General features: G+C 34.6%; 83 protein-coding genes and 4 pseudogenes. 52 read left to right on the top strand and 35 right to left on the bottom strand.

What is annotated here, in order from left to right:
- The first annotated feature begins 338 nt into the window (after window positions 1-338).
- Entirely contained in the window at window positions 339-551 is a 213-nt protein-coding gene (locus CJF42_RS27180; RefSeq protein WP_170940455.1) for a hypothetical protein, read from the top strand.
- Window positions 552-643: 92 nt separating this feature from the next.
- Here the strand turns inward: CJF42_RS27180 and CJF42_RS03250 are convergent, their stop codons facing one another.
- Entirely contained in the window at window positions 644-1,612 is a 969-nt protein-coding gene (locus CJF42_RS03250; protein ID WP_095365300.1) for a class 1 fructose-bisphosphatase, read from the bottom strand.
- Window positions 1,613-1,801: 189 nt separating this feature from the next.
- Here CJF42_RS03250 and CJF42_RS03245 point away from each other — a divergent pair, with 189 nt between their 5' ends.
- The 8 genes from CJF42_RS03245 (at window position 1,802) to CJF42_RS03210 (ending at window position 11,252) form a co-directional block, all read left to right on the top strand.
- On the top strand, window positions 1,802-4,243 hold the full coding sequence (locus CJF42_RS03245) for a zinc-dependent metalloprotease (RefSeq protein ID WP_095365299.1): 2,442 nt from the start codon (window positions 1,802-1,804) through the stop codon (window positions 4,241-4,243).
- 70 nt (window positions 4,244-4,313) lie between these two features.
- Window positions 4,314-5,681: a UDP-N-acetylmuramate:L-alanyl-gamma-D-glutamyl-meso-diaminopimelate ligase gene (gene mpl, locus CJF42_RS03240; protein ID WP_095365298.1), complete on the top strand. Its 1,368-nt coding sequence runs from the start codon at window positions 4,314-4,316 to the stop codon at window positions 5,679-5,681.
- On the top strand, window positions 5,668-6,297 hold the full coding sequence (locus CJF42_RS03235; RefSeq protein ID WP_095365297.1) for a flavin prenyltransferase UbiX: 630 nt from the start codon (window positions 5,668-5,670) through the stop codon (window positions 6,295-6,297). Before mpl ends, CJF42_RS03235 begins: the two co-directional genes overlap by 14 nt.
- Before the next feature lie 55 nt (window positions 6,298-6,352).
- Window positions 6,353-7,288, top strand: a complete 936-nt coding sequence (locus tag CJF42_RS03230; protein ID WP_095365296.1) for an ABC transporter ATP-binding protein — start codon at window positions 6,353-6,355, stop codon at window positions 7,286-7,288.
- Complete coding sequence (locus tag CJF42_RS03225; protein ID WP_095365295.1) at window positions 7,288-8,061, top strand: ABC transporter permease; 774 nt, start codon at window positions 7,288-7,290, stop codon at window positions 8,059-8,061. Before CJF42_RS03230 ends, CJF42_RS03225 begins: the two co-directional genes overlap by 1 nt.
- Window positions 8,061-8,756, top strand: coding sequence for a tRNA (guanine(46)-N(7))-methyltransferase TrmB (gene trmB, locus CJF42_RS03220; RefSeq protein WP_095365294.1), 696 nt, complete (start codon window positions 8,061-8,063; stop codon window positions 8,754-8,756). Before CJF42_RS03225 ends, trmB begins: the two co-directional genes overlap by 1 nt.
- Before the next feature lie 261 nt (window positions 8,757-9,017).
- Window positions 9,018-10,661: a pyridoxal-dependent aspartate 1-decarboxylase PanP gene (gene panP / locus CJF42_RS03215; RefSeq protein ID WP_095365293.1), complete on the top strand. Its 1,644-nt coding sequence runs from the start codon at window positions 9,018-9,020 to the stop codon at window positions 10,659-10,661.
- Between the two features lie 129 nt (window positions 10,662-10,790).
- Window positions 10,791-11,252: a helix-turn-helix transcriptional regulator gene (locus CJF42_RS03210; RefSeq protein ID WP_095365292.1), complete on the top strand. Its 462-nt coding sequence runs from the start codon at window positions 10,791-10,793 to the stop codon at window positions 11,250-11,252.
- Between the two features lie 448 nt (window positions 11,253-11,700).
- Here CJF42_RS03210 and rsmD read toward each other — a convergent pair whose 3' ends face one another.
- Window positions 11,701-12,282, bottom strand: coding sequence for a 16S rRNA (guanine(966)-N(2))-methyltransferase RsmD (gene rsmD, locus CJF42_RS03200; RefSeq protein ID WP_095365290.1), 582 nt, complete (start codon window positions 12,280-12,282; stop codon window positions 11,701-11,703).
- A gap of 147 nt (window positions 12,283-12,429) precedes the next feature.
- Here rsmD and ftsY point away from each other — a divergent pair, with 147 nt between their 5' ends.
- The 4 genes from ftsY (at window position 12,430) to rpoH (ending at window position 16,992) form a co-directional block, all read left to right on the top strand.
- On the top strand, window positions 12,430-14,205 hold the full coding sequence (gene ftsY, locus CJF42_RS03195; RefSeq protein WP_095365308.1) for a signal recognition particle-docking protein FtsY: 1,776 nt from the start codon (window positions 12,430-12,432) through the stop codon (window positions 14,203-14,205).
- Window positions 14,206-14,243: 38 nt separating this feature from the next.
- Window positions 14,244-14,921, top strand: coding sequence for a cell division ATP-binding protein FtsE (gene ftsE, locus CJF42_RS03190; protein ID WP_095365289.1), 678 nt, complete (start codon window positions 14,244-14,246; stop codon window positions 14,919-14,921).
- Window positions 14,918-15,904, top strand: a complete 987-nt coding sequence (gene ftsX, locus CJF42_RS03185) for a permease-like cell division protein FtsX (RefSeq protein WP_095365288.1) — start codon at window positions 14,918-14,920, stop codon at window positions 15,902-15,904. The genes ftsE and ftsX overlap by 4 nt, the downstream gene beginning before the upstream one ends.
- A 218-nt stretch (window positions 15,905-16,122) precedes the next feature.
- Window positions 16,123-16,992 carry an RNA polymerase sigma factor RpoH gene (gene rpoH, locus CJF42_RS03180; RefSeq protein ID WP_095365287.1) on the top strand — a complete coding sequence of 290 codons (870 nt, stop codon included), beginning with the start codon at window positions 16,123-16,125 and terminating at the stop codon, window positions 16,990-16,992.
- Between the two features lie 88 nt (window positions 16,993-17,080).
- Here the strand turns inward: rpoH and CJF42_RS03175 are convergent, their stop codons facing one another.
- The 4 genes from CJF42_RS03175 to gpmM all read right to left on the bottom strand — a co-directional run bounded on the left by CJF42_RS03175 (window position 17,081) and on the right by gpmM (window position 21,857).
- Window positions 17,081-17,773 carry a divergent polysaccharide deacetylase family protein gene (locus CJF42_RS03175; protein ID WP_095365307.1) on the bottom strand — a complete coding sequence of 231 codons (693 nt, stop codon included), beginning with the start codon at window positions 17,771-17,773 and terminating at the stop codon, window positions 17,081-17,083.
- 142 nt (window positions 17,774-17,915) lie between these two features.
- Window positions 17,916-19,127, bottom strand: coding sequence for a S41 family peptidase (locus CJF42_RS03170; RefSeq protein WP_095365286.1), 1,212 nt, complete (start codon window positions 19,125-19,127; stop codon window positions 17,916-17,918).
- A 38-nt stretch (window positions 19,128-19,165) separates the two neighbouring features.
- Window positions 19,166-20,302 carry a murein hydrolase activator EnvC family protein gene (locus CJF42_RS03165; RefSeq protein WP_095365285.1) on the bottom strand — a complete coding sequence of 379 codons (1,137 nt, stop codon included), beginning with the start codon at window positions 20,300-20,302 and terminating at the stop codon, window positions 19,166-19,168.
- Window positions 20,303-20,312: 10 nt separating this feature from the next.
- Entirely contained in the window at window positions 20,313-21,857 is a 1,545-nt protein-coding gene (gene gpmM, locus CJF42_RS03160) for a 2,3-bisphosphoglycerate-independent phosphoglycerate mutase (protein WP_095365284.1), read from the bottom strand.
- Window positions 21,858-22,141: 284 nt separating this feature from the next.
- On the opposite strand from gpmM, the gene CJF42_RS03155 reads away from it, so the two are divergent.
- From CJF42_RS03155 to gpsA, 4 genes are read left to right on the top strand one after another with little or no spacing between them, the layout of a single operon-like run.
- Complete coding sequence (locus CJF42_RS03155; protein ID WP_095365283.1) at window positions 22,142-22,573, top strand: rhodanese-like domain-containing protein; 432 nt, start codon at window positions 22,142-22,144, stop codon at window positions 22,571-22,573.
- A 9-nt stretch (window positions 22,574-22,582) separates the two neighbouring features.
- Window positions 22,583-22,837 (top strand): glutaredoxin 3, encoded by a 255-nt coding sequence (gene grxC, locus CJF42_RS03150; RefSeq protein WP_095365282.1) that lies wholly within the window; start codon window positions 22,583-22,585, stop codon window positions 22,835-22,837.
- A 51-nt stretch (window positions 22,838-22,888) separates the two neighbouring features.
- Entirely contained in the window at window positions 22,889-23,377 is a 489-nt protein-coding gene (gene secB / locus CJF42_RS03145) for a protein-export chaperone SecB (protein WP_095365281.1), read from the top strand.
- 6 nt (window positions 23,378-23,383) lie between these two features.
- A complete protein-coding gene (gpsA, locus tag CJF42_RS03140; RefSeq protein ID WP_095365306.1) occupies window positions 23,384-24,394 on the top strand; it encodes an NAD(P)H-dependent glycerol-3-phosphate dehydrogenase in 1,011 nt (336 codons plus the stop codon).
- 491 nt (window positions 24,395-24,885) lie between these two features.
- On the opposite strand, the gene trmL is transcribed toward gpsA, so the two are convergent.
- Complete coding sequence (gene trmL, locus CJF42_RS03135; protein WP_095365280.1) at window positions 24,886-25,350, bottom strand: tRNA (uridine(34)/cytosine(34)/5-carboxymethylaminomethyluridine(34)-2'-O)-methyltransferase TrmL; 465 nt, start codon at window positions 25,348-25,350, stop codon at window positions 24,886-24,888.
- Between the two features lie 92 nt (window positions 25,351-25,442).
- Here trmL and CJF42_RS03130 point away from each other — a divergent pair, with 92 nt between their 5' ends.
- Window positions 25,443-26,339: a cation diffusion facilitator family transporter gene (locus CJF42_RS03130; RefSeq protein WP_095365279.1), complete on the top strand. Its 897-nt coding sequence runs from the start codon at window positions 25,443-25,445 to the stop codon at window positions 26,337-26,339.
- Here the strand turns inward: CJF42_RS03130 and CJF42_RS03125 are convergent.
- From CJF42_RS03125 to CJF42_RS03115, 3 genes are read right to left on the bottom strand one after another with little or no spacing between them, the layout of a single operon-like run.
- Window positions 26,303-27,256, bottom strand: coding sequence for an alpha/beta fold hydrolase (locus CJF42_RS03125; protein WP_095365278.1), 954 nt, complete (start codon window positions 27,254-27,256; stop codon window positions 26,303-26,305). The genes CJF42_RS03130 and CJF42_RS03125 overlap by 37 nt on opposite strands.
- Complete coding sequence (locus CJF42_RS03120) at window positions 27,256-28,647, bottom strand: ATP-binding protein (protein WP_170940454.1); 1,392 nt, start codon at window positions 28,645-28,647, stop codon at window positions 27,256-27,258. Before CJF42_RS03120 ends, CJF42_RS03125 begins: the two co-directional genes overlap by 1 nt.
- Before the next feature lies 1 nt (window position 28,648).
- Window positions 28,649-29,332, bottom strand: a complete 684-nt coding sequence (locus CJF42_RS03115) for a response regulator transcription factor (protein WP_095365277.1) — start codon at window positions 29,330-29,332, stop codon at window positions 28,649-28,651.
- Window positions 29,333-29,489: 157 nt separating this feature from the next.
- On the opposite strand from CJF42_RS03115, the gene CJF42_RS03110 reads away from it, so the two are divergent.
- The 3 genes and pseudogenes from CJF42_RS03110 (at window position 29,490) to CJF42_RS03100 (ending at window position 33,416) form a co-directional block, all read left to right on the top strand.
- Complete coding sequence (locus tag CJF42_RS03110; protein WP_095365276.1) at window positions 29,490-29,924, top strand: Spy/CpxP family protein refolding chaperone; 435 nt, start codon at window positions 29,490-29,492, stop codon at window positions 29,922-29,924.
- A gap of 498 nt (window positions 29,925-30,422) precedes the next feature.
- Complete coding sequence (locus CJF42_RS03105) at window positions 30,423-31,907, top strand: mannose-1-phosphate guanylyltransferase/mannose-6-phosphate isomerase (protein WP_095365275.1); 1,485 nt, start codon at window positions 30,423-30,425, stop codon at window positions 31,905-31,907.
- Between the two features lie 58 nt (window positions 31,908-31,965).
- Window positions 31,966-33,416: pseudogene (locus tag CJF42_RS03100) on the top strand (phosphohexomutase domain-containing protein).
- A 101-nt stretch (window positions 33,417-33,517) separates the two neighbouring features.
- Here CJF42_RS03100 and metK read toward each other — a convergent pair.
- Window positions 33,518-34,705, bottom strand: a complete 1,188-nt coding sequence (gene metK / locus CJF42_RS03095; protein WP_095365304.1) for a methionine adenosyltransferase — start codon at window positions 34,703-34,705, stop codon at window positions 33,518-33,520.
- Window positions 34,706-35,036: 331 nt separating this feature from the next.
- Between metK and tkt the strand changes: the two genes are divergently transcribed.
- The 7 genes from tkt (at window position 35,037) to CJF42_RS03060 (ending at window position 45,316) form a co-directional block, all read left to right on the top strand.
- Window positions 35,037-37,037 (top strand): transketolase, encoded by a 2,001-nt coding sequence (gene tkt, locus CJF42_RS03090; protein WP_095365274.1) that lies wholly within the window; start codon window positions 35,037-35,039, stop codon window positions 37,035-37,037.
- A gap of 201 nt (window positions 37,038-37,238) precedes the next feature.
- The gene (gene epd / locus CJF42_RS03085; RefSeq protein WP_095365273.1) at window positions 37,239-38,252 is read left to right on the top strand and encodes an erythrose-4-phosphate dehydrogenase; all 1,014 of its coding nucleotides are present in this window, start codon (window positions 37,239-37,241) and stop codon (window positions 38,250-38,252) included.
- A 57-nt stretch (window positions 38,253-38,309) separates the two neighbouring features.
- Window positions 38,310-39,485, top strand: coding sequence for a phosphoglycerate kinase (locus CJF42_RS03080; RefSeq protein WP_095365272.1), 1,176 nt, complete (start codon window positions 38,310-38,312; stop codon window positions 39,483-39,485).
- A gap of 153 nt (window positions 39,486-39,638) precedes the next feature.
- Window positions 39,639-40,703: a class II fructose-bisphosphate aldolase gene (gene fba, locus CJF42_RS03075; RefSeq protein ID WP_095365271.1), complete on the top strand. Its 1,065-nt coding sequence runs from the start codon at window positions 39,639-39,641 to the stop codon at window positions 40,701-40,703.
- A 1,119-nt stretch (window positions 40,704-41,822) separates the two neighbouring features.
- A complete protein-coding gene (gene phoB / locus CJF42_RS03070) occupies window positions 41,823-42,512 on the top strand; it encodes a phosphate regulon transcriptional regulator PhoB (protein ID WP_095365270.1) in 690 nt (229 codons plus the stop codon).
- Between the two features lie 27 nt (window positions 42,513-42,539).
- Complete coding sequence (gene phoR, locus CJF42_RS03065) at window positions 42,540-43,838, top strand: phosphate regulon sensor histidine kinase PhoR (RefSeq protein WP_095365269.1); 1,299 nt, start codon at window positions 42,540-42,542, stop codon at window positions 43,836-43,838.
- Between the two features lie 512 nt (window positions 43,839-44,350).
- A complete protein-coding gene (locus CJF42_RS03060) occupies window positions 44,351-45,316 on the top strand; it encodes a PstS family phosphate ABC transporter substrate-binding protein (RefSeq protein ID WP_095365268.1) in 966 nt (321 codons plus the stop codon).
- 1,573 nt (window positions 45,317-46,889) lie between these two features.
- Here CJF42_RS03060 and CJF42_RS03050 read toward each other — a convergent pair.
- Window positions 46,890-47,099: a cold-shock protein gene (locus CJF42_RS03050; RefSeq protein WP_095365267.1), complete on the bottom strand. Its 210-nt coding sequence runs from the start codon at window positions 47,097-47,099 to the stop codon at window positions 46,890-46,892.
- Window positions 47,100-47,409: 310 nt separating this feature from the next.
- Between CJF42_RS03050 and CJF42_RS03045 the strand changes: the two genes are divergently transcribed.
- Entirely contained in the window at window positions 47,410-48,615 is a 1,206-nt protein-coding gene (locus CJF42_RS03045; RefSeq protein ID WP_095365266.1) for an alpha/beta hydrolase, read from the top strand.
- A 27-nt stretch (window positions 48,616-48,642) separates the two neighbouring features.
- On the opposite strand, the gene panC is transcribed toward CJF42_RS03045, so the two are convergent.
- The 7 genes from panC to sfsA form a co-directional block, all read right to left on the bottom strand.
- Entirely contained in the window at window positions 48,643-49,503 is an 861-nt protein-coding gene (gene panC / locus CJF42_RS03040) for a pantoate--beta-alanine ligase (protein WP_095365265.1), read from the bottom strand.
- A gap of 120 nt (window positions 49,504-49,623) precedes the next feature.
- A complete protein-coding gene (panB, locus tag CJF42_RS03035) occupies window positions 49,624-50,418 on the bottom strand; it encodes a 3-methyl-2-oxobutanoate hydroxymethyltransferase (RefSeq protein ID WP_095365264.1) in 795 nt (264 codons plus the stop codon).
- Window positions 50,419-50,452: 34 nt separating this feature from the next.
- Window positions 50,453-50,944 carry a 2-amino-4-hydroxy-6-hydroxymethyldihydropteridine diphosphokinase gene (gene folK, locus CJF42_RS03030; protein ID WP_095365263.1) on the bottom strand — a complete coding sequence of 164 codons (492 nt, stop codon included), beginning with the start codon at window positions 50,942-50,944 and terminating at the stop codon, window positions 50,453-50,455.
- On the bottom strand, window positions 50,944-52,305 hold the full coding sequence (gene pcnB / locus CJF42_RS03025) for a polynucleotide adenylyltransferase PcnB (RefSeq protein ID WP_095365262.1): 1,362 nt from the start codon (window positions 52,303-52,305) through the stop codon (window positions 50,944-50,946). Before pcnB ends, folK begins: the two co-directional genes overlap by 1 nt.
- A gap of 219 nt (window positions 52,306-52,524) precedes the next feature.
- Entirely contained in the window at window positions 52,525-53,451 is a 927-nt protein-coding gene (gluQRS, locus tag CJF42_RS03020; protein ID WP_095365261.1) for a tRNA glutamyl-Q(34) synthetase GluQRS, read from the bottom strand.
- An 18-nt stretch (window positions 53,452-53,469) separates the two neighbouring features.
- Window positions 53,470-53,910 carry an RNA polymerase-binding protein DksA gene (gene dksA, locus CJF42_RS03015; protein WP_095365260.1) on the bottom strand — a complete coding sequence of 147 codons (441 nt, stop codon included), beginning with the start codon at window positions 53,908-53,910 and terminating at the stop codon, window positions 53,470-53,472.
- 221 nt (window positions 53,911-54,131) lie between these two features.
- Window positions 54,132-54,854, bottom strand: a complete 723-nt coding sequence (sfsA, locus tag CJF42_RS03010; RefSeq protein WP_095365259.1) for a DNA/RNA nuclease SfsA — start codon at window positions 54,852-54,854, stop codon at window positions 54,132-54,134.
- Between the two features lie 79 nt (window positions 54,855-54,933).
- Here sfsA and pepB point away from each other — a divergent pair, with 79 nt between their 5' ends.
- Together pepB and CJF42_RS03000 are read left to right on the top strand one after the other, a co-directional pair.
- Window positions 54,934-56,226, top strand: a complete 1,293-nt coding sequence (pepB, locus tag CJF42_RS03005) for an aminopeptidase PepB (protein ID WP_095365258.1) — start codon at window positions 54,934-54,936, stop codon at window positions 56,224-56,226.
- A gap of 232 nt (window positions 56,227-56,458) precedes the next feature.
- Window positions 56,459-57,019, top strand: a complete 561-nt coding sequence (locus CJF42_RS03000) for a phosphoribosyltransferase (protein ID WP_095365257.1) — start codon at window positions 56,459-56,461, stop codon at window positions 57,017-57,019.
- Between the two features lie 160 nt (window positions 57,020-57,179).
- Here the strand turns inward: CJF42_RS03000 and CJF42_RS02995 are convergent, their stop codons facing one another.
- The 3 genes from CJF42_RS02995 to CJF42_RS02985 form a co-directional block, all read right to left on the bottom strand.
- Complete coding sequence (locus CJF42_RS02995; protein WP_095365256.1) at window positions 57,180-57,566, bottom strand: DUF6768 family protein; 387 nt, start codon at window positions 57,564-57,566, stop codon at window positions 57,180-57,182.
- 13 nt (window positions 57,567-57,579) lie between these two features.
- Complete coding sequence (locus CJF42_RS02990; protein WP_095365255.1) at window positions 57,580-58,101, bottom strand: RNA polymerase sigma factor; 522 nt, start codon at window positions 58,099-58,101, stop codon at window positions 57,580-57,582.
- An 87-nt stretch (window positions 58,102-58,188) separates the two neighbouring features.
- On the bottom strand, window positions 58,189-58,845 hold the full coding sequence (locus tag CJF42_RS02985) for a Crp/Fnr family transcriptional regulator (protein ID WP_095365254.1): 657 nt from the start codon (window positions 58,843-58,845) through the stop codon (window positions 58,189-58,191).
- A gap of 117 nt (window positions 58,846-58,962) precedes the next feature.
- Between CJF42_RS02985 and CJF42_RS28400 the strand changes: the two are divergent.
- Window positions 58,963-59,064 (top strand): annotated as a pseudogene (locus tag CJF42_RS28400) (uroporphyrinogen decarboxylase); the annotation flags it as partial.
- 626 nt (window positions 59,065-59,690) lie between these two features.
- On the opposite strand, the gene CJF42_RS02970 reads toward CJF42_RS28400, so the two are convergent.
- From CJF42_RS02970 to CJF42_RS02950, 5 genes and pseudogenes are all read right to left on the bottom strand, one after another.
- On the bottom strand, window positions 59,691-61,349 hold the full coding sequence (locus tag CJF42_RS02970; RefSeq protein WP_095365253.1) for an amidohydrolase: 1,659 nt from the start codon (window positions 61,347-61,349) through the stop codon (window positions 59,691-59,693).
- A 65-nt stretch (window positions 61,350-61,414) separates the two neighbouring features.
- On the bottom strand, window positions 61,415-62,347 hold the full coding sequence (locus tag CJF42_RS02965) for a hypothetical protein (RefSeq protein WP_095365252.1): 933 nt from the start codon (window positions 62,345-62,347) through the stop codon (window positions 61,415-61,417).
- 164 nt (window positions 62,348-62,511) lie between these two features.
- Window positions 62,512-63,330, bottom strand: a complete 819-nt coding sequence (locus tag CJF42_RS02960; protein ID WP_095365251.1) for an MBL fold metallo-hydrolase — start codon at window positions 63,328-63,330, stop codon at window positions 62,512-62,514.
- Window positions 63,331-63,418: 88 nt separating this feature from the next.
- Window positions 63,419-64,782: pseudogene (locus tag CJF42_RS29465) on the bottom strand (DUF885 family protein); the annotation flags it as partial.
- Window positions 64,783-64,838: 56 nt separating this feature from the next.
- Window positions 64,839-65,798 (bottom strand): D-2-hydroxyacid dehydrogenase, encoded by a 960-nt coding sequence (locus CJF42_RS02950; protein WP_095365303.1) that lies wholly within the window; start codon window positions 65,796-65,798, stop codon window positions 64,839-64,841.
- Between the two features lie 195 nt (window positions 65,799-65,993).
- On the opposite strand from CJF42_RS02950, the gene zntR reads away from it, so the two are divergent.
- The 13 genes from zntR (at window position 65,994) to CJF42_RS02885 (ending at window position 81,929) form a co-directional block, all read left to right on the top strand.
- Window positions 65,994-66,419 carry a Zn(2+)-responsive transcriptional regulator gene (gene zntR, locus CJF42_RS02945; protein WP_095365250.1) on the top strand — a complete coding sequence of 142 codons (426 nt, stop codon included), beginning with the start codon at window positions 65,994-65,996 and terminating at the stop codon, window positions 66,417-66,419.
- A complete protein-coding gene (locus CJF42_RS02940; RefSeq protein WP_170940456.1) occupies window positions 66,406-67,539 on the top strand; it encodes an SO_0444 family Cu/Zn efflux transporter in 1,134 nt (377 codons plus the stop codon). Before zntR ends, CJF42_RS02940 begins: the two co-directional genes overlap by 14 nt.
- Window positions 67,540-67,817: 278 nt before the next feature.
- Window positions 67,818-69,233 carry an imelysin family protein gene (locus CJF42_RS02935; protein ID WP_095365248.1) on the top strand — a complete coding sequence of 472 codons (1,416 nt, stop codon included), beginning with the start codon at window positions 67,818-67,820 and terminating at the stop codon, window positions 69,231-69,233.
- An 82-nt stretch (window positions 69,234-69,315) separates the two neighbouring features.
- Complete coding sequence (locus CJF42_RS02930) at window positions 69,316-70,971, top strand: di-heme oxidoreductase family protein (RefSeq protein WP_095365247.1); 1,656 nt, start codon at window positions 69,316-69,318, stop codon at window positions 70,969-70,971.
- Complete coding sequence (locus tag CJF42_RS02925) at window positions 70,971-72,395, top strand: di-heme oxidoreductase family protein (protein ID WP_095365246.1); 1,425 nt, start codon at window positions 70,971-70,973, stop codon at window positions 72,393-72,395. The genes CJF42_RS02930 and CJF42_RS02925 overlap by 1 nt, the downstream gene beginning before the upstream one ends.
- An 11-nt stretch (window positions 72,396-72,406) precedes the next feature.
- Window positions 72,407-73,537, top strand: coding sequence for an imelysin family protein (locus CJF42_RS02920; RefSeq protein WP_095365245.1), 1,131 nt, complete (start codon window positions 72,407-72,409; stop codon window positions 73,535-73,537).
- Between the two features lies 1 nt (window position 73,538).
- Complete coding sequence (locus tag CJF42_RS02915) at window positions 73,539-74,624, top strand: DUF1513 domain-containing protein (protein ID WP_170940453.1); 1,086 nt, start codon at window positions 73,539-73,541, stop codon at window positions 74,622-74,624.
- Between the two features lie 124 nt (window positions 74,625-74,748).
- The gene (locus CJF42_RS02910) at window positions 74,749-75,864 is read left to right on the top strand and encodes a 1-acyl-sn-glycerol-3-phosphate acyltransferase (protein WP_095365243.1); all 1,116 of its coding nucleotides are present in this window, start codon (window positions 74,749-74,751) and stop codon (window positions 75,862-75,864) included.
- 102 nt (window positions 75,865-75,966) lie between these two features.
- The gene (locus CJF42_RS02905; RefSeq protein ID WP_095365242.1) at window positions 75,967-76,218 is read left to right on the top strand and encodes a DUF1289 domain-containing protein; all 252 of its coding nucleotides are present in this window, start codon (window positions 75,967-75,969) and stop codon (window positions 76,216-76,218) included.
- A 437-nt stretch (window positions 76,219-76,655) separates the two neighbouring features.
- The gene (locus CJF42_RS02900) at window positions 76,656-76,853 is read left to right on the top strand and encodes a DUF3283 family protein (protein ID WP_095365302.1); all 198 of its coding nucleotides are present in this window, start codon (window positions 76,656-76,658) and stop codon (window positions 76,851-76,853) included.
- A gap of 6 nt (window positions 76,854-76,859) precedes the next feature.
- Window positions 76,860-77,303, top strand: a complete 444-nt coding sequence (locus CJF42_RS02895; RefSeq protein ID WP_095365241.1) for a GNAT family N-acetyltransferase — start codon at window positions 76,860-76,862, stop codon at window positions 77,301-77,303.
- A gap of 106 nt (window positions 77,304-77,409) precedes the next feature.
- Entirely contained in the window at window positions 77,410-80,595 is a 3,186-nt protein-coding gene (locus CJF42_RS02890) for a two-component regulator propeller domain-containing protein (RefSeq protein WP_141235469.1), read from the top strand.
- Between the two features lie 236 nt (window positions 80,596-80,831).
- Entirely contained in the window at window positions 80,832-81,929 is a 1,098-nt protein-coding gene (locus tag CJF42_RS02885) for a serine hydrolase domain-containing protein (protein ID WP_095365239.1), read from the top strand.
- Window positions 81,930-82,164: 235 nt separating this feature from the next.
- On the opposite strand, the pseudogene CJF42_RS02880 reads toward CJF42_RS02885, so the two are convergent.
- The 3 genes and pseudogenes from CJF42_RS02880 to CJF42_RS02870 form a co-directional block, all read right to left on the bottom strand.
- Window positions 82,165-82,626, bottom strand: a pseudogene (locus tag CJF42_RS02880) (transposase); the annotation flags it as partial.
- A 201-nt stretch (window positions 82,627-82,827) separates the two neighbouring features.
- Window positions 82,828-83,778, bottom strand: a complete 951-nt coding sequence (locus CJF42_RS02875) for an ion transporter (protein ID WP_095365237.1) — start codon at window positions 83,776-83,778, stop codon at window positions 82,828-82,830.
- 60 nt (window positions 83,779-83,838) lie between these two features.
- A complete protein-coding gene (locus tag CJF42_RS02870; protein ID WP_095365301.1) occupies window positions 83,839-87,306 on the bottom strand; it encodes a PAS domain-containing hybrid sensor histidine kinase/response regulator in 3,468 nt (1,155 codons plus the stop codon).
- A gap of 211 nt (window positions 87,307-87,517) precedes the next feature.
- On the opposite strand from CJF42_RS02870, the gene CJF42_RS02865 reads away from it, so the two are divergent.
- The 4 genes from CJF42_RS02865 to CJF42_RS28380 all read left to right on the top strand — a co-directional run bounded on the left by CJF42_RS02865 (window position 87,518) and on the right by CJF42_RS28380 (window position 95,358).
- A complete protein-coding gene (locus CJF42_RS02865) occupies window positions 87,518-88,636 on the top strand; it encodes an efflux RND transporter periplasmic adaptor subunit (RefSeq protein ID WP_095365236.1) in 1,119 nt (372 codons plus the stop codon).
- Window positions 88,633-91,899 (top strand): efflux RND transporter permease subunit, encoded by a 3,267-nt coding sequence (locus tag CJF42_RS02860; RefSeq protein WP_095365235.1) that lies wholly within the window; start codon window positions 88,633-88,635, stop codon window positions 91,897-91,899. Before CJF42_RS02865 ends, CJF42_RS02860 begins: the two co-directional genes overlap by 4 nt.
- Window positions 91,889-94,960, top strand: coding sequence for an efflux RND transporter permease subunit (locus tag CJF42_RS02855; RefSeq protein WP_170940451.1), 3,072 nt, complete (start codon window positions 91,889-91,891; stop codon window positions 94,958-94,960). Before CJF42_RS02860 ends, CJF42_RS02855 begins: the two co-directional genes overlap by 11 nt.
- 182 nt (window positions 94,961-95,142) lie before the next feature.
- Complete coding sequence (locus CJF42_RS28380) at window positions 95,143-95,358, top strand: hypothetical protein (protein ID WP_095365233.1); 216 nt, start codon at window positions 95,143-95,145, stop codon at window positions 95,356-95,358.
- Here CJF42_RS28380 and CJF42_RS02845 read toward each other — a convergent pair.
- Window positions 95,348-96,556, bottom strand: coding sequence for an aromatic amino acid transport family protein (locus CJF42_RS02845; protein ID WP_095365232.1), 1,209 nt, complete (start codon window positions 96,554-96,556; stop codon window positions 95,348-95,350). The genes CJF42_RS28380 and CJF42_RS02845 overlap by 11 nt on opposite strands.
- A 285-nt stretch (window positions 96,557-96,841) precedes the next feature.
- Window positions 96,842-97,432 carry a carboxymuconolactone decarboxylase family protein gene (locus CJF42_RS02840; RefSeq protein ID WP_095365231.1) on the bottom strand — a complete coding sequence of 197 codons (591 nt, stop codon included), beginning with the start codon at window positions 97,430-97,432 and terminating at the stop codon, window positions 96,842-96,844.
- A 268-nt stretch (window positions 97,433-97,700) separates the two neighbouring features.
- Here CJF42_RS02840 and CJF42_RS02835 point away from each other — a divergent pair, with 268 nt between their 5' ends.
- Window positions 97,701-98,174, top strand: a complete 474-nt coding sequence (locus tag CJF42_RS02835; protein ID WP_212668772.1) for a MarR family winged helix-turn-helix transcriptional regulator — start codon at window positions 97,701-97,703, stop codon at window positions 98,172-98,174.
- A 581-nt stretch (window positions 98,175-98,755) separates the two neighbouring features.
- Here CJF42_RS02835 and CJF42_RS02830 read toward each other — a convergent pair.
- From CJF42_RS02830 to CJF42_RS02820, 3 genes are all read right to left on the bottom strand, one after another.
- Entirely contained in the window at window positions 98,756-99,427 is a 672-nt protein-coding gene (locus tag CJF42_RS02830; protein WP_095365229.1) for a Crp/Fnr family transcriptional regulator, read from the bottom strand.
- A gap of 181 nt (window positions 99,428-99,608) precedes the next feature.
- Window positions 99,609-100,535, bottom strand: coding sequence for a hypothetical protein (locus tag CJF42_RS02825; protein ID WP_095365228.1), 927 nt, complete (start codon window positions 100,533-100,535; stop codon window positions 99,609-99,611).
- A gap of 22 nt (window positions 100,536-100,557) precedes the next feature.
- Window positions 100,558-101,451, bottom strand: a complete 894-nt coding sequence (locus CJF42_RS02820; RefSeq protein WP_095365227.1) for a DUF6345 domain-containing protein — start codon at window positions 101,449-101,451, stop codon at window positions 100,558-100,560.
- Window positions 101,452-101,737: 286 nt separating this feature from the next.
- On the opposite strand from CJF42_RS02820, the gene CJF42_RS02815 reads away from it, so the two are divergent.
- Together CJF42_RS02815 and CJF42_RS02810 are read left to right on the top strand one after the other, a co-directional pair.
- Window positions 101,738-103,489, top strand: coding sequence for a ComEC/Rec2 family competence protein (locus CJF42_RS02815; protein ID WP_095365226.1), 1,752 nt, complete (start codon window positions 101,738-101,740; stop codon window positions 103,487-103,489).
- 128 nt (window positions 103,490-103,617) lie between these two features.
- Complete coding sequence (locus CJF42_RS02810) at window positions 103,618-105,594, top strand: winged helix-turn-helix domain-containing protein (RefSeq protein WP_095365225.1); 1,977 nt, start codon at window positions 103,618-103,620, stop codon at window positions 105,592-105,594.
- Window positions 105,595-105,732 lie beyond the last annotated feature (138 nt).

Genomic DNA, 105,732 nt, shown 5'->3' with positions numbered 1-105,732 from the left:
TTATCGTCTTGCCCTGCGGAGTTTGGGTAGAAAACGATTACGGCGTTATGATTCATCATAAGGGAATTACTATGAATTACAAATCATGCCTTGTACTCGTATCCTATCCAAACTCTGAAACCTGAATTTCCAAGTACACGGGTATAAAGGAAGTGTAGGTATTATATGATGTTATATTATGTTATATACCCAAACCACTTCAAGATGCAGGATTCAGTTGGAATTAGAAATGCTTTAGGCAAGGCATTGATTGAAGAACATGGTTATTCCCTTTTCAAAATCAATAACGCTGCATAAAGTATTTATAAACCAACCTTACAGGGACTTCTGAGCAAATCATGCTCGTTGTTGCCTGCATGGATGTAGGTACTAGAGCAATGCAGGAGCATATTGCCGGTCCATCTTTTTTTAAGGGAGTAACCATTAATGCAAAGATGCGCCTAGATCATGAATTGCTCAGCAGTCCTGAACTTCACATCTTGAAGTGGCTTGGGTATAAGCGAGATTATCTTTTAAAAGTAGAGTGTATGTTAAGTACAAAAGTGATTTAATTTCAACAGGTAATTGTTTTTGATTATTAAAAATGAGGAAGTTTAGACATTTAAAAGGAAGCAATAACTTCCTTTTTAGTAAAACGGCTCGCTTATTTATAATAGCTTAAGCATTTTTCAACTTCGTTTTTAGAGCCTAATATCACTTCAACTCTTTGGTGAATTGCATCAGGTTGAATATCTAAAATTGGCTGACCATTTGCAATTGCTAAACCGCCAGCATTTTCAACTAACATTGCCATTGGGTTTGCTTCGTATAATAAACGTAATTTATTTGGCTTTTTAGGATCTTTAGTATCTGTAGGGTAAGTGAAAATACCACCACGACATAAAACACGATGCACGTCGCCTACCATAGCTGCAATCCAACGCATGTTGAAGTTTTTAGCGCGAGGACCTGTATCACCAGCAAGTAAATCATTTATGTAGTTTTGCATTGGTGCATGCCAATGTATTTGGTTTGACATATTTATAGCAAACTCTTGTGTATCAGCTGGGATCTTTACAGATTCCTCTGTTAATAAGAAGCTACCGTGTGTTTTATCTAAAGTATATAAACGTGTTGCCTTACCTGTTGTTAATGCCAACATCGTTGATGGACCATATAATACATAACCTGCGGCAACTTGTTTTCTACCTGATTGCATGAAAATAGTTGGGTCTGCGGCATCAGATCCCTCTGGCGCTTCCATAATAGAAAAGATAGTACCTACTAGTGAGTTAATATCGATATTTGAAGAACCATCTAATGGATCAAAAGATACAATATATTTAGCATTAGGGTTACCTGCAACTGTGTAGTCTTCTTCTTCAGAAGCAATTGCTTTTACGTAGCCAGACTCTAATAAAATGTCTTTCAATAACTGATTTGAAAGTACATCTAATTTTTTTTGGGTTTCACCTTGAATATTTTCATCTAATGTTGAACCAAGTACGCCTGATAATGCACCTTGACCCACTCTGAATGAAATCTCTTTACAGGCAGCAAGGGTTGTTCGGATCAAAGATAGTAATTCTCTTGGACAGCCGTCTTCAAGCAATACTGGTGGTAATCTACGCATTTTTAATTCCTGAAAGCTAATTGTATTTATGATTTTTGCAATAGTGAAAGTGCAAAATCAGTAACGCTGGTTGATAAACTTGTTTGATAATTCTGTATATTGTGTATCATTCTAACAATGTTTTTAAGTTATGAACTTAAAATATCAAACTTGAAATTAATTTAAACTATAAAAATAAAAGATAAAACTATGCTAAAACTTAAGTCTTTTGTACTTTTAACTTCACTCTTGTTGTTATCTATTGTAACTCAAGCACACGCCGCACTTAAATCTATTGACGATTTTACCAAGGATATGAATAGATATCCCGGCTATTTTACATTTTTTTATGATGACAATAGCGGAAACTTATACCTGAAATTAGATAAGTTGACACAACCCTTTTTATTACAACAAAGTTTACCATATGGTTTAGGATCAAATGATATTGGGTTAGATCGTGGGCAAATGGGAGAAACGCGTTTCGTTCAGTTTGAAAGAATGGGTAATAAGGTAATGCTTAGGCAGTTAAATACTTATTATCGCGCTAATACTTCAAATAAAGCAGAGCAACAAAGTATTAAAGAAGCATTTGCTTCAAGTATCTTATATGGCTTTAAAATATCAGCCCAAAACGACAAAAGTATATTAATTGATTACACACCTTATTTATTATCTGATGTGCATGGAGTATCTCGTCAATTATCGAGTCGCAAACAAGGTAGTTATTCTGTAGATGCAAGTCGCAGTGCCGTATATATGCAACGTTCAAAATCTTTTGTTAAAAATACAGAACTTGAAGCTGTTATTACTTTTAAGGGCTCAAAACCTGGCGAGTATATTCGTCAAGTATCCGCAGACCCTTATTCTATTAGCTTAAATCTACATCATTCTTTAATTGAACTGCCAGATGATAACTATCAGCCTCGTACATTCCACCCACAATCAGGCTATTGGAGCGTAGAACATAAAAATTATGCAGCACCTTTGGGTGAGTCGATGTTTGTACGTTACATTCCTCGCCATCGTTTAATTAAAAAAGATCCAAGTAAAAAAATGAGTGAGCCAGTAGAACCGATCACTTATTATTTAGATTCCGCTGTACCGGAACCTGTTCGTACTGCATTGCTAGATGGCGCTCGCTGGTGGGATGATGCTTTTACAGCCGCAGGCTTTAAAAATGCTTTTATTCTCAAAATATTACCTGAACATGTAGATCCTATGGATATTCGATATAACGTCATTCAATGGGTACATCGTGCAACTCGAGGTTGGTCATATGGTTCATCAGTAATCGATCCACGCACAGGTGAAATTATAAAAGGTCATGTTACTTTAGGTTCTTTACGTGTCCGCCAAGATATTCTGTTAGCTGAGTCATTATCAGCTCCATATAAAACAGGCAATGAATTAAGTGATGATCCTGTAAGAGCGCAATTACATAAAATGGCACTTGATCGTATTCGACAGCTAAGTGCACACGAAGTAGGTCATACATTAGGTATCGCGCATAACTTCTCATCTTCTATTAAAAATCGCGCTTCTGTAATGGATTATCCGCATCCATTAATTAGCTTTAATGATAATGGCAGTTTAAATACCGAAGTTGGCTATGCTACAGGAATGGGAGAGTGGGATACGCAAGTAATTAAATATGGTTATAGTGAATTTGCACAAAATGAAGCAGATGCTTTAGCTGGAATTTTGGCTGAAAACAAAGATAATGAATTAGAATTTATATCAGATCCAGATGCAAGATCTACGGGCAGTGCTCATCCTACTGCGCATCTTTGGGATAATGGGAATGCACCTGATATTGAGTTGGCTCGCTTATTATCGATACGTGAAAAAGCGCTCAATCAGTTTGGCTTAAATAATATTAAATCGGGTACGGCACTGTCTCAATTAGAAGAAGTCTTAGTACCTTTGTATTTGCTTCATCGCTTTCAAGTTCAAGCGGTCGCTAAGCTAATTGCTGGGGTTGATTATGATTATGAAGTACGAACAGGTGATAATGCCAAAGGTGCGCAAGTTGTAGATAAAACCAAACAACAGGCAGCTTTAAGTGCTTTATTAACAACCCTTGATGCAAAAACACTTGTTTTACCTGAGTCTATTTTATCTCTAATTCCGCCTAAAGCTTATGGTGAATACAAAACACGAGAAAGTATAAAAGGTCGAACAGGCCTTACTTTAGATGCTATGGCACTGGCTGAAGCATCAATTAATCATAGTTTAAAATTATTATTAAATAGCCAAAGATTAAATAGATTAAATCAGCAAGGCGCACGCTCAGCTAATAACTTAAATCTGAGTGATTTAATCTCTGAATTAAATACAACTGTGTTTGAACATAATCAAGGTTCTGGTTTGCATGGGCTTGTTACAAAACGTATTTCTTATTTAACGGTAAAAGCTGTTGCTGAAAAAGCGGTAGATGCAGATGTAGAACCAGAAGTACAAGCACAACTAAAATATTACTTAACAAATTTAGCTGATGAGTTAGGTGAAGTTTCATTTTGGCAAAATAAATCTGCAGCAGATAACCAGTTTAAGGTATATTTGTCACAGCAAATTAAAACGTATTTAAATACTGGAACATGGCCAAAAGATTTTAAAGCTTTAGCTATGCCACCAGGTTCGCCAATTTAATCATGTTTTTATAATATATTTTTATTTGCCCGGTTTTTACCGGGCATTTTTTTAGGAAAAATTACCCTTTATGCATATTCATATCTTAGGTATTTGCGGCACCTTTATGGGTGGTATCGCGGCGTTGGCTAAATCTTTAGGGCATACAGTAACAGGCTCAGATCAAAATGTTTATCCACCTATGAGTACTCAATTAGAAGAGATTGGCATTGAATTAACCCAAGGGTATGACCCAAAACAGCTCGAACCAAAACCAGATATGGTGATAATTGGTAATGCTATGAGTCGTGGCAATCCATGTGTGGAATATGTATTAGAAAAAGGGCTACCTTATACATCAGGCCCTGAATGGTTAAAGCATAATTTATTGCAAAATTGTTGGGTACTAGCTGTATCTGGAACACATGGTAAAACAACAACGTCAAGCATGCTAGCGTGGATTTTGGAATACGCGGGGTTAAAACCAGGGTTTTTAATTGGTGGAGTTGTACAAAATTTTGGTATTTCAGCAAGGTTGGGCGAAACACCATTTTTTGTGATTGAAGCTGATGAATATGATACCGCTTTCTTTGATAAGCGTAGTAAGTTTGTACATTATTTACCAAGAACATTAATTCTCAATAATCTTGAATTTGATCATGCGGATATTTTTAAAGATTTAGCAGCGATTCAAACACAATTTCATCATTTAATGCGTGTTTTACCCCAAAATGGTAAGGCAATTTGGCCAAGTGATGATAAAGCGTTAGAGCAAGTAATCAATAAAGGCTGTTGGAGCAATACCGAGCAATTAGGTAAAGATTGGTCGTATAATTTATTAGCTGAAGATGGTAGCGAGTTTGAAGTTTTATTAGATGCAAAGCTATTAGGCAAAGTAACTTGGCAGGCGATTGGAGAGCATAATGTGAAAAATGCCATGATGGCAATTGCAGCCGCGAGACATGTTGGTATTTCTGTTGAACATGCAATAGATGCATTAGCCGAATTTATTTCTCCAAAGCGTCGTATGGAATTATTAGATGTGGTCAATAATATTACTGTTTACGATGATTTTGCTCATCATCCAACTGCAATAAAAACAACTTTATCTGGCTTAAGGGCTAAAGTGGGTAATGCTAAAATACATGCTATTTTGGAACCTAGATCAAACACTATGAAAATGGGTTTTCATCAAAATACGCTCATTAACTCGTTAAATGATGCTGATAATGTATATTTATTTGAACCTGAAAATTTAAATTGGTCATTAGCTCAAGCTGCAAAAGAGATTGATGCAGATTGCTTGCAAAATATCGATGATATAATTGCTAAAGTACTTGAAAATATTGCTCAAGATGAGCATATATTGATTATGAGCAATGGTGGTTTTAATGGTATTCATCAAAAGTTGATCAGCGCATTAAAAAATAAATTTGGGATCACAAATGCACAAAGCTAAAACCGACTTTAATTCACCAATCACCTTAGCTTTTAGTGGTGCATCTGGTGCGCCATATGGTTTAAGGTTGCTGGAAGTTTTAGTCGCTCAAAATTATCAAGTATATGTATTGATTTCATCTGCCGCTCGCGTAGTACTTGATACTGAGTCTGACATAAAACTCTCTGGTAATGAGAGTAAAGCAACTGAGCAATTAACAGCTTTAGTAAGTGCTAAAACAGATCAAATAAAAGTATTTGGTAAAGATAACTGGTTTAGCCCTGTTGCTTCTGGCTCTGCTGCACCTAAAAAAATGATCGTATGCCCTTGTAGCGTAGGTACTGTGTCTGCAATCGCAATGGGTGCTTCTGACAATTTGTTAGAGCGCGGCGCTGATGTTGTGATCAAAGAAAGAGGGCAACTCATATTAGTGCCTAGAGAAACGCCATTTAGTGAAATTCATTTAGAAAACATGTTAAAACTGGCAAGAATGGGTGTAACGATTATGCCAGCAGCACCGGGTTTTTATCATAAACCACAAACAATTGATGACTTAGTAGATTTTATGGTTGGTAAAATTTTAGATCATTTATCTATTGAACATGACCTTCAAAAACGTTGGGGCTATCAGTCCTAGTATTTCAGTGATTCATTTTAGCATCTGTATCTGATGCCCATAAAAAGAGAATAAAATGACAGTTGCGCTTAGTATTTCTGGTTTGACAAAAACCTATAAAAATGGAGTTGAGGCCGTAAAAGGCATTGATTTGAAAGTGAAAAAAGGCGATTTTTTTGCCTTGTTAGGCCCTAATGGTGCTGGTAAGTCTACTACTATCGGTGTTATTGCTTCTTTAGTGAATAAATCACAAGGTAAGGTAGAGATTTTTGGTCATGATATTGACACTCATCTTGAACTTGCAAAATCAAAATTAGGTTTAGTGCCGCAAGAATTTAACTTTAGTATGTTTGAAACGCTAAATAATATTTTGGTGACACAAGCCGGTTATTACGGTGTACCAAGAAATATTGCATTCGAGCGTGCCGAAAAGTATCTAAAACAATTAGATCTCTTTGATAAAAAAAATATGGCTGCGCGGACATTATCGGGTGGTATGAAACGTAGACTCATGATCGCCCGTGCATTAATGCATGAACCTAAAGTATTGATTTTGGATGAACCAACAGCGGGTGTTGATATTGAATTAAGACGCTCAATGTGGGATTTTTTACAAGAACTAAATGATCAAGGCGTTACAATTATATTAACGACGCATTATTTAGAAGAAGCAGAAATGCTATGTAAAAATATTGCAATTATTGATAAAGGCATCATTGTTGAAGATACGAGTATGAAATCTTTATTAGCAACACTTGATAAAGAAACAATCGTTTTAGATTTAAAGCAACCAGTCAAAAAAGTAAACCTGAATGGTTATGATTTTAGCATGTCTGATGATCATACTTTAGAGGTCGATATTGTAAAATCTCAAGGGTTAAATAGTATTTTTGAGCAGTTAAGTGCACAAGGGAATACCGTTTTAAGTATGCGAAATAAATCAAACAGATTAGAAGAGTTATTTATTTCTTTATTAAATAAAAACAAAGCAAGTAATAGTGAGGTTGCATAATGGATTTTACAGGTAACCTAATTGCGTTAAAAAGCATTTGGATTAAAGAGTGTGTTCGTTTTTTACGAATTTGGGTGCAAACTTTAGTACCACCAGCGATTACGATGAGCTTGTATTTTGTTATATTTGGTAACTTGATAGGTTCACGTATAGGTGAAATGGGCGGTTTTAATTACATGGAGTTTATCGTTCCAGGTTTAATTATGATGTCGGTTATAACTAATTCTTATTCTAATGTGGCTTCAGCCTTTTATTCAACCAAATTTCAAAAAAGTATAGAAGAGTTACTTGTCTCACCGGTTCCTAATTACATCATAGTATTAGGTTATATGGGTGGAGGCATGACGCGAGGATTATTAGTTGGCTTAATTGTAACGTGTGTTTCATTATTCTTTGTTGATATTCAAATTCACAATTTAGGCATTATTGTATTAACTCTATTTTTAACTTCTGCTGTATTTTCACTAGCCGGATTAATTAATGCGATATTCGCAAATAGTTTTGATGATATAAGTATAATACCCACATTTATTTTAACGCCACTAACTTATTTAGGTGGTGTATTTTACTCTATTACTTTACTACCTGATTTCTGGCAAACTGTATCGCAAATCAATCCTATTATTTACATGGTAAATGCTTTTAGATTTGGTTTTTTAGGTTATACAGATGTTAATTTAGCAGTCGCGTTTACTGTTTTAACAGTATTTATTACTGTGTTATTTATAACTGCATTAACATTAATTAAAAAAGGCATAGGGCTACGTCATTAATGAATGAATCCAATTCAAATCCAGCTAATTCGAGAAGTATTACAACTAATCAAACAGGCTTAAATGAAAAGCTTGATGAAGTAGTATTACGTCATTTAAATGCTGAATTTAAAAAACCAATTAGTGAACATACACAAATTGCATTTGATGAAATAAATACCAAAGTTAAAAAATTTTCAGGAGATATAATTTTAGACTCTTGCTGTGGTGTAGGTGAAAGTACAGCTAATATTGCAAAGCTGTACCCTAAAGCACTTATTATCGGTATTGATAAATCAGCGCATAGAATAGAAAAGCACGATGTTAGGCATTTTCCTCAAAATAAAAAGCAAGCCGAAGAAGGACAATATATTTTAGCCCGTGCAGATTTAAATGATTTTTGGCGGCTCGCAGTTGAGCAAAAGTGGAACATAAGCCATCATTATTTGTTATATCCAAATCCTTGGCCAAAGGCGAAACATCTTCAGCGTCGTTGGCACGGTGCTGCTGTTTTTCCTTATATTATTCAGCTAGGCGGTAAATTAGAGTTGAGAAGTAATTGGAAAACATATGTTGATGAGTTTGCGCGTGCATTAGAAATCGCTAAGCACAAAACTCAAGTAGAATTATATTACTCAGATGAATCAATTACACCATTTGAGCGAAAATATTGGGCCAGTGGTCAAAAAAGTCATCGGCTTGTTATAAATCTATAATTTAAAATAAAAAAGCGAACTTTTAAGTTCGCTTTTTTATGACTAATTTTCATTATTTAGCCAAGCTGATTAATATCGTTTTGTTTATTTTTTATTTGAAAATCAGTAATATTTTAGATTTTAGCGACAAATTGGTAGACAAATTTAGCTTATAACGAGACATTTTAAAGATTATTGAGTAAAGTTAACGAAATTTGCTAAGATCTTAACCGCGATTAGAGCAAATAGTTTACTTAAAGACAGTCAATGAACGAGCAATAAATGAATATAAAGCGCAGTGCAATAGCTTCTGAAGAAAGTTTAATACGAATTTTTACCGCTCCCGAAGCGCCGGGATCTACTTTAAATAGAATTGAAAAAGAAATTTCAAGTAATTTGGTTGGTTTTTTAAATGAAAATATAGCAGCTATTGAAAAACCTTTGCATGAAATTGAAAAAGATTTCCAAGATTCACAAATCCCGGAACAGCCAACATTTGTTTCTGATCATGCGAATACTATAATGGAAAAGTTAGTTGCGCATTCTGTTCATACGGCAGCTCCGAGTTTTGTTGGTCATATGACTTCTGCTTTACCACATTTTGTTTTACCTTTATCTAAGCTAATGGTAGGGCTAAATCAAAATCTGGTAAAAATAGAAACGTCAAAAGCCTTCACTCCATTAGAAAGACAAGTATTAGGCATGATGCATCACTTAGTGTATGGGCAAGATGATGACTTTTATCAGAAGTGGATGCATAGCGCTAAGAATTCATTGGGAGCTTTTTGCTCTGGCGGTACGATTGCAAACATCTCTGCATTATGGATAGCACGTAATCGTTTATTAAAATCAGATGGTGATTTTAAAGGTATTACAAGTGACGGCTTAATGGCTGCTATGTTGCATTATGGCTATAAAGGTTTAGCAGTTTTAGTATCAGAAAGAGCGCATTATTCTTTAGGTAAAGCCGCTGATATTCTAGGTGTTGGACGTCATAATTTTGTTGCGATTGAAACTTCTGAAGATAATAAAGTTAATGTGATCGCTATGCGTGAAAAAGCGCATGAATTAGAAAGCCAAGGTATTAAAATTATGGCTATTGTTGGCGTTGCAGGCACAACTGAAACAGGGAATATAGATCCGCTAATTGAATTGGCTGACTTGAGTGAAGAGCTTGATTGTCATTTTCATGTTGATGCTGCTTGGGGGGGGGCAACTCTATTGTCTAATAATAATAGACATTTACTTAAAGGTGTAGAAAGAGCTGATTCAATTACCATTGATGCGCATAAACAAATGTATGTGCCTATGGGCTCAGGCCTTGTATTATTTAAAAACCCTGAAGCTTCAAATGTGATTGAACATCATGCTGAATATATCTTAAGAAAAGGCTCAAAAGATTTAGGTAGTCATACTTTAGAAGGCAGTCGTCCAGGAATGGCGATGTTAGTACATGCATGCCTGAAAATAATAGGACGTGAAGGTTATGAAATGCTTATTGATAAAGGCATTGAAAAAGCACGTTTTTTTGCTGATTTAATTCATTCCTCGAATGATTTTGAAGTTGTTACTGAGCCAGAACTGTGCATTTTAACGTACAGATATGTACCAGAAAAAATAAAAAAACTTTTATTGGCTCAAGGTGAAAATGCGCTAGATGAGCAAACAAAGCTTGATATTTATATTGCATTAAACCGCTTAACGGCGAGTATTCAAAAAAGACAAAGGGAACAAGGATTCTCGTTTGTTTCACGTACTCGATTAACTCCGGTTCAATATAATAAATTACCGACAGTTGTTTTTAGAGTTGTATTGGCAAATCCTTTAACTTCTCAGCAGATCTTGAAAGACATACTTGAAGAACAACAAGGATTAGCAGTAAGTGATCCTATTTTTAAAAAGTATTTAAGTAAATATTGCGAGTAACAGATTTTCAAGTGAAGGTATGTAAAAGATATTGAATTTATTTTGACCTAAGTTATTTAATAATAGCAAGAAAAGGTGAGACGAGGCTGGAGAGATAAAATACTATAACTCTACAGGAGGCTAGAGTATATGACTTGCTCACAACGAATGAATTTAGCAATTGAATACATCGAGAGTAACTTAAATAGTGCCCTCAGTATTGAGGATGTAGTAAAGGAAGCTTGTTGTTCTAAATATCATTTCCATCGTATGTTTTTTGCTAACTTTAATATAACCTGTGCTGAGTATATCAGAAGACGAAAACTGACCTTAGCTGCTGTTGAACTGTTGAATACAAAAGAAAGTATTGTTGATATCGCATTCAAATTTGGGTATGAATCTCCGAATACTTTCACTCGTGCATTTCGTAATATACACGGAATAAATCCAAGTAAAGCTCGCTTAGGTGGCACTTCACTTTCTTCATATATACCCAAGCCACTTCAAAGTGCGAGTTTCAGGATTGCTCAGTACTCCCCGCAGGGTTGGTTTATAAACGCTTTATGCTGCGTTATTAATTTTGAAAAGGGAGTAACCATTCTCTGCAATTAATGCCTTGTCTAAAGCGTTTATAACTCCAACTGAACCCTGCATCTTGAAGTGGTTTGGGTATAAACGAGTCTTCTTCCCTAAGGACAATAAAGCAGGAGAAAATATGAATTATAAAATAATTGAAGTTCCAGAATTCAATATAATAGGTAAAAGCAAAACTTTTGAGTTTGAAAATTTCGTTAAAATGGACCTGAATTCTGGAAAGAATATGTTGCTTCAGAAGACTATAAAAAACTATATCAGCTAAATAATGGTAGGCCAGGCTTTATCACAAATTCATCATTGCTTTCAGCATACTTTCCAATTCCATTTAGGCCAATGAATGCAATGCACATTCGTTAGTGGATACCTGTTATTCGCAAGTAATAAATCGCTTATTTGATGAGACCGTCAGATTAAATCTCATCCTTTTTATTAAAACTGTAAGATTAGAGTGAGCTCCTAGATTTTATCTTTGATAAAGACGATAGCTCACTTGTCCTGCGTTTTTTTCTTTTATTAATTGCCAATTATTTGGTGCTGTAAACCCTTTCAAATCATTTTCTATTTCTAAATAAATTAATGCGTTATCACTTAATAGAGAAAATTCTTCTAACTTTTGACAGCTTATTTGTGCTAAATCTTGTCTAAATGGCGGGTCTACAAATACTAAGTCAAATTTTTCATCTAATTTTTCTAATAACTTTAATGTATCACCTATTCTAAGTTGTGCATTTTCTACTTTAAGAATTTGTAAATTATCTTTTAATTGCTTAGCTGCTGTTTGATTTAACTCTAGAAATGTAGCACTTTTTGCAAATCGAGATAAAGCTTCAAAACCTAAGCCACCAGAACCAGAAAAACAATCGAGTACTTTCGCATCTCTTACATCCGTCATTAGCCAGTTAAAAACAGTTTCTTTTACACGGTCAGTTGTAGGACGTAATCCAGAAACATCTTGAATGGGCAGTTTTCTACCGCGATATTGACCGCTGATAATACGAATATGTCCTGCATTGCTTTTATTTGATTTTGTCGTCTTTTTTTTCATCTTATGTGAAAGTCTTCTATGAAAGTGTTAACATTGCAAGATTGCGTTTATATATACCCAAACAACTTCTAACTCTAGCTGAATTAAGCATATTGAAGTGGTTTGGCATACATTTTATCAGATTTATTTGAGTGGTTATTAACAAGCATGGCAAAAAAAAATAAATTTATTTCTTGGTTAGGTTTTGGCGGCAAAAAAAATGCCGAAGAGCAAAAAAAAACTGAGCGTTTAGCGCAAGAAAAGACTGAGCAAGCAGCAGAACAATTTGCGCAAGAACAAGCACGTATTGAAGCTGAGCGTTTAGCGCAAAAAAAGGCTGAGCAAGCAGCAGAACAATTAGCGCAAGAACAAGCACGCATTGAAGCAGAGCGTTTAGCGCGAGAAAAGGCTGAGCAAGCAGCAGAACAGTTTGCGCAAGAACAAGCACGTATTGAAGCTGAGCGTTTAGCGCAAAAAAAGGCTGAGCAAGCAGCAGAACAATTAGCGCAAGAACAAGCACGCATTGAAGCAGAGCGTTTAGCGCGAGAAAAGGCTGAGCAAGCAGCAGAACAGTTTGCGCAAGAACAAGCACGTATTGAAGCTGAGCGTTTAGCGCAAAAAAAGGCTGAGCAAGCAGCAGAACAATTAGCGCAAGAACAAGCACGCATTGAAGCAGAGCGTTTAGCGCGAGAAAAGGCTGAGCAAGCAGCAGAACAGTTTGCGCAAGAACAAGCACGTATTGAAGCTGAGCGTTTAGCGCAAAAAAAGGCTGAGCAAGCAGCAGAACAATTAGCGCAAGAACAAGCACGCATTGAAGCAGAGCGTTTAGCGCGAGAAAAGGCTGAGCAAGCAGCAGAACAGTTTGCGCAAGAACAAGCACGCATTGAAGCTGAGCGTTTAGCGCAAAAAAAGGCTGAGCAAGCAGCAGAACAATTAGCGCAAGAACAAGCACGCATTGAAGCAGAGCGTTGTTTAGCACAAGGAAAAGTGGCAACACCTAAAAAGAAACAAAGCTTCTTCAGTAAACTTAAAAATAGTTTAATTAAAACCAAACAAAACTTAGGTTCAGGTTTAGCAAATATTTTTTCAGGTAAAAAGATAGATGATGATTTATTTGAAGATCTGGAAACTCAATTATTAACTGCTGATTTAGGTATTGATACAACAGTTAAATTGATTGATGGGTTAACAAAAACAGCAGATCGTAAACAACTTAAAGATGCTGAAGCACTATATGAGATATTAAAGCAAGATATGGGTAATATGCTTGAGCAAGCAGAAAAGCCACTTGATATTGAGTTAGAAGGGCATACTCCTTTTGTTATTTTAATGGTAGGTGTCAATGGTGTAGGTAAAACAACTACCATAGGTAAACTTGCTAAACAGTTTCAAGAACAAGGAAAATCAGTCATGTTGGCTGCTGGAGATACTTTTAGAGCTGCTGCAGTTGAACAATTACAAGTGTGGGGTGAAAGAAACGATATCTCCGTAATTGCACAACATACTGGTGCAGATAGCGCCTCTGTTATTTATGATGCACTTGAAGCTTCTAAAGCACGTAAGATTGATGTATTAATTGCGGATACCGCTGGACGTTTACAAAATAAAGATCACTTAATGGTTGAGCTTGAAAAAATCTCACGCGTTATGAAAAAACTAGATCCCAATGCTCCTCATGAAGTGATGCTAACAATAGATGCAGGCACAGGGCAAAATGCGATTAGTCAAGTTGATTTATTTAATAAATCGGTAGGTCTTACTGGTATTACATTAACTAAACTAGATGGTACAGCAAAAGGTGGTATTATATTTGCTGTAGCTGATAAATTTAATATTCCAATTCGCTATATCGGCGTTGGTGAAGGGATTGATGATTTAAGACCTTTCAAAAGTAAAGACTTTATCGAAGCTTTATTTAGTCAAGATACAGAAAATCAAAAATAATGCTTAATTAATGAAATAACTTAAATAAAAAAATAATAATGATAAATTTTCAGCAAGTAAGTAAAACATACCCTGGTGGTCATACGGCTCTAGAAAAAGTAGATTTTCACCTTAAAACAGGAGAGTTAGCTTTTTTAACAGGGCATAGTGGGGCAGGGAAAAGCACATTACTAAAACTTATAAGTGTAATGGAGAGACCTTCTGCGGGAAATGTGATGATCAATGGTGTTGATTTAAATTCAATATCTAAAACACAGGTGCCTTTTGTTCGTCGTGATATTGGTATGATATTTCAAAATCATAGACTGTTGGCGAGACATAATGTTTTTGATAATGTTGCTTTACCGCTTGTTATTGAAGGAATGCATCGTAAAAACATAACTAAAAGAGTGCATGCTGCTTTAGATAAAGTAGGTTTGCTCAATAAAGTCAAATGTTACCCCGAAACACTATCCGGTGGTGAGCAACAAAGAGTTGGTATTGCTCGTGCTATCGTAAACTCTCCGCCAATTTTATTAGCCGATGAACCTACTGGTAATTTAGATCCTGAATTATCTTGGGAAATACTTAAATTGTTTGAAGATTTTAATAGGCATGGCACAACGGTACTGATAGCGACTCATGATTTAGGGTTAATTGCACGCATGAAATATCACAATCTAACATTGAATAAAGGCAAGTTGTTGTTAGATCCGCTTAAGGCTGATATATCATGAGTTTATTGTTTAAAAGTAGAATGAGTCAAGCCTCTAATACCGATACTTCTTTAGTTATGACTTGGTACTTTATTGTACTAAATATTATGCGTCAGGGTGTACATAGTTTAGGTGAAATATGGCGTACCACAACAGCATCTATGATGACAGTTGCTGTACTTGGCGTGAGCTTAACGCTGCCTACCACGCTTTATTTAGTAGTTAAAAATGTACAGCAAGTCAGTAGTGGATTTGAAAATGCCAGTGAAATATCTTTGTTTGTAAAACAAGGGCTGCCAGATAAAGAAACAAAAAGCCTAGTTAAACGTTTGAAGCTTTATCCAGAAATATCAGATGTTACTTATATTTCAAATGAAGTTGCTCTTGAAGAGTTTAAGCAGGTTTCAGGGTTTGGTCAGGCGTTAGATTATTTAGATTCAAACCCTTTACCGAGTGTTATTTCAGTTACACCTACAAAACGACATTCTAAGCCAGAAACAGCACGTAAACTACTCATTAAATTAGAAAGTGAGCGTGAAATTGATTTTGGGAAATTGGATATTGAATGGCTTGAACGTTTAAATGCGTTGTTGAGCTTATTACGAGAAAGTGTTATTACCATCGCTTTTTTATTACTTACCTCTGTCATTTTGATAATTGGGAATACAATACGATTATCTATTATGGATAAAAAAGAAGAAATTCAAGTAATGAAGTTGGTTGGGGCAACAAACCAATTTATTCAAACCCCATTTTTATGGACTGGAATTTGGTATGGCATTATAGGTGGTTTTTTTGCTTATATATGTATTGAGTTGATGATGTGGTGGTTAGGCTCTGCTATTTCTGAAGTCGCTGGTGTTTATCAAGCTGAGTTTTTATTACAAGGCTTATCTTTCTTTGAATTCACTAATCTTATTGTTTTAGCTGTTTTATTAGGGTTATTTGGCTCTTACCTTTCTGTTAAACGTTATATTAAAACAATAGAACCAGATAAAATATAGCAAAATCATGCGGTTAGTTATTTTAATGTGTAAGGTGCTAAAAAATATGTTTTGTCACATTTTACCTATCACTTTTACTTTCCTACTTTAGTTACCCTAAGGTTTAAAATTCATTTGAACTTAAGGCTTGACATTTAGGTCAAAACAATTAAATTTAAGTTAGCACTCTTGTAGAAAGAGTGCTAACATGATTTAAAGATGGATTCTAGAGGTTAAATATGAGCAATAATTTACATACATTAGCATTAACTGTTCCTCAAAGTGCAGGTAGCCATGAAGCTTACCTACAAACAGTAGGTACTATCCCTATGCTGACTGCCGAAGAAGAAAAATCATTGGCTTTTAAATTACAACAAGAAGGTGATTTATCGGCTGCTAAGCAACTGATTGTATCTCACTTGAGATTTGTAGCTCATATTGCTAAAAGCTATTCAGGTTACGGTTTAGCACAAGCTGATTTAATGCAAGAAGGTAATATTGGATTAATGAAAGCGGTTAAACGATTTGATCCAACAGTAGGTGTGCGTTTAGTGTCATTTGCAGTTCATTGGATCAAAGCGGAAATTCATGAGTTTGTATTAAAAAATTGGCGTATTGTTAAAGTTGCGACAACAAAGGCACAGCGTAAATTATTTTTTAATTTAAGAAAAAATAAAAAACGTCTTGGTTGGTTTAACCAAGATGAAGTAAGTACAGTAGCAGATGCACTCGGTGTAAGTGAAAAAGAAGTACGTGAAATGGAATCTCGTATGAGCAGTCAAGATATGGCTTTTGATATGGGTTCTGACGATACAGATGATTCATCAGAAGCGACATCTTACTCTCCAGTTCAGTATTTAACAGATAATAGCTTAGATTTAGCTGATGGTGTGGAACAAGATCAGTATAAGAAACAATCTCAAAACCGTTTGTTTGCAGCAATTAATACACTTGATGAACGTGCAAAAGATATCGTAAGTTCACGATGGTTAATGGATCAAAAATCAACATTGCAAGAACTCGCTCAAAAATATGATGTGTCGGCTGAGCGTATTCGCCAGTTAGAAAAAACAGCAATGAAAAAATTACAAGTAACGATGACTGCTTGATAATTAATTCAAACTTGAATATTACTTTAATTAAAAAAGTTTGCTCTTTGGGCAAACTTTTTTAATGCTATTTCACTTTAATTTGCGTTTACTTTACAGATGCAAGTTTCACGTATTTATTATCAACCAGTTGAGATAAAGGCACGAGCTTGATCCCATGTGATTGAAGCTTAGGTAGCTCCCTTTGAAGAAATACTAGGGTTTCCGGGTAAGGATGGGCAATTGCTATGGCATAATCGCGTTTTTTTGCAATTCCGATCAGCTGCTTCATGCGAAATGTCATTTGCTTTTCTGTGGGGATATTATCCAAAAATACATGTCTGCTAACATTATTTACATTAAATAGATTAGCCATATTTTGTGCTTGGCTTTTTATTGTTGTTCTACTATCTAAAAAATATAAACCTCTTTCTTGTAGTACCTCCATAGTCCAGGCCATAGGCTGTATCTTTTGTGTTAAAAAAGATCCCATATGATTGTTCACTCCTTTTACATAGGGGTGTTCATTCAGAGCTTTATTTAATGTTTCATGAATTTGAGATCTTGTCATTTCTTCGGTAAGCGCGCCTGGTCCTAAAACTTTCCCACTTATAGCTTGCATTGGAATATGTAAAAGAAGTTCTTTATTTTGTTTTCTAGCTTGTTCTGAAAATGCTTTTGCAAACGGAGTATAAGGCAGAATGGAATAGGAGATGCTGCCTGGAAGTTTAACCGCTTCCAAATCATGTTTGTGGTAGCCAATATCATCAATAATAATAGCTACTTGGTTTGCCTTTATCATGCCGCAATGTGATAGCAGTAATAAGGTGAATATTTTTGATTTTAAGTGCACTTTTATTATTATTCTTTTTTGATTACCTAAGTTAAATCAATAATATCGATTGTTTTAACTTAGGTAAATGCTACTTTGTCTAAAATTGGCGTTATTGCTCTAATATTTTTTGAGCCTTAGCTAACTGTACATCTTTAAAAGTTGAAGTAAACACTTGATTTTCTATACCTTTATTTAAATTCATTATAGCTATTTTATCAGATTTCGGAATACTTGATTGTGTAATTGGAATATCTGGTGTGATCCCGATACCATCAATTGAAGTACCTGAGGGTGTGTAATATTTTGCGGTTGTGAGTTTTAATGCCGTTTGTCCATTACCTAAAGGAATAAGTGATTGAACAGAGCCTTTACCATAAGAGCGAGTACCCACTACGGTTGCACGTTTATTATCTTTTAGGGCACCAGCTAAGATTTCAGCCGCTGAAGCCGAACCTTTATTGATTAATACAACCATAGGTGCACCGTTTAATATGTCTGAATTATTTGCAGTGAAAATTTTGTTTGCATCATAAAAGCGTCCTTTAGTTGAGACAATAATACCGTCTTTTAAAAATAAATCAGAAATGGCCACTGCACTATCTAAAATTCCGCCAGGATTATCCCTTAAATCTATTAATAGCCCTTTCAAAGGCTGGCCATTTTCAGTTTTTAGTTTTGCGATATGTCTGGCAACATCATGTAATGTGTGATTATTAAAACTGATAATGCGTAAGTAAGCATAACCGGCGCAATCGACTTTACTTGTTACAGTTTCTAATTCTATTAATTGACGTTCAACCTCGAAACGTAATGGAGTCGAAAACCCAGACCTTGCAATGCTTAAACTTACAGTTGTATTTTTAGTTTTACTTATCAAGTTAGCAACCTGTTTAATAGGTTCGTTTATCACTGTTTGACCATTTATTGAAAGTAAAATATCGCCTTGTTGCAAACCAGCTTGTGCTGCGGGTGAATTGTTTAAAGATGCGATAATGACGATATGTTCATCTCGCATTTCAACTTCTATTCCTAGACCTGTATATTGTCCATTGGTAATATTAAATAGATCTTCTAACTCTTGTTCATTTAAATATTCAGAATAGGGATCTAATTGTTTTAAAACAGAATCAACAGCTGAACTATTGAGTTTGTTTGTATTTACTTCATCAACATAAAAAGTTTGGATATGCTCCAAAATATGTTTCATGTTGACATTGTTAAGTTTTGAACTTACTTCAGCTAAACAGATAGGCGAAAAAGAAAGTGATAGGCAGATTATACAAAAGCTTAAAAACTGATTGAATTTTAATGATATACGCATTGGCTGCTCCCGGTTTTGGGGTGTAGCCAATTAAAAAGTTAAATTCGCTTACACCATTTTGTAGGGTTGATTGCTTGTCCCTTATACCGTATTTCGAAGTATAGACCAGGATTGTCTTGTCCACCGCTTTGACCAACTAAAGCTATCAGTTCTCCTTGTGAAACGTCCTCTCCTACACTTTTTAATAATGCTTGATTATGGCCATATAAACTCATAAATCCTTTACCATGATCTATTACTATTACCCAACCAAAGCCTTTAAGCCAGTCAGCGAAAATAACCTTGCCATTATGGATTGTTGTAACCGAAGTACCTTCTTTGGCGTTAATAAACACTCCTTTCCACTTTAAGCGTCCATACTTTCTTTGGCCAAATTTATGTTTTAATCGACCTCTGCTTGGCCATTTTAACTTTCCTTTGGTGCTTTTTAATCCTTCAAGCGTAAGTTGTTGTTTTATATTCTGTTGTAAGTTTTTTAATGTTTCAATTAAAATTTTCTCATTTTTTTTTAAATAATTAACTGAGCTATTGGTATTGGTGAATTGTTTTTTTAATAACGCTAAGTTACCTTTCCTTTGCTTTTTAGCTATTAATAAAGATGCTCTTTTTTGTTTTTGCTCTGCTAAAAGTGCCAGTAATTTAGTTTGCGTTTGTGCTAGCTCATTTTGTTTTTCAGTTAGCTGTATTAGCGTGTTTTTTAAATCATCAAGCTGGGTTAATCGGGCCTTATTAAGGTAACTGTAATAGGTGAGTGTTCTTTCAAATGTAGCGATATTCTCTTGGTTTAATAATAGCTTGCTGTAGTCATGGCTCCCTGTCATATAAGCGCTTTTTAACTGGCTTGATAGCACTTTTTGTTGCTGTTGTTTATTAAAGGTTAGTTTTCTAATTTGTTTTTGTAATTGATTTTGTCCACTTTTATTGAGTTCAATAGAAAAATCGAGTTGATTGAGTGACTTTGAGTTATGTGCGATTGCTTGTTCTGATTTTTTTAATGTGCTTTCTATTTTATTTATTTTTTGTTGTTGTGTTTTTAGCTTATCTACACTTGATTTAAGTGTTTCTTGTATTTGATTTAAGTCTTGCTTTGTTTGTTTTTCGGTTGCACTAACTGGAGTTAGTGAAACCGAAATAAAACAAACAGTTAAAGCAAGTAATTGTTTAATAATCAACATAAAAAACCGTTTATTTAAGCTGCATAATGACTGAACCAGTCATTTCTTCAGGCTGTTCCATGCCCATCAAGTGTAGCATGGTTGGTGCAACATCACTGAGAGTTTTACCTGAGAATGCTTGAGCATTTCTTCCAACATAAATAAAAGGTACGGGCTCATTAGTGTGAGCTGTATGTGCTTGACCTGTTTCAGGGTTCTGCATTAATTCGGCATTACCATGATCTGCTGTGATTAAAGCTTCAGCTCCTGTTTCTTCAAGTGCTTTTACAACACGACCGATACAGTGATCAACTGCTTCACAGGCTTTTACTGCAGCATCAAATACACCTGAATGACCGACCATATCACCGTTAGGGTAGTTACAAATAATGGCATCATGTTCACCGCTATGGATTGCATCAACTAATTTATCGGTGAGCAACTCAGAATTCATTTCAGGCTGTAGGTCATAAGTGGCGACTTTGGGTGATGGAATTAGCTCGCGCATCTCACCTGTGAATAAATCTTCTCTACCGCCACTAAAGAAGAACGTAACATGGGCATACTTTTCTGTTTCAGAGATACGTAACTGTGTTTTATTATGTTTTTCAAACCATTCGCCTAATACATTATTTAATTTATTTGGTGGAAATGCTTTTGCTGTTTTTATGTCTGCAGCATATTCGGTTAACATGACAAAATCAGCTAATTGAGGTTCTTTTTGTTTGGTGAAACCAGAAAAGTCAGCATCAACAAATGCGCGAGTCATTTCACGAGCGCGATCAGCCCTAAAATTCATGAAAATAACAGTATCACCATCATTTATAGTCGCAGGTACATCATTTTGACCTTGAATGCTTGTTGCGGCTACAAATTCATCATTTTCATCACGGAGATAAGCAGCTTCTAATGCTTCACTTGCAGTGGTGTAAGTGAATTGCGATTCACCAGTCACCATTAAGTTGTAGGCTTGCTCTACTCGATCCCAGCGGTTGTCTCTATCCATTGCATAATAACGTCCTATTATGCTGGCAATGCGACCTTTGCCTAAAGTTGAAAATTTGTTATCAACAGCTTTTAATGAGTTGCTTGCGCTTCTAGGGGGGGTATCTCTACCATCTAAAAATGCGTGTAGATAAATTTCGGTTGCGCCACGTTCGGCTGCTAAGTCAATTGCAGCTAAAATATGCTTTTCATGGCTATGAACACCGCCAGGGCTTAATAAACCCATTAAATGCACTGCTTTATTATTTGCTACAGCTTTATCAATAGCCTTAACCAGTACAGGATTGTGATTAAATTCACCATCCTGTATTGATTTAGTGATTCGAGTGAAATCTTGATATACAATTCTACCAGCGCCTAAATTTACATGACCTACTTCTGAATTACCCATTTGACCATCAGGAAGACCCACATCTAATCCAGAACCTGAAATTAATGTGCTTGGGTAATCTTGCCAAAGTTTATCAATTACAGGTGTATCGGCGGCTAAAATAGCGTTACTTTGTGTTTTTTCGCTATAACCCCAACCATCTAAAATAATAAGTACAAGTGGCTTTTTTTGCAGTGTCATTGGTGATCCTTGTTTGTAAAAGCAAGACGAAGAATTAAATTTTGATTTATCAAGCCTTAGTTTACCGTTTTTTGTTGATAAAATCCGCAAAGAAATTTTGATATTAAAATAATTCACTTAACTTGTATTTTTTTAAATTTCTAAAATGATTTAATTGATATTAATGAGATGAAATGCCTATACCAAAGCACGCCACTGAACCCTGTATCTTGAGGTGTTTTGCGTATATACTGATGCTTTTGTTTTATATGCAAATTTGAACAGCATAATTAATTGGAAGGTCAATGGAACAATATATCGAATTTTTTACAAATCATATCGGATTAGGTTTAATATGGGTTGGTATCGCTGTAATGCTTATTATGAGTTGGTTTAAATCTAAGTTTACTCCAATAAAACAGGTTAACCCTCAGCAATTAACAATGGCAGTCAATCGTGAAAATGCAGTTGTTTTAGATATAAGAGCACAGGCTGACTTTAATAAAGGCCATATTGCAAACTCAGTACATTTAGCCTCAGAAAAAGCGAAACAAAAAGAATTCTCAACTATTGAAAAGTACAAAAACGATCCCATTATAGTGGTATGTGTAACAGGAATGACTGCATCAGGTGTTGCTGATAGCTTGTTTAAAGCAGGCTTCACGCAAGTATCTACTTTAACTGGTGGTGTAGGTGCTTGGCAAAGCGCTGGTTTACCTATGACATCAGGGAAATAGGACTTTAAAATGAATAATGTTGTTATTTATACAAAAGCATATTGTCCATACTGTGTTAGAGCTAAGGCTTTGTTAAATCATAAAAATATTGATTTTGTTGAATTTGATATAGGTCAACAGCCTGAACTCAGAAATGAAATGATAGATAAAGCTAACGGTAGTTATACTGTGCCACAAATATTTGTTGGTGAACAACATATTGGTGGTTGTGATGATATGATGTATTTAGAAGCACAAGGCAAACTAGATACACTACTGAACTAATTTCAACCAAAAAATTTAAAATAATTAAATAGATTTCAATAGGAAATAACAATGTCAGAAGAACAAAGCGTAGCACAAGAACAGCAAACACAACAATTTTCAATCCAACGTATTTTCACTAAAGACGTATCTTTTGAAACGCCAAATTCTCCCGCTATTTTCCAAAAAGAATGGACTCCTGAAGTTAAACTTGATTTAGATACACGATCTAACAAATTAGATGAAGGTGTATTTGAAGTGGTACTTTCTCTTACAGTTACGGCATCTTTAGGTGAAGAAACTGCATTCTTATGTGAAGTTCAACAAGCGGGGATTTTTGCTATAGCTGAACTTGAAGAAAGTCAAATGGCTCATATGTTAGGTGCTTTCTGCCCTAATGTTTTATTCCCATATGCGCGAGAAACAGTTGCTAACTTAGTGAACCGTGGTACTTTCCCACAGCTTAATCTTGCACCTGTTAATTTTGACGCATTATTTGGTCAATATGTACAGCAACGTGCAGCACAAGCTGAACAGCAAGCAATTGAAGCAAACGCTTAAGTTATGATTATTACAGCAAAAAATGCTGTGACAGTATTGGGGGCGGGCTCATATGGGACCGCCCTTGCTATTTGTTTAGCTCGAAATGGACACCATATCCGCTTATGGGGTAGAGACTCAAATTCGATTTGTGAACTCGAATCTAGTAGAACAAATCAGCGTTATCTGCCTGATGTTATTTTTCCTGAATCGCTTTCTTTAGAGTCTGATATTGAAAAAGCTGTTATAGATAGTCCAATCGTATTGGTTGTGGTACCTAGCCATGCATTTTCAGATACGTTAAATGCAATTAAACCATTTTTGCAGTCAAGCACTAAAATTGTTTGGGCAACGAAAGGTTTAGAACCTAATACTGGACGTTTATTACAAGATGTAGCGAAAAATGCATTAGGACCTGAAGTTTCTTTAGGTGTGTTATCTGGGCCTACATTTGCTAAAGAAATGGCATTGGGTTTACCTACAGCCATATCTTTATCATCATCTGACACTGATTTAATCGATTCTTTGTCCGATTTATTACATTGCTGTCGCTCATTTCGTGTTTATACCAATAATGACTTTATAGGCGTGCAATTGGGTGGTGCAGTTAAAAATGTAATTGCGATTGGTGCAGGTATATCTGATGGAACAGGTTTTGGTGCTAATGCAAGAACTGCATTAATCACACGAGGTTTAGCTGAAATGACGCGTTTAGGTATTGCTTTAGGCGCAAAACCGGAAACATTCATGGGTATGGCTGGTTTGGGTGACTTGATCCTTACTTGTACGGATAACCAATCTAGAAATAGACGTTTTGGTTTAGCTTTAGGTAAAGGTTCAGCTGTTGAGCAAGCCATTACTGAAATCGGTCAAGTAGTAGAAGGTTACCGTAATACCAAAGAAGTATATAATTTAGCACAAAGAGTCGGAGTTGAAATGCCGATTACTGAGCAAATGTACCAAGTGTTATATCAAGGTAAAGATGTTAAAGATGCTGCTATGTCATTACTTGGCAGAGAGAAAAAAGCTGAAAGCTAATATTTACCTCATTAATTAACAGATAAAAATAATTCCAGCTATTTTTATTTTTTTAATAATTTTTATAGCGATAAAACAATTATACAGATATCCCCCGGTTTGTTTTGATATCCAAAAGTTATCGCTAGTGTATTGAGATATATACCTATGTTACTTCAAAATGCATGTTTCAGAGTTATCTGAGCGAGCCCAATTCAAGGCGTGTTGATGCAGGAATCTAGGCACCTTTGGAACCAACGCAACGATGAAGTGGGTTTGCTCAGAAGCTCCCCCTCGGCGAGTTTAAACAGAGTTTATGCTGCGTTATTAATTTTGATAAGGGAATAACCATTATCTTCAATTAATGCCTTACCTAAATCCTGTTTAATTCTCGCTGAAATCGTGCATTGTGAATGAGTACTAAACTGCTTATCAAGTGAGTTGTGAGTAATGACAACTAGTATATGCGCCTTAGTTTTTTATATATGTGCGTAGATATCGTTAACTCAACATTAACTCGCACCTTTAAAACCAAGCTGTCTCCAAGATTCATAAACAAAAACAGATACTGCATTTGATAAATTCATGCTACGACTATTCGCTTGCATAGGAATTCTCAACCTTTGATCTTCAGGTAAAGCGTTGATTGTTTCAATTGGTAGCCCACGGGTTTCAGGACCAAATATTAAACAGTCACCAGCTTGAAACTCAGCTTCATGAAAAAATTGAGTGCCTTTTGTTGTACAGGCGTATATTTTATTTGGTTTTTCGTTTTCAATATAGCTTTCTAAATTTGCGTGCCTTTTTACATTACTAAATTCATGATAATCCAAACCTGCACGCTTTATACGTTTATCATCCCACTCAAAACCTAAAGGTTCTATTAAATGTAATGCGTAACCTGTATTTGCACATAAACGAATAATATTACCAGTATTGGGGGGAATTTCAGGTTGGTAAAGTACGATATCTAACATAAAAATCTCGGCTTATTAAATTATAAACATCATAACAAATTTAGTAAAAATGGTATGCTATCAATTCAGATAATTAAGTGAGATTTCTACATATGCAAGATAAAGGGTATGATTTTTGGGTCAAGCTTGCGAGCTGGACAGCCATAGTCATGGTAAGTTTAATGATAATAGCTAAGGTATGGGCTTGGCTTTCTACGGGCTCTTCCGCCATGCTAGGTTCATTAACTGATTCTTTATTAGATATCACAGCAACACTGATTAATTTTTTTGTATTACGCTATGCTTTAATGCCAGCTGATGATGATCATAGATATGGTCATGGTAAAGCTGAGCCTTTAGCTGGGCTTGCGCAATCGGCATTTATTGCTGGTAGTGCTTGCTTACTCGCATTTCATGGTATTGAGCGACTAATTAATCCGGTTGAGATATCAAATGCCGGTTTCAATATCGGTATCGGTGTCAGTATTTTTGCAATTGTATGTACTTTAATTTTAATTTCAGTACAAAATATTGTAGTGAAGAAAACAGGATCTATCGCTATAAAAGCCGATTCATTGCATTATAAAGGCGATTTATTACTTAATGCGAGTGTGATGGTCGCTATGATTTTGGCCAGTTTTGGTTGGGTTATTGCTGATCCTATATTCACTATTGGTGTCGCGATATTCTTACTTTATAACGCATGGGAAGTCGGAGTCGAAAGCGGGGCACATTTAATGGATAAAGAGTTACCTGATGAAGAGAAGCAAGTCATAAAGCAGCTAGTTAATAGTCATAAAAAGGTGCATGGCTTACATGAAATTAGAACGCGACAAGCAGGAAAAACAAAATTTATTCAATTTCATGTTGAACTAGATGATGATTTACCATTAATAACAGCCCATCAAGTCGCTGAAGAAGTTGAAACATTATTAAAGCAAGGGGTTGATGGTGAACTTGATATCATAATACATCAAGACCCTTTATCAGTAGTGTCAAAAAATTCATAAATACAAGAGAGTGCTTTTTCTCTAACTTCATCTGTTTCACATAATAATTCATGTTTGCCATTTTCTAAAATAATGAGTTTGGAAAGTGGCATTTTATTATGGGCTAATACTTGAGCTTGATTACAAACAATAGAATCACTTTGAGCTTGCAATATTAAACTTGGAATATTTATAGGTTTAGTCAATACTTTTGCCATTGATTTAAAAGCGCTATCAAGCCAAGCAACACTGGTTCCACCTAATTTAATTTGCTCATTGTTTTGATAACACTCCGTGAATACTTGATATCGCCTTTTACTTTGTGTGAGTTCATTATCACTAAAGTCTTTTTCTTGGTAATTTGATTGACCGGGTGCATAGCTTTCACCTAGTCCAATTTTATTTAAACCATAAGCTAAATATTTTGCTAACCATAAAGGTATATTACCCGTATTAATGCCAAACATAGGAGCACAAAAAATAACTTTATCGAATGTATGTTTGTATGTATTTAAGTAATTATGGGCAATAGCTGATCCCATAGAGTGTGCCAATAAAAACTTATCTCCTTTCAGTAATTTATTAACAACTTGTAAGTTAAATTGATTAAAATCGGCGGTATAGTGTGAAAAATCTTCTATATGCCCTATTTGTGAGTTTTTTAAAGCGCGTTCTGATAATCCTTGGCCTCTATGATCGAGTATAAAAACCGCGATATCATTTTTATTAAATTCCCAAATTAATTCTTTATACTTTAATAAAGATTCAATTCTACCTGAGCTAATTACTATGCTGTATTTTACATATTCAGGAATTGCGTAAGCGTAAGCTAATTTACTATCAGAGACATCTAAAGTATTTTGATGTACTTGAGCCTGCCAAAATAGCTCAATTTCAGTTTGGTTATCCAATAACTTACTTTCTTTACTATAAAACATTAATAGTCTTTCATATCAGTTGGTAATTTTATTATGACAGATAAACCTGAACCTTCTTGGTTATGCAATTTTATGCTGCCGTTATGGGCTAAAATAGCATGTTTACAAATTGCCAAACCTAAGCCTGTACCGCCAGAGTTACGTTGTCTTGATTGCGATACTCTAAAAAATGGTTCAAATAAATTATTTATATCCTCCTCAGGTACACCTGATCCATCATCTGATATGGTGATCTCAATTTCACTATTCGTTTGATTTAGCTCTACGGTAATAAGGCTAGTTGCGTATTTTATTGCATTTCTCAATACATTATCTAAAGCGCTGGAGAGTATTTGACCATCAAAAGAAAACTCACTATTTTGCTCTCCAATGACCTTCAGCGATTTGTTATTTTCTTTTGCTTCAAATTTAGCATCAGATAAAACGGTTTTTAGCACTAAGTTAAAAGGTTGAAATTCTTTACTAAGCATCTGACTTTGTACTTCTAATCGAGATAGTTTTAAAACATCGCCTATCATTTCATCTAATGTATTAGCTTCTTTTTCGATACGAGCTAGATAGTTATTCTCTTTTGAGTTTTTTTGCATTTGTGCTAAACCCGCAGCCATCTGTAAGCGAGTTAAAGGAGACCTTAATTCATGAGATATGTCAGCTAATAGTCGTTTTTGACTTGTCATGAGCTGTTCTAAATTTTCAGCCATTTTATTGAAGTCATTAGTGAGTTGTCCAAGCTCATCATTACGTTGAACTTTGATTTTTATTCTGGATTTTAGTTTGCCATCGGCTAATGCAAATGCTGCATTTTTTAGTGAATTTATCGGTTTAATTAAAGTACGACTAAATAATAAACTGAGTCCCATTGATGCAATAATAGAAACTGTTAATTTCAGCCAAGTTGGCATAAGTCTAAGCTTTAAACCTAAATTTTGACGACCATTAGGCTTAATCTCATAAATCCAGTATTGCTTTTCTTTTACTTCTACTTTTATAGGGCCAAAAGCATGAAATTCTTTGGCAAAGATCGCTTGAGGTGCTAAGTTTTGGCTAAAGCTCAATAGGCTTGAATCAAAGCCTTTTAGCTCTTTGCGATTTAAAAAACTGTTTTCTGGGTTTTCAGCTTTGAAATATAAGCTGCGATATCTTTTTATTCTTGGGTGATTGGCTATTTTTTGAATATCGATATTTTTATTTTTAGCTATACGTTCAATATTATGGGCGATATGCTGTAAATTTTTTAATTTTGGACCTTCTAGTGACTCATATACAATATCATTAATGGTTACATTACTTAAAAAGATTAACAGGCTGACTGTGGCGACTAAGGTTAACCAAAACCATAAAAATATTTTGAAAAATAAGTAACGCCTAGGATCAATAAAAGAGATTTTCATTTTACTCTCCTGATAAAAAAATATAACCAGAACCACGGACTGTTTTTATTTTTTCACCTTGGCTATATTCAGCTATTTTTTTCCTAATATTACTTACGTGCATATCAATGGAGCGATCAAAAGCGACTAATCGTCGCCCTAATACTTGTGTACTTATTTCGTCTTTACTAATTATATCGTTGGCATTTTTTATAAGTAAAACTAAAATTTCATATTCAGTTCCTGTTAGCGTGAGTACATTTTCGTTAGCAAACACTTCACGACTTTTTGGGCAGACTCTCATACTATTTATATTAAGAATCGATGTTTTATTTAAACTATTAATATGGTCAATTCTTCTTGTTATTGCTTTTACTCTTGCCAATAATTCTCTGTGATTAAAAGGCTTTGCTAAGTAATCATCAGCACCGAGTTCTAAACCAAAAATACGATCAAAATCTTCACCGCTCGCAGTTAACATAATGAGTGGCGTGAGTTTTTTTTGTCTAAACTGTTTTAACACCTCAAAACCATTTAGTTTAGGTAACATGACATCGAGTAAAATGAGCGAAAAATGGTCTGTTAAAGCGCGATCTAAACCTGCTTGGCCATCATTTTCAGTTATAACTTCAAAACCGTGAGCACCTAAGTATTCACTTAAAAGGTCACATAGCTCTATATCATCATCAATTAGTAATATTTGCATTAAAATGTCCTAAACTTCTTATCTTATATAAGGTGAATATAGTAACGTTTTTTAGATAAGGGTGTTTATCTTTACACAATCTTTACTTACGTTTGCGTTACTTTTCATTGCACTGATTATACTTTTAATCGTTCCCCAACAAATAGGAAGATTAATTATGAAATTATCAAATGTATTTCTAATAGCGGCATTATCAATCACTTCTCTTAGCAGTTATTCAGTTGTTGCTAAGCTTGGAATGTCATCAGAGCATATGTTGTTATCAGATCGTGCAAAAGAACACTTATCTTTAACTGATGCTCAACAATCTCAAATAAAATCATTTATAGAACTGAAAAAATCAGCTTTAGAGCAATATAAAGAAGCTGGAAAAGAAACTCGCCAGCAACGTAAGGCTTTAATTCAAAGTGAAACATTTGATGAACACGCTTTTCGTGAACTACTGATAAGCAACCAAGATAGAAAGATAAAAATATCAATTATAAAAGCGAGAGGTAAAAATCAAATTTGGAATACACTAGATAAAGTACAACAAGAAAAACTAGATAAAATGATGAAACACAGAAAAAATAAAATGCGTAATAAAGATTAAAAATAAGTTTTTAAACCAATCTAGTGGGGACTTCTGAGCAATCATGCTCGTTGTTGCCTACATAGATGTACTAGAGTAATGCAAGAGCATATTGACGAAGAGGAGTAACCATTAATACAAAGATGCGCCTAGATAATGAGTTTTAGAGTTATCTGAGGAGTTTAATTCAAGGCATGTTGGTGCAAGAATGTAGGTTACCTTTCAAACCAACACAACGATGAAGTGGGTTTGTTCAGCGGCTCCGTCTCGGCGAGTTTAAACAGGGTTTATGCTGCGTTATTAGTTTTGATAAGGGAACAACCATTATCTTCAATTAATGCCTTACCTAAATCCTGTTTAATTCTCGCTGAAATTGCGCATTTTTAGGTATCATGGGTATATAGCTAAAAGATCACAACTTAGCTTGCTTTATTTTTCAGAATCTCATCAAAAGTATGCTGAAAATCATGGGCGTGAGCAGTTTAAAATAGTGATTAGTTATAAAAAGGAATTTTTACAATGATCTTACCCGTAATTATGGCTGGTGGTTCCGGCACACGTTTATGGCCATTATCAAGAGGAAATTATCCAAAGCAATTTTTGTCACTTTATGGTGATCAAACAATGCTTCAGCAGACGATGGCACGCTTAGAAGGATTAAATAGTCAACCTAGTATACTTATTTGCAATGAAGAACATAGATTTATTGCAGCAGAACAAATACGTCAGTTAGGAGTGGATCATAATGGGATACTTTTAGAACCTGCCGGAAGAAATACTGCACCCGCAATTGCACTTGCTGCATTTAAAGCATTAGAAAATAGTAAAGAGACATGTGAGCCTATCTTACTCGTATTAGCAGCTGATCATATCATTGAAAATAAAGATGAATTTCAAAAATCAGTGAAACAAGCTTATGTTCATGATCAAGATGACAAGCTTGTTACTTTTGGTATTGTTGCTGATAAGCCTGAAACTGGATATAGATATTTGAAGCGAGGAGAGCCTTTACAAAAACATTTGGATGCTACTCAAGCCGGTTTAACATCTTTTAAAGTGACGAATTTTGTAGAAAAGCCAAATTTAGAAACAGCTCAAATTTATGTTGATTCTGGAGAGTTTTATTGGAATAGTGGTATGTTTATGTTTATGTTTATGTTTATGTTTATGTTTAAAGCAAGCCGTTATTTAGTTGTCCTTAAACAATTTCGTCCAGATATATATGATGCATGTGAAAAATCAATGCAACAACAAAAAGTTGACAACGATTTTATTAGAATCAATAAAGAAGCATTTTTAGCATGTCCTGATGAATCTATTGATTACGCGGTAATGGAACCTCTTTGTCAGCAAGTTGATAATGGTGATGCGGTTGTAGTGCCTATGGATGCTGGGTGGAATGACATTGGCGGTTTTTCTACTTTATGGCAAGTCTCTGAAAAAGATCATAAAGGCAATGTATTTAAAGGTGATGTTAAAGCCACTGATACGCAAAACTCATTAGTTATGAGTGATGATAAGCTTGTTGCCTTAGTTGGTGTTGATGATCTTGTTATTGTCAATACAAAGGACGCCATTTTAATTGCTCATAAAGATAAAGCGAAAGACGTTAAAGTAGTTGTAAATAAACTAAAAAAAGAAAATCGCAGTGAAGCAACATTTCATAGAGAAATGTATAGACCGTGGGGGAAGTATGACTCCCTTGATAACGGAGAAAGGTTTCAAGTCAAACGTATAACGGTAAACCCTGGGGGTAAGCTTTCGGTTCAAATGCATCATCATAGAGCAGAACACTGGATTGTTGTTTCAGGAGTGGGAAAGATCACCAATGGTAAAAGTGAGATTCTATTAACTGAAAATCAATCTACATATATTCCGATAGGTGTCATTCATGCCTTAGAAAATCCGGGTGTTATTCCACTAGAACTGATTGAAGTTCAATCTGGTTTATATTTGGATGAAGACGATATTGTAAGATTTGAAGATAAATACGGACGTAGTTAAATTCATTTTAAGTAAATCAAATCTAAAAAATGGTTTCAGTTTTATAAAGGTTCAAAAAATGACAAATGGATCACACTCCATTAACACTAGTAAACCAATATTAGATGAATCAAAATCTAGCATAGAACTCGGGTCTAGTTCACAAGTAGAAAAATTAACTTGCTTTAAAGCTTATGATATAAGGGGTGAGTTAGGTCAAGAGCTAAATATTGATATTGCATATCGTATCGGGCGTGCATACAGTGATATTTTGTCACCTAAATCTGTTGTTGTTGGTGGTGATGTTCGATTAACTTCTAATGAACTTAAGTTGTCGTTAGCTAACGGCTTAATGGATGCAGGTGTAAATGTTTTTGATCTTGGAGTGGCAGGAACCGAGGAAGTTTACTTTGCTACATCACACTTAAACCTTGATGGTGGTATTGAAGTCACAGCTAGCCATAACCCGATGAACTTTAATGGAATGAAACTAATTAAGGAACTATCAAAGCCGATTAGTGGTGATACTGGTTTATTTGATATTCAGGCATTAGCACAATCCCAAAAATTTAAAGAAAAACACTAGTTAGAGGTGTAATAAAGGATATATCAACACTAAATGAATATGTTTTACATTTATTTACTTATATTGACTGCCAAAATATTCAGCCTCTTAAATTAGTTGTTAATGCTGGAAATGGTGCTGCGGGACATGTTGTTGATGCAATAGAAACTCAGTTTTACAAACTTAATACACGAATTGAATTTATCAAAATAAATCATGAACCAGATGGAAATTTTCCCAATGGTATTCCAAACCCATTACTTCCTGAAAATCGACAAGACACTATAGATGCTGTTATTGCACATAATGCCGATATGGGTATTGCATGGGATGGTGATTTTGATAGGTGCTTCCTTTTTGATGAAAAAGGAAAATTCATCGAAGGCTACTATATTGTTGGTTTACTAGCTGAAGCTTTTTTACAAAAAAATCCAAGTGAAAAAATCATTCATGATCCACGATTAAACTGGAATACAATTGAACTTGTAAATAATGCAGGTGGCAAGGCAATTCAAAGCAAAACAGGACATGCTTTTATAAAAGAAAGGATGAGGGCCGAAGATGCAATTTATGGCGGTGAAATGAGTGCACATCATTATTTTAGAGATTTTTCATATTGTGACTCAGGTATGATCCCTTGGTTATTAATTGCTGAACTTCTATGTGTAAAAAGTACTTGCTTATCTAACTTAGTCAAAAATAGAGTATCCGCTTGCCCATCATCAGGTGAAATTAATCGACAAGTCTCTGATGCAGATGCTGTGATATTTAGGGTACTTGCTGCATATAAAAATGATGCTATTGAAATTGATTATACCGATGGGATCAGTATAGATATGGGGTATTGGCGTTTTAACCTTAGAAAATCAAATACAGAAGCTTTACTCAGGTTGAACTTGGAAACGAAAGGTGATGAGAAGCTAATGAAAGAGAAAACAGCTCAAGTACTAGCTCTATTAGAGTAAGTAATAAACTTTAGGTTTAAATTTAATGCTCTTAACGATATTAGTTTGAAACAAAAAGGAGAAGCTTAGCTTCTCCTTTTTATGCTCTAAATTGAAGTAGGCTACAAACCTGCTGTTGCTTTTAATGTGTCAGCTTTGTCTGTTTTTTCCCAACTGAACGCTGTGAAAGTATCATCGCCAACTGTCATTTCATATGGTTCGCGACCAAAGTGACCGTATGCGGCAGTTTGTTGGTACATAGGATGTAATAAGTCTAACATCTTAGTGATACCGTAAGGACGTAGATCGAAGTTCTCACGTATTAGTTCAACTAAACGCTCTTCAGATACTTTACCTGTGCCAAATGTATCAACAGAGATAGACGTCGGCTCTGCAACACCAATAGCATAAGAAACCTGAATTTCACAACGATCAGCAAGACCAGCAGCAACAATGTTTTTTGCAACATAACGACCAGCGTATGCAGCACTACGGTCAACTTTTGATGGATCTTTACCAGAGAAAGCACCACCACCATGACGTGCCATACCACCATATGTATCAACAATGATTTTACGACCAGTTAAACCACAATCACCTACTGGACCACCAATGACAAAACGACCAGTTGGGTTGATATGATATTTAGTATCTTCAGTTAATAATTCTGCTGGTAATACGTGCTTGATGATGTTTTCCATTACCGCATTAACTAAATCATCTTGTTTGATATCTGGGTTATGCTGAGTTGATAATACAACAGTATCAATCGCTACAGGCTTGTTATCTTCATATATAAAAGTAACCTGAGATTTAGCATCTGGACGTAACCAAGGTAATATGCCCGATTTACGTGCTTCAGCTTGACGTTCAACTAAGCGATGAGAGTAATAAAGTGGTGCAGGCATTAAAGTTGGCGTTTCATTTGTCGCGTAACCAAACATTAAACCTTGGTCACCAGCACCTTGTTCTTCAGGTTTTGAACGATCAACACCTTGTGCAATTTCAGGAGATTGTTGACCAATTAAATTCATGATGCCACAAGTTTCGCCATCAAAACCAACATCAGAAGATGTGTAACCAATTTCACTGATCACGTTACGTGTTAGTTTTTCTAAATCAACCCAAGCATCGGTTGAAACTTCACCTGAAATAATTGCAACACCAGTTTTTACCATAGTTTCACAAGCAACTCTAGCATGCTTATCTTTAGCAATAATAGCATCTAATACTGCATCAGAGATTTGATCTGCAATTTTATCTGGATGACCTTCTGATACTGATTCAGAAGTAAAAAAATGTTTTGCCATTTTATATATACTCACAATAGAGAGCGCTGGTTTTTACACCTTCAAGTTGTCTAAGGAGGTGAAGCAGGCGCTGGATAAAAATTATGAAGTTATATTATCTGAAGCGATTTCAATTTCATAGCTTTTTTACGCCTAGACGTCTAAACGGTGTCAACAATAGCGTTATTAATTTAAATAATATGAAAAAAACTAAAGAACCTAAAATTTGTAGGGGTTTTTATTGCTCAAAAAACTGTAATAAGTAAGAATAGCTCTTCTATTTTTGCAAATCTGCAATTTAGTTAACAATTTAAATTATTTCCAGTGCACAACATTGAAGGTAGAAGAAGTTATGCCATCTCGCAAAGAATTAGCAAATGCTATTAGGGTCCTATCAATGGACGCCGTTCAAAAAGCCAAATCAGGTCATCCGGGTGCCCCTATGGGTATGGCGGATATTGCAGAGGTTTTATGGCGGGATTATCTAAAGCATAATCCAACAAATCCAGAATGGGTTGATCGCGACCGATTTATACTTTCAAACGGTCATGGTTCAATGCTGATATATTCTTTGCTTCATTTATCTGGTTATCAACTTTCAATTGAAGACCTTAAAGACTTTCGTCAAATGGACTCTAAAACTCCAGGTCATCCAGAATATGGTTATGCGCCAGGCATTGAAACAACAACAGGTCCATTAGGACAAGGTATTACTAATGCTGTTGGTATGGCGATTGCCGAAAAATCTTTAGGCGCACAGTTTAACCGTGAAGGGCACGATATCGTAGATCACTTCACTTATACTTTTCTAGGTGATGGGTGTTTAATGGAAGGTGTTTCTCATGAAGCATGTTCATTAGCAGGTACATTAGGCTTAGGTAAATTAGTGGCATTTTGGGATGACAATGGCATTTCAATAGATGGTGAAGTTGAAGGTTGGTTTACAGACGATACACCTGCACGTTTTGAAGCATACGGTTGGCACGTAATCGCAAACGTTGACGGTCATAACAGTGAAGAAATTCGTTCAGCAATTGATGAAGCACGTGCAGAGACTTTAAAACCAACATTAATTTGTTGTAAAACAGTAATTGGTTACGGTTCTCCTAATAAATCAGGTAGCCATGATTGCCACGGTGCACCACTGGGTGACACTGAAATTGCAGCTGCACGTGAATTCTTAAACTGGAAACATGGTGCATTTGAAATTCCACAAGATGTTTATTCTGATTGGGATGCAAAAGCAAAAGGTTCTGATTCTGAATCAAGTTGGAATGCTAAATTTGATGCTTATAAAGCAGCTCATCCTGAACTTGCTGCAGAACTTGAACGACGTCAAAATAGCGAGTTACCAGCTGATTGGGCTGAAAAATCACAAGCATACGTTGAAGAGTTACAAGCTAACCCTTCAGGTATTGCAACACGTAAAGCATCACAAAATGCATTAAATGCATTTGGTCCTATGTTACCAGAGTTTATGGGCGGATCAGCTGATTTAGCAGGATCTAACCTAACAATCTGGGATGGATCTAAAAGCTTAACCGGTACAGATGCATCTGGTAACTACATCAACTACGGTGTACGTGAATTTGGTATGTCGGCAATCATGAACGGTATTACATTACATAAAGGTTTCATTCCTTACGGTGCTACTTTCTTAATGTTTATGGAATACGCACGTAATGCGGTACGTATGGCTGCATTAATGAAGCAACCAGCTATTTTTGTTTATACGCATGATTCAATTGGCTTAGGTGAAGATGGTCCAACTCACCAACCTGTAGAGCAAATTGCAAGCATGCGTTTAACACCAAACCTTGATAACTGGCGTCCATGTGACCAAGTTGAATCGGCAATTGCATGGAAATCAGCTATTGAACGTAAAGACGGTCCAACTTCACTTATCTTTACACGTCAAGGTTTAGCTCAGCAAGAGCGTACTACTGAACAATTAGCAAATGTAGCTAAAGGTGGTTACGTACTATCTTGTAACGCAACAAACAATAACCCTGATTTAATTTTAATCGCAACAGGTTCTGAAGTGCAATTAGCACAAGATTCAGCTACACAGTTACGTGATTCAGGTAAAACAGTTCGTGTTGTCTCTTTGCCATCTACTGATGTATTTGAAGCGCAAGATGCAGCATATAAAGAATCAGTCTTACCCGTTGCAGTTTCTCGTCGCGTAGCGATTGAAGCTGGCATTGCAGATTATTGGTACAAATATGTTGGCTTAAATGGCGCTGTTGTAGGTATGACTACATTTGGTGAGTCAGCTCCAGCAAACGAGTTATTTGAACACTTTGGTTTCACAGTTGACAACATCGTGACTAAAGCAAAAGAGTTGTTTTAGCCAAAAAATTAAATGTGACTAAAGTAGCATTTATTTTTTTAAAAAGATCTTTGTTGATACAACAATGATCTTTTTTTATGTTTAAAAATCAACTTCAAAATTTCTCTAAAAATAAATGGTATTTTTCTCTGGGGTTCAGGGGCAAGGTCGATTACAATACCACCAAATTTGATATGGTTTCTTTAAGAACTTTTTACTTCAATGGCAATAAAATTAGCAATTAATGGTTTTGGCCGAATAGGCCGTAATATTGTACGTGCTTTATATGAAGCAAAACTCACCGATCAATTTCAAATTGTCGCAATTAATGAGCTTGCAGATCCTAAAGGTATTGCACACTTATTAAAGTATGATACATCGCATGGTCGTTTTCAATTTGATGTGTCTCTTGATGTTAATTGTTTAACAGTTCAACAAGACCGTATTGCACTTTTTAGTGAAAAATCACCAGAATCTTTACCTTGGCATGACTTAGAAATAGATGTGGTACTTGAATGTACTGGTATATTTCATTCTCGTGAACATGCCATGCTACATATTAATGCGGGCGCTAAAAAAGTATTGTTTTCACAACCTGCTGACTCTAATATGGATGCCACTATTGTATATGGTATTAATGATGATGAACTAATAGCAGAAGATGTGATAGTTTCTAATGGTTCTTGTACCACGAATTGTATCGTGCCAGTAATTAAAGTACTTGATGATGCATTTGGAATTGAATCAGGTGCAATAACAACAATTCATGCATCAATGCATGATCAGCAAGTTATTGATGCTTATCACCCTGATTTACGCCGCACTCGTGCAGCAAGCCAATCTATTATTCCGGTTGATACAAAGTTAGCCCGTGGTATTGAAAGAATTTTGCCTAAATTTGAAGGCCGTTTTGAAGCGATAGCTATGCGAGTACCAACAATAAATGTTACAGCTATGGATTTAAGCATTACAACGCATGCAGATGTAACGATAGAGCAGGTTAATTTGGCTTTATCGTCTACCACTAATGAAAGACTCTCTGGTATCTTAAGTTATACCGAAGAACCACTAGTATCAATTGATTTTAATCATGATCCACATTCAAGCATTATTGACGGAACTCAAACCCGTGTAAGCCATAAACGTTTAGTTAAATGTTTAGTATGGTGTGATAACGAATGGGGTTTTGCAAACCGCATGTTAGATACGGCTAAAGCTATGATGCTTGCCAAATAAAGAAATTAATTAACCCCAAAATTTAAGTGCAGTATTTAATTAACTAAGGAGAATTTCATGTCAGTCATTAAAATGGCAGATCTAGATTTATTAGGTAAGCGTGTATTAATTCGTGAAGATCTTAATGTGCCAGTCAAGGATGGAAAAGTGACTTCTGATGCGCGTATTCGTGCCTCTTTGCCTACTATTAAATTAGCTTTAGAAAAAGGCGCTAAAGTAATGGTAATGTCTCACCTAGGTCGCCCAACTGAAGGTGAATATGCAAATGATTTTTCTTTATCTCCAATTGTAGATTATTTAAATGATGCTTTAGAGCAAAATGTTCGTCTTGAAAAAGATTATTTAAACGGTGTTGAAATTAATGACAACGAAGTTGTTGTTTTTGAAAACGTACGTTTCAATAAAGGCGAAAAGAAAAATGACGAGGTATTAGCAAAACAATTAGCAGCTTTATGTGACGTATATGTAATGGATGCATTTGGTACAGCGCATCGTGCACAAGCCTCAACACATGGTGTTGGCTTATACGCAAATACAGCTTGTGCTGGTCCGCTTTTAGCTGCTGAATTAGAAGCTTTAGGCAAAGCGCTTGATAATCCAGCTCGTCCATTTGTTGCTATAGTTGGTGGTTCTAAAGTTTCGACTAAACTTACAGTATTAGATTCATTATCGACTATTGTTGATCAGCTTGTTTGTGGGGGAGGGATTGCTAATACCTTTATTGCAGCTGCAGATCATGAAGTAGGTAAATCATTATTTGAAGCAGATTTAATTGATGAAGCTAAGCGTTTAGTTTCTGCAGCTCAAGCTAATAATGGTGATATTCCAGTACCAACTGATGTTGTTGTTGCTTCTGAGTTTTCAGAATCAGCAGTCGCAACACTTAAAAATGTTGAAGATGTATTATGTGGAGATATGATTTTTGATATTGGTCCAGATTCTGCTAGCGCATTAGCTGAAATAATTAAAAATGCAGGTACAGTTGTTTGGAATGGCCCTGTTGGCGTATTTGAGTTTGACCAATTTGGTAATGGTACGCAAGCGATTGCAAATGCAATTGCTGAGTCTAGCGCTTTTTCAATCGCTGGTGGCGGAGATACGTTAGCAGCTATTGATAAATATAATGTTGCGGATAAAATATCTTACATCTCAACTGGCGGTGGTGCATTCTTAGAGTTCTTAGAAGGTAAAAAATTACCTGCTGTTGAAATGTTAGAGCAACGCGCTAAATAATGTAGTGGGGGGTTATCTCCCTATAATTTCAAATAATAGCTAAATTTAACTCTCACAATTTAATTTAGTTATTAAATAACTCGTTCAAAACCCGATAGTAAGTTACTTAGACTATTCTAAGGGTGAATACTATCAACAATTGGAGAAAGCAAAATGGCTTTAATTAGTATGCGTCAACTTTTGGACCATGCAGCTGAAAATGGTTATGGCGTTCCGGCGTTTAACGTAAATAACCAAGAGCAAATGCGTGCAATAATGGAAGCGGCTGATAAAACTAACAGCCCCGTGATCGTACAAGGTTCAGCTGGTGCGCGTAAATACGCTGGTGCCCCTTTCATTCGTCATATGATTTTAGCTGCAATTGAAGAATGGCCACATATTCCTGTTGTTATGCATCAGGATCACGGTACATCACCTGCAATTTGTCAGCGTTCGATCCAATTAGGTTTTTCATCAGTAATGATGGATGGTTCTTTATTTGAAGATGGTAAAACAGCTTCAACTTATGAATATAACGTAGATGTAACACGTCGTACTGTTGAAATGGCACATGCATGTGGTGTTTCTGTTGAAGGGGAGCTAGGTGTGCTTGGTTCATTAGAAACGGGTGAAGCGGGTGAGGAAGATGGTATTGGTGCTGTTGGTAAATTATCACTAGAGCAACTTTTAACTGATCCTGAAGAAGCTGCTGACTTTGTTAAGAAAACAAATGTTGATGCATTAGCGATTGCTTGTGGTACTTCTCATGGTGCTTACAAATTTTCTCGTCCACCAACTGATGATATCTTAGCAATAGATCAAATCAAGGCAATCCATAAACGCATCCCTAATACGCATTTAGTTATGCATGGTTCATCATCTGTACCACAAGAGTGGTTAAAAGTGATTAATGAATTTGGTGGCGAGATGCCTGAAACTTACGGTGTGCCAGTTGAACAAATCGTTGAAGGTATTAAGCACGGCGTTCGCAAAGTTAATATAGATACTGATTTACGTTTAGCTTCTACAGGTGCTATCCGTCGTCATTTAGCTGAAAATCCGGCGAACTTTGATCCTCGTAAATTCTTAGCTGCCGCTACGCAAGCTATGACTGACATCTGTATCGACCGTTATGAAGCATTTGGTACAGCCGGTCAAGCAGGTAAACTAAAATCGATTTCACTTGATGCGATGTCAATGAAATATGCTGCAGGTGAGTTAACGCCTCAAGTAAAGTAGTTCATTTACGCAAGTTATAAAGATCATAACTTTAAGCCCTCATAGTGAGGGCTTTTTTGTACCCGGATCATAATTAAACTAAGACAGATCATAATTTAATGGGTGTGATCAGTTTTTATTCACTGAGATCGTAATTTTACTAACTATGATAGTATCTATTGAGACTTTTAGTCATTCTAGAGTAAATAACCAACTACTTATGTAGGTAAATCAATCAAAGTTTATTAAATTAAAATCATCTAAGTAAAAAAATGATCTGAAATGAAAGCTTACCACTTTAGCTAGTAATAAATTGATCTCAAAGATCATCGTTTATTCACTAAAAGTTGTTTTAGTCTCAGACCTTGTTACAACGTAATTGAAACAATTTATTAAATTTCAGATCTGCTTTATGATTTATAATACGATCCAAAACTAAACATTTTATCAATAGCATGATTAATGTCTTTAAAGTCGTTTCTGTTATATTTAATTTTTTCTTGATTATCTAGACCTACAAACAACGCATGTTGCAGTATATTTTTTTGCCAGGTTATTTGTTTTAGATAACTGTTTTAGCATCAATTTCAATCTTTTTGAGCAAGTATCAGTAATACTGAAGTTTTTGCGTTAATTTGGCATAATTTACTGGTTTTTCGATGATATCAATTGTAACGTACCTAAATGGTAAGTTAGCAGATACGTTATTATAGTTTGATCTGTTTAAACTCGCCGAGACGGAGCTTCAGAACAAACTCACTTCATCGTTGCGTTGGTTTGAAAGGTGCCACTCCTTGCATTAACACGCCTTGAATTGGTTTCGTTCAGATAACTCTGAAACATGCATTTTGAAGTAACATGGGTATAAACTTGGTAGTAGTAAGCAGTTATCAAAATCTAACATGAGCAAATCAAAATCAAGTACTTTAGGTTTGATTGAATTAATAATATATTGAGTTTAATATTCTTACCAGAATTCATGTTATTATTATGTTAATTAATGTGATTTTATCTGTTAATGTGTTTCGGTCAAAGTAAATCAATATGAACTAATGGGCTATTATCTATCCAAGGTTCATAAAACTGTCATATTTAATCATAATAATGAATGTAATTAGGAACTTTAAGAGATAATTAGGAATGTCACGAAAAATACTTGTAGTTGATGATGAAGCACCCATCAGAGAAATGTTGGTGTTTGTACTTGAGCAAAATGGTTATCAAGCTGTTGAAGCTGAAGATTATAATTCTGCTATGGAAGCACTTGCTATTGAACCATATCCTGAATTGATCTTGTTAGATTGGATGTTACCAGATACCAGTGGTATTCAGATAGCTAAAAAAATTAAACAAAATGACCATACTCGAAAAATCCCTATTATCATGCTTACAGCTCGTGGTGAAGAAGAAGATAAAATCAAAGGCTTAGAAGTTGGTGCTGACGACTATGTCACTAAACCTTTTTCTCCAAAAGAACTTATGGCACGTATCAAAGCTGTTATTCGAAGAGTTTCACCTACAGCTTTAGAAGAATCAATAGAAGTGCATGGTTTACGATTAGATCCTATCTCTCATCGTGTTACTTCTTCAGGGAAAGAGCTAGATATGGGGCCCACAGAATTTAAGTTATTACACTTCTTTATGACTCATCCTGAACGTGTTTACAGTCGTGAACAATTATTAGATCAAGTTTGGGGCACTAATGTATATGTTGAAGATCGTACTGTTGATGTGCATATTCGTCGTTTAAGAAAAGCAATCACTAGTGCACATGATAAATTAGTGCAAACAGTTCGCGGTTCAGGTTATCGTTTTTCAAATAAGGTTTAATATAAACCAAATAACGAGAGTTATTTTATGTTCAGAGTGATTAATAAACGCACTTTAATGCAGCGTTTATTTATATATTTTTTACCATTATCACTGATCGGAGTCCTAATAGGGGCTCCTTTTTTACTTTTATTTTTAGGGACTGCCAGTTTATTATTTTGGCATTATAAACAGTTATATAGATTAAGTGATTGGCTGCATAACCAAAAAAGCTTTAACCCACCTGAAGGAGAAGGGAGTTGGGAGCAAATTTTTGATGGCATTTATCGACTACAACATCGCCACAGAGATAAACGCAATGAACTTGCAGGTTTGATTAAACGTTTTCGTGAAGGTGCGGAAGCAGTTCCTGATGCGGTAATTGTATTGCAAAAAGACTTGAGCATAGTCTGGTGTAATAAACTTGCTGTTCACGTACTTGGATTAGAATGGCCAGGTGATAGTGGTCAAAGGTTAGATAATTTAATTCGTCATCCTAAATTTGCTCATTATATGCAGGCAAATGATTACTATGAACCACTTGAATTAGACTCACCTTTAGGTACCGAACAAATGCTTGAATTTCGTGTTATGCCATATGAAACACAACTTATGGTTGTAGTTCGTGATGTCACCGAATTAAAAATGTTAGAGCAAATCCGCAAAGATTTTGTTGCTAATGTATCACACGAATTAAGAACGCCACTTACCGTGATTTCTGGTTATCTTGAAATGATGGATGCTGAGTCTATGCCACCATTGGGTGTTTGGGGCAAAGCGCATGGCACTATGTCAGAGCAGTGTCAGAGAATGAATGCACTAGTAAATCAATTGCTGATTTTATCTCGAATGGAAGGTCCACGTAAAACCGAGCAAGATGAGTTAGTAGATGTTCCTAATATGTTAAAGCTCATTTTAATTCAAACAGAAACACTAAATATAGATAAAAAGCATGTCATAGAATTAGATATTGATCAAAAGCTGTTTATGTTCGGTAAAGTTGAAGAGCTAAGAAGTGCATTCTCTAATTTAATTTTTAATGCCATACATTATATTCCAGAGCCTGGGCATATACGTATTGTATGGAAAATTAAAGATGCAGAGCCTTACTTTGCTGTTTATGATAATGGTGATGGCATTGCTCCTGAGCATATTGGTCGTTTAACTGAGCGGTTTTATCGTGTAGATCAGGCTCGTTCTCGTAAAACGGGTGGCTCAGGATTAGGTTTAGCAATCACTAAACATGTATTGTCACGCCATGAGTCTCATTTAGATATCGTAAGTAAAGTAGGGCAAGGTTCTTGTTTTTCTTTTAGCTTTTCAAGTGAACGCGTTAAGAAATTCTAATTGAGATTGGGTAGAAAACGATAACGGCGTTATGATTCATAATCATGAATTACAAATCATGCCTTGTACTCGATCCTACTCAAGCTCTGAAACCTACATTTCCAAGTAGCACGGGCATGTAGGTCATAAAACTGTCATAAAGTAGTAATCTAACTGTCATTGAAAGTGATAATAATAGTCGCAGTTACATACCCATGCTACTTTAGAATACGAGTTTCAGGACGAATGAGCAATTCATGAACTAGGCGCATCTTTATATTAATGATTGTCCCTTAAAAGAAAATGGAACAACGAACATGACTTGCTCAGAAGATCCCGCAAGGTTGGTTTAGAAACGCTTTATACTGTGTTAGATGAATTTGAAAGAGAATAGCTATGCCTTCATTCATTTGTATTGTTTAAGTTTAAAGCGTTTTTAATTCCAACTGAATTCTGTATTTTGAAATAGTATGGGTGTTTATAGAACGAAGTTTAAAATAGACTTCACAAATTGAGAATGATTGGAGTTACCAATGAAATTTAAAAATTTATTTGCCGCTATGGGCCTAACACTTACAACTTTAGTATCCGCTAATGTTGCTGCACTAGATAAATCAATTCCAGAATATAATAAAACACGTGGTGTTACTGGTAACTTTTCATCTGTTGGCTCTGATACATTAGCAAACATGATGACTTATTGGGCTGAAGAGTATAAGCGTATATACCCTAATGTTAATATTCAAATTCAAGCTGCTGGTTCTTCTACTGCGCCACCAGCTTTAACAGAAGGTACTTCAAACTTCGGTCCTATGAGCCGTCAAATGAAATCTAAAGAAATAGAAGCATTTGAAAAGCGCCACGGTTACAAGCCAACTCAAATTCGTGTTGCTATTGATGCATTAGCGGTATTTGTTCATAAAGACAACCCAATTGAAGGTTTAACTATCTCTCAAGTTGATGCTATTTTCTCTTCTACTCGTAAATGTGGTTCAGGTTCTCAAGTGAGCCGTTGGAGTGATGTTGGTCTTAGCGGTAACTGGGCTGGTAAAGATGTCCAATTATATGGTCGTAACTCAGTATCTGGTACTTATGGTTACTTTAAAAAGAAAGCACTATGTAAAGGTGATTTCCGTAGTAATGTAAATGAACAGCCAGGTTCGGCATCTGTAGTACAATCAATTTCTTCATCAGTTAATGCTATAGGTTACTCAGGTATTGGTTACAAAACTTCTGGTGTGCGTACTGTACCTTTAGCTAAAAAAGGCACTAACTATGTTGATGCAACTTTAGATAATGTAGCTAAAGGTAAGTATCCATTATCGCGTTTCTTATACCTTTACGTAAACAAGCATCCTAATAAGCCTTTAGCACCAATTGAAGCACAATTCTTAAAAATGGTATTGTCGCAAACAGGTCAAGGCATTGTTGAAAAAGATGGTTATGTGCCACTTTCAGCTAAGTTAGTTAAAAAAGAATTAGCTAAAATCGGATTATAATAGTTCAATTTACCCTGAATTATTAAGCAGCAAACCGCCCGTTAGGGCGGTTTTTCCTTATAAATTCTAATGCGGAATTCATTAATTCGATATGTCTATTGAGTTCGTGATATTTCACTTTTATTGGCATATAAAACCGTATTTAGTACTACCTTAGTAGCAACTGTAAATATTTTTAGGCTTCTTTCTAGTAGGCTTAAAATCACTTTATACTAAACTATTAACTTCTGATAAACTTTATTTTTATTAATCTTACTGAATAATCCCTGAAGCACTAAACTAATCTATTTATTATTTCAATATAGTAGCGTTCACTATTATCAAATTTATTAGCGAGTATATCTCAAAAAATAGTCAAATTGACAATAACTTCTAACCCATTGATTTTTAATTTTTAGTACTGTTATTCGCGCTGATAAATTACCTTAGATCTATTTTTTATTATGGACATTCTTATTTATTTTACTAATCATAAAAGGATTATTTACATGTTCAGCGTGATTAATGTCAATGATAATGCGGTTCTTTTAAAATAAAATTTAGCATTTAAGTGGGCTATTTAAATACATTGTGTTTATCACCCTTCGGGCAAGATTAACTGCCTTAATTAATTCCCGATGAATTGATCATGGCGTATTTACACCTAACAGTCAGCACTGAACTCAAGTAACAACCAAGCTCGGTAAGCACTTAAAGTCTGCAACAGTTAAACAAGACCAAACATAAAGGCATGAACTGGGCACAACGATTAAAGCGGGTATTTGGTATTGAGATCCAAACATATCACCAATGTGGTGGTACGGTTAAGATTATTGCGAGTATTGAAGATCCTGTGGTGATAAAAAAATACTCGTTCATCTCGACAAGCAAGTAAGAAGCTCAAATCACAATTTTTTCATCATATTTATCACTGTTTTGTATAATAGATGCAGGGGGTTGTTGATCTTTCAGGGTTAAATTTTGTTCGAGATAAAAGCATTTTAGTCGCGGCCAGTAATGTGTAGCCTAGTCATTCTAAGTAAATACTACTCAACAAAGAATAAAAAGCTTTTAGCCGAATCCTTTGGACAGTGTTTGTTGGGGATTTTTACTGCGTTATCGCCTTTTTATTTGGAATAACCACATTACAAAGGCTCTGCCTTGTATAAATCCCCAACAATTCGCTACAAAAGTGATCTTGAAAGATCAACAGTCCCTAGCCTAGTGTATAAATAATGATACCAGTGCTACTGCGGAAATAGATATTGAAAATATCAGTACTGATATATATACAGGCTCTGCTCTTTCCTAAACATTATTGAAAAAAACTTACTCGCAATATATAAAAGCTTACTCACTAAAGACTCTGATATAAAAAAACCTTCAATAAATCTAGAGCAGTCAATGTTATTATCTGCATATAATGAAAATTAATTATTGAGCTTTAAGTTTAATCAACCGCCCGCTATGTCTGTTTTTTTGTTGTAAAATCTAAAAATCAGAGAAACAAGGTTTAGCTTATAAAAAAGGAAGCTTCGCTAGCTTCCTTTTATTAGATATCTAATATTAAGGTTTATAAAATCCTTAAATTAATTTAGATTACTACGATTTTTTCTGCTTGAGGGCCTTTTTGACCTTGAGTAACAGTAAACTGTACACGTTGACCTTCGGCAAGCGTTTTAAAACCAGTACTTTCAATGGCGCTGAAATGGGCAAAAACATCAGGGCCATTTTCTTGTTCAATAAATCCAAACCCTTTAGATTCATTAAACCATTTTACAGTACCAGTAGTAGTATTTGACATTGTTCGATCCTATATTAATCAAGAGTAATTTTTGCTACTAAGATAACGACTTATTTAGTTAAATTAGGCCGCAGCACTTAACAGCGATTTTGCTGAAAGATAGTGCTATTACTTATGAAAACAGGACGAGGTATTATTAAGTGTTACATCGATAAAGTATTACATAAATATTATACGTATTTTCAAGCTAATTTTAAGTATATATACGATCGCTTTTTAGTCAATATATCTAAGGTGATAAAAATAGATTTATTTTTTAATTATTATATGATTGTTTCCAAAGTAAAAAAATAGAGTAAGTGTTCGCATTGTGTTAAAAATAAAAATGATAGGTTTATTAGCTCGTTTAATTATAGCAAGTTTAATGATTATGCAATTGGGGTGTGCACAAAATAATGTGCCTAACCATGCATTATACCAAAAATCGCAAAGCCAGTTACCAATAGAGTTTAAGAGTTTTGAAGCATATCAAATAGCAACTAAAAACTGGTTAACCGATAACCGCGTATTTTTAACAAAAAATAGAACCAAAGAGCTTAAATTTAATGCACCTTTTGAGCTTTTACCGCATCAGAACTTAAATGAAAAGAAATCTAAAGGTATTTTATTAGTACATGGTTTAGGCGATTCACCTTATTATTTTTCAGATATTGCACAAGAGTTGAGCAAGCAAGGTTTTTTAGTCAGAGTATTATTATTACCTGGTCACGGCTCTCGCCCTGCTGATTTATTATCTGTTTCATCAAAGACTTGGGTTAGGTTGGTTGATATACAAATCAATGCCTTAAAAGCACAGGTTGATAATGTATATCTGGGTGGGTTTTCAACAGGCGCTAATTTAGTGACAAGTGCTGCTTTAGTGGATGATGCTATAAAAGGATTAGTTTTATTTTCACCAGCATTTAAAGCAAAAACTAAACTCGCTCGATTTAGCCCTATATTGCCTTGGTATGAACCTTGGCTTTGGCTAAAATCACCAAATAGAATGAAAAATATTGCGCGATATTCACCGGTACCTAGTAATGCATTTGCACAATACTATTACACAAGTAGAGATGTGCAGAATCAACTTGAGCAATATGTGTTTTCGAAACCTGTATTTATGGTATTAAGTGAAACTGATTCAGTTGTAGATGTATTAGCAGTTGCAAGGTATTTTAATCAAAAATTTACCCATAAAAATTCAAAGCTCATTTGGTTTGGTAATAAACCAGAAGTAAATGATAATCGTATTGTTGTATATTCAGATAAATATAATAAATATCAAGTAAGTAACTATTCACATATGGGGGTTTTATTTAAGCCTGATAATACTTATTTTGGTTTTCAATCAGGTTTTAGAATTTGTGATAATGGCCAAACGGATACTGCATTTAGAAAATGCTATAAAAAAGGCGATATTTGGTACTCAGCTTGGGGCTATCAAGAACCAGATAAAGCCCATTCACGCTTAACTTTTAACCCTAGATTTAATGACATGATTCAGGTTTTAGAGTGGGTATTAAAGAGTAACTGAGTTAAAAAACAAAGAAAGATATAAAAGTTAAACTAAGTCATTTATATCAACTTGTATGTTATCAATTAAACGAACAGAACCTAAAAAGGCGGCGGCTAAAATAACGAAACTATTACAATCAGGAGCTGCAATTTTTAAATCAGCTTTATTACAAATATTAAAATAGTCTGGCTTTAAGCCCGCTTCAGATAATGTATTTTTAGCTGATTTAATCAAAGATGTATAATCACGATCACCAGCGACTAATGCTTTATGAGTGCGCTGTAGGCTAGCATATAATACTTTAGCAATATCTTTTTGTTCTGCAGTTAAATAACCGTTTCTAGAACTTTTAGCTAAACCTGAATCTTCACGTTTAGTTGATACACCTATGATTTCAATTGGCATGGATAAGTCTTCAACCATAGTGCGAATAACTTGTAGCTGTTGAAAGTCTTTTTCACCAAAACACGCAATATCAGGTTGTACTAGATTAAACAGTTTACATACAACGGTAGATACACCTCTAAAGTGATCTGGACGTGTACCTGCACAGTGTCCTTCAGATACGCCTGGTACTTCTACAAAACTTTGTGCATCTAAGCCTTTAGGGTAAATAATACCCGGAGTAGGCGTAAATAATAAATCTGTGCCTAAAGCTTTTAGGCCTTGCTGATCTTGATCTAGCGTTCTAGGGTAGCTGTCTAAATCTTCATTGGCGCTAAATTGCATTGGATTTATAAAAATACTCGCAACTACTTTATCAGCAACTGTTTTTGCTTTTTCAACTAAAGAAAAATGGCCTTGATGCAAGTTTCCCATTGTTGGTACGAAAGCGACAGTTAAGCCACTTTGTTTCCAAATTTTAATTTGCTGACGCAAAGCTGAAATTTCAGTGATCGTTTTCACGTTTTTTTCCTGAAATGATAATAAAAGAAATTAATTGAAGTAAACCCCAAAATAGTTTTGGGGGTATTTAAATCATAAGGTGTCACGAAGTGACCTTAATAGAAATATCTAGCAGATCTATTAGCTGAATTCATGCTCTTTTGCAGGAAATACTCCGCTTGCTACATCAGCCATATATTTTTTTACTGCATCAGGCATATTGCCTGCTTCTAATAAAAAGTTTTTAGAGAACTTTGGAATATAACCTGCTGAAATACCAACTAAATCATGCATTACTAATATTTGGCCATCAGTCAGGTTACCAGCACCTATGCCAATTGTAGGAATGTTAATTTCGTTAGTGATACGTTCTGCCAAAGAGGAGGGGATACACTCTAATACTAATAATTGTGCACCAGCTTTCTCTAGGGCTTTAGCATCACTTATCATGTTTTGCGCTTGTTCTTGTTCACGACCTTGAATTTTAAAACCACCAAAAACATGAACAGATTGTGGTGTTAAGCCTAAATGGCCGCACACAGGAATACCTTGTTGTGTTAACGCTGTGACTGAGTCATAAAGCCATTCGCCGCCTTCTAACTTAACCATATTAGCACCAGCGCGCATTAGTTCTGCAGCATTTCTACACGTGTCGGCAACATTTGAATAAGTCATAAAAGGCATATCAGCAATAACAAAAGTATTTGGTGCGCCAGCACGGACACATTTAGTATGATAAGCAATATCTTGATTTGTCACAGCTAAAGTATCAGTACCGCCTTGCAATACCATACCCATTGAATCGCCAACTAATAAAACATGAACGCCATTGTCTGCAAACAAGCTGGAAAAGCTGGCATCATAAGCAGTCAAAGCACCTATTTTAGTGCCTTCATTTTTCATTTTTCTTAAAGTCGATACAGTGATTTTTGACATTTTTGTTCTCTATTTTTTATTCAAAAGTCTAAAACTAAATTTTTGTTAGGCCATTTAATGGCACTGTGTTTTGTAATTCTTTAATTGCTAAACCATCTGGCATAAGCAAGTTAGGTGCAATTTCTAGTAATGGATATATCACAAATTCTCTTAATTTCATATCATAGTGAGGTACGGATAAGGTTGGTAAATTTAATACTTGTTCTCCAAATAATAGAATGTCTATATCGAGTGTTCTTGGGCCCCAGCGTTCGTCTTTTCTAATTCGGCCTAAATCAAGCTCAATTTTTTGTGTGAGCGCTAATAAATCTAAAGGTTGCAACCTTGTATGAATACAAGCAACGGCATTAACATAGTCAGGCTGATCTTGCGGGCCCATAGGTTTACTACTATATAAAGTAGAAACCTTAACTTCAGAGTTAGTATCAGGTAATGCTTTTAATGCAGCTATAGCGTGATGAATTTGGTCTATAGGGTCATTAAGGTTGGCCCCTAAACCTAAGTAAACAGTTTGATATAGTGACATTATTCTACAGACTTATTTTCATTGTTATTTTGCGCATTGCCATTTGCAGGTTTACGACGGCGTGGTCTGCGGCGTTTTTTTGGTTTATCTGGGTCATCAGAGTTTTTAGGGCTGCTAAAGTCTTGCACCATTTGCTTTTGAACTTGTGCATCTTTATCGATATAACCTGTCCACCAATCTGCAAGTTCAACAAGTGAACCACCAGAGATATTAGCTCTTAATAATAAGAAGTCATAAGATGCTCTGAACCTTGGTTGTTGCGTTAATCTAAATGGACGTTGACCTGTGCGTCTAGGCATACGCTGCTGAATATGCCAAATATCACGGGCACCTAAAGTAAAGCGTTTTGGTACTGCAATATGCTTTGAACTTTCAGAAAAAATTTGGTTAATTGCAAGGTTGAATATTTCATATTCAGCTTGTTTTTGTTCGGCCATTAGCTTAGTGCAGCGGTTTTGTAATGGATACCAATGTAATACTGCAAAAATATAAGCAGGCGTTACTTTTTTATCTGCATTGATGCGCTTATCTGTATTAATAAACATTTGTTTAGTGAGTTTAAACTCATCTCCCTCCGGAGATGCTTCAATTAAAGTGTCAAGCGCAGGGAATAATTCTTTGAATAAACCGTACTTTCTCAATAATAAAAAGTTCCGTTCAGCTTTTCCGTTTAAAAATAACTTTAGGCATTCTTCAAATAAACGTGCTGATGGAATATTACCTAATAAAGACGCAAGTTCATATATTGGCGCTTCTGTTTCAGGTGATATGGTCATATCTAGTTTTGTTGCAAAACGAATAGCACGTAACATGCGAACAGGGTCTTCACGGTAACGTGTTTCTGGATCACCTATTAATTCAATTCTGCGATTTTTAATGGCTTGCATACCACCAGCAAAATCAAGAATACTAAAGTCTTTTACAGAATAATATAAAGCGTTTATAGAGAAATCTCGACGTTCTGCATCTTCCTCGATACTACCGTATACATTGTCGCGTAATAGTTGGCCTTGCTCACTTGATTGACTTACTTGATTTTTATCTTCAGGGGCATCATGGTGACCACGCATAGTAGCAACTTCGATTACTTCTCGACCAAATACAATATGTGCCAAGCGAAAGCGACGACCGATTAAACGACAGTTTCGAAATTGCTTTTTTATTTGTTCTGGAGTGGCATTGGTTACAACATCAAAATCTTTTGGTTCTATGCCTAATAGAGCATCACGAATACAACCTCCAACTAAATAGGCGTCATAACCACCATCTTTAAGGCGATATAAAACTTTAAGTGCGTTTGGGCTAAAGCTTTTTCGAGATACGCCGTGATCTGAGCGTTCAATAACGTGAGGAGAACCCATACTTCTTACTTCCTGAGATTGATCTTCGGTTTTTTTTTGTCCATTTTGCCCGACAACTTTACGGCAAAAATCAAATATTTTGGAAATAATAACAAGTCTCCTAATGCATAGTGAAATAATATCTTAATTTAAGGGGGGTATCATATACCAGAGCAACTTAAAATTTAAGTGTAAACCGGAGTAAACTGATTAAATATAGCTCATGACCTTGATTTTTTGCTAAAGGGCTAAAAATTGACATTGTGGTGAGTTTTCATCTTTAACAAGTTGAATTTCGTTTACTTTAGGCACTGATGTAATATTCCAGTTGGAAACAGCCCAACGAATCAATTCATCTACTTTTAGGTTTAGTAAATCGAAAGGAGGATTTTGACCTAAAAATCGTAAAGCATCATACAGTGCTAACTGTGGTTTTGTGATATCAATTGCTTGAGCATAATTTTGTTTTGAGAGTTTAAAGCCTGGTTCAGCTACAGCTAAAGGTACATGTGCAAAATTAGGGACGTTTTTATTAAACTTATCAAACAAATAAATTTGTCTTACTGTTGGCTCTAATAAGTCCGCACCGCGAACAATATGCGTAATATCTTGGTTTATATCATCAAGTACAACAACCAATTGATAAGCAAATAAACCATCTCGCCTTTTTAAGATGTAATCTTCTGTCGCAAATGATTGGGATATTAAAACCTTGCCTTGAATTGTATCGTTAAATTGATTTACTGGATGATTTTGTTTAATACGTATTGTTTGATTTTCTAATGGTAAGTTAATATCTCTACAAGTGTTATTGTATGTGCCTCCTAAAGCTTTAATTTGCTTTCGAGTACATTGGCAGGCGTAAAGTTGATTCTCATTTAACAGTACTTCTAAATGATGTTGATAAAATTCGAGTTGCTTACTTTGGTAGCAAACTTCTTCGTCCCAGTTCATTCCATAAGCATCAAGCGTTTTTAATATTAAATCACTGGCACCTTTAACGCTACGCGGTGTATCAATATCTTCAATACGAACTAACCATTTACCAAATTGGGATTTGGCATCTAAAAAGCTGGCAAGAGCAGCTATAAGAGAACCAAAATGAAGAGGTCCAGAAGGCGAGGGGGCAAATCGACCTCGATATGCCCCTGATAATAAACTATTCAAGTAATTGATAAATTATTGTTAATGACCAGCTTGCTTTTCTTTAATTTCAGCAAGCGTTTTACAGTCTACACATAAGTCAGCTGTTGGACGGGCTTCTAAACGGCGAATACCTATCTCAATACCACATGAATTACAGAAACCAAAATCATCTTCTTCGATTAACTTAAGCGTTTTTTCAATTTTCTTGATTAATTTACGTTCGCGATCACGAGTTCGTAATTCTAAAGAAAATTCTTCTTCCTGAGCAGCTCGATCTACTGGATCTGGGAAGTTTGCAGCTTCATCTTGCATATGATTTTTTGTACGGTCAACTTCTTCTCGTAATTGAGTACGCCAAGTAGCAAGAATGTTTTTAAAGTGAGCTACTTGATCATCGCTCATGTACTCTTCACCAGGTGTTTCTTGATACGGTGCGATATCCGCGTAAGCGTATTGACTTGATTTTTTTTGCTCTGCCATATCTGACTCCTAATCCTTATTCTCAATCCCGATATAAATTCGGCGGCTATAAATAGCAAGAACTCAACCTATTAGCAAGGTTTTTTCGATTTAAAGCTAAATTATCGAATATCTTTTTAAAAATAAACATTTAAATTTGATTGAACTTTAAACAATATTCTGTAAGTCATTGTTTTTGTTATTACAGAAAATCACAATTAATTTGATGTTAACTTTGTTCTTTATACAGGTAAAAATGGTAATGATTTATTGACCACAATATTATTTACATCTATATCTGTGTTGTAGCATAAAATCTCGACACCTGCATCTAAAGCTTGCTTTATCCCATCAGCATATTTTTCATCTACATGCCTAGCGGGAGATAATTTTTTGATACCTTGATGTTGCACTAAAAATAATAAAACAGCTCTATACCCTTGCTGGGTCATATTTATAAGCTCTCTTAAATGCTTTTGACCTCGAGTTGTGACAGCATCAGGAAAATAGCCTTGGTCATTATACTGTGTACCTTGGCCTAAAAGTGTGACACTTTTTATTTCTATATAACAATTAGCACGATTTTCATCTGTTAATAATAGATCAATGCGGCTATTTTCAGCACCATATTTTACTTCTTGTTGTAGGGTAGCATATCCATTTAGTTCAGGGATTTTATTATCATTTATGCCTTCACTGACAATTTTATTGGCTAAGGTTGTATTGACACAAATCATATCTCCAGCATTATTTTGGCAAAGCTCTAAACTATTAGGGTATTTTCTTTTTAAATTATCACTTGTAGAGTAATAAACCTTAAAGCCAGGTTCTGCGCAGCCAGTCATCGCACCTGTATTAGCACAATGTATGGTTCTCACTTCACCATCAGGTAAAGTTATGTCGGCCAAAAATCGTTTATAACGCTTAATTAAAGTGGCAGATCCTAAAGTACTACTAAATTTCATTTATTTAGTCTCAATTATTTTGGTAGCTTAGCGCAATATAGTACACTTTCGTCACTTCAAAAATGCAAGAGAAATGCAAATGAGCGAAAAAATGATTGTAAGATTAACAGAACAAGCACCTGCAGCACATTGGTGCAGTGTAAACTTGTCATTTGATAATGACGGCGCTTTGGTACATTTATCAGAGAATGAAACATTAAAGAATGTACAAAAAGCAGCACGCTCTTTAGCTGGACAGGGTATTAAAGAAGTAGAACTCAAAGGTGAGGCTTGGTGTACAGAGAGTCAATGGGCTTTTTATCAAGGTTTTGTCAGCCCAAAAGCGCAAGACGGTGTTGCTTTTGTTGATAATGCACAGTCAGATTTAAAAGAACTAAGTTCATTAAAAATATCTGCATTATTTGCTCGTAAAGTCATAAATGGCTCTGCTGAAGATATTTATCCTGAAAGCTTAGCTGAAAAAGCAGCTGAATTTATTCAATCGTTAGCACCTGAATATGTCAGTTATCAAATTATTAAAGGTGATGCTTTATTAGAAGCACAATGGATTGGTATTCATGCTGTGGGTCGTGGTAGTGATCGTAAGCCTGTATTATTAGAATTAGATTACAACCCTACAGGCGATGAAAATGCACCCGTTGCAGCTGCATTAGTGGGCAAAGGTATCACATTTGATTCGGGTGGTTATTCAATTAAAGCTAGTGAAGGCATGGCTACAATGAAATGTGATATGGGCGGTGCAGGTACTGTAACTGCTGGTTTAGCATTAGCAATTAACCGTGGTATTGATAAGCGCATTAAACTATTTTTATGTTGTGCTGAAAATTTAATTTCAGGTAATGCTTATAAGTTAGGTGATATCCTAACTTATAAAAATGGCACGACAGTTGAAATTTTAAATACTGATGCTGAAGGACGTTTAGTATTAGCAGATGGTTTAATGGCTGCAACTGAAACAGGTGCACCACTTATTATTGATGCTGCAACATTAACTGGTGCAGCGTTAATGGCTGTAGGCCAAGAATACAACGCATTATTTGGCTTAGATAAAACATTGGTACGTGAAGTTGAAGACTTTGCGTCAGATGAATTTGAAGCCGCGTGGCCTTTGCCGCTTGAAAAATGGCATCAGGATAAATGTCCATCCCCATATGCTGATACTGCAAATAGCCGTTCACAAAAAGGTGGTGGTTTTGGTGGTGCTTCAAACGCAGCGGGTTTCTTATCTCGTTTTGTGGGTAATGAAGGTCAAGGTTGGGTGCATATTGATTTAGCTGCGTGTTTTGAAAATAATGCAGGTCCACAATGGGCTGCGGGTGCTACGACATTAGGTATGCGTACAGTAGCAAGAACCTTGCTTGAAAAAGTATAATTTTTAAAACCTCATCTCGGACTAATAATGAAAGTTATATTTAATAAACGCGAACTCGGTTCGCGCTTTTTTGAGCAATTAAAATAAAAAGTTGAATAAAACTCAAAAAAGCTGTCTTGTTTGATAGGTTTTCTGCTCTAATTTGACTTATGGCAACAAATAAGCTTTTTTTTAGTGTAGAATTTACAAAAAAATTAATGGCGATAGCCACTTTCTCTTTATGGAGCCTCAAATGTCTGATAAACGATTTATTACAGCGCAACAGCTGTTAGAAGATTCGTTCCGTGTTGCCGCACAAGTTTATGATGATGGATTTCGCCCTGATTTTATAATCGGAATTTGGCGTGGGGGTGCTCCAATTGGTATCGCAGTGCAAGAATATTATGATTTCAAAGGTGTTGAAACAGATCATATTGCTGTACGTACATCTTCTTATTATGGTATTGGTCTGCAATCAAAAGAAATCAAAGTTCACGGGTTACATTACATTGTTGAAAATGCAAATGCGGGTGATAAATTATTAATCGTTGATGATGTATTTGATTCTGGTCGTAGTATTTATGCATTAAAAGAAGAATTATCTAAATTAATGCGTTTAAATATGCCAACAGATGTACGTGTTGCATGCCCTTATTACAAACCTAAAAACTCTAAAGTAGATATCGTACCAGATTACTTTATCCATGATTCTGAAGAGTGGTTAGTATTCCCGCATGAATTATCAGGTTTAACACCAGATGAAATACTTGAAGGAAAAACCGATTTAACTAACATTAAAGATTTATTGGTATAATAGCAACATCAATGTCAATAAAGATATGATCAATCTAAATGTTCTATACCTAAGTTCTGAAACAAGCATTATTAAGTGGCTTGGGTATATGCAATAGCTGTGTTGCCTTCAATAGCAATAGCCAGCTATTGCTCAATCAAGCGCCTTACTCTTGACAAGTTTATCCTAATTTATCAGTTAATTTTTCAATTACAAGCTCAAGCCTTTTTATTTCACGCATTGCTGATTGACGATTCATTTCCATAAATGTCCACATTTTCAAAGTAATTTGAACCAATGTTGAAAGCAGCAGTATCACACCCCATTGAATTTTATGTAAGGTTAATACTTGGCTTGAGACTTCTACAAAAAAGAACTGATACCCAGCCCACAGCATCACTAAGGTCACAAAAAAAGTGACAATTGCAACTAAGATCATCCATCTTCCAAGAGATCCTTTAAAGGCATTTAATAACATTTTAAAAATGCCTGGCTCATGAGCCAGTATGTGATCTAAATTTTTAGCTTCGGATTCTAACGATTGTTTAATTTTATCATCTAAGTTCATAACGATATTCCTTCTAATTAACTTTAGCTATTTTCTGTTTTAATAATTTTCGTGCACGATTTAATCTAGATTTAACAGTGCCAATCGGTATTTCAAGAACTAAGCTCACTTCTTGTAAGCTCATTTGTTCTAAATAAAATAAGTGAATAGTATGCTTATCTATATCAGGTAATTCATTGATATGATGAAGCAATAACCCATCATTTTCATTTTTCACTTGTGCTAAAGCTTCAACTGGCTCATCAACTTGAAGTGCACTTTCTTTTGCTTGCTGTTTAACTAAATCTAAAGTTTGCCATCGAGTTGCTTGATAAGCCCAGCTTTTAAAAGCTCGAGGATCTTGTAAATTTTTTAAAGATTTAGTGATTTTAATCCAAGCATTTTGTACTGCATCGTGAGTAAGCTGTTCATTTTTACTTATTTTATAAGCAAATCTTAAAAGCCCTGGATTAAAATGTTGGAATAATAAAGTAAAAGCTTGTTCATCAGCTTGTTTTGCATCCATGACTAACAATTCAATTTTGGCTTGTTCCATATGTTAGCTTTCTCTTAAACCGAGCTCTTTTAATTTACTTATATCTACAAGACGATAGTGTTTCTTAAAAGGTTCATGGAATTAAAGTTATTTTTGATGAAAGTGTTCTATAAATTCATCTAGCTTAACTTCATTGATTGGTTTTAATCCTTTATCTGTGCGTTCAATAAGACCTTGTTCCACGAGCTCTGAAACAACTCTACGATATGCGCGTTCTGTTGTTGCAAAGCGCTCAGCTTCAGCACTGACAGTAGGGTAAGGGCGTAAAACAATTGGGCTGGTATTTTGATGACGGGATAAACAATCTTTTGCGATGTTATAGCTTAAAGGTAAAAGTAATTTATCTAGGTTTATTTGATGATTTTCAAGGAATTTAGCAGCTACGGTTTGTGCTGTATATAAACATAACTCAGGTTGTTGTAATAAAATGCTTTGCCAATGTTTGAAATCAATTAAATGATAACTGACATCAGTTTGACAAGTGACAGTGTAAATACAAGGTTTGGCATTGAGCGCTTCTATCTCACCTATTAAAGTGAAATTACAGTCTAGTTGGCCTAGTAATAAACGACGGCCATTGCCAACATCATAACTAAAAGAAACAGTGCCGGATCTTACTAATAATAATTTAGTCAGTGGTTGATCTTGATGCAAAAGGCTTGCACCTTTTTCTTGTAGGTATTCTTTTTCTGCATAAGTGAGCAGTTGTTCTATTAAGTTAGCTGAAAAATGATATTGAAACATCGTTAGGCCTGAATTTATTTTTGTATTTTGGGGGCTTTGGACATATGTCCTTAAAGGAATACCTGAGCCACTTTAATATGTTTTAAATTGATTATACGCGCTTGGCTGAGGAATTATATGTCTTGGGATTATTTAGGTTATTTTACGTCGGTTTTACTTGTAATGTCGTTGATGATGACAGACGTCGTAAAGCTACGTTGGCTTAATTTAGTCGGGTGCTAAATTAAGCCATTTATCGTATTGTCCTACGGGAGCTTGGGTCGAAAACGATTACGGCGTCATGATTCATCATCAGGGAATACCTATGAATTAAAAATCATGCCTTCTACTCAAGCTCTGAAACCTGAATTTCTAAGTAGCATGGGTATATAATTATTGCTTGTCTTGTGGCTTTTACCAATGCTTTACTTGCTTTAGTGAACCTTTATCATATTGTGAAGCCCACACGGACAAATTAATAACTAGCGGTAATATACCCAAACCACTTCAAGATGCAGGATTCAGTTGGAATTAGAAATGCTTTAGGCAAGGCATTGATTGAAGAACATGGTTATTCCCTTTTCAAAATCAATAACGCTGCATAAAGTATTTATAAACCAACCTTACAGGGACTTCTGAGCAAATCATGCTCGTTGTTGCCTGCATGGATGTAGGTACTAGAGCAATGCAGGAGCATATTGCCGGTCCATCTTTTTTTAAGGGAGTAACCATTAATGCAAAGATGCGCCTAGATCATGAATTGCTCAGCAGTCCTGAACCTCACATCTTGAAGTGGCTTGGGTATATGCTGATATTTCATTCAGCATTAACAAATAGTTGTCTTGTAAATATTGAGATTGTGAACTCTATTTTTTTTGATACCTTTTTTCACCCGCTATCCAAGTTTCTAATACTTGGGTTTGGTAAATTTGTGAAATATCAGTTTCAAAAATATCTTTATCCACTAAAACAAAATCGGCCCATTTACCTCTTTCTAGTGAGCCAATTTTAAACTCTTGATGAGCAGAATATGCGGCATCTAAAGTAAAAGCTTTAAATGCTTGTTTACGGCTTAAGGCTTGTTCAAAACGCCAACCATTGTTAGGTTGTTGTTGATGATCCATTCGTCCAATTGCAGCATAGAATCCATGAAAAATATTAGCCAACTCTACTGGGAAGTCAGAACCAGCTGCTAAGTGAGATCCTTGTTTAATAAAAGCTTGCCATGCGTAGGCACCTTGTAAACGTTTATCATCGAGTCTTATTTCTGCCATATGCATATCTGATGTTGCATGAACAGGTTGCATTGAAGGGATAATATTTAAAGATTTAAATCTTGAAATATCATCTATATGCACGATTTGAGCATGCTCTATTCTATTGCGTAATAGTCGGCCCCCGGTATTTTTAAATACATTTTCATAGGCATCTAGCACAGTTTTGTTTGCACGATCACCTATTGCATGTGTATTGGCCGTAAAGCCATGCTTAAAGCTTTTGGTGTAAAATGCTTCAAGCGATTCTTGAGATTCAAGCATAAGGCCTGTGTGCTGAACTCTGTCGGCATAATCACTTAATAATGCGGCACCTCTACTTCCTAAAGCACCATCAGCATAAACTTTGATACTACGAATAGATAAAAAATCGCTTTGATCTTGGTAAGTGCCAGCTTTTAGCATGGTATCTAAATGCGGATCACTTGCTGATAACATGGCATAAACTCTTAAAGGTAGGCTTTTCTCTTTTGCTCTTTGTTTATAAACTTGCCAAGTATCTAAATTTATTCCTGCGTCATGAGCTGAAGTGATACCTAGACTCAATAAGTGTTGACCTGCTAAATCTAGCGCTTTATTGATTGCTTGTTTGTTTGTTTTAGGAATATGGTTATTTATTAAATCTTCAGCTTTATCAATAAATATTCCGCTAGGGTTATTATTTTCTAATCGTAGAATTTCACCGCCCATAGGTGTTTTGACCTCAGGTGTGATATTTGCCAGAGACATAGCTTTGCTATTAGCCCAAATAGCATGTCCGTCAACACGTGTAAGCACTACAGGAATATCACTGACATATTTATCTAAATCTGTTGCAGTAGGGAATTGATTGTCAGGCCAGTTTTCTTGATTCCAACCACGACCTACAATCCAGCCATTTTTATTTTTAGCAAATGCTTTTAGTTTTTCTCCAACTTCTTTTTTTGATTGGGTATCACGTAAATCTAGGCGAGATAAGTTTTGACCTAAACCAATAATGTGACCATGGGCATCGATAAGCCCGGGCAACAAAAATTGCTCCTTGCCATCTATTTTGTTTGCATTAGGGTAGCTATTTAATAGTTTTTCATCGCCAGTCCTGACAACTTTGCCATTTTTAAATACTAATGTAGAAAACTTGTTCAGTTCACCATTACGCTCTAGGGTATAACCAGTCACATTATGTACTGCTGTAAACTTGGCTATTACATTTGATGAGAAAACGATTGACGATAAAGTTAACAAACCTGCTAATTTAGGTAATAAACGCATAAAAGAGTCTTTTTTATTATTAGTGTTAAAACTTTATTCTTTAATGAGATCATTTAAAAGGATTTTTAAATTAACTCATGAAAATAACTTTTCGCATCAATATAACCAATTGAGGTATCGGCTATTTCAGATAGAGGATATTTAGCCGGGCCAACAGGTTCGGCTAAAATATAAGGTAAACCATTAATTGTTGTAAATTTATCACTTTTTAAAATAGGTAATTGAAAACCAATTAAGGCATGTTTAGGCAAATAGATAAGTGATACGCTGAGCCTTGGGTATATTTTTTTTATAATCGCTGCCATTAGGGTCATTTTACTATCACAGTCACCAATATTTTGTGCGATAACTCTGATAGGTGGGTAATATCCTAAATCACTAGATTCTGTTCGACTTTCTAAAGTCGAATAAGGGATTGATTGTAACCAAGATAAAACAAAGTTGATTAAAACTCTTGGTTTTTTGACTGAAATAGATTCTCTGATAGCTTGGGTTACAGGCTCTAAATAATCGATACCTTCGATAACAAATTTATGATGATTAGGTTTTATTTTAGTACCAGTCCAAGGAGTATTAAATTGAATATAATGGTGTTTTTCTAGGAAATCTAAATAGGTTTTATTTTCGAGTTCTTTAAGTTGCTGTTCAACCTCGATGATCTTTTTTTTATTTTTACTTTTTATGGTATAGCTTAACTGCGAATACAATTGTTTAAATTGTACGCGTACTTCTCTTGGGTTATATGTACTAGCTTGTTCTAATAAAGCCTTATAAATATGATTCATCGCTTTATCTTTGTCATAACGCTTAAAGCGGCGATATTTATTATTTATGAGTGTTTTAGGAAGTGTAAAACTGAGGGTTTGCATTTTATGATTGTGATCTTGCCAAGAATAGTCAAACTGGGTACTATTTTCGTTTACTGTTTTTTGTAAAATTTTTGCTTGAGATTGCATCGGTAATAAGCAAAGGAGATATAATAAAAAAAATAAACGCATTTAGCCCCTCTATGTTAAACATGTTGAACTTAACAATAGCATACCCGAAAATAAATGAACTGTTGATTATTAAAATACTAAAGATAAAAAGCCTAGGATCTTAGTTTAATCAAAAATATCAATTTGTTAAAATGATATTTGATACGGTTATTGAGCAATCAGTATTAAATGTTATGAGTTATTCCTTCCTGAGATGCGATGATCTGTAATTCTTTAAATTGCATATCTTTGATGATTTTATCTAATTCTGTATCGGTTCTTTCTGGGGCATGGCTATATAGAACAAGTACTTTAACTTTTGCTGCTTTTGCTAACTTTACTGCCTGATCTATAGAGGAATGGCCCCATCCTAATTTAAGCGGCATTTCAAGATCCGTATACTGTGCATCATGTATTAAAAAATCGACATCACGTAAAAAATCAATCCATTCAGTAAAATCAGTATTTAAATTATCTTTTGAATAAACTTCATTATCTGTGACGTAGGCTACAGCTTTGTTGTTATGACATATTTTATAAGCGAAGCCACCATTAGGATGATTTATGTGAATAGAAGAAATTGAAAATCCATTAATAATCATATTTTCAAATTTATTTTTAAAAGGAATGATTTTAATGTCTGCAGATAAATCTTTGAATGATAATGGAAATGTACTCATATTCATTTGTTCAATAATGGCATTATGCTCAACAGGATTCGTAGGGGCACTATAAATATTTATTTGCCTATTTTTTTGGTAAGCGGGTACGAAAAATGGAAACCCTTGAATATGATCCCAATGATTATGACTTAATATAATTGTCACAGGATCATTATTTGAAATTAACTCTTCACCAAGCTTTTTAATACCTGTTCCAGCATCAAGTATGAGCTTTTTATTATCAGCTACTATCAATACACATGCTGTATTACCACCATATTTAACGGTGTTTTCACCAGGTGTTGGAATTGAACCCCGGGTGCCATAAAAGGTCACTTTCACTTGTATTACTCACTAAGAATCAATAAAAAGGAAGCAAATGCTTCCTTTTTTATAGTGCGAAATGGTTTACTTGTCCATTAATCCTTTAATATATTTCTCTGTAACCAGTGTAATAGCTAGTTAGTTGCACTTGGCTTAAAGTTGCACGTCGCCATTTACTTGGTGTTTCAGTATGTTCTTGGAAAGCAACATTCATTAATAAGTATAAACCTTGTTGTTCTGTCATACCTTTTACGTGTGATCTGTAATCTAAAATGGTGTTACATTGTAATATGTATTTTCTTTTGTTTCATAGGGGCCTGGGGCACTAATTGATGCACCAGCAAAACCACGCATGTAATCAGGAGTTTCACGTACCACTAAAGGTTTTTCTGGATCGAGGTCAATCAAGTCTTTTTCCATTACAAATTTTTCAAGCTCTGGGATTTGACGTTTAATTTCTGTAACAAATTTATCCGCAGAAACATGCTTAACTGATAAATGTTTAATTAACTTAGCGACGGCTTTTTGTTTGTTCTCAGGCATGGTTTTATTAGCAAGATATTTAGGCCAAAGTTGTTCTGTGATTTTAATCATTTCTTTTAAAACAGAATCTCTGTCGTTCACTGCTTTTTGAAAAACTTCTTTTGCTGTATAACTAGATTGAATATTAAAAGCGAATTTCTCTTCGTAGAGCTCTTCACCAATTCTAAATGATCTTGCATTGCCATTTTTAGCTAGCTCTTTTCAAGTTGCGTTAAAAAGTAGATATAACCTTGAACGGCTTTAGTTGCGGCATTAAACCTTTGTTCAAATAATGCTTTATCACTATCAGATAAAACAGATGCTTCTACTTTTGTTAGTAATTCAGGTGAAAATACTGAAAAAGCGCCTTTGTTTTGGCTAATTGCTAATTGCTAATTGGGTATATTCAATCGTTGGGTTTTCAATATTATTTTGTGCTGCGGCATAATAATCAGGTACATTGACTAAGCGACGAAGTACTTTCTCAAACTTAATTTTATCTGATTTAAAGCGACCATTGATGATTTTTGCAAATCCACCAGCGACATTATAACTAGATGGATTCCATTGCCAGCTTTTAAATTTTGTTAAATTCCAAATGTTTTCTTTTAACAAGTTCTCTATTAAATAATAATCAGTTTTTTGGTTCGGATTTAGCGTATCAATATCGAACTTTTGTAATGCTGATAGTTGCGTTTGAGTGATGGCTAAATCTTTTTGACGATTTTGTTTATTTGGCACAGTTAAAATATCATCGTATTTACCGTAACCGGCCCAAAGTGACCATTCTGGATTGTTTTTCCAAAGTTTTTCTATAAAGTTTTTAGAAAAATCTGAAAACTGAACTTGCTCTTGTGAAACTGAAGGTTCTGCAACTTGCTCTGTTATATTACATGCGCTTAACGTAATTACTGAGGCGAGTGCTAGGGCTAAAGCTGATTTGTTCATTTTAACTCCAAAATAGTTTGGTATTTAATTTGCCCCTTTATAAGGTATTTATTAAATTACTCTACTCTATTTCGGCTTTCACCATTATAAAAAGCAGTGATATTTAAACTAATTTCTTTGACTAATCGTGCGATAGATTCTTTTGAACCCCAAGCAATATGGGGGGTAATAATTAAATTATCGCCTTTATATTGAATTAGAGGGTTAGTATCTTGAGCCGGTTCGATGCTGAGTACATCTGTTGCTGCCGCTGTAATCATTTTACTTTTAAGGGCTTCTACCAATGCTATTTCATCAACGATACCGCCTCTTGCTGTATTGATCAAAATAGCTGTTGATTTCATTAATGAAAATTCATTAGCTGAAATTAAATGGTGGGTATCTTCAGTAAGTGGTGTATGTATAGATATGATATCAGCTTGTTTCATAGCTGTACTAAATTCAGTTCTCCCCGCTCTTATTGGTTGATTTTTTCTCTCGCAAATTAATATATTCATGCCAAATGCTTTTGCAATATTTTCAACGCCTTTACCTAATGCGCCATAGCCAATAATAGCAAGTGTTTTACCTTCTAGTTCAGTAATAGGATGATTTAACATACAAAACATGTCACTTTTTTGCCACAGATCATTTTGACAGTCCTGAATATATTTATGGCTGTTACTGATCAAGTTGAGAAGTAAGGTGAATGTATGCTGTACCACTGATGCTGTTGAATAACCGGCTACATTAGTCACTGCGATACCTTGGGATTTTGCCGTGACTAAATTTATATTATTGGTTCCTGTTGCGGCGATACATATTAGCTTTAATTTAGGTAATTTAATTAAATCGTCATGATCTAAACATATTTTATTAGTGATAATGATATCTGCATTTTTGCAACGTTCATGTAACTGTGCATTGCTGGTGGTTTGATATGATTGAATTAATGAAGTTGTTTGATTATTTATATCATTTAAAGCAGAAAAGTCGGTATTATTTAAAGTGATGGCGTCTAAAATAACAATATTTATAGTACTGCTTAAGGTTTTTGAAGGCATATTAATTGAAAAATGAAAGAAATAATTATGCATTGTGACAATATAATTCAGTCTCTTCAAGGTATGAGTTTCAATAGAAAAATACAATATTTTATTTAATTAGCTTGACCTTGGTGTTTACTCCAAGGTTTATTATGCTTGTATTAGCGGTGATGAGTGGAAGTAGTTATGTATAAAATAGGTGAATTATCAAAAGTTTTATCTGTATCGACAGATACGCTAAGATATTATGAAAAAAATGGATTATTAACACCTTCGGGACGAAGTGATTCTGGTTATCGTTTATATAATGAAAATGACTTGCGTTGCATGCAGTTTATCATTCGAGCAAAAAGCATCGGCTTTAGTTTGAATGAAATCAAAGAATTATTATCAATAAATATTGATAAACAAGATCATAGCTGTGGTGAAGTTAAATCATTAACAGAGCAAAAATTAGCGCAAGTGGAAGCTAAAATACTAGAGTTGACACGATTTAAAGATTCATTACGTTTATTATCGGAAGCTTGCTGTGGTGGAGAAGAAGCCGCGGTTCATTGCTCAATTTTATCTGCTTTGGAGAATGTAGATGACTCATTTAATCGCGTTAGTTGATAATTTTTGGCAACTATTTGTTATTTCCGCTCCCTGGCTATTATTGGGTTTATCTATTGCAGGTTTAATTAAAGTATATTTACCAAAAGATTTTTTAATTAAGCATTTAGGTAAAGAAGGTTTTGTTTCTATAGTTAAAGCTGCATTAATTGGTGCGCCTATGCCTTTGTGCTCCTGTGGTGTGATCCCTGCTGCTTTAGGTTTAAGAAGGGCTGGTGCATCTAAAAGTGCCACAACAGCTTTTTTAGTTTCAACACCAGAAACTGGTGTAGATTCTATCTCTGTTTCATATGTTTTATTAGGTCCATTTATAGCAATTATTCGGCCAATTGCAGCAATCACTAGTGCTATTGTCGCAGGTTTTTTAGTTGGCAGAGATGAAGGAAATTCAGAACAAAATCATACTGCTAAACAAGATATAAAAAGTGTGTGTTGTGGTTCAAATAAAATAAAACCAGAAATAGTGAAGCAGCGTTGTGGTAAAAATGAATTTGCAATAAAAGCCACTAAAGAGGTTTGCTGTTCTGAGCAAGAACATAAAAAATCACATAAAAATATAACTTCAAAAGTTAAAACTAAAAGTAATCGTATCGTTGAGGCGCTTCATTTTAGCTGTACTAAGTTATTACAAGACACTGCTAAATGGTTATTAATAGGCTTATTTTTTGCTGCATTAATACAAACATTCGTACCTAATGATTTTTTTACGCATTGGGGTACGGGTATTTTAGCTATGGTTGTGGTTATTTTAATCAGTATACCTATGTATATTTGCGCCACAGCCTCAACACCCATAGCGGCAGGTTTATTGCTTTCGGGTGTATCGCCCGGTGCAGTTTTGGTATTTATGTTAGCAGGGCCGGCAACTAATATTGCTACTTTAGGTGTGGTGATTAATGAGTTAGGAAAGCGTGCAGTAATCGCTTATTTAACTGGAGTAATAGTTGTGGCGATTATATTTGGTGTGTTAACTGATTTTTTAGTGGCAACCTATGCTATTGAAGTCGCTCCTATGTTAGGGCAAGAAAACCATGTTTTACCGCACTGGTTAATGCAGTTTTTTGCGATATTACTTATTGGATTGTTAATAAGGTTAATTGTTATTAAATTTAAAAAGTAATCATTCAATTAAATACTTCTATAAAGCTTAAGGTGTCAGTTACTTGATTATAAAATCTCTTTTCATGTAGACACACCTTTAAATTAACCTTTATCTTTAGATTAATATATCTGATCCAATCAATAAAACGCGTAAAAAATCAGGATAAGCACACATTATTTTTTGATCTACGTCAAAAATCATAAATAGAAGTAGTTATCGTTATTGATATTGTTACCTTTACTGTATAGTATGCACTAAAATAGTATTAATTATCATTTACAGTTTAAGGGAACGTAATGAAATTTTCTAAGAGTTTTGCATTATCAGTAGTATGTGCAGCTATTTTAGCTGGTTGTGGTGGTGACGATGGTAAAAATGGTATTGATGGTACAAATGGTGCGGATGGTGCTGATGGTACTAATGGTGTAAGTGTCTTAGTTACTTCTGCTGATGTAATTACTACAAATGCACAACATGCATATGCTGTTTATAGTGATTCTTTAATAGCAGCAAAAGCGTTAAAAGAGCAATTAGAAGTTTTTGTTGCGGCTCCTACCGATGAAAATTTCACTAAAGCGAAAGAAGCTTGGCTTGATGCACGAGAACCTTATGGTCAATCAGAAGTTTACCGTTTCCGGGAAGGTCCAATTGATGCATTAACTAAAAATGAAGAAGGTAGCTGGACTTTAGTTCCTGATGAAGGGCCTGAAGGAAGAATTAATGCTTGGCCACTAGCTGAAGCATTAATTGATTACACTATCAGCATGGGTGGTACAGAATTACCTGAAGATGCTACAAATTTATCTTTGGGTGGCAATTTAATTGCTAGTGAAAACGAAAATTATGCAGCTATTAATCGTGAGTTATTAACAAAAGTTGCCCAAGAGTCAGATCCTGAAACAGTTCAATCTGCTTTTGCATTTGGTTCTGATGATCGTAATGTAAGATCGGGTTACCATGCTATTGAGTTTTTATTATGGGGACAAGATCTGAACGGAAATGGTAAATATGAAGCACAGCGAGATTACACCGCTGGTCATCGTAAAGCATCTGATTACTTTACAGATGTAGGTACATGTACAAGTGAGGGGATCGTTCAGACTGAAGAGAGAACCTGTACCCGTCGCGGTCAATATTTATTAGAATCGGCAAAGCTATTAGTTGAAGATTTAAATAATGTAACAGATGCTTGGACTCCAGGACAAGGATTTCATTATATGGCATTTACTCATGCTGATAATACACAATCAGCTTTAAATAAAATTTTAACTGGCATGGGGGAATTAAGTTTAGGTGAACTTTCAGCTGAACGTATTCAAAAATCATATGATGCTAATAGTCAAGAAGATGAGCATTCTTGTTTTTCTGATAACACGCACAGAGATATATATTTAAATGCAAAAGGAATACAAAATACCTTTTTAGGCGAATATACACGTTTTTCTGGTGAAGCTTTAGCGGGGGCAAGCCTCTATGATTTATTAGTTGTAAAAGGCCATGCTGAACTTGCAAATAAATTACGTGCCGCATTAGAAGATACGATGGCTAAAGCATCTGTCATTGATACAACTGCTAAATTAGGTAGTTCTTTTGATATTCAAATTCAGGAAAATGAATTCAGACCGGCAATAAAAGCGACTATGGATGCATTAGCTGCACAAACTAATGTTATTGAAGAAGTAATGGCTACGCTTGAAGTCACTAATCCGTAAACACAACTTTAAAAAAGTTTAATAAAAAAGCTCTTTCTTTAACGATCGAGCTTTTTAGTTTGTGGTAAAATTGGGGCAGGGTATGAAAAATATTAGTTTAATTTTGGGGATGATTTTTTTAATTGGTTGCGGAGGAGGAGAGGGAGTTAGCTCAATTGAGCCAGTAATAAAAATTGATGATAAAGAAAAAAAAGTCGATTTTATTCAGTTTGATGATGGTCTTAAAGCCATGTCAATTTCTAAACCAGATGAATTTGAATACTTATCTGCCGGACAGGCAACAACAGATGTACAAACAGCGGAAGCTTACGGGCAAGCAATTCCAGCGATTAAAGGGAAGTTTGAGAAAAATGCACTTTTCAAAGGGGGTGATCATTTATTTCGTAACCCTCATAATGGTACTGGACCATTATTCAATACCGCTACATGTCAAGGTTGTCATGTGAAAGATGGGCGAGGAAATGTTCCTGTATCAATAGATAAACCTATGGTTAGCATGTTTTTACGTATCAGTGATGCTGAGGGTAACCCAGATGTTATATATGGTAATCAACTGCAAACGTTTGGTATTACTGGCAATGGCGAAAGTATTCTACCTAAGCATGATGGTGCCATAAATGAAAATATATCTTATGGTGAAGCTTATGCATTTGTAGAGTATGAAACAATTACTGGGCAATATAACGATGGTGAAAGTTATCAATTAAGGAAACCAATTTATAAAGTTAAAGATTTATCTTATGGGGACTTTAATGAAACAGTTCGATTATCTCCTCGTGTTTCACCTCCTGTATTTGGTACCGGGTTATTAGAGAGTATTCCTGAAGAAGCATTGGCATTTTATTCCGATCCTGATGATAAAAATAAAGATGGAATTTCTGGACGTGCAGTTTACAGTGTGGAGCCTATTTCTAATAAAAATAAAATAACTAGGTTTGGCTATAAAGCAACAACTACTTCAATATTACAACAAATCAGCGGTGCTTATCGGGGAGATATGGGGATCACTAATTTTGTTGAACAACAAGAGCCTTGTACTCAGTTACAAGTAGCATGTCTTGCACAAGCGCAGTTAGAACAAAATATTCAAGAATTCGGATTAGATTTAAGTAAAGTTTCTTTAGCTCAGGTTGAATTTTACAACCGAACTCTTTCAGTACCTAAAAGGAGAGGCTATGACAATCAAAATAATACATGGCAACCAGAAGTACTTGCTGGTAGAACACAGTTTTTTGAGCTTAATTGTAACGGTTGTCACGTTCCTCGATTTAAAACACAACCTGGCCATGCCAGCTTATTAGGTGATGTGACGGTAAGTGAAATACTCGATAGCCAAACACCTATTAGTGAGTTAGGTGAGCATGTTATTTATCCTTATACTGACTTGTTATTACATGATATGGGCGGGCAATGTGCTGATATTTATAGAGAAGGTGCTCAAGGGCAAGCTTGTGAATCTGGATCTGAATGTATTTGGGTACAAAAATGTGAAGGTTTAGCAGATAATCGTCCAGAGGGACAAGCTACTGGTACAGAGTGGAAAACACCGGCTCTTTGGGGTTTAGGTTTAGTTCAAACAGTAAACTCAAGTGCTACACTTTTGCATGATGGTCGTGCCCGTACAATAGCTGAAGCGATTCTTTGGCATGGTGGTGAAGCTGAGCAAGCAAAGAATAACTTTATTGCTCTACCTAAAGAAAAACGTAAACAACTACTTACTTTCTTAGAGTCTCTTTAATGAAGTATATATTTATGCTGTTACTGATGGGATGTTTGTGTTCCTGTCAGCCTTTTAATAGCTCTAATGATATACCTGTATTTGACATCTCAGAATTGAAACCGGGTGGTCAAACAACTTTAGAAAAATTAGACAAGAGAACTTATATTCACTCTTCACCTAATTTAACTATGGATATGAGAATGAACTTTTGGAGCGGCTTTTCATTTTTTAGAGATCCTTGGGTAGCAGCTCCAGCCTCAACAACGGATAGAGACGGTTTAGGTCCGTTATTTAACGCTCGTTCTTGTATCGCTTGTCATAGAAGTGGAGGGAGAGGAAAGTTAGAAAATAAAGAAATATTTAAACCTGTATCTGTTCTATTTAGATTGGGAAATATCACAGATGTTAATAATTATGATCCTGTTTATGGAGGTCAAATACAACCTAAAGCAATTCGTGTTTTACATGATGATTTACCCAAGCAAGTACAAGGTGAAGCCGCAGTTAAATTACAATACCAGTATATAACAGGGTTATTTTCAGACGGGACTGAGTATCAACTGAGAAAACCGCTTTATGAACTAGTAAAGCTAGGGCATAACCCCTTAAATGAGCATACTAAAGTTTCAGCGAGATATGCACCAGCAGTCTATGGTATGGGTTTATTGGATGCGATAGCAAGTGAAGACTTATTGCAACAAGAAGATATAAATGATGAAAATCAAGATGGGATCAGTGCAAAATATAACAGAGTAACAGATGTTGAGCTAGGAATTAATGATGCTATTGGTCGATTTGGTTTTAAAGCACTACAACCAACATTAAGACAACAAGTTGCGGCTGCATTTGTTAATGATATCGGTATTACTAATCCTATATTTAAATATGATACTTGCACTAAATCTCAAATAAAGTGCAAAGTTGCTTCAGGTTTTTCTTCTTTGAAAGGTGAAGCTTTAGAAATCCCAGAAAAGTTTTTTGCGCAAACAGAATATATGAGTAAGTTTATTGCTGTTCCTATGTCTAGAGACCTAAAAAGTAAAAAGGCTCAAAAAGGGCGTAATATTTTTTATCAGTTAGACTGCCAAAATTGTCATCAGCCTAGTTATATAACTGCAAATGATTATTCTGAATCTAAACTTTCAGGTCAAAAAATTTGGCCTTATACCGATTTGGCTTTACATGATATGGGGCCGGGGTTAGCTGATGGGAAAGTAGAGTTTTTGGCTTCAGGATCTGAGTGGCGTACTCCAGCACTTTGGGGAATTGGTTTACAGCAAGACATTCAAGGGTTTCAGGCTTATTTACATGATGGTAGAGCTCGCTCAATAGAAGAAGCTATTTTATGGCATGGCGGTGAAGCAAAAATGGCACAACAAGCATTTATAAAATTAGATAAAGCACAAAGAGATGCACTTATCTTTTTCTTAAAGCAAATATAGAGAATTTAAAAATGAAAAAATTAGCATTAATCATTGCGATAAGTTTTGCATTAACAGCATGCGGTGGCGGTTCTTCAAATTCAAAAGAATCTATTGATAATAGTGGGAACACATCAGGAGGAGCCGTTGAACAACTAAAAACGAAAGAGCAAGCTATGAAGGCTGTATTAACTTCACTGGCTGATGATGTGATTATTCCTGGGTATCAAGAGTTTAATTTGCAAGCAGAACAATTTGGGATTGATAGTATTGAATTTTGCTCAAATACAAATGCTAAGTTGAATGAGCTAAATCTACTACGAAGTTCATGGCTAAAAATGAATCAAAGTTGGCAATTAGCTAAAGGTATTCAACTTATCTTAGACTCAAGTACTGTGAATCGTCTTCAGCATTGGCCTGATCGTGATAATAATATTCAGCGTGGGGTGGAGAATATTTTATTAGCTTCAGTAATTGATCTTGATTCTGTACAAAATATTAGGCAAGGATTATTAGGGATACCAGCTCTTGAATATTTAATTTATGAAAAAAGCAATGCGACTTTAAATCACGATACCAAAAATAAGCATTGTCAAGTTTTGATGATAATAGCTGAGGATATAAAGTTAAACAGTGAACTATTTTTAAGCCAATGGCAAGATTTTAGAACTGAATTTATCAGTGGCCCAGATACAAATAATCCAATAGAAACATCAATAGAAAGGCTATTAACTGAGTGGTTTGTTTTATTAGAAAAAATAGTAGATGACAAAATTGGCAAACCTATGGCTATTAAATCTCCAGGATTAATTAGTGCAGCTGAGCAATGGAGAAGTCGTTCGTCCCTAGAAAATATAAAAGCAAATTTTCAATTAATTGAGTCTATATACTTCTCAAATTCTGGATATGGTTTTGATGATTACTTAGTTGAAATTCATCAGGGTGATGATTTAAATAATCAACTAACGGAATCATTTGAAAATGCTAGGAAAGCTATGAATATAATTAATATATCTTTAGAGTCTGCAATCGAAACAGAAGAAAATAGAGCTTTGATAATAAATTTCAAAAATAAATTAAAAGATTTAAGAACTATATTTTCCAGTGATTTTGTACAAATAACCGATTTTTCACCTGCATTTAATACTAATGACGGTGATTAAAATGAATCGCAGAGGTTTTTGTAAGTCGATGCTGGCTTTTGCTAGCATCGCTGCAGTGCCAGCTTGTGAAACTTTGAAGCGCAAATATTACGCCAGCGCATTTAATACATTTGGAAATAAGCATTTTATTGCTAAATTAGATGAAAATGGCAATATAGTGACACAGGTTGAAATTCCCTATCGCGGTCATGATATAGCACAGGTACCCAAGGATAAAAATCGAGTATTTGCTTTTGCACGCAGACCTGGAAATATGATCTTTGATATTGATTTTTCTAATGGCACTTTAAGGCAAACAATAAAGTCACAAGAAGGACGTCACTTTTATGGTCATGGTGTTTTCTCATCTGATGGCAATAGGTTATTTACCCCAGAGAATGATTTTGAAAATCAACAAGGTAAAATCGTAGTTAGAGATGTCGCAACGCTAAATATCATTACGGAGTATAGTTCTGGTGGCATAGGCCCTCACCAATGCGCTTTTTTAAGTGATGGCATTACTTTGGTCATTGCGAATGGTGGTATAGGAACACACCCAGATACGCCAAGAAAAAAGCTCAATTTAGAGTCAATGAAACCAAATTTAACATATTTAAATACCAAAACAGGTCAGATAATAAATCAATTTCATGCATCTAATAATCAACTTAGCATTCGCCACTTAGCTGTTAGTAAAAATGATAAAGTGGTTATTGGTATGCAATATCAAGGGGAGAAAAATCAAAGAGTGCCTCTAATTTATACCCAATATGGTAGCTCACAACTAAAAGCATGTGATGTTGATCAAAACACTTGGCAGAAAATGCAACAATATACTGCCAGTGTTTGTATCGATAGTGCCTTGAATATAGCAGCGGTAAGTGCGCCTAGGGGGGATTTAGTTTCTTATTGGGATTTAAATACAGATAAATTTATTGGTTTATATAAAAATAGAGATTGTGCAGGTGTCGCATTAGCAGATGATGGTTTTTTGCTCTCGAATGGTAAAGGTGTAATTAAACGCATTGCAGCTTTAAGTCAAAAACCCATAAAGCAGCAAGTAACCTCTGGTATAAAATGGGATAATCATATGTTGGCATTAGTTTAATTTTTTATTGTTTATAAAAACTGATAATTTTATACTGGTACGATATGTTTACCTTGGCTAAGTAAGGGGAGTCAAGGTAGACTATGGTTCATTTTGTTTTATTAATGTATAGAGTCAAATCCACGTGAGTCAAAAAGAAGATAAATTTGCAGACATTCGTCCCTATAACGATAGCGAAGTACCTGCAGCATTACGGCGCTTGATCAATGATGATGATTTTATTAATTTAATTGCAAAACATAATATACCTAAGTGGTTATCAACTTTTTCATTCATCACTAAACCTTTACTAAAAAAGCAGTTAGCTAAAAAGTGGTTAAAGCTTAATACAGTTGAAAAATTACAAAATGAGGTATCTAGATATCTAGGATTAGTGATAAAAAAAACAACATCACAAGTTACTTTTTCAGGTCTAGATAAATTAGACAAAACAAAATCATATTTATTTATTTCCAATCACCGAGATATTGCATTAGATCCCGCTTTACTTAATTGGGGTATGTTTTCCCATAATATGAGTACAGTACGTATCGCAATTGGTGATAACTTATTACAAGTGCCATATATCACTGAATTGATGCGTTTAAACAAAAGTTTTATTGTAAAACGTTCAATTAAAGCACCAAAAGAAATGTTTAAAGCTTTGAACCAACTCTCTGCTTATATTTTTGATTCTATTGATACAGGTAATTCAGTATGGATAGCTCAAAAAGAGGGGAGAGCAAAAGACGGCAATGATTATACTGATCCTGCATTGCTTAAAATGATTCAGCTTCAAGGCAGAAAACAAAAACTAAGCTTTGAAGAATATGTTCAAAAACTTAATCTTGTGCCGGTTTCTATATCTTATCAATTTGAGCCTTGTGATATTGCTAAAGCAAATGAGCGTTATCATAAAAATAAATATGGTGAATATCAAAAGCAAGATGGTGAAGATATGGACAGCATCATGGAAGGTTTTAGATCTAATAAAGGTCATGTCCACTTGGCATTTGGTCAACCTATTTTTTCTGGGTGTGGATCTCCAGAGGAACTAGCTCAAACGATAGATCAACAGATTTTATCATCATTTTATTTGCACCCAGGTAATTATATTGCTGCAAATCATAATGTATCCGATGTAAGCGAACCGGATAAAAAACAGTTTGCACAGAGAATGGCACAAGTGCCTGATGAATTAAAAGAGATTGTATTAGGGATTTATGCCAAACCCTTAGAAAAGCAGTTAAAACAATTATAGTAAAATAAATTTTAACAAACCGCTTTAGCGGTTTTTTTGTGACTAAAAGTCGGGCTATACTTAATAAATCTGCTTTGGATATACTTAATTAAAGGGGGAGTAATGCAACAAATTGAAATATTTGAAATTCCGAGCCCCTGTATTGATGTATGTGAATCTAACTCAAGAGGCTTTTGTTTAGGTTGCTATCGCAGCCGAGACGAACGGTTTAGGTGGTTGAAAATGAATACAGCCGAGAAAAAAAAAGTAATAATGCTATGCCAACAAAGAAAAAAACGCCATAAGCAAAAATTAGCGGCTAGCTATAATAATTTTGAAGTGAAAGAAAGCGATCAAAATAGTTTTGATTTTTAAAATGTATCACTTTTAATAGTATGCTTATTGTTTGGTTTTCGTACAATACCAATGCGAGTAAGTTAGTGATCAAATTTTAATAAGGATAAATTTTCAAGAACAAGGCGCTTGATTGAGTAATAGCAGGCTATTAGGATTGAAAGCAACGATGTTATTGGAATATTTAGTTCATTTAAATTGAGTATTTATTTATTCGTATTGGTATAATACGTTATTTTTTAAAGCCATTAACTCCTTCGTTTGAGATGTCAAAATCGCTGATATTTTTCATGTGAAATGCTAAGCATGAAGCGCTTTGACCTTACGCTGATTGACACTTTATTAACGAAAATGTATTTTTTGCATGGAAAAGTAGCAACTTAAAATCCATTGTTGTTAGGTTTTTAAAACTAAATGATTTATACTGAAGGGCAATTATAATGTTAAAATATCACTTAATGAATTATAACCTTTGCCTATTACCTCAAAATGAAAAATATCAAATCCAGCTAGATTATGAAGCTTCTTATTGGGCCTACCAAATTAAAAAAGGTAAAACGAGCCGAGATGTTATTTATGGCAATATTCTAGCACGACCAAGTTCAGAACAAGATTATTTAAAACAACAGTTTGAAAAATATCTAGCGGTTATGTAATTTTATATGAAATCAAACTTTAAAATATCGCTCTTAGATAAAATAAAAACACCCATTATTAATAAATTTTACGACTTAAATCGAGTGAAAGGCAGAGCAAAAAAACAAGATGATGTTTGGGTTGTTCATTATCAAAATGAGATTATTGCCGCTTGTAGAATACAAAATATTTCAGGGGTTTTATTCTTATCAACTTTGTTTGTGATAGATAAAATGCGAAATAAAGGTATCGCACGAGATATTATTGGATATGTGACTCACTTTTATAAAAATATGAAAAAAAGTGAAATAATAACTTTTGCTTATTCTTATTTAGAAAGTTTTTATGTATCAGTCGGGTTTATTTGTTGTGATGATATACCTGAACATTTAGCCATTATGTACCGAAACTATGAAAAGCAAGGTCGAAAACTTACCGCGATGCGTTATTCTTATATTGCAAATGTTTAGTTCATAACATTATTTAATAAAACTTGTAGATTTTTTATCAAATTGGTTACAATAAAGTTCCATTAAATTCATAATTGAAAAACCTTTATTTTAATGAGCGTACCAATTGCCTTATAGAATCTTTTTAAATTACATGTTTTTCATCGTATTAATCTATATATCTTATAATGTACAGGCTAAAGTCGAGCGCCTTTCTCCCAATGAAGGGTTAGCACAAAGCTATGTAAGTAATTTAATAGTTGATAAAAAAGGTTACCTTTGGATTGCCACACAGGGTGGTTTAAATAAGTATGATGGTTATCAAGTTGAGGCTGTTTTAGGGCCTGATAATGTTTTAGTAGATGCGATTATTGATGTTATTTATCAAGATAGTCAAGGTTACATTTGGATCTCATCATTATTGAAAGGTGTTTTTAGGTATAACCCAGATACGGCGGAATTTAGACAGTTTGTGAAATCGCCAACCAGCGAAAGTGAGATAATATATCATGCTGTATATAGTGTATTAGATACTGGATTAAAAAATACCATATGGTTAGGCCGGGGAGAGGATTTAGTGAAACTAAATACTCATACCGGAAAAATACAAACGGTTTTTAAATTACCAAATGCCACAAAAAAAAGTACAGTTCGTCAATTATTTTACCATCGAGGTTATATTTATATCGGTACATCAGAAGGTGCTTATGTTTATGAGGTGGCATCAGGTCGATCTCGGTTATTAAACCACCTTCAAAAAAAAGCAACTCATGTATATCAAAATAATGTAAAGTCATTTGCTTTAAAAGATGATAATACGCTTTGGGTCGGTGCTGTAAAAGGCTTGTATCAAGTAGATATCAGTAACACTAAAGCATTATTTGAAGAAACGGAAGTGTCATTTAAATCTAAACCTTATATCACCGATTTAAATATATGGAAGATAATAGTAAAACAAAATAAGTTGAAATTAGCTACGGATAAAGGTGTTTTTGAATATTATCCAGAAGAAAATCATTTAATAAAAAATAACAGATTGGATAAAAGTCAATATACGCAATCTGATGTCAGTATTATCGATATGATAGAAGATCAGCATGGTTCGATGTGGTTAGCGACAAAAACAGATGGCGCTTTTTTTGTACCTAATATTGATTACTTTTTTTTTAATTACCATCCGGAAAATGTAATAGGTGATGGACTAACACATCAGCATATTTGGGATGTTATAGAATTTGATAATAAGCTGTGGTTAGGTACAGCAAATGGTTTAACCCAGTTAGATATCAAAAGCTATCATACTAAGGCCTTTTTTAAAGATTATATAGTTGATGAATATAATAGAAATTTTAGTATCTTTAAACTAATACCTTATAAAAGTGACTTATGGTTACAAACAAGCCGAGGATTATTTAAATTTGATACTGTTTCAAAAAAAATCACCCGTGCAAAAACAACCAATAAAGGCTTAGAAAAATATCTTGTAGGAAGAGTGTATGGAATATACGCCAGCCCAGAAGGTGATTTGTATGGTGTTCATCCAGAGCATGGTATGTTTAAATATGACCTAGACTCCTTGGCAATTACAGCGATACACAATGGCTTTGAGTCAATAGACCCCTTTTTAGCTTTAGGCTTTTCAAAACCCTTGCCAGATATGCCACATTCTCCTTTATTTTACGCTTCAGGAACTTTGTATCGCTATGATATAAATACAAAAAATTTAGAAATTATTTATCAATTACATCAAAAATATACTGCTGATATTTCTATTAATTCTTATCTAGTTGATAAAAATGGTATCTTGTGGTTGTCGTTTAATACACTCGGTTTGATTGGTTTAGATGCTAAAACCTTTAAAGAGGTACACCGCATTGATCGTAAATTTATAGGGTCATTACTTTATGATATGTTTGTGGATGATATAGGTACTATTTGGATGAGTAGCCATAAAGGCATTTGGCGATTAAACCCTGATAATTTGCATTTTCAGCAATATACAGTTGAAGACGGGCTGGAAGTCAATGAATTTAATAGTAACACAGGTACTAAATTAAAAGATGGCAGAATTGTATACGGCTCTGTTAAAGGTATTACAGTATTTTCTCCGTCAGATAACCGGCCAAAAAAATCATTATTAGAGCAAGTCAATATTACTTCTGTGCAATTAATGTCGCGAAAATTAGATATTCCGGCAACTGCACAAGTTAACGAAATCTCATTAAAGCATGATGATATTGGATTAGATATCGCTTTTTCAGCCATGGCTTTTAAGTATCAAGATCGTATTAAGTTTGAGTATCAATTATCCGATGGAAAAAAAATAACGACAAGAAATACCAATCGCGTGATGTTCCCCAAATTAAATGCAGGAAACTATAGATTGTCGGTACGTGCTAAAGATCCGCTCACGGGAGTTTATACAAAGCCTGCCACTTTAAAAATAAAGGTCGCTTATGCGCCATGGCGTTCTCCTTACGCCTTAATAACTTATGCATTTTTTATTATCAGTGTGATGTACCTTTGGTTATCTCGTCGAAATAAAATGCAACGGAAATTATTAGATGCTCATAAAGAAACGCAACAAAGTGAAGCAAGGTTAAAGTTGGCATTACAGGCAAGCCGTTCAGGAGTTTGGGATTGGCACACTGGGTCTTCTTCAATTTATCAGCCTCGACTTGTTACAGAACTAGGCTATGAAGTTGAAAAAATAACTTTAGATGAATATTTGAAAAAAATTCACCCGGAAGATCGTGAAAAATTTAGAATTGAATGGCTTGAATTTCTATCGACCAATAAAGGCGCTTTTGAATGTACTTATAGAGTACGTCATATTGTTGGACATTGGCGTTGGTATAAAGACTTAGGTAAAGTGATGGTCTGGGATAATGGTCAGCCTATTAATGTATCAGGCACTTATACCAATATTACAAGAGAGTTAGTTTTTGAAGAAAGTGCGCGATTATTTGGTGCTGCATTTGAACATACTCGAGATTGGGTATTTATTTTAGATAAAAATTTTCGTGTTAGAGCAACTAATCAAGCCCTGAGAGATGACTTTAACATTTCAAAAAATATTGTATCAAGCCGTAAATTCCACCTTGGGTTAAGTAAAGATACCCGCTTAAATTATTTAAGAATACTATCAAAATTAAAACCAACAGAGCATTTTCAATGTGATGAAATTATCATTACCCCAGATAAAGTACACCATCAGGTTATTATAAAAGTTACAGCGATTGCTGATGAAACTAACAGTAATGATGCTATTGAAAATTATATTGTTGTTGTCACTGATATTAGTAAGCTATAATTTTTTTTAATGAAGAAATTGATTTATTCTACCAAATATAAATATATTTAATTTTAAAATACTATCATTATGTAATTATAATTTTATGATAAAAACTTTGGCTAGTGTATTGAATGACGATAATAAGTTAACTTTTTTAGTTAAAAAATATTTTGCAAATATTAATGCAATAGACAATGCTAAATTATTACTTAAAGAAACAATAAACAACACTTAACTTCATAAAATGGGATTTCATGTATAAACTTTTATTCTTCTTTTTACTATTTTTCTCTGGTACTTCTTTTGCTAATAATTCCTCTAGGATTGATGAATTAATTCATCAAGAAATGAATTGCACTTATATTCCTGCAATTGCTGTATCAGTGATTTCTTCTGGTAAAATCATATATATAAATGCAATGGGATTAAGTGATATTGAGAACCAAAATCCTGCAACTGTCGATACACCTTTTCATATCGCATCAGTTTCCAAAACTGTAACTAGCATGGCAATATTTCACCTTGTACAGAATGGAAAAATCAAACTAAATGATGACATCAATGAATATCTACCTTTTACAGTTATTAACCCTCACCATCCAAAAGATAAAATAACAATTTCAGAGCTACTAAATCATCTTTCTGGCATTTTAGATAATGAAGATTTCTACTTACCTTTTTGGTCAACTCCGAATGGCGATTCAAATAATGATTTAGGCATTTTTTTAAAAGAATACCTTCTTCAAGGTGGAAAGTATTATTCAAGTCATCATTTTGAAAGTGCGGATAAATACAAGGTGTACGAATACTCAAATACAGGGTACGCTTTGTTAGGCTTGATAATAGAACAAGTTTCGGGAGAGAAATTTGAAAATTATTTAATGAATAATATATTTAAACCAATGGGAATGAACGACTCATCTTTTTTTCTAAAAGACTTAAAAATAAAAAGCGTTTCAAAAACATATACATCAATAGAAGGCAAACCAATATTCAAAGGTTACAATGGCTATCCCGATTATCCTGCTGGTCAATTGAGAACATCAATAGCTGATTATGCAAAACTAATTACAGGCTATTTAAATGCAAGTAAAAAACCATTTATCTTAACATCTAAAACGACAACTATCATCACCCCACCATTCAATGAAAATAACGAAGATCATTCATATACATGGTTCTTAAGAAGTATAAACGGTAATTGGTACTATCAACATGATGGTGCTGATTTAGGTGCAAGAGCTGAAGCAATAATTGATATTGATAATAATAATGCCGTTATCATTTTTACCAACTCAGAGTTAGACTTATCGCCATTGATGAAAAATATTGAATCAACCGTTTTTAACTAATTCGAACTTAAGCAGTCAAATTCTTCTCCCCACTGCAAAGAATATAACACAGGAAGGAGCATAATAACTATATTAAACCAATGACCGCTTTGTTTATTTGTTTAGATATCAGCCAATGCAACTAATCTAGCTGCAGCTCATAACTTGAGGGCTGGTGTCGAAAAAGCCTACATTGAAGAAACCGCGGGGAGTTGGCTCTGAACTATGGGGATTGTTCCGTCGGTTTATTCCGCTGCCCCGAAAATGGACGATTGGCATACACAACCCACTTAATATTACTAAAAGCATTTAACCATTGTGTAAATTGAGATTCATTTTCAATAGATTTAAAGTCACCAAAGAACAACAAGGTATCGTGTTTAAACGGATCACTTAACATTTTTAGATATAACCGTCGAAACAGCCGAGACAAAACACGTACAGGCAAAAAGAACCCCGATTTACATGATATCCATTGTTTACCATCAAGTGATAAACCCCCTACCAAATATTTGAGATCTGCCCCGATAACCAGCAGAGTTTGAGCTGCGGCTTTCATCAAGATGTCATACATGACTGATTTGTTGTAATAAGCAAGTTCACTTATTTCCTGAGGCAAGGTAAATACTAGATGGTAATAATCAATGGGCAGTAACTCCGTTTACCTGGCTTCTAACCAACGTTTGGCCGCAATCGCTTGGTATTTAGGACAATGACGAAGTGGTTCTGAAAAATATTGACTGATGTTCATGAGAGTTTCTCCATTCTAAGTGAGGCAACATGCCTCAAGTATTAAAGTGGAAAAAAGATAATATGTTACGAATACTTAAGCTGGAGGTGAGCACCATTACCGTAGAGCGGTTTAGTTCTTTGTCGCAGGAGCGGTCATTATCAACTAAGAAATTAAAGTAACTCTTATTTAGTTATGTGTATTCTTTCCACAGTGTGGACAGTATTGTTTTTGATATAAACTACTTTGTTGACTTTTTATCACTAATTTAGCTTCTTGCTTGCCTAAGCCTAGTTCTAATCTAAGTCGCTCTAGTTTATTTTTTTCATCATCTGTTAATATGCCATCTTCTAAATATGCATGAACCGTATCTTCAAATAAAGAGCGACGTTTTCTTAATTGCTCTGAAAAACTTGAGGCTAATAACCCCGTTGGGATTGCAACCATACCCATGCTTAATACTGTGATCACACCACCAAAAAAACGCCCTAACGGTGTGATTGGCACAACATCTCCATAACCAACAGTTGTTAATGTTGCCATTGCCCACCACATAGACTCAGGTATAGATCCAAATTTATCAGGTTGTACATCGTGTTCTATTAAATAAATGCCGCAAGAGGCTAATATAAGCACGATAGCCATAATAAAAAAGGCAGCGCCTAACGAACTTGCTTCTTCTTTGAATGATTGCAGTAACAGCTGCATAGCACGGGAATAACGGGTAAGTTTAAATACTCTCATCAAACGAATTACACGTAAAAAACGTAAATCAAAAGAAACGAATAACATTAAATAAGAAGGTAATATCGCGAGTAAATCAATCAGAGCTAGGGGACTTGTAATGTATTTTAGTCTTATTTTAAGGTGGCTATCACCGCTATTTCGGTATGCCTCTTTATCAACACAGGCCCATAATCTAGACAAGTATTCTAAAGTAAAAAGACCAACAGATAAGATTTCAATCCAGATAAAATATAAGCGATATTCAATTGCTATACTTTGCACTGACTCTATAACAATTGCGATAACATTGATCATAATAAGTAAAACTAAACAAAAATCGAGATAACGACCTCTATTGATTTGCTCTTCTGAACTCTCTAATACTTGAGCAACAAAAAGTCTGAATGAATTCAATTTAATAGCCTACTTATTTAATCTAATTAGTACATTATCATAATTGTGCGTGTTATTTAATTAGGTTCGTCTTTTATGATTTAATAATGCTTTTAGTTTTGCGGGCTTTATTGGTTTACTTAAGTAATGAATATCTTTACTTTTTGTTTCCGCTTTTAGCTTCTCCCCGCGCATAGCTGTAATAAGTACAGCAGGTATTTTACTCTGCCAGATTTCACGTAAGTTTTGTATCAGTGAAATGCCATTGCACTCATTACTAAGCTGATAATCCATCAATATTATATCTGGAGCAGCATTATTATTAGCATAAATTATGGCAGTTTCTACAGTATTAAAGCTTTTGTGATCACATCCCCACTTATTAAGCAAGCTGGCCATCGCATCGAGGTTTTCTTGGGCATCATCAATCATCAGTACATTGAACGATTTTTTATTATCAAATTGTATGCTGCTAATGTTTTTTTGTTGTACATATTGCAACTGACCAACAGGTACTTTAATACTAAAACAGCTACCTTTACCTTGAATAGACTTAACTTCTAGTTTTAGTGCTAATAAATCAGCCATGCGTTTTACAACACCTAGCCCTAATCCAACGCCTTTGTTGTCAGAACTATCAATGCGATAAAAGTCACTGAATATTTTACTTTGCTGGTATTGAGAAATACCAGGACCGGTATCCCAAATTTCAATTTTTATATGTGCTTTGTTAGATTCACTAGAGACTATATTCCGACAACCCACTAATACTTTGCCACTATTTGTGTATTTCACAGCATTAGATACTAAATTTTGTAAAATCCGCCTCAGGTAAGTGGTATCACATTGTACTATGGTATTTGATGAGCGAATTTTAAGTTTTAAGCCTTTTTCTTGACATAGAATTGCATACTCGCTGCTCAGAGGGGTTAAAATATCGTTTATATAAAAGTGTCTATTTTTAGGTGTCATGGCTCCTTGATCTAACTTGGCAATCTCTAATAAAGCAGACATTAAATGTACCGTTGAATCTAAACTATGACCTAATTTTTCAAAGCTGTTTTGGTTGCTTGTGCTTAACTCTTTTTCTTCAATAGAAGCTAAGTATAAACGTGCTGCATTGAGGGGCTGTAAAATATCGTGGCTTGCCAAAGCTAAAAATTTAGTTTTACTTTCATTGGCTGATTCAGCTTCAAACTTGGCTGATGTCAGTGCTTGCTCTGTTTGTTTTCTGCGAGTTATTTCGGCTTCTAACTCTAGGTTAATATTACTTATTTCTTGAGTGCGGGCTTCAATGCGATTTTCAAGAGAAATATTAACCTCCTCTAATAAGTTTTGTGTTTCAATATGGCTAGTAATATCAGAGTAACTTGTTACAAAACCACCATCGGGTAAGGGATTTCCGATCATTTCAAAAACTTGGCCGTTTTTACGACGTCGAATAAAGTGATGTGAGGTGCCATTTTTTAAATGTTGTACGCGTTTGTTTATTTGTATTTCAAGCTCTCCAGGGCCGCATTCCCCTTTATTTACATTAAAGCGTATAACATCTTCAATAGGCTGGCCAACTTCTAAAAAGCCTTCTGGATATTCAAACATTTCCATATAACCTTTATTCCAAGCAACTAACTTGAGGTTTTTATTTACAACAGAAATACCGTGGCTTAGATTTTCTAAAGAGGTAAATAATAAGTTTTGATTAAATTGCAGGGCTTGAGTTGTTTCATCAAAGAAATTGACAACTTCTTCAAATGCCATTTGTTTACCAGTAAGAACAGCGGTAATTAAAGCTTGTGCTGAAGAGGCACCAAGTACTCCTGTTAAAGCGCGTTCACAATAATCTATAAATTCTGAATTAGGGGTTTCACTATCATCATCTAAATTAGTATTCATCATATAGTGTGAGATAAGTTGCTTGCTTCGTTGAATGCCTAAAAAAGTTTGCAGTAATATCTTAAGATCATAAATACTGGCTTTTATATCTTTATTTTGGCGTTTATCAATAGGTGTTTGCTCTCTTGGATTTACAAAAGCAGTAGCTTGAATTTTATCTACTAACCGCTCATTTGCACCTAAAGAAAAAGCGATATAACAAATCATATTAGCAAATAACGCAATAAAAGTACCTTGTGTAATAATGGTTTGCTGTAATGAACTTGAATTTATAGCTGCACCTTCGAGTAAGGGATACATTAAAAATAACATCCAAAAAAGAAAGCCTGAAATTAATCCCGCATATACACCATAGGCATGGCCTTTACGCCAATATAAACCGCCAATAATAGCCGGTAAAAGTTGTGTAACAAGTGAAAATGCCACTAACCCCATACTGGCTAAAGCTGCATTATTACCCAACTGTTGTTGATATAAATATGCTAACCCTAAGATGGCGGCTATAGTAAAACGTCTAACTAATAATATCTGTCTCTTATAACTAGTTGTGATCAGGTTGGGTTTAAATTTACGTTTAAGTAATAGAGGTAAAACAACGTCATTGGAGATCATGGTACTTAGTGTCAATGTTGCAACAATTATCATTGCAGTGCCGGCGGATAATCCTCCTATAAATACAAAGGTAGTTAAAATAGCACTGTTTTCTGATATAGGAAAAGCCAGAACAAAGCTATCAGAAGCAAAATGAGCACCAATTTCGGGATGAAAGGCCGCTGTAGCGATAGGTATAATTACTGCTGCTGTTAATAAAAGATAAAGAGGAAAAGCCCAACGAGCTGTTTTTAAATGATTTAAATCTTGATTATCAACAACTGTCACATGAAATTGTCTGGGTAAACAGATGATTGCTGCTGCTGCCATTAAGGCTTGACCAACAAAGTTAAAACTCAAAAAATCATCAACTTGCCAATGACTAAAGGCACTTTTTTTGGTAAATACTTCAAACATGCCGGGTTGATAGTTTAAAAATACATAAATCGATAATCCAGCTACGGCTAATAATGCTAATAGTTTAATGAGAGATTCAAAAGCGATTGCTAGCATTAAGCCTGAACGATATTCAGTAACATCAACTTTTCTAGTGCCAAAAAAGATAGCAAATAATGCCATCATAACCGTACCGGCAAGAGCGAGTAGAGTTCCTGATATTTGAGTATTACTTTGTACTAATAAAAAACTAGAACTGAGTGCTTTTAGTTGTAAAGCAATGTAAGGGATAGTTGCTAAAAGAGCGATTAAAGTTACTAATATTGCGGTGAGTTGTCGTTTGCCATAACGTGCTGAAATAAAATCAGCTATGGTAGTGATATTTTGTTTTTTACTAACTAAAACAAGTTTATGTAAAAACCGGTGGCCAAATATAAATAATAAAGCAGGTCCAAGCAGTATCGGTAAAAAACTCCAGCCCGAATTAGCGGCTGTTCCCACTGCACCATAATAAGTCCATGAGGTACAATATATGCCTAGCGCTAATGAATAAACAAAGGGATGGTGACTGATTTTTTTAGCTAAAACTGTTTTTTTATCCCCCCAGTTGGCAAGCCAAAATAATAAGGCCATATATCCTAGGCCAACTAAGATCAGTGTAAGTGTCATGATATTTATATAAAAATGAGATTTAACATACCTTAACATGACTAACATGCGATGTGTCTTATTCCTTAGTCTATCTAACCCTCAATCCTAACTAATATTAAAATTACATTATTCTTTATTTGTTACATATTTTATTTACAAGTTATTTTCAATAAATACTTATTAAGATACCATCTGTTTTTATAAGTCTAAAAACAATATACGGAATATTATGAACCGCTTATTACCTCGCATTTATTTAATGACTGTTTTAACCATTACACTTTTTTTATCAGCCTGTTCAGAGCCGCAAGTAAATGAAAAAAATGAAGAGGTCGTATATAAAGTTCCAGTAGAAACGGTTTCTTTAGAAAATAAAAATATCAAAAATACATATAAAACTACTGCTGTATTGGAAGCTAAATCGGAAAGTAAAGTAACCAATAAAGTGACAGGTATGATCAATAATGTTTTGGTTGAAGAGGGAATGCAAGTTAAAAAAGGGCAAATACTTGCTCTGATAGATGATGAAAGTTATCAATTAGAATATGAGCGAGCCAGTATTGATTTAGCATCAGCGACTGCTGAATATAACCGTAGTAAGCCTAATAAAGGTAAGCAGTTGATCTCGGCTAAGGATTTAGAAAAACTTGAATTTTTAGTTAAATCGCGACGTAATCAACAACAAATCACAGCAATCAAAGTCAGAGATAGCAAAGTACGTGCACCCATTTCAGGTGTGATTGCGTCTCGTAGTGTAAAAGCAGGAAATATGACATCAGGTCCAGACTCTGAAATGTTTCACATTGTTGCTTTAGATAACTTACAAGGTGTTGTGTATTTACCTGAAGTACAAATGAACTCAGTTCATTTGGGGCAAAAAGCAAGGTTACGTTTTCCGGCAAATGGTGATAAAGAAGTGTCAGCTCAAATTGTCTTAGTTTCTCCTATTATAGATACTCAATCAGGCACATTTAAAGTCACGTTACAGGTTACTAATGATCAAGGTAACTTAAAGCCAGGTATGTTTGCAAAAGTGGCATTAACTTTAGATGAACATAAAAATGTACAAGTTGTGCCGCTAAAAGCTTTGTTGGTAACAGACAGTGAAACAAGCTTATTTGTGATTAAAGACAATAAAGCGAATAAAATAATTGTTGAAACAGGTTATGAAGAGGCTGGTTTTGTAGAAATACTCACTCCTTTAGACATTGATAGTCAAATCGTTATTGTTGGTCAACAAAGCCTAAAAGCAGAAAGCTTAGTGATAGTGATCAATAAAGCGCATGCGACTTTAGGTAAGCTACCGAATAATAAAAATAATATCGGAATTAAGAGTCCTAATTTATGAGTATTGTCAGTTCGATTGTCAAACGTCCCGTAACAGTTTGCATGTTTACATTAGCCATAATGTTATTCGGCATGGTTGGTTTTTCACGGTTATCAGTATCACTTTTACCTGATTTATCTTATCCCACATTAACAATTCGTACGGTTAATCCCGGAGCTGCACCTGCAGAAATAGAACAATTGTTAAGTAAACCGATAGAAGAATCAGTAGGTGTAGTTAAAGGGATCCGTAAAGTTCATTCAATCTCTAAAGCAGGTCAATCTGATGTGATAGTTGAATTTGATTGGGGAGTCGCAATGAATTTTGCGACACAAAATGTAAGGGAAAAACTTGATACACTTTCATTACCAAAAGATGTTAAAAAACCAATTATTTTGAGGTTCAACCCCGCATTAGATCCTATCATGCGTTTAGGTATATCGACTTCCAATAAAGATTTTAAAGCATTAAAACAGAACCGAACATTTGCTGAGCAAGAAATAAAACGTCAACTAGAAACCATACCTGGCGTAGCTGCAGTGCAACTTGGTGGTGGTTTACAACAAGAAATACAAGTGATTTTTGATCAAGATAAAGCAGCGCAGCGAGGAATATCAGCACAAGATATCGTTCAACGTATTCAAAGTGAAAATATTAATATGTCGGCAGGTCGTGTTTATGATGGTCAGCAAGAGTATTTAGTTAGAACGGTAAATCAATTTGCTTCACTCGATGAACTGCGCAATATGATTGTAAAACAAGCTGATGAATATACTATTTATTTAAAAGATATTGCCCATGTTTATGATGGTGAAAAAGAACGCTCTGATATCACGCGTATCAATAATAATGAGGCGATAGAATTAGCGATTTATAAAGAAGGTGATGCTAATACCGTTAGTGTTGCTAATTTAGTTAATAAAAAATTATTAACAATTGAAAAAAGTCTGCCAGAACAACTAAAGCTAGATGTTATTTATGATCAGTCTGAATTTATTATTGATGCCGTAGATGAAGTTAAAAACGCAGCAATAATAGGCGGCATTTTAGCTATGCTGATTTTATATTTATTTTTAGGTAATTTATTTAATACTTTAATTATCTCTTTAGCTATCCCTATTTCAATCATAGCGACCTTTAATTTAATGTTTGCTAATGATATTAGCCTTAATATTATGTCTCTAGGCGGTATCGCTTTAGCCGTTGGTTTATTAGTTGATAATGCGATTGTGGTACTAGAAAATATCGCCAGATATAAAGAAAAAGGCGAAAGCATAATTGATGCAGCAGTATTGGGTACTCAAGAAGTAACTGGGGCTGTTATTGCATCGACATTAACAACATTAGCTGTATTTTTTCCTTTAGCTTTTGTTGAAGGCTTTGCCGGCCAGCTATTTAGTGATCAAGCTATGACTGTGACTTTTGCTTTATTAACCTCTTTAGTTGTTGCACTTACGCTTATTCCTATGTTGGCATCAAGGCAGTTTTCAAGTGAAAAAAATATAATTGAAGAGCAAGTACCTGATGTAAAACTAGCTAAAAATAACTCACGCTTCATTTTGCTGAAAACCATTTTAGACTTTCCATTTAAGTTGTTATTTAATTATTTTCCATTAGCAATAACTAAAGGGCTATTATTGGTTACTAATTTATTAACTAAATTAATCAATTTAATACTGAAACCATCATATAAGTTATTCAGTTTTTACTTTAATAAAATCGCAATTTTATACAACACACTTTTATTAAAATCATTGAGAAATCGCATTTCAGTTTTATTTATCAGTATTGTTTTTACATTTTTTGTGGTGGGTTTAATACCTAATATGGATGTTGAACTTGTGCCTGAAGTGGCGAAGTCAGAATTCACACTTGAACTTACTTTACCTCAAGGTACACCGATAAAAGTAACTGATCAACGATTACAAGAGCTAGCAATTAGCATTAAATCAGACTCAAGAGTTAAGCATACCTACTCTTTAGCTGGTAGTGGTAGTTTGATGATGAGTTCAGCAAGTAAAGGTGGTGAAAACTGGGGGCAGTTATTAGTTGCTTTACATAATAGTTCTGATGTTAAGGTTATTAAAGATTTTATTCGAACTCAAGCTGAAAGCATGGCTGATGTGAATGTCAAAATTAAACAAGCAGAAATGTTCACTACTGAACGTCCGTTGCAAGTTATTTTATCTGGTTATAACTTAAAAAATTTAAAGAAAACAAGTGATGAACTGGCACGTATTTTAATTGCTGACAAGCAATTTACCGACATAAATAAAAGTTTACGTGATGGTCAACCCGAACTAAAAATCGAATTTGATAATGAGCGTTTAGCTAGTTTAGATTTAAGAGCATCTAATATTGCGGCGCAATTGGTTACTAAAGTTTCGGGTTCAGTCGCTAGTAAATATAATTTAAATGATAGGCAAATCGATATTTTAGTAAGAGCTGATGAACAAGCTAGAAATTCAGCCCAAGCAATTAAACACATTACAATTAATGCTTCACAAGATAGATCTTTACCTTTATCTACAGTAGCTAATATCACTGAAAGTATTGGTCCTAACGAAATCAATAGAATTGATCAAAGTCGGGTAGCTATCGTATCGGCATCATTAACTTATGGAGACTTAGCTAGTGCTGCTTTAAAAGCACAAATGATTATTAAGCAGTTAAATTTACCTGACAATATTCGAATCAAAGTAGCAGGACAAAATGAAGAAATGACTCGCTCATTCTCGTCATTAATGATGGCTTTATTATTAGCGGTATTTTTGGTTTATTTAGTCATGGCATCACAATTTGAGTCTTTGCTTAATCCATTTATTATCTTGTTTTCAGTACCTTTAGCTGTTTTAGGCTCTGTATTAGGTTTATACATTACTAATACGGCAATTAGTGTGATTGTTTTAATTGGTGTGATCATGCTTACAGGTATTGTGGTTAATAATGCCATTGTATTAGTTGATAGAATAAACCAATTACGTCAACAAGGAGTTGATAAAACAAAAGCAATTATTACTGCAAGTAATTCACGTCTTCGCCCTATTATAATGACATCACTTACTACAGTATTAGGTTTAGCGCCTTTAGCTTTGTCCGATGGTGAGGGTTCTGAACTCAGAGCGCCTTTAGCTATCACTGTGATGTCAGGTTTATTTATTGCTACAGCATTGACTTTATTAGTGATCCCCGTTTTATACAGTGTGTTTGACCGCAAACAATATGCACAAACAACCGTAATTGATAACCAGATAATTCAAGATGATGTTAATTATGATAGTTGATCAAAAAAATAAAAAATTTGGTTTGCCTATTAATTTATGGCTCACATCCTTAGCTTTAAAACGACCCGTTACCACTGTAATGGTTATGCTGTCATTATTTGTTACTGGATTGGTAGCAAGTCGATTATTACCTCAAGAAAGCTGGCCAAGTGTTACTGTGCCAGTGGTCTTTATTTATGTTCCTTATAGTGGTTCATCTCCAAAAGAAGTTGAACGTTTGATCACTCGTCCTATAGAAGAAGCGATAGCAACAGTGGGTGGTATATCTTCTATGAAATCACGAAGCAGAGCTAATTCTTCAGGTATTCAAATTATGATGGATTTAGGCTCAGATCTGGATAGTAAAATTTTAGAAATCAGGGAAAAGGTGGATATGATCAGTCACTTACTACCGGATGATGTGCAAAAAGTAAACGTACAAAAATTCTCAACTGATGACTTTCCAATAATGACATTAACTATCTCTGGAGAAAAAGACTTATCCCATGCCTATGATTTTTTAAATAAAAAATTAGTTAGGAAGATAGAAAGACTAATTGGAGTCGGTAAAATAGAATTAAGAGGTGTGGTTAAACCTAATATCGAGATAAAACTTGATAGTACAAAGTTAGCAATGAACCGAGTCAATCAAGGGCAATTATTAAAAAATCTAAGAGAGAGTAACTTTATTGTTAGGTCAGCTTCAATACTTAATGGAGAGCGTAAATTTAGCGTCACATCACAAGGTGAATACAAAAGCTTAGCTGATATTAATAACTTTCAGGTTAAAGCGAATATAAAGCTAAGTGATGTTGCACAGGTTTCACTAAAAAGCCCTGAGAAAGACAGCGAAATTAGAAGTGATCGACAGAAAACGATAGGATTGGAAATATTTAAAGAATCTGATGCAAATGTTGTTGATGTGGCAAATAATGTTGTGAATTTTGTTGATATTATTGCTGCGGATCCTGAGTTTAAGCATATAAAAATCAAAGTTAAAAATAATAGCGGAAATGAGATTCAAGAGTCGCTATCTGACTTACTAAAAGCAGGTTTTGTAGGCATAGTTTTATCTTTTTCCGTTTTATATATTTTCTTTAGAAATTACAGAGTAACTTTAGCTGTTGTTGCTTCTGTACCTGTATCACTCAGTTTTGCTATTGCTGGCATGTACTTTATGGGTTATACGCTGAACATGTTAACGTTAGCTGGGTTATTTATTGCTGTGGGTTTATTAATTGATAATTCAGTAGTGATCTGTGAAAGTATATTACAGCAGCAGTCGAATGGATTAACCCATTATCAAAAAGTGATTAAAGGGGTTGATAATGTAAGCATAGCGGTGATCTGTGGCACATTAACAACAGTTATTATTTTTCTACCTATTTTAATGGGCGAAAAAAACTTTATAACTGTTTTGATTGAACAAATTGCTGTGGCGATTTGTTTACCTTTATTAGCATCATTGTTAGTTGCAAAAACTTTGATCCCTTTGATGCTTAGCAAAGTAACACAAAACGAATTAGCGCAAGTTACTACGCAAAGTTGGATAGATGCTTTTTATCGCCCAAGTTTAAAGAAAATTTTACTTAACCCTAAATACTCAGCTTTAGGTGTTTTATTATTATGTTTATTAGGATTTTTTGCGCGAGATTTTGTATCAAACCAACAAGAGCATAGTAAAAAATCCAAAGATATTACGATTCGTTATCATGTAATAAGTGGCCAAAAGTTAGCTGATGTTTCTCAATTAGTTGATCAAATGGAAGCTTATCTTTATGACAATCAGGAGGAGTTTGGCTTTAAAAAAGTTGATAGCCGAATTTATGCTGATTATGCATCGTCACGCATAAAGTTAAATAAACACTTACCTATGCCAATCTCTGAGTTAAAAGAAAAAATACGTGCGGGTTTTCCTAAAACAGCCATAGCTAAACCTTCTTTTGCTTGGTCTGACAATAAAGAGATGTTTGCAAGTATTTCTTTATTAGGCAGCTCTACTGAGCGTTTGATGTCATTAAGTGAGTCTGTGATTTTAAGGTTAAAACAGATTGAAGGGTTTGACGAAGTTGGCATAGATGATACGGATAAAAAGTTAGAGCTGCTGTTACGTATTGATAATGAGAAAGTAGCGCGTTTAGGCTTAAATACTCAAGATATAGCCAATCGAATTTCAACTGCACTGCGAGGAGTGAATTTAAGATCGTTTAGAGATGAAGCTGTTGGGGAGATAGAGATGCGCTTGGTATATCATGATAAAAAAGCGTTACCTTTGTCGCAAATAAAAGACCTACCTATATATGAGACACAAGGGCGTATTTTAACTTTACAGCAACTTGTTACTTTTGATTCTCAGCCTGTACTGCCAATAATTCATAGAGTACAGAGGCAAACAAGTTTAACGATTTCAATAAATTTAAATGATATAACACGTACAAAAGCAGCAGAAAAAATAAAGGTTGCTATGAAGGGAATTGCTTTACCTACAGGTTATGAATGGCAATTAGGAAAAGCTTATCGTAATGATGATATTTCTATGGCAAATATGACAATAAACATGTTACTTGCTTTAGCTTTAATCTTTATGGTGATGGCTGCATTATTTGAATCATTATTAATGCCAATTGCGATATTATCTTCAATTGCTTTAGCATTTATTGGTGTATATTTTACTTTTACTATTATGAATATGGGTCTTGGCGAAACAGCCATGATAGGCATGTTGATACTTATGGGTATAGTGGTGAATAACGGTATTGTGTTAATAGATCAAATAAATAAACTAAAGGGATCATCAACGAGTTTAACTGAACCCATAATTGATGCGTGTGCAACTAGAATAAGACCTATTTTAATGACTGTTGCAACAACGATAATAGGTTTAGTACCAGTAGCTATTGCTTCAAGTAATAATGAAGCTTATCCATTAGCAATTGCGATTATTGGCGGTTTGATATTTTCTACTTTTACCAGTTTATTCTTAGTGCCATATTGCTATTTAATGCTAGTTAAACTAGGTGAGCGTTCTGCTAAACGGTTTACTTTAGCTAAGAAGTTTGCTGATAAATATATTGAAACTTAGCTGTGGAGAAATACAGTTCAGTTAATGAATTAAGCTCTCCTAAAGAAGAGCTTTGTTATTGATTTCATGCTCGAAAGTAAAAACTATCCAAATCTAGCAATTTAAGACTCAACACTTTAGGGGCTGTTGATCTTTCAGGGTTAAATTTTGTTCGAGATAAAAGCATTTTAGCGCGGCGAGTAGTGTGTAGCCTCGTCATTCTAAGTAAATACGATTCAACAAAGAATAAAATTCTTTTAGCCGAATCCTTCGGACAGCGTTTGTTGGGCATTTTTACTGCGTTATCGCCTTTTTATGTGGAACAACCACATGATAAAGCCTCTGCCTTGTATGGATTACGAACAATTCGCTGCAAAAGTAATCTCGAAAGATCAACAGCACCTATTATTAACCAATAGCAGGTATCACGCCAAACATTTGTAAAAACTGAGCGCTAATGATTAATACGCCAGATAAAGCCGCTACTATTAGTGCTGAATTACCGCCTTTTACACGATAATCACTTTGCGTTATTTCACGTTGTTTTCTTTGTTTAAACACCATTACAATAGGTAAAAATACGGCTAATACAACAAGCGCTATGGCAGCGTAACCGAGTGCCATAATAAAACCTTGAGGATAAAACAGTGCAAAGCCTAAAGGTGGTATAAAAGTAACCAAAGCAGTAATAAGTCTATCTTGTTTTGTATCACCTTTTTTTAAAGTATCACTAAAGAAATCAAATAAACCTAAGCTGACACCTAAAAATGAAGTTGCCAACGCGAGATCTGCAAAAATAGTAATAGCGCTACTGATTTTAGGATTTTGTAACATAGAAGTGACACTTGCAATAAACCCAGGTAAACCTTCACTTTGTAATAAACTTGATTGGCTCATAACCCCTTGGCTCACGATTTGCCAAAATAGATATATAACTAAGGGCAATGCCGCTCCCATGAGCATTATTCGTCTTAATGATTTTATATCAATACCCACATATTTTACGATTGAAGGTATAGAGCCGTGAAAACCAAATGAGGTAAATACAACGGGAATGGCCGATAAAATAAGACCTTGCTCAATCGGCATTTCGAGTAAATGCTGACCTTGAACGTGAGGAGTTAGCATGTAAAAAACGGATGCTAGAACAATCACTTTTATAGTGAATAAAACACGGTTTATTTTATCAACGGTGCCAGTTCCTAAGGTTATAATTGTACCAAAAACGATAGCAAATAATACAGAACCGGATTGAACTGGTAGCTCTAAGTTAGTCCACTGAACAAGCTTTGTTTGAAGTTGAGAACCGCCACCAGCTATATAAGCTGCACATAAAGCGTAAAATAAAAATATCATCGAGAAATTAGCGATGATCTGGCCTTTTTTACCAAGTAAGCTTTTTGCTAAAGAATTTAATGTTGCTTCGACATGTGCATATTGATGCACTTCTAACATTAATAAGGCGGTATAAGTCATTAGTGCCCATGCCGAAAATAACAATATAGTTGCTGTTGAGAAGCCAAGTCCCGCAGATGCAATCGGCAATGCCAGCATACCAGCACCTATTGTCGTACCTGCAATAATTAGCATACTGCCTAATGTTTTACCCTGAATCATGAAATCGCTCTTTATTCTTAGTATTTTGTACTTTCGGGCTAGCTAGATTACGGGCAAAAAATTAAATTGAAAGTATATGAGATAAAAAAATTAATTAACTTGTAGCATAATATTTACAATATATATCAAATGCTCACTTAATAGAGGGCTTATTTATGAGGTACTCTTTTGATTAACAAAGAAGAAGAGGGTGTAATTATTAGTTTATATAAGCCGAAAGTAATTTTAACTTCAGGCTTAGTTACAACAATTATCTGGGTAGATTATTTAAATAATGCTATTTGGTTAAATATGTTTACCACGTGTCCAAGTTGATTCAGATAATAAGCGTTCACCTGCATCAACAGCTCCTGTTTCCATGGTTGTGCTCATAGAGTCATTCCAACGATTTAGATAACCAAATAATGAAATAACAGCTAATATTTCAACTATTTCTCCCTCATCCCAGTATTCATGCATTTGTGCGGTAATTTCATCATTTACTGCGTTGGGTACACTTGATGCGGCTAGGGCAAGTTCAAAAGCCGCTTTTTCAGCTTCAGTATATAAATTACTTTCTCTAAATGACCAAATATTTGCTAAACGTTGTTCAGTGCCGCCATATCGTTCTGCTGCTAAAATCGTATGGGCTTCACAATACCTACAACCGGTATTAGCACTAGTAATGTAACCAATTAAGCGTTTTTGTTCTGCGGTTACACGACCTTCATTGGCCATAATCGCCATATTGAGATTTATAAAGGCTTTTGCTATGCCAGGTCTGTGCTGCATAGTTAAAACACTATTAGGACAAAAGCCTAAAGTCTCATTAAAAAATTTAGCGAGTTCAATCACTTCTTCATTTGCATCTGAAGCTAATGGGTTAACTAATGGCATGTATATCTTCCTGTTTATTTTTATTATCAATTTAAAGTACAGAAAAGTTGCTGCATATGCAACTACTAAGTGCTGCATATGCAGCTAGATTGGTCTGCGTTTTTATTTACTAATATAAAATGATAGAGTTACAAAATGATTTAATCTCAAGGTTAAGCGCATTAGTAAGTCAGCTAGGGGTCAGGCCTTTTCCCTGACAGAAAAAATTGAAAATCCATTAGATTTAACTTCCCACTTGCCCTTTAGAGTAGCAGTCGTAAGTAACTTATTGGCATTAAATCGTGATTGGAAAATCCGTAATTTAACTGATTTAGATCCAAGAGAAATGAGAGTTTTAATTAATATAGGTTCTTATATGCCAGTTAAATCAGCTGATATTGCTTATCAATCTCGACTTGATTCTTATACTGTGAGCAGGGCTGTTAAAAAGCTATTAAGTTTGAATTTAATTGAATCTCACAAAGATGAAGTCAAAAAGAATGTTAAAAACTTATATCTAAATGAAGCAGGTAAAGCTTTATACCATGAGCTTATAATTGCAATGGATGAGCGTGCAAAGCAACTAGAGTCTGTATTGTCTGCTGATGAACAAGCTGTTTTTTTTGATATGTTAGAGCGATTAGAAGATAAAACTGAAGCAATTTTAGCTCAGCAGGCATCTGAGTTTATTAAAGATGGTTTAGATGCACCGACAGATCAAAAAGAACTAATAAGATGGCATAAAAAAAGTAATTTTAAATAACCTACCTTTATACCCATGCTACATGGAAATGCGTTCTGAAACTTGCATTTCCAAGTAGTACGTGTATATCAGTATTGATAATAGCGTAATTTTGAATAGGTTTTAACTTAGCAAAAGTAAGTAGCTAAATTATTTCATTCACTGTTGTACTTAAATATATACCCAAGACACTTGATAATGCTTGTTTCAGAATTTATCAGGTGAGTTAGCACAAGGCACATCATTTTAGGAATGCTTATTGCCTTTCAAACTGATGTAAAGTAGTGATTACTTACCAGATAAATTCCCTACGGGCGGGTTTTAAATGATCAACTACCGCGTTATTTATGTTGATAAGGGAATAACTATTACCTGCAATAAATGTCTTGTATTTGACCATTTAAACTCCCGCTGAAATCATGCATTTCCAAGTAGCTTAGGTATATTGGCCGTATTTATAATCGCACTACAAAAATAGCGCTGCATAAAATTAAAATCAGAGGATTTATTATGCAACGCATATAGCAATTTTTTTTTGCAAAATGCAAAAAAATACATTTTATGCAAAAACTGTGCGCTAATAAAATGTTTATTTTTATTAGCTAAAACCTACTAGGTAAAGGTTTATGTAAATGAACTTTTTTATTTGAAATAGAGATGTATCCACCTTTTGTTAGCTCTTTTAATATACGTGTAACCATTTCTCTGGATGAACCAATTCTATTGGCGATATCTTGGTGCGTCATAAGCTCAGGGATCACCCGTAAGCAACCATCTTTAACGGCCATATCATCTAATAAGTGCTGTAATCTACTGTAAACATCATATAAACCAAAGGATTTAATCGTTTGTGTTTGATTGCCTACTTGAGATGCTAAGGTTTGTATCGTTTGAAAAGCGAGGTCTGGACGACTACTTAATAGCTCTAATATACCTTGTCGACTAATTAAAATGAGCTCTGTTTTTTCCGTTGTCATGACAGAGGCACATCGATAATTACCACTTAATACAGAAAGCTCACCAAAATATTCTTTTTCACCTAATGTCGCTAAAACAAGTTCATGACCTTCATCATCTTGAACATAAACTTTAACACGACCTTTTACGATTAAAAACAGACCATGCCCTTCATCTCCTTCTTGAATTATTACTGTATTCTTCTGATAATTAAGGTTTTTTGCTTGTAATTGGATTTGATCTATCGCATCACTATCTAGACAGCTAAAAAGTAAAAATTTGTTTATTTCTTGGGAAAAATGATATTGACTTGCCATTTAGTACGCTCCAAAATTTATTTAATAATGCGACTTTAAAAGCAATAAATATAAATTGATTAATTTAAATTTTAATTTACTTGATAAATAAACATCAAAATATAAGCCAACTTTTATATCATTATATTAATGAGAGAGCTCACCGAGCGACATTTGTTTAATGTAGCTCGATGGTTTCAACTTATTCACTTTCGTACTCTTGTACACTATCAGTTAATTTAATTATTAATTGATATGGTGTGGGTAATGAGTTTACAGCCAGAACTGCAACGGGTTGATGAAAATTATCATCATTAATTTTGGCGTATGCTAATTTCGATTTTATCACTAAATCTGAATCAGGATCTTGTAACATAATTTCTTTAGCTGCACTTTGTAATACAGATCTCCTACTTTTTAATTTAATTTGTTCATCAAGTTTAAATTCAGGCCAGTCTATACTGAGTCTTTGTACCTGAGCTTGATGATTGATGGCAACTTTAATATCAGATTGTAAAATACTCAGACCATTAATTCTTCTTTGTATATATGCAATTTGATACATTTCAAATTTATCTTGTAATTGTTTACTACCAACCTTGGCACCAGCAGCTATTTGACTGCGAATGATGGGCCTATTAAGCTCGTTTTTTGGTATTTGAAACTCAGTTAATAATTTAGATACTATAGAAGCTACATTCCTTTCAGGTATTAGCTTTTTCTTGCTATCGCGTTCAAAATTCCATATTCTCTCTCTATTAACATAACGAAATTTACCTGTTTTCTTATTTAAATTAATTGCATTTATTTTACCGAATGCTTGTGTTGCTTCTTCCGGAGGAAGATTACTCATTTGATCGTTTAATACATCTAAAATAAAGTTGAAATCTAGTTTTGCTATTGGGTTTCCATCTGATCTGGCATCTAAAATTGTATGACTCCACCGTGGCACAGCTTTATCTAGCAACCTGATAATCTCAGACTCTGAAATTTTATTATTACCAACTAATGTTAATTCTCGATTTAAATCTTTTGTGGAACTTGATTCCGCCTGTGAAGCATTTGAAAAACCAATCGCCGAAATAAGTACAACAGTTATAATATGAGGTAGTTTAATTAAGTTAAACATAATAAGATCTCCAAATTAATCGTTATGAACTAAAGTCACTTGCAATGACACTTTCAGCCGCTGGATCGCAGCCTCTAATATAAATGACGCCCCAGTAGCCAATAGAGCTAGGATCACTGTGAACATTGTCATACCTCTCTGTGCCAATTCGCTCCCAAGTATCAGAGCTATTTTCGCCAACGGCATACGCAACAGGACATTGATCATCACTACCACTAATATCAGGTATATACATATTATCCAACCAAGACTCTGCAATCGTTGAAGAAAATGCATCATCAGCAAAATCTTTGTAATCATTAATTAAACTACTCCCTATCCACATTAACCCATGAAATCCGTCTACTTGATGTGCTCTACCAAATGCGCTCCACCAGGTACTCCATTGATTATCATCCATACTTTGACAGGATGATAAATGTAAGAACTCTAAATCAGAGTCACCAAGTTCCATTTCACTGCGCATAATATTGCAGTTACCACCGCCAGATTCATTTACTCTGACACGGCCGCCATAATTATTGCCAGATTCAAAACCATGCAATGCCAACATTACAGCATCACCTTCATCCAAGTGGCGTGTATCATTACCCCAAGATACAAGTGATCTATCTGCAAATTTACTATTGATGATATTGCCATTTACATATTGACCATCTCGGGTGAATGCATCACTGCAATGACCTGATAAACACCAACCAAACAAACTAAAGCCTGTGTTGGTGATCTCGTCATACCATGCATCAGCCATGTTATCCCAAGCACTACGCGTACTGCCTGAACAGCTAGCATCCCACGTCGTTACAGCATAGCTTTTTGCTTCATAGGCACCATGCGCAAATGGTGTGATGAGTAAAGAGCACAAAATACATTTTGAAATTTTAGAAAGAGACTTTATTTGACTAAGGTTTTTCATAATATACTCCAAATTAAATAGTAGTAAGCTAGTAAAATAATTAGCTTGAGTGTTATTTAATCAAGAATATGTTGTTAATTCTGTGAACTACTTACCTAAAAATTGTGACTTATTACCTAAATATTAATTTAAGCTATCAAAACCTCACTTATCACTAAGAATTTAAGTTTTTGTTTTTTATTTATTTATTTTAATTTCAGCTAAGTTTCAGCATAGGTTCAAGTATTATTTGAGTCAAAAAGCTATGTTTCACGTTTCTTGAATAGATGACTGGAATATAACAACAATGAAAAACTTATTTGCAATAATTATATTGCTGGGTGTGTTAATAAATCATGTAAAAGCGAGTGAACTAAAAATACACGCTATTAATGTTGGCTGGGGGCAATCAGTCTTAATAGAAGGAACTAATGGCAAAACTATTTTATTTGATTCAGGTTTGAGCTCAAAACGCCAAGTAGTGATTGATTATTTACATCAACAAAATATACAACAACTAGATTACTTTTTATTGAGCCATAATCATGCTGATCATGGTGGCAGTGCGCAATATATAGTACGAGAATTTAAACCAAAACAGAGTTATTACAGTGGTGCATCTAAAAATGCGGATCGTGTATTTATGAAAAATTGGTTTAATTCTTATCAAGAATTAAATATAAATCCGCCAATTGGTATACCATTAGGTTATGTAATTGACTTAGGTGATGGAGCGACAGCAACTGCAATTGCAGTAAATGGTGAGATTGAAAATAAAGCAGCTGTAGTGGCTCAGTTACAAAAAACAGATCCTAACTATGAATATCCAAATGCAACCCATATAAATGACTCTTCAATTGTTATTTTAATCAAATATAAAGGCTTTGATTATATTGTATCTGGTGATTTAGGTGGCCATTCACATAATGGACAAAAGGACTTTGAGACTCCTGTGATGATGTCTGCATTATTAAGTGGTAACAATAATGTTTATACAACTAATGGCGGTATAGATATTTTGCACACCGGACATCATGGATCAAAAACAAGTTCAAATAGTAAATATTTAGATTTAGCTAAGCCTGAAATAGCCATAGTTTCAGTTGGACCGAATCAATCTCATGGTTTGCCAAATAAAGAAGCAATTGAAGATATACTCATTAAAAAAGGGATTAAGGTATTACAAACAGATGAAGGTAAGCTAAGTGATGAACGTACCAACACTAGTGGCTTTGTAGTCGGTCATATTAAAATCAGTACCAATGGTGAAAGTTATACAATTACATCAGATGAAACAGGGTTAGATACCATTAAGCAAAATGTAATAGGTGAATCAGCAAAAGCAGGATTACCTTTAACGTCTAATGTAGATAATGCAGTTATTGTCCCACCAACAGAAGATTTAGCTCCTGAAATAAATGCTTATTTAAGTAGTGATTTAGTTTTTAATGCAGCGCTGAGTGATGATAAATTATTACTAAGTGCTGAAATCTTTGTAGATCAAAAAATTGTTAAATCATATATTTTTAGCGATGAAACTCATTACCAAGTAAATTATTTAATAGATAAAAAGATTTTTACATCTGGTGAACACTCTGTATTTATTAAAGTTGTCGATTCGGCAAACCACTCTACCAATTCAGCCAATTTTACTTTTGATATAGGGCCTGTTATACCTCCTTCAGTTACGACTTATTATGAGGTTGAAAATAATGATGCTATAGAAAGTGCAAATAACGTAGCAGATGATATTAATAAAATAATTGGATATTTTCCATATACAAATGATGATAATGATTGGTATGAAGTGAGTTTAGTTGCAGGCGAAACTTTGAACTTAGTATTAACGGGTCCAATGGATTACAATCAAGATTATGATTTATATCTGTATAGTGAAGGCGCTACCTTATTAAAATACTCTGAGCAAGAAGGGATTGCAGAACAGCTCTCTTATAAAAATACTAACTCAGCAAAAACTAAGACGTTACATATTTTAGTTTATCGTTATTCAGGCTATAGCAGTAAGAAACCTTATAAACTAACGATGTCACGACTCTAAATTATATATGAGTTGATAACTTTTTAGGGGAATTAATTTTTTCCCCTTTTTATATAGTCCTTTATTTGAAATTGTTTCTCCTTTATATTGAATGTAAATAATAAATAAACTATTTACTCTAAATTAACATGCAAAAACGAATACAATTTATCCAGCTAGGGGACTGGCTGCTTGATTGTGAACAACAGCGAATACAAAAGGATAATAATTGGCAGGATGTTCCCTTATTAACTTTTAAGTTATTAATGGCATTGGTTGAAGAACCAAATAGAGTTATTAGTACTGATCAGCTGATGAAAACTGTATGGGGTGAGAAACAAGTTGTTTCAGATGAAAACTTACAACAACGTGTTCGAATGCTACGAAAACTATTAAAAAATGATACCACTCAATTTGAATATATAGGCACAGTAAGAGGTAAAGGATACCGACTTTTAGTTTTGCCAAATTTAGTTAACAGTAAAGTGAATACTAACTCTTTTTTGAGCTTTAAAGTTCATTTTAAATTAATTATATTTTTTTTTGTCATATTTATAGCGCTTTCTTTTGGCTATTCTACACAGATAGCTCCGTCAAATAACAATCCTAAAATTACTTTGAATCGTATTGCTGTTATGCCGTTTATTCAAAAAGGAGTTTTAAGGGATTTTGAAGGACTTGACGATGAAATAACGCTTAAAATTATTGAAAACTTAAAATATTTAAGTGGTATTGAAGTTACTCCTTTTAACGAAGTTAAGGAGTATCAAAATATTTATTATGACACTGTTAAATTGGGTAATAAACTAAAGATAGCATTCATTATTACAGGTGAAATAGCATATAAAAATGAGCTGTTTTATATTTCGTACTCATTAATAGATACTTTAAACAATACAACTATTTTCGATAAAACTTTAGAAGTTCCTTTCTCTGAAATTTTTGATTTACCGCAGTTGATAATTGAAGAGCTTGTTGAGCGCTTTAACAATAAGCATTACCCTAAAACAATCGTTAAAAAGGAAAAAGATCAAGCTTACCGTTTATATTTGAAAGGACAACAACACTATTTAAAATATAACAAAATTGATAATCAATTCGCGGAAGATTTGTATCGAAAAAGTTTAGCTATTTCACCTGCATTTCCATTAGCTTTATGTGGTTTGTCAAATGCGCTATCTCAAAAAGTTCATCAGTATGATGGTGACTTAAGTATGGCTGAAGAAGCGTTAAGGTTAGCTAATTCTGCAATTGCTTTACAGTCAGATTTAGCACAAGCCTATAAGGCAAAAGGTTTTGCACTTGATATAAATGAGCAAGATTCTAAAGCAATTAAGGCGTATCAAAAAGCATTAAACTTAGAGCCCAATAATATTGGCGCTTTATTGAATAAAGCGGTTTTACATTGGGAAATAGGTAATTATATTAGTGCATATATACTCGTAAAAAAAGTGATAAGATTAGACCCTTTAGATTTTTTTGGGTATTTGTTAAAAGCACAAATACTGGCTGGTGCAAATGACTTTAACCGTGCGAAACCAATTTTTGATAAGTTAATAAATCACAATCCACAAAGTATGATAATAGCGCAAGGTAGAGCACAATTTTATTTTGATCAAGGGCAATATAGGTTAGCAATAGACGCGACTAAAAAGTTATTAAATATGATGCCAACTTATACTAGTGCTCAGTTATTACTTGCAGACAGCTTGTTATTTTCAGGTTCGTGGCTAGAAGCCAATAATCACTATATGGCATTATCTAAATTGGAATCTTCTTGGGAGGCTAATTATGCAAAATTACGTTTGAAATTAATAAAATCAAACCGAGCAGGAGAAGCATTTGATGCTTTGAGTTTGTATAAAAAAGAGCAACAAAAAGATGAACAAACAACGAATATAAATACTTTGCTACTAGCCTGCTATCTTCCAGAAAAACACTACCTTATTGCAAATAAATTAAATTATTTAATAGACCAAGATCGCGTTAATATAAAGTGGTTGGAGAATGATCCTCACTTGAAACTTCTTAGAAAACATAAGCAATTTAAAAAACTTAAAGAAAAGATTATTAAGAATAAACTTGCAATTAGAAAAAAACTTTTAAATAACGATGGCTTACATTAGGGGCTGTTGATCTTTCGAGATTATTTTTGCAGCGAATTGTTGGGCATTTATACAAGGCAGAGGCTTTGTCATGTGGTTGTTCCACATAAAAAGGCGATAACGCAGTAAAAAGGCTCAACAAATGCTGTACGAAGGATT

The sequence above is a fragment of the Pseudoalteromonas sp. NBT06-2 genome (assembly GCF_002276045.1).
Classification (GTDB): Bacteria; Pseudomonadota; Gammaproteobacteria; order Enterobacterales; family Alteromonadaceae; genus Pseudoalteromonas.
Note: the sequence above shows the minus strand (reverse complement) of the source record. Positions and strands in the feature narration are given on the sequence as shown.

Coding starts and splice junctions, on each gene's coding strand:
- pcnB (WP_095365262.1), bottom strand. CDS start 52,305: ATGGGTTCTCCTCACGTTATTGAACGCTCAGATCACGGCGTATCTCGA.
- folK (WP_095365263.1), bottom strand. CDS start 50,944: ATGTCACTATATCAAACTGTTTACTTAGGTTTAGGGGCCAACCTTAAT.
- CJF42_RS03125 (WP_095365278.1), bottom strand. CDS start 27,256: ATGTTTTATAGTAAAGAAAGTAAGTTATTGGATAACCAAACTGAAATT.
- CJF42_RS03165 (WP_095365285.1), bottom strand. CDS start 20,302: ATGTTGATTATTAAACAATTACTTGCTTTAACTGTTTGTTTTATTTCG.
- secB (WP_095365281.1), top strand. CDS start 22,889: ATGTCAGAAGAACAAAGCGTAGCACAAGAACAGCAAACACAACAATTT.
- CJF42_RS02925 (WP_095365246.1), top strand. CDS start 70,971: ATGAAGTATATATTTATGCTGTTACTGATGGGATGTTTGTGTTCCTGT.
- CJF42_RS02810 (WP_095365225.1), top strand. CDS start 103,618: ATGCAAAAACGAATACAATTTATCCAGCTAGGGGACTGGCTGCTTGAT.
- rsmD (WP_095365290.1), bottom strand. CDS start 12,282: ATGAAAAAAAAGACGACAAAATCAAATAAAAGCAATGCAGGACATATT.
- ftsE (WP_095365289.1), top strand. CDS start 14,244: ATGATAAATTTTCAGCAAGTAAGTAAAACATACCCTGGTGGTCATACG.
- CJF42_RS02930 (WP_095365247.1), top strand. CDS start 69,316: ATGAAAAATATTAGTTTAATTTTGGGGATGATTTTTTTAATTGGTTGC.
- trmL (WP_095365280.1), bottom strand. CDS start 25,350: ATGTTAGATATCGTACTTTACCAACCTGAAATTCCCCCCAATACTGGT.
- ftsY (WP_095365308.1), top strand. CDS start 12,430: ATGGCAAAAAAAAATAAATTTATTTCTTGGTTAGGTTTTGGCGGCAAA.
- ftsX (WP_095365288.1), top strand. CDS start 14,918: ATGAGTTTATTGTTTAAAAGTAGAATGAGTCAAGCCTCTAATACCGAT.
- trmB (WP_095365294.1), top strand. CDS start 8,061: ATGAATGAATCCAATTCAAATCCAGCTAATTCGAGAAGTATTACAACT.
- CJF42_RS27180 (WP_170940455.1), top strand. CDS start 339: ATGCTCGTTGTTGCCTGCATGGATGTAGGTACTAGAGCAATGCAGGAG.
- CJF42_RS02825 (WP_095365228.1), bottom strand. CDS start 100,535: ATGTTTAACTTAATTAAACTACCTCATATTATAACTGTTGTACTTATT.
- CJF42_RS02970 (WP_095365253.1), bottom strand. CDS start 61,349: ATGCGTTTATTACCTAAATTAGCAGGTTTGTTAACTTTATCGTCAATC.
- mpl (WP_095365298.1), top strand. CDS start 4,314: ATGCATATTCATATCTTAGGTATTTGCGGCACCTTTATGGGTGGTATC.
- CJF42_RS02900 (WP_095365302.1), top strand. CDS start 76,656: ATGAATTATAACCTTTGCCTATTACCTCAAAATGAAAAATATCAAATC.
- panP (WP_095365293.1), top strand. CDS start 9,018: ATGAATATAAAGCGCAGTGCAATAGCTTCTGAAGAAAGTTTAATACGA.
- pepB (WP_095365258.1), top strand. CDS start 54,934: ATGAGCGAAAAAATGATTGTAAGATTAACAGAACAAGCACCTGCAGCA.
- rpoH (WP_095365287.1), top strand. CDS start 16,123: ATGAGCAATAATTTACATACATTAGCATTAACTGTTCCTCAAAGTGCA.
- CJF42_RS02965 (WP_095365252.1), bottom strand. CDS start 62,347: ATGCGTTTATTTTTTTTATTATATCTCCTTTGCTTATTACCGATGCAA.
- CJF42_RS02840 (WP_095365231.1), bottom strand. CDS start 97,432: ATGCCATTAGTTAACCCATTAGCTTCAGATGCAAATGAAGAAGTGATT.
- CJF42_RS03080 (WP_095365272.1), top strand. CDS start 38,310: ATGTCAGTCATTAAAATGGCAGATCTAGATTTATTAGGTAAGCGTGTA.
- CJF42_RS02820 (WP_095365227.1), bottom strand. CDS start 101,451: ATGAAAAACCTTAGTCAAATAAAGTCTCTTTCTAAAATTTCAAAATGT.
- CJF42_RS02985 (WP_095365254.1), bottom strand. CDS start 58,845: ATGTTTCAATATCATTTTTCAGCTAACTTAATAGAACAACTGCTCACT.
- CJF42_RS03120 (WP_170940454.1), bottom strand. CDS start 28,647: ATGAAAATCTCTTTTATTGATCCTAGGCGTTACTTATTTTTCAAAATA.
- CJF42_RS02905 (WP_095365242.1), top strand. CDS start 75,967: ATGCAACAAATTGAAATATTTGAAATTCCGAGCCCCTGTATTGATGTA.
- CJF42_RS02865 (WP_095365236.1), top strand. CDS start 87,518: ATGAACCGCTTATTACCTCGCATTTATTTAATGACTGTTTTAACCATT.
- CJF42_RS02845 (WP_095365232.1), bottom strand. CDS start 96,556: ATGATTCAGGGTAAAACATTAGGCAGTATGCTAATTATTGCAGGTACG.
- dksA (WP_095365260.1), bottom strand. CDS start 53,910: ATGGCAGAGCAAAAAAAATCAAGTCAATACGCTTACGCGGATATCGCA.
- CJF42_RS03105 (WP_095365275.1), top strand. CDS start 30,423: ATGATCTTACCCGTAATTATGGCTGGTGGTTCCGGCACACGTTTATGG.
- CJF42_RS02860 (WP_095365235.1), top strand. CDS start 88,633: ATGAGTATTGTCAGTTCGATTGTCAAACGTCCCGTAACAGTTTGCATG.
- CJF42_RS03170 (WP_095365286.1), bottom strand. CDS start 19,127: ATGCGTATATCATTAAAATTCAATCAGTTTTTAAGCTTTTGTATAATC.
- metK (WP_095365304.1), bottom strand. CDS start 34,705: ATGGCAAAACATTTTTTTACTTCTGAATCAGTATCAGAAGGTCATCCA.
- CJF42_RS03225 (WP_095365295.1), top strand. CDS start 7,288: ATGGATTTTACAGGTAACCTAATTGCGTTAAAAAGCATTTGGATTAAA.
- fba (WP_095365271.1), top strand. CDS start 39,639: ATGGCTTTAATTAGTATGCGTCAACTTTTGGACCATGCAGCTGAAAAT.
- CJF42_RS02990 (WP_095365255.1), bottom strand. CDS start 58,101: ATGGAACAAGCCAAAATTGAATTGTTAGTCATGGATGCAAAACAAGCT.
- CJF42_RS02895 (WP_095365241.1), top strand. CDS start 76,860: ATGAAATCAAACTTTAAAATATCGCTCTTAGATAAAATAAAAACACCC.
- CJF42_RS02920 (WP_095365245.1), top strand. CDS start 72,407: ATGAAAAAATTAGCATTAATCATTGCGATAAGTTTTGCATTAACAGCA.
- CJF42_RS03000 (WP_095365257.1), top strand. CDS start 56,459: ATGTCTGATAAACGATTTATTACAGCGCAACAGCTGTTAGAAGATTCG.
- CJF42_RS02885 (WP_095365239.1), top strand. CDS start 80,832: ATGTATAAACTTTTATTCTTCTTTTTACTATTTTTCTCTGGTACTTCT.
- sfsA (WP_095365259.1), bottom strand. CDS start 54,854: ATGAAATTTAGTAGTACTTTAGGATCTGCCACTTTAATTAAGCGTTAT.
- grxC (WP_095365282.1), top strand. CDS start 22,583: ATGAATAATGTTGTTATTTATACAAAAGCATATTGTCCATACTGTGTT.
- CJF42_RS02815 (WP_095365226.1), top strand. CDS start 101,738: ATGAAAAACTTATTTGCAATAATTATATTGCTGGGTGTGTTAATAAAT.
- CJF42_RS02935 (WP_095365248.1), top strand. CDS start 67,818: ATGAAATTTTCTAAGAGTTTTGCATTATCAGTAGTATGTGCAGCTATT.
- CJF42_RS02995 (WP_095365256.1), bottom strand. CDS start 57,566: ATGAACTTAGATGATAAAATTAAACAATCGTTAGAATCCGAAGCTAAA.
- CJF42_RS03210 (WP_095365292.1), top strand. CDS start 10,791: ATGACTTGCTCACAACGAATGAATTTAGCAATTGAATACATCGAGAGT.
- CJF42_RS03235 (WP_095365297.1), top strand. CDS start 5,668: ATGCACAAAGCTAAAACCGACTTTAATTCACCAATCACCTTAGCTTTT.
- CJF42_RS03050 (WP_095365267.1), bottom strand. CDS start 47,099: ATGTCAAATACTACTACTGGTACTGTAAAATGGTTTAATGAATCTAAA.
- CJF42_RS03060 (WP_095365268.1), top strand. CDS start 44,351: ATGAAATTTAAAAATTTATTTGCCGCTATGGGCCTAACACTTACAACT.
- CJF42_RS03230 (WP_095365296.1), top strand. CDS start 6,353: ATGACAGTTGCGCTTAGTATTTCTGGTTTGACAAAAACCTATAAAAAT.
- CJF42_RS03115 (WP_095365277.1), bottom strand. CDS start 29,332: ATGCAAATATTACTAATTGATGATGATATAGAGCTATGTGACCTTTTA.
- CJF42_RS03110 (WP_095365276.1), top strand. CDS start 29,490: ATGAAATTATCAAATGTATTTCTAATAGCGGCATTATCAATCACTTCT.
- CJF42_RS03155 (WP_095365283.1), top strand. CDS start 22,142: ATGGAACAATATATCGAATTTTTTACAAATCATATCGGATTAGGTTTA.
- CJF42_RS03250 (WP_095365300.1), bottom strand. CDS start 1,612: ATGCGTAGATTACCACCAGTATTGCTTGAAGACGGCTGTCCAAGAGAA.
- zntR (WP_095365250.1), top strand. CDS start 65,994: ATGTATAAAATAGGTGAATTATCAAAAGTTTTATCTGTATCGACAGAT.
- phoR (WP_095365269.1), top strand. CDS start 42,540: ATGTTCAGAGTGATTAATAAACGCACTTTAATGCAGCGTTTATTTATA.
- CJF42_RS03130 (WP_095365279.1), top strand. CDS start 25,443: ATGCAAGATAAAGGGTATGATTTTTGGGTCAAGCTTGCGAGCTGGACA.
- tkt (WP_095365274.1), top strand. CDS start 35,037: ATGCCATCTCGCAAAGAATTAGCAAATGCTATTAGGGTCCTATCAATG.
- epd (WP_095365273.1), top strand. CDS start 37,239: ATGGCAATAAAATTAGCAATTAATGGTTTTGGCCGAATAGGCCGTAAT.
- gpmM (WP_095365284.1), bottom strand. CDS start 21,857: ATGACACTGCAAAAAAAGCCACTTGTACTTATTATTTTAGATGGTTGG.
- panB (WP_095365264.1), bottom strand. CDS start 50,418: ATGTCAAAAATCACTGTATCGACTTTAAGAAAAATGAAAAATGAAGGC.
- CJF42_RS02830 (WP_095365229.1), bottom strand. CDS start 99,427: ATGGCAAGTCAATATCATTTTTCCCAAGAAATAAACAAATTTTTACTT.
- CJF42_RS03245 (WP_095365299.1), top strand. CDS start 1,802: ATGCTAAAACTTAAGTCTTTTGTACTTTTAACTTCACTCTTGTTGTTA.
- CJF42_RS02855 (WP_170940451.1), top strand. CDS start 91,889: ATGATAGTTGATCAAAAAAATAAAAAATTTGGTTTGCCTATTAATTTA.
- CJF42_RS02870 (WP_095365301.1), bottom strand. CDS start 87,306: ATGACACTTACACTGATCTTAGTTGGCCTAGGATATATGGCCTTATTA.
- CJF42_RS02915 (WP_170940453.1), top strand. CDS start 73,539: ATGAATCGCAGAGGTTTTTGTAAGTCGATGCTGGCTTTTGCTAGCATC.
- phoB (WP_095365270.1), top strand. CDS start 41,823: ATGTCACGAAAAATACTTGTAGTTGATGATGAAGCACCCATCAGAGAA.
- CJF42_RS03175 (WP_095365307.1), bottom strand. CDS start 17,773: ATGATAAAGGCAAACCAAGTAGCTATTATTATTGATGATATTGGCTAC.